This window comes from Streptococcus pseudoporcinus LQ 940-04 (assembly GCF_000188035.1).
Lineage (GTDB): Bacteria > Bacillota > Bacilli > Lactobacillales > Streptococcaceae > Streptococcus > Streptococcus pseudoporcinus.
The window spans coordinates 1,614,801-1,730,143 of record NZ_AEUY02000005.1 but is presented as its reverse complement, the minus strand read 5'-3'; the positions used below and the strand labels follow the sequence as shown (position 1 = coordinate 1,730,143).

Here is a 115,343-nt window from a genome sequence, read left to right as displayed (position 1 = left end):
GAACTAGCCGTTCAAGTCAAAAAATTATTGGATCGTGATGTGGTGATTTATCCTGTAATAGCTGGCACTTTGGAGGATCCCAAGTATTTCTCCGCCAGTCAGTCTTTGCAGACCTTAACCGACTATGACCAGCTCAATGAGCGAGGAGTGGTTGAATGGGTTTTACATAATAATAAACGAGCCGGAGCAACAACAAATACCTTGTCGGCTGCCAAATTCCTGTATTTATCTGTCAGAGAAAAGGACCATGTTTTTGCTATTATTGGTATCCTAATGGATGACAAGGCGACCGTTGACCTATTTGAAAAATCTGTGATTCTAGCTGTTCTAGGAGAAGCCGCCCTGGCCTTAGAAAAAGAAAGATTACGTGAAGAACAACAAAAAATAGAACTTAAAATGCAAAAAGAACAGCTAAGGGCTAACTTGTTAAGGGCCATCTCACATGACTTGCGAACCCCACTGACAAGCATATCGGGTCAGGCAAGATTAATGATGGAAACGGGTGAGACCTTAGAGAAGCAGCAGCTGACAGAATTAGCCACCTATATCTACGATGACTCCATGTGGTTGATTAATCTGATTGAAAATTTATTGTCAATTACCAAATTGGATAATGACATGACCCTCTCGCTAAGCACCAATATTTTTGATGAGATGGTTGAGGAGGCTTTGAAACATGTCGATCGACACCTCAAGCACCATAACTTTATTTTGGACTTATCAGATGACTTATTAATGGCCAAAATGGATGGTCCCTTAATCGTGCAAGTGTTGATTAATATCATCAATAATGCTGTTAAATACACGCCTGAAGGGTCACGGATTACATTGACCAGTAAGCGAAAAGACCAGAATCTGGTGGTTGAGGTTTCTGACGATGGGCCTGGTATTAGCGACCAGGCAAAAGAAAAGATTTTTGACCTTTTTTACACGTCAGAAAATGCGTCAGCTGATGGTAAAAGAGGATTGGGAATAGGGTTATCCCTATGTAAGAGTATCATTACAGCACATGGAGGAACCATTTATGTTCATGACAACATCCCTAAAGGGGTTATCATTGGCTTTACGTTACCATTAGTGGGGGTGCCAGTATTACATGAAAAATGAAAACGTTAAGATTTTAATTTGTGAAGATGACCCTTCCATTAACAAACTCTTGTCCTTGACAATGGAAGTTGAGGGTTATCATTATGTGGCAGTACAGACAGGGAAGGCTGCCTTGCGTCAGATTGTTTCGCAACTCCCAGACCTATTATTATTGGACCTTGGTCTTCCAGACATGGATGGCAAAGACATTATTGACAAGGTTCGTGGCTTTTCGCAACTGCCTATTATTGTTGTTAGTGCCCGTGGGGAAGAAAATGATAAGATTGATGCCCTTGATGCTGGGGCAGATGATTATTTGACCAAACCCTTTAGTGCTGATGAACTTTTAGCTCGCCTAAGAGCCAACCTTAGGAGGGCAAAACAACATGACCAACAAGGTGACTATGGTTCTGAAACATCAGCCTTTAGCAATGGCTGGCTACATATTGATTTTTTATCCAATCGTGTGTTTGTTACTGACCAAGAAATTCACCTGACCCCGATTGAGTATAAGTTGCTTTGTCTGTTGTCAGAGAATGTCGATAGGGTCTTGACCTATCGCTTTATTGTCAAGGAAATTTGGGGCTATTATGAGGAAGACTTCTCAGCCCTGCGGGTTTTTGTGAATACGCTGCGCAAAAAAATTGAATTAGGGTCTGGTTACCCCAAAATGATTCAAACCCATATTGGCATTGGTTATCGTCTCGTCAAAATCGAAGATGGTGCCAATAAATAAGCTAAACAGAATGTCATTCACCTGATAGGTGATGCCTTTGCAGCTATTTAAAAAAGTCTGAGGACCTATTGCCTCAGGCTTTTTTAATGGGTCAATCTTTACATTATCTTTATCTGGCATACTTAATCTTTATACCACCTTTATTTCTTTAGTGCTAGAATAATCACATTGTTGAAGGAGGATATGATGCTAGTAGATGTCATAATGTTGTTTGTTTTGTTTCTGAGTTTTCTGTTGGTGCTTGGCTTTATTGCCTGGTGCGACAAACGGCTCAAAGGCGATTAGAAAGAGAGGGTGAGACCATGATAATATTAGGAATCATTTTTGGCTTCTTAATCAGTTATTTGTTTTATGCTCTGTTACACCCAGAGCGATTTTAGGAGGAAAGTGAGATGTTACAAATCATCTTTGTTTTAACAATAGCTTGTCTTCTCATATTACCAACAGGAAAGTACCTTTACCATATTGCCAGCCAGCAAAAAACCTTTGCAGATCCTATCATGGATCCTATTGATCGGGGCATTTATAGGTTGCTTGATGTGGACAAAAAAGGCATGACTTGGAAACAGTATGCTGTGGCTCTTGTTTTAACCAATGCTGTTATGGCCTTAGTGGCTTATGTGATTCTACGAACACAAGCTTTTCTCTTTTTGAACCCCAACCGTGTGGGTCCATTAGAGTCCAGCTTGAGTTTTAACACGGTCATCTCCTTTATCACCAATTCGAATTTACAAGATTACGTTGGTGAAAGGGATTTGTCTTTTCTTAGTCAGATGGTGGTCATTACTTTTATGATGTTTACCTCAGCTGCTTCGGGCTATGCTGCTGCTATGGCCTTTATCAGAGGAGTTTCAGGAAAATACCAAGACATGGGGAATTTCTATGTTGACTTTGTGCGTGTGATTACTCGGGTGTTGCTTCCCTTTTCTATCGTGGGAGCCTTGGTGCTTATTTCACAAGGGGTTCCTCAAACATTGGCAAAAGAGTTAGACGTGACCACCTTGGAGGGCAAGTTGCAAGGCATTGCAATGGGGCCAGTTGCCTCTCTTGAAATCATTAAACACTTGGGAACCAACGGTGGTGGTTTTTTTGCGGCGAATTCAGCAGCTCCCTTTGAAAACCCTAATGTGATCACCAATATTATAGAAATGCTGTCAATGATGTTGTTGCCGGGTGCAATGCTAGTGGCCTTTGGCTATATGGTTGCAGCGCAGAGAAAAGGATCCCATCCCCTTCCTCCCTTACAGAAAGCTTCTTCAAATCCCATGCCTATGCAACTAGGCAGACAAGCAAGACCGCTTTTGCTGGTTATGACTTTCTTATTTTTGGCGGGTTTAGCACTTATTGTGTGGTCAGAAAGTAAAGGCAATCCATTCTTACATCAGTTGGGCTTGAACCAATCAATGGGAAACATGGAGGGCAAGGAAGTTCGGTTCGGTATTCCCATGTCTGGCCTCTTTACAGAAATAACAACGGCTTTTACAACGGGTTCTGTGAATAACATGCACGATACTTTGACGCCTCTGAGTGGCGGAGTAGCTATGGTGAACATGATGCTCAATGTTATCTTTGGTGGTAAGGGTGTTGGCCTAATGAATATGATGCTGTACGTTTTGCTGACTGTTTTTATCTGTGGGTTGATGATTGGACGGACGCCTGTTTACCTAGGGAAAAAAATTGAAGGTAAGGAGATGACCTTAATTGCCTTAGGCATCGTGGTCCATCCTGTGATTATTCTAGGGTTTTCAGCCTTAGCAGTCTTATTACCAGCGGGGCTTAGCAGTGTCAGCAATCCAGGCTTTCATGGTTTATCACAAGTGATTTATCAGTTTACCTCAGCTTCTGCCAATAATGGATCAGGATTTGAAGGATTGAAAGACAATACTCCCTTCTGGAATGTGTCCACAGGATTAGCCATGTTTTTGGGACGCTATGTAACCTTGATTCTTCAGCTGGCAGTTGCTGGGTCGTTAATGACGAAGTCGCCTGTGAATGCTTCCCTTGGCTCTTTAAAAACAGAAACAGGGACCTTTACCCTTAGTTTAGGGATGGTAGTGCTGATAATATCAGCTTTGACTTTCTTACCAACTCTTGTACTAGGCCCTTTAGCTGAATTTTTAACACAATGAGGTTTATTATGATTTCAAGGAAAACGCATTTTTTAACGCAAGAGATATTGCGCAGTTCTCTCAAAGGGGCGGTCACAAAACTTCGTCCTAGCTATATGATTAAAAATCCAGTCATGTTTGTGGTCGAAGTTGGTTTTGTGCTGACCTTCTTTTTAGCGATTATCCCTGCTGGCGTTCAGCAGGTCAGCCAAAGCAGTCAATTATACAACAGTATAGTATCAGGAATTCTGCTCTTGACCTTACTATTTGCTAACTTTGCTGAATCCATTGCAGAAGGAAGAGGAAAAGCACAGGCCGAAAGTTTAAAAAAGACACAAGAACACATGACAGCCCGCCGACTTCATTTTGACCAGGCCAGCCAAACTTTTCATGAAGAAATGATTGAAGCGACTGACCTTCAAAAAGGGGATATCGTTCTGGTTAAGGCTGGTGAATTGATTCCTGGTGACGGCGAAGTGATTGAAGGGATTGCCTCTGTTGACGAATCGGCGATTACAGGAGAATCAGCTCCAGTGGTCAAAGAACCTGGTGGTGATTTTGCCTTCGTAACAGGAGGAACAACCCTTGCAAGTGACTGGCTCAAATTGAAAATGACCTCACGTGCTGGGGAGTCCTTTTTAGATAAAATGATTGCTTTGGTGGAGGGCGCTTCTCGGCAGAAAACCCCTAATGAAATTGCCTTGAATACCTTGCTAGTCAGCTTAACCATTATCTTCTTAATAGTCATTGGGAGCTTGTACCCAATTGCTAATGCTTTGCACATCAAGATTACAGTTACCACCCTTGTTGCCTTGACCGTGTGCTTAATTCCAACAACGATTGGAGGCCTCCTGTCAGCAATTGGCATCGCAGGCATGGATCGCGTCACACGATTCAATGTGATTGCCATGTCAGGAAAAGCAGTGGAATCTAGTGGGGACGTGGATACTATGATTTTGGACAAAACAGGGACCATTACCTTTGGAAATCGCATGGCAGCGCAGTTTGTTCCTGTTGCTGGTGTGAGCCAAAAGACCCTAATGACAGCAGCTACGCTCAGTTCTTTACAAGATGACACACCAGAAGGAAAATCCATTGTTACCCTTGCCAAAGAGCATGGGGAAATTATTCCTCCTATTTCAGCAGACATGACCTTTATTGATTTTACTGCCCAAACACGCATGAGTGGCCTTGACTTTACCAATGGGAGAATGATACGTAAGGGGGCCACAGACGCTATCAGCCATTATATTAAAGGAAAAGGTGGTGTGATCCCCAAAGATTTGAAGGCTATTAGTGAAGGGATCGCTTCAGCGGGAGGGACCCCTCTAGCAGTAGCTGATGGTCAGGTTATCTTAGGCGTGATTGATCTCAAAGATACTATCAAGCCTGGATTAGTTGAACGGTTTGCCCGCTTACGAGAAATGGGCATTAAAACCGTTATGTGTACCGGTGATAATCCTCTTACCGCAGCAACCATCGCTCAAGAGGCAGGCGTTGATAGCTTTATTGCTGAATGCAAGCCAGAAGACAAAATTGAAGCCATCAAAAAAGAGCAGCGCTTAGGAAAAGTGGTTGCCATGACAGGCGATGGCACTAATGATGCACCAGCCCTAGCTCAGGCAGACGTTGGGATTGCCATGAATTCTGGAACAAGTGCTGCCAAAGAAGCTGCTAACATGGTAGATTTAGACAGCGATCCAACCAAGATTCTTGATATTGTTGAAATTGGAAAGCAATTATTAATGACACGAGGAGCTTTAACCACCTTTTCAATTGCTAATGATATTGCCAAATACTTTGCCATTATTCCAGCGATTTTTATGGTGGCCATTCCACACATGCAAGCGCTAAATATCATGGCATTAGCAACACCTTCCAGCGCTATTTTATCAGCTTTGATTTTCAATGCCATCATTATTCCCCTTTTAATCCCAATTGCCATGAAGGGCGTTGCCTACAAGCCTCAACGGTCAGAAAAAGTCTTGGCCCATAATATGTTGATTTATGGTTTAGGCGGTGTCCTTATCCCATTTATTGGCATCAAAATCATTGATATGGGTATTGCCCCACTTTTGCACCTGCTGAGCTTATCCTAAGAAAACAGTTTAATACTAGAAGACATTCAGGAAAAGAACAGCTTAGGAATGGTCTATCTTTGCTTGCTAAAAGAGCTGGACTTTCCATAGGTTGCACATGAAAGGAATGAACAACAACCATGACAAAAATATGCAGTTACATCAAACGACCTGTCCGCTTAACGCTTTTATTTGGGGCGGTTTGTGGCATCATTTATCCTTTGCTGATTACGGGCTTGGGGCAATTTCTCTTTCCTTTCCAAGCCAATGGTAGCCAGATTAAGCAGCATGAGGAACCAATTGGAACAGCCTTAATCGGTCAAGAGTTTTCGTCAGCAGCTTTTCTGCATGGCAGACCATCTGCCATTCATTACAACACTTACTCTTGTGAGGAAGTAGCAAGTGGACAAAGGCCTGTGATTACCTCTGGCTCCCAGAATCTGGCTCCTAGTAATCCCAAACTAAAAGCACGGGTCCAACAGGAACTGGCACTTTTCCTAAAAGAAAACCCAACCGTTTCAGTGAAAGATATACCTGCTGACTTGGTAACAACATCGGGTTCAGGACTAGACCCAGAAATTAGTCCCGAAAGTGCCAAACTACAAATTCCTCGTATTGCCAGAAAAACAGGGATTAGTCCAGCTAGGCTAGAGAAAATCATTAACGCACATACAGCAACAAAGGTTTTGGGGTTCCTAGGCGAAGACCGGGTATCTGTTTTAGAAGTTAACCTGGCTATCAAGAAAGAACTAAACCAACACCCTTTTAAAAGACCTATCGCTGTGGTCGCAAGTGATGATTGACTGAAATGCGCAGTGATTAAAATGAAAAATAGACATGAAAAAGAGGTATTGATGATGCGATTCGTAAAAAAGACACAAATAGACCGAAAGTTTCTCGTTAACCAGACCAAGGCCTTACTTGTAAAGAAACAATATGATGACTGTTTTGAATTGCTAGCTGATGACATGAAAAAGAATCCTCATCTCCCTGAACCCCATAATCTGATGGGCATCTTACTGGAAGAAAAAGGTGACCACCTTTTAGCCATGAAACATTTTCGAGTGGCTTTGGACTTGGACCCAACCTACCTCCCTGCAGAATACAACCTAGAACATTATGGCTCATTTTCTCCCAGCGGCCACTGTGCCTACGACAAAAAGGATTGTCTCCATCATCACAGTAGCTTAGGAGTAGCTAACCACCTGTTTCTGCGTGACTAATCATGATAGTAAGTAAAATAGCTATTACTTTGATGACTAAAAGGGCTATAATTTGACTGTTATGATTGTCAATAACAGGAATGTAGTGTTCTCGAAAACACCAAAAAAGACTAACGATGGTATTTGGACTTGGTATAATAAAGTAGACACAAAATTAAGTGGAAACGAAGAAAAGTCATTATGCCAAGAAAAACCTTTGATAAAGCCTTCAAACTCTCTGCTGTAAAACTCATCTACGTTGACGTTAAAATTGTCTAAAATATAAAGTAACTTTTTGGAAGAGATATCAAGATTATTTTTGATAAAGCGGTAATAGGTTTGTCTTGTAAGATAATCACCGCAGACTTGTTTGATAGGAATATTTTTTGAATGCCTAATAAATTCAACAGTTTCACCCAAGTTCCATTGTTAAGCTTCCCTAATTAATGTAAAAAATACGTTGCCATTGTACATAATGCGTAACAAATTGTCTATTTAATACTGTATTCACTTCTGATGTAGTTAAAAGAATTAAAGGAGGCACCAGTTATGCGGTTATTATTATTGGGCTTCGTTTGGTAGTCTTTACAGAGCGATGACAGTCCTTAAGGCTTGATATGACTGTGTTTTTGAAAAAATATAGGTTTTAAGTTTCCTTAGACTTCCCTCAAAAGTCCACAAAAAGGTGAACAAAAAAAGACCTTTACAGGTCCTTTACAGTATGAGTTCAGCAGGCAAGAACTAGCGTAGTTTAGATACTGCGCTTTTAGTTTGCCCTATGGTTTATTATAGCATGATTAGTGTCACTGAGGAAAGTCACTAGCCTCTCAACCAGCCTTTAAAATTCCACCACTGGTCTTGGATGCTATCTCCCAAGCATTGGTACCAATTTTTGTTGGTTTCTTCTTTGATAGCTCCTTTGAACAATTCCTCCGCATATTGTTGTTCTTCGCCTTCTCGTTCATTATAACCATTTTATCTTGCAATTTTTTGAATTTAAGCTATAATGATAAAAAAGCGAGAAAGGAAAATCCATGATGAATAACCATAGCTTTATGACAAAATGGCAAAGCTGGCATAGATAAAGTTGTGTTTATGGATTTGGCATAGATACGACTTTTAGAGCACTTCTAAAAAGCTATCTATGCGCTGATAATAGAAGGATTGCGGCGCTAGTAAGATAACTTACTGAGTGCTTTTTCTTTTGATAAAATAGAGAAAAGAGTAGGAGATAGAATGTGAAAAGTAAACCTTTAATAGCCAGTTTGATTATCATTGTGACCATGGTTTTGGCTTCTCTGTTTTTGGATAAGGGCAACCGACCAAGTTCGTTTAAAAATAAAAGCCTGATTAAGGTGGGCATTTTGCAACTGGTAACGCATGAAGCATTGAATCAAATTGAAAAAGGGATCCAAGATGAGTTACAAAGGCAGCCTATTTCTGGAAAAAGAATTGAGGTCACGCTCATGAATGCCGAAGGGGATCAGAGCAAGATTCAAACCATGAGTCATCAGCTGGTTACCAAGGGAAGTGATATCCTGGTTGGTATTGCGACACCTGCTGCTCAAGGATTGGCAGCTGCTACCAAAGAGATACCAGTTATAATGTCTGCCGTTACGGATCCAGTAGGTGCCAAATTAGTCAAAGACCTGAGTAAACCAGAGGCCAATGTGACAGGTTTATCCAATCGTGTGCCACTAAAGCAAACAGTCTCTCTAATGAAACGATTGACGCCAGAAGTCAAAAATATTGCTGTTTTATATGCTAGTAATGAAGACAACTCCCTGTCACAGGTGAAGGATTTTACCCATTATGCTAGATCAGAAGGGTATCAGGTCTTTCCCTATGCCGTTCCCTCAACCAATGAAGTGCCCTCTACGATGTCAATTATAAGCGGAAAAGTTGACGCTATCTTTTTACCGCAAGATAATACCATTGCTTCTGCTTTTTCGGCTGTGATTAGCGCTAGCAATGCTGCGAAACTCCCGGTTTACTCTAGCGTGGATACCATGGTAGAGGCAGGCAGTCTTGCCTCAGTGTCACAAAATCAATACCAACTAGGAGTAGAGACGGCAAAACAAATCAAGGCACTAGTGGCGGGTAAGAAGGTTAGTCAGGTTCCGGTCAAAATTGTGGATAATGGAAAAGCAGTCATCAACCAAAAAGTTGCTGATCGTTTGGGGATAACAATTCCTGAAAGCTTGGCAAAGACAGCAGATATTCTTGATAAAAAATAGGAGGCACCAATGATTATTTCATCTGTTTCACAGGGGTTATTATGGGGGATTTTAGGCTTAGGTATCTATCTTACCTTTAGGATCTTAAACTTTCCCGATATGACCACTGAGGGCTCTTTTCCCTTAGGTGGTGCAGTAACAGTAACCGCCATGAATATGGGAATGAACCCTTTTTTAGCCACTTTGTTGGGAATGGTGGCTGGTGGACTAGCGGGCTTGATAACTGGTCTTTTATATACGAAAGGTAACATTCCGACCATTTTAGCAGGAATCTTGGTCATGACTTCTTGTAACTCAATCATGTTAATGGTGATGGGGCGAGCTAACTTAGGACTTCAAGATATTAAGAGAATTCAAGATTATTTGCCATTTGCAGCAAATCTTAACCAATTACTCATGGGATTCTTAGCCGTTTCTGTTATTATTTTCCTCTTGATTTATTTTCTCTATACGGATTTAGGTCAAGCTTATATCGCGACAGGTGATAACCGTGATATGGCTAAAAGCTTTGGAATTCATACAGATCGCATGGAATTAATGGGCTTAGTTGTCTCAAATGCTTTAATTGGTTTATCAGGAGCACTTGTCAGTCAGCAAGACGGCTATGCTGATGTTTCTAAGGGGATAGGGGTTATTGTTATTGGTCTTGCTAGTATCATTATCGGAGAAGTGTTATACTCTATTAACCTGACGCTCTTGGAGCGTTTGATTGCTATCCTAGTTGGTTCTGTCCTTTATCAATTTCTTATCTCAACCGTGATTGCTTTAGGGTTTAATACCAATTATTTGAAACTTTTCAGTGCACTTGTGCTAGCTCTTTGTTTGACCATGCCTGTGCTGCGTAAGCGATTTTTTAAAGGGGTGACCTTATCACGATGAAAAAAATTATTGAATTAATTGACGCTTCCTTAACTGTTAACAATGGTTTTGACGATGTTAAAACTATTCTTGATCAGGTCAATCTCACCATTTATGAGCATGATTTCATCACTATTTTAGGGGGAAATGGTGCGGGTAAGTCAACTCTGTTTAATGTGATTGCAGGGACCCTCTTTTTAAGCAAGGGGCAAATCAAAATCTTAGGACATGATGTGACGCGCATGGGGGCTGAACGCCGAGCAAATTATTTAGCACGGGTTTTCCAGGATCCCAAAATGGGTACGGCACCCAGAATGACTGTAGCAGAGAATCTCTTAATTGCCGAGAAACGTGGCGACAAACGGCGATTGATAAAACGTTCTTTACAGACCAGAAGTAGCCATTTCTTGGAACTACTAGCTAAAACAGGTAATGGCTTAGAAAATCACCTAGAGACGCCTACGGGCTTACTTTCAGGAGGTCAGCGTCAGGCACTCAGTTTACTCATGGCCACTCTCAAACGTCCAGATTTGCTACTCTTAGATGAACACACAGCTGCCCTAGACCCCAAAACCAGTCGAGCCTTGATGGACTTGACCAATACCTTTGTCCGTGAGGATCGGCTAACGGCACTGATGATTACCCATCATATGGAAGATGCCTTGACTTATGGGAATCGGCTAATCGTCATGAAAGACGGTAAAATCATTAAGGATTTGGCTCAAAAAGCTAAAGCAGAACTCAGTATCGCCGATTATTATCAGCTTTTTGAATAAGACATAAAGAGAAGTCTTGATTTTTTCAAGGCTTTTTTTGAGAATAGTTGGCACTTCTGAGGTAGGAGATGGCAAAAAAAGGTGAAAATGTGGTATACTATTATGGAGTGTAGCAAAGCTACAAAACAGTAATTCGACTTACCATGTAAGGACCGTTTGTAATAAATAATCTTAAAGGAGTATCATGAGTGATATAAAAATTATCGCCTTGGGAGGAGTTCGTGAATATGGAAAGAACTTCTACTTGGTAGAAATAAATGATTCGATTTTTATCTTAGATGCTGGTTTAAAATACCCAGAGAACGAGCAATTAGGAGTAGATCTTGTTATCCCTAATTTGGATTACCTTATTGAAAACAAAGATAAGGTACAAGGTGTATTCCTAAGCCACGGCCATGCCGACGCTATTGGGGCCTTGCCTTACCTGTTAGCAGAAGTTCCTGTGCCTGTTTTTGGCTCTGAGTTAACCATTGAATTAGCTAAACTATTTGTCAAAAGCAATAATGCGACTAAGAAATTTAACAATTTCCACATTGTCGATAGTGAAACCGAGATTGAATTCCGAGATGGCTTGGTTTCTTTCTTTAGCACTACCCATTCAATCCCAGAAACTCTGGGTATGGTTATCGGTACAGACCGTGGAAACATTGTCTATACAGGTGATTTTAAATTTGACCAGGCTGCACGTGAAGGTTACCAAACGGACCTAGCTCGTTTGGCCGAGATTGGTAAAGAGGGTGTTCTTGCTTTACTATCAGCATCTGCCAATGCCACTTCGGTTGTGCAAACAGCCAGTGAAACTGAAGTTGGTGATGAGATGAACCAGGTCATAGGCGACGCAGAAGGTCGTGTGATTATTGCGGCAGTCGCTTCAAATTTAGTCCGGATCCAGCAGGTTTTTGACTCAGCAGCAGCTTCGGGCAGACGCGTGGTTTTGACTGGTAGTGATGTAGAAAATGTTGTGCGCACGGCTATCCGTCTGAAAAAATTAAGGCTGACTGACGAAAAATTGTTAATCAAGCCAAAAGAAATGTCTCAATATGAAGACCAGGAATTAATTATTCTTGAAGCGGGCCGAATGGGTGAGCCTATTGTGTCCTTGCAAAAAATGGCAATAGGCCGTCATCGTTTTGCAAATATCAAAAAAGGTGACCTGGTCTACATCGTAACGACACCAAATGTTGCCAAAGAGGCTATGGTTGCGCGTGTTGAAAATCTTATTTATAAAGCAGGCGGGTCAGTCAAGCTGATTACCCAAAATCTATGCGTTTCAGGCCATGCTAATGGCCGTGATTTGCAGTTAATGCTTAACTTAATCAAGCCCAAGTATCTGTTCCCGATTCAGGGTGAATACCGTGATTTAGCAGCCCATGCTGAGTTAGCTGAGGAGATAGGCCTTTTCCCAGAAAATATCTACATTGTTAAACGTGGTGATATTATGGTCCTCAATCAAGAAGGCTTCCTGCATGAAGGTGCGATTCCCGCTAGTGACGTCATGATTGACGGGAATGCTATCGGAGATGTTGGCAATATCGTTCTTCGTGACCGCAAAGTCTTATCAGAAGATGGGATCTTTATCGTTGTCATCACTGTTAATAAGCGTGAAAAGAAAATTATTTCAAAAGCTAAGGTCAATACACGTGGCTTTGTTTACGTCAAAAAGAGCCGTGATATCTTGCGAGAAAGTGCAGAATTAGTCAACACCACAGTTGGCAATTACTTGCAACAAGACAATTTTGATTGGGGAGAACTTAAGGGCTCTGTCCGTGACGAACTGTCGAAATTCTTATTTGAACAAACCAAACGTCGTCCAGCTATTCTTCCAGTAGTCATGGAGGTCCGTTAAGCTACAAATAAGGGAGACTAGTTAGCATAGGATTAGTAACCCTTTGACAATTGATGAGTGAGATAGTCAGCTTATATGCTTTGACCCATCTCACTCATTTTTCATCATTGAAATTAATAGAAAGGCATTATATGGCAACGATAGCAATTGAATACCGCTCAGAAGTGTTAGAGATGGAACGACAAGTAAATGTCATTTATCCTGATCAATCCTCACTAGCTGTAGAGGAACAAGGAGATACTGATATTCCCGTCTTATACCTTCTTCATGGAATGGGTGGAAATGAAAATTCTTGGCAAAAAAGAACCAATATTGAACGTCTGCTCAGACATACTAATCTGATTGTGGTGATGCCCTCAACTGATTTGGGCTGGTATACAGATACAGCTTCTGGTCTCTCTTATTACCAAGCGATAGCCAGCGAATTACCAGAGGTTTTGCGCAGCTTTTTCCCAAATATGACCCAAAAACGTGAGAAAACCTTTATTGCAGGCCTTTCTATGGGAGGCTATGGGGCCTATAAAATCGCCTTAAAAACCAATCGTTTTTCTTACGCAGCTTCTTTTTCTGGAGCTTTAACAACACCTGAGGCTGTTTTTGATAAGTTGGATGATAGCACTATCAAGTACTGGCGTGGGATTTTTGGTGATTTGGAGGCTGCCCAGATTGAGCAACACCAATTAAGAGCTATGGTTCCTGAATCGGATTTACAAACGCATTTCTATGCTTGGTGTGGTTATGAAGATTTTCTCTTTGAGGCTAATGAAGGCGCCATAGCAGAATTGCAAGAACTTGGTCTTGATATTAGCTATAAAAAGGATCATGGAACCCATGATTGGTACTATTGGAACCAACAACTAGAAGTGCTTTTAGAATGGTTACCGATCCATTATGTTAAAGAAGAGAGACTCTCATGAGTTTTGGAGACCAGGCATGAAGAAATTTTTTAAAGTTTTATTCTGGTTGCCTTTGAAAATCCTACAAGTGATTTGGCGGATAATCTGGGGCTTTCTCCAAACGATTCTCATTCTGGCCATTCTTGTTTTTGGCCTCCTTTATTATGCTAATCACAGCGATTCAGCCCTTGCTAATCAGATTTCAGATATCAGCGACAAAGTTGTGCGACTATACAATGCTTGGAATGCTAGTGAGACAAAGGCTAAAAAGCAGGTTAAAGAAAGTTTAAATGCTGACCATCTTCATCACACGCATGGTCTTAAGTGGCCTGATAACCAGGCCAAGGTCTATATCAAAACCACTAATCCTATTTTTCATAATGCTTATCAGGCTGCCATAAATAACTGGAATAGTAGCGGAGCTTTCCGCTTTACAGTGGTTGATGATAGCCATAAAGCAGACATTATAGCTGATGAATCCAATGACAAATCAGCCAATGCAGCTGGTCTAGCTGATGTTGAGAGCCAGCCAGTGACACAAACCATAAAGAGTGTTAAAGTCTATTTAAATGCCTATTATTTATTAGATGAACGCTATGGTTATGGCAGTGATCGGATTGTCCATACTGCAGAGCATGAATTGGGACACGCTATCGGCTTAGAACATACTGATGATCAAGCATCTGTCATGCAGACAGCAGGTTCCTTTTATGGCATTCAAGCCGCAGATGTGGCGCGTGTTAGACGTCTTTATGCTAAAAATGATTAAAAGACCTAATCGGAGTTTTTAGAGCGAAATAATAACCGAAAATGTCCCCAAACGGGGCTTTTTTTGCTACAATGACAGTATGATTATTTTACAAGCAACTAAAATTGAACGTTCGTTTTCAGGAGATGTTTTATTTCAGAATGTCAGCCTTCAAATTGCTGAGCGGGATCGGATTGCCTTAGTTGGTCCAAATGGCGTTGGTAAGTCAACTTTACTAAAATTATTAGTGGGGGAAGAAAGTCCCACGAGTGGCGATATTAACAAGAAAAAAGACCTAAGCCTATCCTACTTAGCACAGGATAGCCGTTTTGAATCAGATCATACCATTTACCAGGAAATGGTAGCCGTTTTTGAGGAACTTCGTCAGGACGAAGCCCGGTTACGACAAATGGAAAAACAAATGGGACAGCTGAGTGGCCAAGCCTTGCAAAAGCTCATGCAGGACTATGACCACCTAACAGAGTCCTTTCGTCTTCGTAACGGCTTTAGTTATGAGTCGGACATCAAAGCCATTTTAAATGGTTTTAAATTTGACCAAAGTATGTGGGATATGCCTATTTCTGCTTTATCAGGTGGCCAAAATACCCGACTGGCCTTAGCTAAAATGCTCCTGGAAAAACCAGATTTATTAGTCTTAGATGAGCCAACAAACCATTTAGACATTGAGACCATCGCATGGCTAGAAAATTACCTATCCAATTATCAGGGAGCTCTTCTCATCGTTAGCCATGACCGTTACTTTTTAGACAAGGTGGCCACTGTCACATTTGATTTGCAGAAAAACGGTTTGGATACTTATGTTGGAAATTATTCACGCTTTGTTGACTTGAAGGCTGCAAAGCTGGCCAATCAAGAAAAAAACTATGACAAACAGCAAAAAGAAATTGCCAAGCTAGAAGAGTTTGTGCAAAAAAATATCGTTAGAGCCTCAACCACCAAGCGTGCCCAAGCACGGCGTAAACAGTTGGAGAAAATTGATCGTCTGGAAAAACCAAATGCCAGCAATAAAAGGGCTCAGATGACTTTTCACGCAGAAAAGCCCTCAGGTAACCAGGTGCTCAATGTTCAGCAAGCTGCCATTGGCTATCATCAACAAATCTTATCTGAACCCATTGATTTTGAAGTTCAAAAATGGGATGCCATTGCCATTGTCGGACCGAACGGTATCGGCAAGTCGACGCTGATCAAATCGATCGTCAAACAGATTCCCTTTATCAAAGGAGAGATTAAATATGGTGCTAACCTAGAGATGGGTTATTATGACCAGACTCAATCACGGCTCACCAAAACGAACAGCGTCCTTGATGAATTGTGGAATGCTTTTCCAACCACCCCAGAGCTAGACATTAGAAAGCGCCTAGGTGCTTTCCTCTTTTCAGGCGATGATGTCAAAAAATCAGTCAGCGTCTTGTCAGGAGGAGAACGGGCTCGCCTCTTACTGGCCAAGTTATCCATGGAAAATAACAATTTCCTTGTTCTAGATGAGCCGACCAACCACCTAGACATTGATAGTAAAGAAGTCTTGGAGAATGCCCTCATTGATTATGATGGTACCCTCTTATTTGTCAGCCATGACCGTTATTTTATTAATCGCGTTGCTAGCAAAGTCTTGGAGATTACAGAGACCGGATCTCATTTGTATTTGGGAGACTACGATTATTATATCGAGAAAAAGGCCGAGCTAGAAGAATTAGCACGACTGACCCAAACCACGACTGACCCTCTAGTCACTGACCCATCTCTTCCCAATACAGACTACCAAAAGCAAAAAGAAAACCAAAAAGAAGTGCGCAGATTAAGCAGACGCTTAGCCGAAATTGAAAACCGTTTGGAAGTCATTGACATCAACATGGCAGCAATCTCTGAGAAAATGGTCGCAACAAATGACCCAGGCCTCTTAATGGACTGTCAAAAAGAGCTGGATCAGTATGAACTAGAACAGCAGACCTTGATGGACCAGTGGGAGGAAATTGGTACACAACTGGATCTCTAAAGGTCACAAAAGTCAGACAAAAAGGGTTGCTAAAGCAATCCTTTTTTTAAACTGTTATATATTATAGATTAAAAAACGAAACAGATTTTGTTATCAATTTCACATTATTGGTTTTGGCGTGAAATGCGTCTATTGGTGCATAGGAAGCGGTTTAAAAACTTGCAACTTGTGAAAAAATAGGTTACTATTGAATGGTAAAATGAAAAAATGGAGGCCAAAATGGTAACAGTTTCTAGAGAACAACATTTGGATATGTTTTTAAAAATGGAACGTATCCGTGAATTCGATTCACGTATTAACAAACTTGTACGTCGGGGTTTTGTACAAGGGATGACTCACTTCTCAGTAGGTGAAGAAGCGGCCAATGTTGGTGCAGTCGCACATTTAACTTATGATGATATTATTTTCTCAAATCACCGTGGACATGGGCAATCAATTGCTAAAGACATGGATTTGAACAAAATGATGGCTGAGTTAGCTGGTAAAGCAACAGGTGTTTCTAAAGGACGCGGTGGCTCAATGCACTTAGCTGACTTTGAAAAAGGAAACTACGGAACTAACGGTATCGTTGGTGGTGGCTACGCCCTAGCAGTAGGTGCTGCCTTAACACAACAATATAAAGGGACAAATAACATTGTTGTTGCCTTCTCAGGTGACGGTGCAACAAACGAAGGGTCTTTCCACGAGTCTGTGAACATGGCAGCAACATGGAAACTACCAGTTATTTTCTTCATTATCAACAACCGTTACGGTATCTCAATGAACATTAACAATGCAACAAACACACCTCACCTATACACACGTGCGGAAGCTTATGGCATTCCTGGTTTTTATTGTGAAGACGGTAACGACTTAATGGCTGTTTATGAAACAATGGATCAAGCAGTTAAACATGTCCGTGGTGGCAATGGACCTGCAATCGTTGAAGTAGAATCTTACCGTTGGTTTGGACATTCAACTGCCGATGCAGGTAAGTACCGTACAAAAGAAGAAGTTGCTTCTTGGAAAGAAAAAGATCCAATGCTTAAATACAGAGCTTACCTCACAAAAGAAGGTATCGCCACTGATGAAGAATTGGATGCTATTCAAGCACAAGTAAAACAAGAAATTGACGATGCTTATGAATATGCTCAAAACAGTCCAGACCCAGAACTTTCAGTTGCCTACGAAGATATTTGGGTTGACTAAGTTCGGATTTAGCCGTTATTAGTTGCCAAAAACTAACAGAAATACGATTAAAACTAGGAGTAAATAATGAGTGAAACAAAATTAATGGCTTTGCGTGAAGCCGTAAATCTTGCCATGACAGAAGAAATGCGCAAAGATGAAAATATCTACCTTATGGGTGAAGATGTGGGTGTCTATGGTGGAGACTTCGGAACATCAGTCGGAATGATTGAAGAATTCGGAGCAAAACGTGTTAAAGATACCCCAATCTCAGAAGCAGCTATCTCAGGTGCAGCTATCGGTTCTGCCATTACTGGTCTTCGTCCAATCGTTGACGTAACCTTCATGGACTTCTTGACAATCATGATGGACGCTATCGTTAACAATGGTGCTAAAAATAACTACATGTTTGGTGGTGGTTTGAAAACACCGGTAACCTTCCGTGTCGCATCAGGGTCAGGTATCGGATCAGCAGCACAGCACTCACAATCCCTTGAAGCTTGGATGACACACATTCCAGGAATCAAAGTGGTGGCACCAGGTAATGCCAACGATGCAAAAGGTCTTCTAAAATCTGCTATCCAAGATAACAATATCGTTATCTTTATGGAACCAAAAGCCCTTTATGGTAAAAAAGAAGAAGTTAACCAAGATCCAGATTTCTATATTCCATTAGGTAAAGGGGAAATCAAACGTGAAGGAACAGACTTAACCATCATCTCATATGGCCGTATGTTAGAACGCGTCCTTCAAGCTGCTGAAGAAGTTGCTGAAGATGGTATCAATGTGGAAGTTCTTGACCCACGTACCCTAGTGCCACTTGATAAAGAATTAATCATTGAATCTGTTAAGAAAACAGGTAAAGTGATGTTAGTCAATGACGCCTACAAAACTGGTGGCTATACTGGTGAGATTGCAACCATGATTACAGAAAGTGAAGCATTTGATTATCTTGACCATCCAATTGTTCGTTTAGCAAGTGAAGATGTGCCAGTTCCTTACGCACGTGTATTAGAACAAGCTATCTTACCAGATGTTGAAAAAATTAAAGCAGCTATTCATAAAATGGCTAAAAACGGTAACGAATAGACAAAGGAAAGAAGTCTCAAATCTGAGGCTTCCTTCAGTCTGTTTCGTTGATAAAAATAGTAGCGGACGATCAAGGGTCACTGACTATTTTTAGAAAAGAGAAAACGAAAGGAAAATTATGGCTGTCGAAATCATTATGCCAAAACTCGGTGTTGATATGCAAGAAGGCGAAATCATCGAGTGGAAAAAACAAGAAGGTGATACCGTCAATGAAGGTGATATTCTTCTTGAAATTAATTCAGACAAAACCAATATGGAAATCGAAGCAGAAGATGCAGGTGTTCTCTTAAAAATCCTTCGTCACGAAGGTGATCTTGTCCCTGTTACAGAAGTTATCGGCTACATCGGAGCAGAAGGGGAAACGATTGCTTCAAGTGAAAAAGCAACCGAAATTCCTGCCCCACATTCAGCAGATGCTGCCCCAACAGTAGCTCCAAAAGAAGCTGTTGAACGTCCAGCAGTTGAAGTACCAGCAACAGCAGCACCACAAGGCGACGATGCTCATGTCCGTGCCACACCTGCCGCTCGTAAAGCTGCAAGAGAGATGGGCCTAAGCCTAGGTCAAGTTCCTGGTTCAGGACCAAAAGGCCGTGTGCACCTTGGCGACGTTGAAAACTTCAAAAATGCTCAACCTAAAGCGTCACCATTGGCCCGTAAAATGGCCGCCGACGCTGGTATTGATTTAGCAAGTGTTAAAGGCAGTGGCTTTAGAGGCAAAGTCATGAAAGAAGATATCCTTGCCCTCACAGAAGCTGCCAAACCTGCTCAGGCACCTGCTGCAAAATCAGCTGTGGCTGAAAAACCAAAAGCAGATCTCCCTGAAGGCGTTGAAATCATCAAGATGTCAGCAATGCGTAAAGCCATCTCTAAAGGTATGACAAATTCTTACCTGACAGCTCCGTCATTTACCCTCAACTATGATATTGACATGACAGAAATGATGGCGCTTCGTAAGAAACTGATTGATCCAATTATGGAAAAAACAGGTCTTAAAGTATCCTTCACCGACTTGATTGGTATGGCCGTTGTTAAAACCTTGATGAAACCTGAACACCGTTACATGAATGCTTCATTGATCAACGATGCCCAAGAGATTGAATTGCACAAATTTGTCAATATTGGTATCGCAGTGGGCTTAGACGATGGTCTCATTGTGCCAGTTGTTCATAACGCTGATAAAATGACACTAGCAGAATTTGTGGTAGCCTCTAAAGATGTCATCAAGAAAACGCAAGCTGGTAAGTTAAAAGCAGCTGAAATGTCAGGTTCTACCTTCTCAATTACCAACTTAGGAATGTTTGGAACCAAAACATTTAACCCAATTATCAACCAACCAAACTCAGCCATCTTAGGAGTGGGTGCAACTATTCCGACACCAACAGTTGTTGATGGTGAGATTGTGGCGCGTCCAATCATGGCTATGTGCTTAACAATTGACCACCGCATCGTTGATGGTATGAATGGTGCTAAATTCATGGTTGATCTTAAGAACTTGATGGAAAACCCATTTGGACTTTTGATCTAATGGTGACATGAGATAGTCAGTTTAGGCAATAAAGGTTATAATGATATAAGCATATAAAGGGACCAGTCCCTTTGTAGGAGTTAATAAAAGGAGAAAAGAATGGCTGTTGAAATTATTATGCCAAAACTCGGTGTAGACATGCAAGAAGGCGAAATCATCGAGTGGAAAAAACAAGAAGGTGACACTGTTAAAGAAGGTGACATTTTACTAGAAATCAACTCAGACAAAACCAATATGGAAATCGAAGCAGAAGATGCGGGTGTTCTCTTAAAAATTGTTCGTCAAGCTGGCGATGTTGTTCCTGTCACAGAAGTGATTGGTTACATCGGTGCAGAAGGCGAAGAAATCCAAGAAGGCTCATCAAGTGCTTCAGCTGAAAAAGCGACAGCTGACCTTGAAGCAGCTGGTCTTGAAGTACCAAAAGCACCTGCTCAATCAGACGCCCCTGCAGCTAAAGCAGATAAGGCACCACTTGCTGATAACGAATATGACATTGTGGTTATTGGTGGTGGACCTGCTGGCTACTATGCTGCTATCCGTGGTGCGCAACTAGGCGGAAAAGTCGCTATCGTTGAAAAAACTGAATTTGGTGGTACCTGCTTAAACGTTGGTTGTATCCCTACTAAAACCTACCTCAAAAATGCGGAAATCCTTGATGGCTTGAAAATTGCAGCTGGTCGCGGAATCAACCTGGCATCAACAAACTACACCATCGACATGGATAAAACAGTTGAGTTCAAAAACTCTGTTGTTAAAACCCTAACAGGTGGTGTCAAAGGTCTCCTTAAAGCTAACAAAGTAACCATCTTTAATGGCCTTGGTCAAGTTAACCCAGATAAAACGGTAAGCATCGGTTCTGAAACCATCAAAGGTCGCAACATTATCCTTGCGACAGGTTCTAAAGTGTCTCGCATCAACATTCCAGGGATTGATTCTAAGCTTGTTTTAACCTCAGATGATATCCTTGATCTACGTGAAATGCCAAAATCACTTGCTGTTATGGGTGGTGGTGTCGTAGGTATCGAACTTGGTCTTGTTTGGGCTTCATACGGCGTAGACGTTACCGTTATCGAAATGGCAGACCGCATTATCCCTGCTATGGATAAAGAAGTATCTACTGAATTGCAAAAAATCCTAACCAAAAAAGGCATGAAGATCAAAACATCAGTTGGAGTTTCTGAAATCGTCGAAGCAAACAACCAATTGACCTTGAAACTTAACAATGGTGAAGAAGTTGTTGCTGAAAAAGCCCTCCTTTCTATCGGACGTGTGCCACAAATGAACGGACTTGAAAACCTTAACCTTGAGATGGACCGTAACCGTATCAAAGTTAATGCTTATCAAGAAACATCTATCCCTGGTATCTATGCCCCAGGTGACGTTAACGGCACTAAGATGCTGGCACACGCTGCTTACCGTATGGGTGAAGTCGCAGCAGAAAACGCTATGCACGGTAATGTCCGTAAAGCTAACCTTGAGTTCACACCAGCGGCTGTCTACACACACCCAGAAGTGGCTATGGTTGGTATCACTGAAGAAGATGCCCGTGCTAAATATGGAGATATCCTAGTAGGACGTAACAGCTTCACAGGTAATGGACGTGCCATTGCTTCAAACGAAGCACATGGTTTCGTTAAAGTGATCGCTGATGCTAAATTCCATGAAATCCTAGGTGTTCATATCATTGGTCCTGCCGCAGCAGAGATGATCAACGAAGCAGCAACCATCATGGAAGCAGAATTAACCGTTGACGAGTTGTTATTGTCTATCCATGGTCACCCAACCTTCTCAGAAGTGATGTACGAAGCCTTTGCTGACGTTTTAGGTGAAGCTATCCATAACCCACCAAAAAGAAAATAAGCAGGCCATGTTAGCCTGCAAAGCGCTAACAAAGTAAGGGTTTTATGCCCTTACTTTTTCTTTAGCTGCTTAGGTGAGAAGAGGTGAACTGGTAAAAGGCCTTATCTTTGGCCCAATCACGGTTAGACCTCTTAGATCCTGATTCTCTTCTTTCTTTTGAAATAAGAGTGTCTTTGGCAGTGAATCCAAGTGATCTCTCACCTCAATGGCAGTTTTTGATCATTTCTTTAGAGTTGACAAAAAAAGTAAGACATGTGATAATGGTGATGAATGAATTGGATAATTAACCCCCTTTCGTTCGTTATATCTGACTATCTGTGGTGACACAGACGCACGACTGAAGCACATCGTGTGGCTTGGCAAAGCTTAATAATTGTTCCCTTGCGATTAGCCTAAGAAGCACAAGATAGGGAGTTAGAAGTTGTCATTCTAATCGTTAGCCTCGGCTGGAGGATATCCAGCCCGTGCTTTTTTATTTTTATGGAAAGTTATATTACTTGTGGACCTAAAAGAAATCATTCAGGATTATCATCTGAATTTCGATAGTAAAAAATGTAAGATTGAGACGGGATATAAACAAATGCCTTTTTTTCTCGTCTCTTTTACCTTAAATGATTTATTTCATCTTTTAGGGATACATAAATTAAAGACAGACTACCGAGCGTCCACTTGGATTGAAGCGGTCGCAAGTGATAAGTTTGTGTTAGAAAATTATAAAAAACATCAAAACTACTTTGATATCATACCTCGTATTCAAAATTATGAGTTTCTTTATGAAATATTCTATGCTGCTAAGCTTAAGGTTTGTATTTTAGAAAAGGATCTAAGTAGAAATACAATGAAATTGAGTGTGGTTTTTTATAAATATGATAAAAAGAAAACAGTGGTTATCGGTCTTAAAAAGGATAAAAAACGAGGATATTTTATTCCAGCTACGCTTCATGTCAATAGAAACAATCCTTATAAGAGGTACCGTCAGACTGTAGTGACAGCTATTTCATGGATATAAGTTTCTAGGACTAAGGGGCATTGATGCCCTAGAAAAAGTAAGGGTTTTATGCCCTTACTTTTTTCTTTAGCAGCTTAGGTGGGCTGGTAGGTTCCTAAACAAGCCAAAGGCTTGTTTTTTGGCCTACTTTGCCTTAAAATAGATAGAGTCATAAGATTATCATAGCAGGAGAAAAAAATGAAATACATTGTTAATAAAAGTAATAATCCCGCCTACAATATTGCTTTAGAAGCCTATGCTTTTAGAGAATTGCTTTCTGAAGATGAGATTTTTATCCTATGGATTAACGAACCAGCCATCATCATTGGTAAACACCAAAACACTATCCAGGAAATCAACAAAGAATACACTGATCAGCACGGTATTCATGTTGTTCGCCGTTTATCAGGGGGCGGTGCGGTCTACCATGATTTGAACAACCTCAACTATACCATTATTTCTAACAAATCGGCTGAGGGTGCCTTTGATTTCAAGACCTTCTCACAACCGGTTATTGAAACCTTGGCTGATCTTGGGGTAAAGGCTGAGTTTACTGGCCGTAATGACCTTGAAATCAATGGGAAAAAGTTCTGTGGTAATGCGCAAGCCTATTACAAAGGTCGTATGATGCACCATGGCTGTCTTCTCTTTGACGTTGATATGACAGTGCTTGGAGATGCCCTAAAAGTCAGCAAGGATAAAATTGCTTCTAAAGGGATTAAGTCTGTTCGGGCACGTGTCACTAACATTCTTGACGAGTTGCCAGAAAAAATCACGGTAACAGAGTTTTCCGATAAGATCCTCGAAAAAATGAAGGAAACCTATCCAGAAATGACTGAATATGTCCTATCAGAAGCTGAATTGGCCAAGATTCAGGCCTCTGCTGATGAGCAGTTTGGTAGTTGGGACTGGACCTATGGTAAGGCTCCAGAATACACCATTGAGCGCAATGTCCGCTATGCGGCTGGTAAGATTAATACCTTTGCCAATGTTGAAAATTCCATCGTTAAAAATATTAAAATTTATGGGGATTTCTTTGGGATTAAAGATGTTCAAGACATTGAGAAGCTCCTTATTGGTAGCAAGTACGACTATAAAGATATCCTTGAAAAACTCCAAACCATTGATACCAGACAGTATTTCTCTGGTATGACGGTTGAAGAAGTGGCTAAAGCCATCGTGGCTTAAGAAAAAAGCACCGAGCTAACTTTAGTAAGCTTGGTGCTTTTTTCTGTCTTTAAATAATGTCCCGGATAGGGGCCGTTTGGAATTGTTTGGGTGACATGCCGACCATCGCCTTAAAGCTTCGTGAGAAATGGGCAGCATCAGAATAACCCAGGCTATTGCTGATGTCAGTGACGCTGTTTTGCTGGCGCAGGAGAATCTTGGCCTCTTCGATCTTCTTGCGACTGATGTACTGTTGAATAGAGCAGGCCATTTCCTTGCGAAAGAGTTTACGAATGTTGGATTCACTGAAATTAAACTCCTTAGCAATGGTTTCGATCAGTAATTTTTTGGATAGATTTTGGTTAATGTAGTGGAGGATATTTGAGATCAGATAGGAATGGCTATTAAACTGGCCAATCTTTTGGGTAAAGAGGATAATGGCCGATTCTCTCAGCAGGAGCACCTCCGAGGTTTTTTGGCAGGCTTCACACTTGTCGATGTAATAGTCACGTGAATGATGGGCATAGTGGTAATCAACGCCGGTCGTGATAGCCAGTTGCGACAACTTTTCAAAGAGGATAATGGAATAGTTTTTCTCCGAGCGTAGATTCTTATGATAGGAGGAGGGGGTCAAATCTTGGCTCAGGAAGAGGCGAACCTTTTGCAGGTCGCCTTTTTTGATACTTTCCAAGAGTTCAAACTCAAAGTCAAAACCCTGGTCCTCTTCTTCTGACGGATAGTCTTGGAGGAGGTTCTCAGAGAGGCCTTTACGGATATCAAGCAGGATCTGGTTGGTTATCTGGGCCTGCTCAGTCTTAAGGGAATGGACCTCATCAGTAAAGAAATAGTGAATGAGATGGAGCAGGTGGCTAGTCTCTATGACCTGGTAAGTCTCAAGCTCTATCTTAAGGTCCAGACATTTCTGATTGATGGGATAGGTCTGGGCTAAGCTGGAGAGTTTTGTCAGGTTCTGAGCCAACTGAAAGGGACCAAATAAAAAGAAATAGTCTTGAAAGGGGTAAAGGGCTAAACTTAAACCAGAAGGGGCGGTTAATAAGGTAAAGGGCAATAAGCTCTTACGGTTGCGAAGCAAAGCCAGCTCGTCCAGCAAGTCAGTGGTCAGGCTAGGCTGGCAAGAAGCATGAAAAAAAGCCTTAAGCAGCTTTAAGTCATGATTCAAAATAATAATGGGTAATTTCAAACAGCTATGCAAGGCTTCTAAGAGTGGATGATCCTGCATCAATGGGTCACGTCCTTTAACTAAATGGGTATTTATCATCTTACTAGTCATATTAAATTTCAAATTCAAATCAAAGATTCACATCAAAAAATCAGAAAGCAACTGCCTATAAGTGAGGGATGGCGTTAAGCATTATGTGTGCTTGGGACCGGAAACCTTAGGGAGTAGGATATAAATGAAAAAGATAGGGTTTTAATCGTTGTGACAACCTGCTATCAGATAAAATATTGAGTATTCCGGCCTATAAAGGATAATAGGACTCACTCATAGACAACTGTCTTTCCTAAGACCAATTTAGCACAGAGAGCAGTAAAATTAAAATCACAAATTAATAAAATGAAATATAAATGAATAAAAGATAAGAATTCTTAGAAACGCTATCTTTTTACCGTTTTATACAAAAAAATAGCGAAAAAATCATGTCGCTAAGACCAAATCATGGCATCATAAGTAACGGTTATTAAAAGTTTTTAAGGCTAAAATGAGTTTTGTTTATAATAATATGGCAAAAAGGATTTTTGTCCTGAAAACTTATCATAACTAAGATTAAGATAAGCTCTTTCCCTGTTTACAGCAGTTCAAAAAGAAAGAGTAGATAAAGGAGAACACAATCATGACAGACATGAAGAAAAACGCTGCTGACAAGCAAGGTTTTGCTCAGCCTAAATACCGCTTGGGAGCAGCTTCAGTCCTCTTAGCAGCAGTATGTGCTATCGGATTACAAAGTAACACAGCACATGCTCTTGTTCCTGGTGCTCCGGGATTCGGCCCAGGAGTAAGTCCACATCCATATATTTACCCTGAGATAGAAGTAGGACCATTCAGTGGTTCATATCCAGACTACGGTAGTTATGGTTATGGTCCATATGGTGGTTCTGGGTATATTTTTGTTCCGGGCCCACAAGGACCTTCAGGACCTCCAGGAGTTCCTGGGCCACAGGGGAATCCAGGGCTTGCAGGAGCACGAGGTCCAATAGGTCCTAAAGGGGAACCTGGATTACCAGGCCAAACTGGACCTTCAGGGCCTCAAGGTCGAGATGGTGCAGCCGGTCAGCCAGGAAAAAATGGAGCTCCTGGTGTAGCAGGTCGTGATGGCGCTGATGGTAGACAAGGAGATCCAGGAAAACCAGGCAGACCAGGAAATAATGGAGCTCCAGGTGCTGATGGCCGCGATGGTGCTCCAGGAAAACCAGGGAAGCCAGGTAAACCGGGTCAGAAAGGAGCCGATGGTCAAGATGGTGTAGATGGTAAAGATGGTAAGAACGGTAGAAATGGCCAAAAAGGTCAGGACGGTAAAGACGGCGTAGATGGACGTCATGGTCGCGATGGTAAAAACGGTACTGACGGAGCTAAAGGCCGTGATGGTAAAAATGGAAAAAATGGTACGGCAGGCCGTAACGGTCGTGATGGAAAAGATGGCCAACACGGTACTGATGGTGCAGCAGGTCGTAACGGTCGTGACGGCGCTAAAGGCCGTGATGGAAAAGATGGACGTAAAGGTCAAGATGGCCAACATGGTACTGATGGTGCAGACGGCCGCGCAGGTTTAGACGGCCGTCATGGTCGTGATGGCCGCGATGGTCGTAATGGTTTAGATGGTGTCGATGGCCGTGATGGACAATCTCCACTTATTAAAACCAAAGATCATTCTGATGGTAGCCATTCTCTCTATATCTTAAATCCAGATGGTACTAAGTATGAAATTACTCTTCGTGATGGAAAAGATGGTGAGCCAGGTAAAGATGGTCGCGATGGAAAAGACGGTAAAGATGGTCAACCAGGTGCACCAGGCCGTGACGGTAAAGACGGTGCAGCCGGTCGCAACGGTCGTGACGGTAAAGATGGTGCAGCAGGTGCTCCAGGTCGCAACGGTCGCGATGGTCAAGATGGTCAACCAGGCCGTGATGGCATGAATGGTCAAAATGGTCACCATGCGCCAGCTAATAATGGTCAAGGCAATGGAGCTGGTATGCCAGTAGCCCTTAATGCGCCAGTAGCTGTGGCAGCAGCAAATGGTCAAGGCCAAATGGCTAGCCAAGAATTGCCTTCAACAGGCGATAACGTTAACCCATTCTTCACTGCGGCAGCTCTAGCTGTTATGGCAGGTGCAGGTGTGGTTGCTACAGGCTTCAAACGCAAAAAAGACTAAATCAGTCCTTTTCTGATTTATATAGGGTCAAAAAAACCTCTAAGGATAATGCCTTAGGGGTTTTTGTCTTTTACTGGTCAAAAGCGGCCTTGCTTTTGACATCAGCGTATTCTTCGGCTACTTCTTTGGCTAAGATGTCTTGGTAGGCAGCTAGGTCAATGTCTGGGCCGTACTTAGTCATTAAGGTCGTGCTTACCAAGCGATAGGCTAGATTGGCATTGCGTGACAAGATGGGGCCATGGAAGTAGGAGCCAAAGACATTTTTGTAGTGGACGCCTTCGGTCTTGTCTTCCTTGTTATTGCCATTGCCGTAGATCACCTGTCCTAGCGGTTTTTGGTCCTGGGCCAGGAAGGTCCGCCCCTGATGGTTTTCAAAGCCGTAATAGGTCTCCTTAAAGTCTTGGTTGTAGATTTTAATGTCGCCAATAAAGCGGTTGTTTTCTTGGTTGAGGGTGTAGTGACCCATGACGCCGATGCCGTCAATTCTGACACCGTTGGCTTGGACATAGTACTGGCCTAGCAATTGGAAGCCCCCGCAGATGGCTAAAATAACCTTATCTTGGTCGATAAACTGGGAGATGGCTGCTTTCTTAGCAGGTAAATCTTTAGCCACAATGCTTTGTTCGTAATCTTGGCCGCCACCAAAGAAGACCATGTCATAATAGCTGTGGTCAAAATGGTCACCGAGAGAGACGATGTCAACGGTTACTTTGGCGCCTAGTTTTTCGGCCACATACTTGAGCATGAGGACATTGCCGTTGTCGCCATAGGTGTTGAGTAAGTTTCCATAGAGATGGGCGATCTTAAGGTCATAGCGGTAGTCGCGGTTAGCCGGTGATTGGAGTGAGGTATAGGTCATTAGGCCAGCTCCTTTCTAACGAGGTCTTGTTTGGCTAAGAGCTCCCTGAAGGCCAGCATAGCGGTATAGGTGGCTAGGATATAGGCATGGTCTGCCTCTTGGTTTTTAATCTTGTCAAAGACCTCTTGGAGGCTTGCTGTTTCGGTGATTTTGTTTTCATCGTAGCCAGAGACCCGCAAACGCCGTGCAATTTCGGAGTGGCGGACGCCACCAGCAGTGATGTTAGTGATGTCCATGTCATTGATCAACTCAAAGTTGGCATCCCAAATCCAGGAAGTGTCGATGCCATCAGCGTAGTTGGCATTAAGGAGGACGGAGAGGCTAAAGGGATACTTGGCCAGTTTAATCATTTCTAAGGCCTGGCTGGCTCCGACAGGGTTTTTGATTAAAACGAGGGTGCAGGATTTATCCCCAATGGTAAAGGTCTCTTGCCGGCCAAAAACTGCTCGGCTCTTGTCAAAACCAGCTCTAATCTTTTCGGGTGAGACTCCAAAGTACTCTGCAACAGCGACGGCTGCTAAGGCATTGTAGATGTTATAAAGGCCGCCGACATTAATCTTATAGTCCTGACCATCAATGACGAAAGCTGAGCTCTGGTTGGTCAGTTCTGTTAGGGCGCTTAGTTGGTAGTCTAGTTGAGGGCGCTCAAAGTGACAATTGAGGCAGATGTAGTGGCCCAGGTTAGCATAGGTATTTTCCTTGTAGTGTAGGATATGTTCACACTTGGGACAAAGAACCCCCTCAGTGTTGTAGTGTGCCAACTGAGGTTGGTGAGACTGGGTCTTGAAGCCGTAGTATTGGACGGGGTTGACCACTTCTTTGGAAGCAAAGAGCGGGCTGTCGCCGTTGGCTAAGATGGTTGCTTGTGGGGCATTTTTAGCGCCGTCTAAGATCATCTGGTAGGTGGTGTAAATCTCACCGTAGCGGTCCATCTGGTCACGGAAGATATTGGTAAAGACAAAGAGGCTGGGCCTGATGTACTGGGTAACCTTTGGTAGGCTAGCTTCATCAATCTCTAAGACAGCTATTTTTTTGCCTGTCTTGGTCTTTTTTGCTGATAAGAAGGTGGAGACGATGCCAGTAATCATGTTGGCCCCACTAGGGTTGGTCACTACTTCGCCAAAGGCCTCTTTTAAAATGCCCACGGTCAAAGCAGTGGTTAAGGTTTTACCGTTAGTTCCTGTGACAACAACAATCTCGTAATCCTTAGCGAGGCTATCAAGGATATTAGGGTCACATGTTAAGGCTAGTTTTCCTGGGTAGGTCGACCCTCGACCCATACTTTTAAGAAGGGCCTGGGCCGTTTTTCCGGCAGCAATGCCCATTATAGTTTTCATTTTCATGTTTATATTTTAACATAGAATTCATAAATTTAGATACAGAAAAACTTAAGGAAACGTGATATAATGTATATGATATCTATTTCACATAGAAAGCGAGACCTATGAGTAACCTAAGCCATATCGATGCCAAGTTTATCTTAAGTTTGTTTGATGACCCCAAAATGCTGACGATTCATCTCCTGGATATTTTCATTGTTGCCTATGCCATTTACCGTTTTATTAAGGCTCTAGCAGGCACCAAAATCATGTCCTTGGTTCAGGGGGTACTCTTATTTATTATTGTGCGTTTTATCGCCGAGTGGATTGGTCTGACCACCATTACCTACTTGATGAACCAAGTCATTACCTACGGGGTTATTGCAGGGGTGGTTATCTTTGCGCCGGAGATACGGACAGGGCTTGAAAAATTTGGCCGTTCAACCCAGGTTTTTCGTCCAAAGGAACTGATGAGCGGTGAAGAGCGTCTGGTCGATGCCATTGTCAAGTCTGTTGCCTATATGAGTCCCCGTAAGATTGGGGCCCTGATTGCCATTGAGCAAACACAGACCTTGCAAGAGTATATCTCAACGGGGATTCCTTTGCATGCTGATGTTTCTAATCAGTTGCTGATTAACATTTTTATCCCTAATACTCCCTTGCATGACGGGGCGGTCATTATCTCTGGTGAAAAAGTCGTCTCTGCTTGTTCTTACCTACCACTGTCAGAATCCATGTCCATCTCAAAAGAGTTTGGAACGCGGCACCGGGCGGCTATTGGTCTGTCTGAAAACTCAGATGCTATCACCATTGTTGTTTCAGAAGAAACAGGGGGTATTTCTGTGACCCGTAAGGGAGAGTTTTTACATGATTTAAGCAAGTCCGATTTTGAAAAGGTTTTACGCTCATACCTAATCACAGAAGTAGGCTCGAGAAATGTCTGGTATAAAAAATGGTGGAGAGGTAAATAGAGATGAAGAAATTTTTAAACAGTCGTTTATGGCTTGGTTTAGTGTCAATCTTTTTTGCGGTTGCACTTTTTTTGACAGCAGCCTCTAGTAATGTGCGAAACACCAACAGTCAAATTTATAGCCCGATTGAAACCTATACTCACAGCCTGACAGATGTCCCGATTGACCTTAAATATGACAGTGATAAATACTTCATTAGTGAGTATTCTTATGCGGCTCAAGTCTATCTGACCTCAACGAACCGGATCAAGCTCGATTCCGAAGTCAACAGTGACACCCGTAATTTTAAAATCGTGGCTGACCTTAGTGATAGTAGTCCAGGTAAGGTAACGGTCCCCTTAAAGGTGACTAACCTCCCTTCAGGGGTAGCGGCTAAAGTGACCCCTGATAAGATTTCCGTGACCATCGGCAAAAAGAAAACCAAAACATTCTCCGTTAGTGGCAGCGCCGATCCTAAGCAAATCACCCCAGGCTATGAGATTGCTGAAATCTCAACGAGTCTTCGTAAGGTGGAAGTAACTAGTGATGAGTCTAAGATTGATATGATTGATCACGTTGTGGCCAAGCTACCTGATGATGTTAGACTATCGGCTGACTATAGTGGTGAGGTTACTCTGCAGGCCGTTTCTGCTGATGGCACTGTTTTAGCAAGCTCCATTAGCCCAGCTAAAACCAACCTCAAGGTGGCTATTAAAAAGATAACAAAAGAAGTTCCTATTAGACTATCTATGGTCGGTCATCTAGACAGTAATCTCAGTGCCATTACACCGAAATTATCAAAACAAACAGCCATTATCTCTGGACCAAGAGAAGTCTTGGATAACATTTATGAGATCCTAGCTGAAGTCGATATTTCAGACGTCACTAAAGATGGCAATAAAACAGTTGTCTTAAAGGCTGATGACGTTTCGATAGAACCGACCTCGGTGACTGTTCAGTTGACAACCAAAAAGAAATAATAGATAATATCAAAGGAAAATTGAAACGGAGGAAGCGTTTAACGCTTAAGGATAAATTATGGGTAAATATTTTGGAACAGATGGTGTCCGCGGAGAAGCTAACGTTGAGTTAACACCCGAGTTAGCCTTCAAACTAGGCCGTTTTGGTGGCTACGTGCTCAGCCAACATGAAACAGAGCGCCCTAGAGTATTTGTCGCTAGAGACACACGGATTTCTGGTGAAATGCTTGAATCTGCCCTAATTGCTGGCCTCTTGTCAGTAGGGATTGAAGTCTACAAGTTAGGCGTTTTAGCGACTCCCGGTGTTTCTTACTTAGTGAGAACTGAAAATGCTAGCGCAGGCGTTATGATTTCAGCTAGTCACAACCCAGCGCTTGATAATGGCATTAAGTTTTTTGGTAGTGACGGCTTTAAATTAGCTGATGACCAAGAACTAGAAATTGAAGCCTTACTTGATGCTCAAGAAGATAATCTTCCTCGCCCAAGTGCTCAAGGATTGGGAAGTCTGGTTGACTATCCAGAAGGCTTACGCAAATATGAAAAATTCCTAGTGTCAACAGGGCTTGACCTAGAAGGCATGAAAGTGGCCTTAGACACAGCTAATGGAGCAGCATCAGCCACAGCTCGTGATATCTTCCTTGATTTGCAGGCTGATATCACGGTGATTGGCGAAAGTCCAGACGGTTTAAACATCAATGATGGCATCGGCTCAACACACCCCGAACAATTACAAGCCTTGGTCCTTGAAAATGGGTCGGACATTGGTTTGGCTTTTGATGGGGATAGTGACCGCTTAATAGCTGTTGACGAAAAAGGGGAGATTGTTGACGGTGATAAAGTCATGTTTATCATTGGGAAGTATCTATCAGAAAAAGGTCTCCTTGCGCAAAACACCATTGTCACAACAGTCATGTCAAACCTCGGTTTCCATAAAGCCTTGGATCAGCATGGTATTAAGAAAGCTGTCACCGCAGTTGGTGATCGTTACGTGGTTGAAGAGATGCGTCGCTCACACTATAATCTTGGTGGCGAGCAATCTGGTCACGTCATCATCATGGACTACAACACAACTGGTGACGGGCAGCTGACAGCTATTCAATTGACCAAGGTCATGAAAGAAACAGGTAAAAGTCTGTCAGAATTAGCCGCAGAAGTGACCATTTATCCCCAAAAATTAGTCAATATCCGTGTTGAAAACAGCATGAAAGATAAGGCCATGGAAGTTCCAGCCATTGCAGCCATCATTGAAAAAATGGAGACTGAGATGGAGGGCAACGGCCGTATCTTGGTAAGACCAAGTGGTACAGAGCCATTGCTTCGGGTGATGGCTGAAGCCCCAACTGATGAAGCTGTTGATTATTATGTTGACACCATTGCTGACGTTGTTCGTCGTGAAATTGGCATTGCTTAATCTCTAAGTGTCGTCTTTACGGCACTTTTTTCATAAGGACATGACAAGAGAAAGGAGAAGACAAGTTTGCATAGTAAAAGAGAAGACATTCTTAGGCGCTTAGATCCCAAAGCCTCTGCCTATTTTAGGGCCATTATCCCTGAATATCAAAAAGGTTACATAGACTACATCTATCAGACAGAGGATTATGCTATCCAGGGCAGGCGACTTAAGTATATTAGTAAACTTTTTCAGGTTTGGCAGGATAAACCTTGGTATTATCTGATGCCCCTTAGTCAAGAGGCTATTGAAAGGATTGCTCATGATTGGCAGTACCCAAGTCCCTATGATTTTTATAATCTGACTGCTGCTTTAGATGAGTATGAGAAAATGCTCAGGCCAGATCTTGGTCAAGAGGCTTATGTACAGGTGATTCGAAATGGGATTCTCTTTGGCTTTGCCTCCTTTGAAAAACAGGGTGAGGACTTGGAGATAGGTTTAGGTATGGCACCAGAGTGGACTGGGCAATCCTATGGTCCAGACTTCCTAAAAGCTATTGAAGACTATGTGATAGCGACCTATCAGGTTGAGAAGCTGGTTGTAAATGTGGCTGCTTTTAATCAAAGGGGGCGGAGGCTCTCCCTTAAGTGTGGCTATGAGGAGGAGGGGCATTTTGATCAGGTGACTAATGGTGCTGTCTATGATTTTGTGAGAATGACTAAGCTTGTGAGTGCTCCCTCCCTTTCTAAGAAGTGATCTTAGTCCTGTGACCTATCCCGTAAAAATGGTATAATAAGACTATGATTAAAAAACCAAGTTCGGCTTATGTACATATTCCTTTTTGCACCCAAATCTGTTATTATTGTGACTTTTCTAAAGTCTTTATCAAAAACCAGCCTGTGGATGCTTATCTTCAGGCTCTTATTGCTGAGTTTCGTTCTTACCAGATTAAGCACTTAAAAACTCTTTACATCGGCGGGGGGACACCGACAGCTATTAGTGCTCAACAATTGGACTATCTCTTGACAGAATTGACCCGTGACCTTGATCTAGCCAATTTGGAAGAATTCACCATTGAGGCCAATCCGGGCGACCTTGATGCTGAAAAGATTGCTGTCTTACAAAAATCGGCTGTCAACCGTGTGTCGCTTGGTGTTCAAACCTTCAATGATAAGCATCTTAAACAAATTGGTCGGAGCCACAATGAAGCTCAGATTTATGAGACTATTGACAGTCTAAAGGCCGCTGGTTTCCACAATATTTCCATTGACCTGATTTATGCCTTGCCGGGCCAAACCCTTGAGCAAGTCAAAGAAAATGTAGCCAAGGCCGTTGCTTTAGATATCCCCCATCTCAGTCTTTATAGCCTGATTTTAGAACACCACACTGTTTTTATGAACAAGATGCGACGTGGTAAACTAAACCTGCCAACTGAGGACTTAGAAGCTGAAATGTTTGACTACATTATCCAAGAGATGGAAGCTCATGGTTTTGAACACTACGAAATTTCTAACTTTGGCAAACCTGGTTACTACAGCCAGCACAATCTCATGTACTGGAACAATGATGAGTATTATGGCTGTGGCGCAGGTGCCTCAGGCTATCTAGACGGGATGAGGTATCGTAATCGTGTGCCTATCCAACACTACCTCAAGGCCGTTCAAGCAGGCAATGCCCGTCTGACAGAGGAAGTTTTGACCCTAGAGGAGATGATGGAAGAAGAACTCTTTTTAGGCTTGCGAAAAAAAACAGGTGTTTCCATTGCTCAATTTGAAGCGAAATTTCCTTTTACTTTTAAAGAAAGGTATGGTCGGATAGTTGAGGAACTGGTAGCTCAAGGCCTTTTGGTTGATGACCCGCAAAGAGTGCGTATGACCAGACGAGGCCTCTTCTTAGGAGACTCGGTTGCTGAAAAATTTATCTTGAAATAGGAGAATAAAGATGGGATTACCCTACAAAGAAAGCTTTACCATGCCTTTTGATTTATGTGATGTTAAGCACGATGCTAAGTTGCCTTTATTATTAGCCTACTGTTTGACGGTTTCAGGCCGCCAATCACAGCTCTTAGGCCGTAGCGACGCTTATCTTTTAGAACAGTTTCAATTGGTCTGGATTATCACTGATTATGAAGTTAAGATTAAGCGTTTACCCCTTTTTAATGAAACCATCACCATTCAAACAGAAGCCCTTTCCTACAACAAATTATTCTGTTACCGTCAGTTTGATATCTATGACCAAGAGGGCAATCAGTTGGCTGATATTTTAACCTACTTTGCCCTGATGAATCCTGAGACTCGTAAGGTAGCCCCCATTCCTGAAGAAGTGGTGGCGCCTTACCAAACCGAGTTTGTTAAGAAGATAAGGCGTGCTTTTAAAGCAGCACCCTTAGAAAACCCTAAGTCAAAAGACTACCATGTCCGTTATTTTGATATTGATATGAATGGACATGTTAACAATAGCAAATACCTAGATTGGATTTATGATAGTCTGGGCTATGATTTCCTTAGACACCATAATCCTGTCAGTTTACGTCTTAAGTATGTTAAAGAAGTAGCACCAGGTGGCCAGATCAGGTCACTTTATGTGCAAGAGGATTTAACCACACGACATGAAATCGTCTCAGATGGTCAGGTCAATGCGCAAGCCATTATTCAATGGCAAAAGATTGAAAAATAAGGAGGACAGAGTGAGCTATAAAGGCTATTTAATCGATTTAGACGGAACTATTTACAAAGGAAAAGAGAGAATTCCAGCTGGTGAAAACTTTATCAAACGCTTGCAGCAAAAGGGGATTCCTTATCTACTGGTCACTAATAACACCACGAGGAGGCCGGAGATGATCCAGTCCATGTTGGCTGAACAGTTTCAGGTTGAGACTAGTTTGGAGAGCATTTATACGGCGACCATGGCGACTGTGGATTATATGAATGACATGAAGCGTGGTAAGACGGCTTATGTCATTGGTGAGGCGGGTTTAAAAACGGCCATTGCCGAAGCTGGTTATCAGGAAGACACAGAAAATCCAGCCTATGTTGTTGTTGGGCTGGACTCGCAAGTAACCTATGATATGTTAGCAAGGGCGACCTTGGCTATTGCTAAAGGTGCCCTCTTTATTGGCACTAATCCTGACTTGAATATCCCAACTGAAAGAGGACTGATGCCGGGTGCAGGCTCTTTGGTGGCCCTATTAGAAGCAGCAACTCGCGTTCAGCCTGTTTTTATTGGGAAACCTAATGCTATTATTATGAACAAAGCCTTAGCCATTTTAGGGGTTGATCGTTCAGAGGCTCTGATGGTGGGAGATAATTATTTGACAGATATTATGGCTGGTATCCAAAATGATATCGCAACCTTATTGGTGACAACAGGCTTTACTAAGCCTGAAGAAGTGGCGACCTTGCCTACTCAACCTCATCATGTTGTCGCTAGTTTAGATGAGTGGGACGTGTGATGAAAGAAAAAGTTAGTTTAGTAAGCACTTTTATCTGGCTTTTGTCAGCATCAGTTCTTTTAACCATTTACTTGGCTTGGTTAGCTTATCCACTGGAAGTGGATTATTTAAAGATTAGTCAAACCGTCTATATGACAAAAAAGTCAATTCTTAACAACTTTAATGGGTTAATGCAATACTTGACCAACCCCTTGGTCAAGGACTTGCATTTTGCTAGTTTCACAGCCTCAAAAGCCGGCCTAGCCCATTTTGCTGATGTCAAAGGCCTCTTTCAACTGACACAAGCTCTCTTTCTGGTCACTAGCATTCCTGCTCTGCTATTTCTTAGTCAAACCATCAAGCATCAAAGCTTAGGACTCTTTCGTCGGCAGCTCCTAATGGCTATCTTATTGCCCTTTGCCCTTGCTCTTTTTGCAACCTTTTTAGGATTTGACCAGTTTTTTGTCTTCTTCCATAAAATTCTTTTTGCGGGTAAGGATAACTGGGTCTTTGATCCTTTGACGGATCCTGTTATTTGGATTTTGCCAGAAAGCTTTTTCATGCATTGCTTTATCCTCTTTTTTACGCTCTATGAAGCCTTCCTGCTTGGTCTTTACTGGCTAGGTAGCAAAATAGACAGAAACAAAAAACAAGCGCGTTGAAGTGCTTGTTTTTTTAGTAGTATCAATGCAGGTTAGGCTCACATCCAGAAGCAGGCACAAAAAAAACACCGAATCGGTGCGCACTTTTACAAGGTGTTGACGAATAGTCTTATTTTAACTTGTTGCTATGTTATTTTGAATAATTCCAATACATCAATGATAACCTGTATTCATTAATTTGTCAAGAAAAAAATAAAAGAGTACCAGCCGATTTTAGTTCTGATAAAAGATATCGTATTAATTATCAAAGATATTCCCGCTATTTTAAAAGAGTTAAGGTAGTATATACCCTTTTAAAGGTTGTTTTTTTACGAGTAAAAAGGTACAATGTAAGCGATAACAAAAATAAAGGAGAGTTTCATGAAAAAAAGATATTCCTATTCAATTGGCTTGGATATAGGGACAAATAGTGTCGGCTGGGCTGTTATTAATGAAGATTACAAAGTGCCTGCTAAAAAAATGACTGTTTTTGGAAATACTGATCGTAAGACCATTAAAAAAAATTTGTTAGGAACAGTTTTGTTTGATAGTGGTGAAACAGCGCAAGCAAGACGCTTAAAACGAACAAATAGACGAAGGTATACAAGAAGAAGATACCGGTTATGCCAGCTACAGAATATTTTTGCTACTGAGATGGTTAAAGTTGATGATACTTTTTTTCAACGCTTATCAGAGTCTTTTTTCTATTATCAAGACAAAGCATTTGATAAGCACCCTATTTTTGGAAATAGTAAAGAAGAAAGAGCCTATCACAAGACTTACCCGACTATTTATCATTTGAGAAAAGATCTAGCTGATAGGGATCAAAAAGCAGATTTAAGACTGATTTACCTTGCTCTATCACATATCATTAAGTTTAGAGGTCACTTTTTAATTGAAGGGAAATTAAACTCAGAAAATACAGATGTCCAAAAATTATTTATAGCATTAGTGACTGTTTATAATCTCTTATTTGAAGAGGAACCTATTGCGGGAGAAACGTGTGATGCAAAAGCCTTATTAACAGCAAAAACAAGTAAATCTAAAAGATTAGAAAGCTTGATTTCTGAATTTCCTGGTCAAAAGAAAAATGGTTTATTTGGCAACCTCTTAGCACTTGCTCTAGGCTTAAGGCCTAACTTTAAGTCTAATTTCGGTCTTTCAGAAGATGCTAAATTACAAATTACCAAGGATACATATGAAGAAGAACTGGATAATTTATTAGCGGAAATTGGCGATCACTATGCGGACTTATTTCTTGCTGCCAAGAATTTGTCAGATGCTATTCTTCTTTCGGATATTTTGACACTAAGCGATGAAAATACAAGAGCTCCCTTATCAGCTTCAATGATTAAACGTTATGAGGAGCATCAGGAAGATCTAGCTCTCTTGAAGAAATTAGTTAAAGAGCAGATGCCAGAAAAATACTGGGAAATTTTTTCTAATGCTAAGAAAAATGGTTATGCGGGCTATATTGAAGGGAAGGTCAGTCAAGAAGATTTTTACAGATATATTAAACCTATTCTTTCAAGATTAAAAGGAGGAGATGAATTTCTAGCTAAAATTGATCGTGATGACTTTTTACGTAAACAAAGGACATTTGATAATGGCTCTATTCCTCATCAAATCCACCTTAAGGAACTTCATGCTATTTTAAGACGTCAAGAGAAATATTATCCTTTTTTAGCAGAACAGAAAGAAAAAATTGAACAATTATTGTGCTTTAGGATTCCTTATTATGTTGGTCCTCTTGCAAAAGGAGGTAATAGTTCTTTTGCTTGGCTAAAACGACGATCAGATGAGCCAATTACTCCTTGGAATTTTAAAGATGTGGTCGACGAAGAGGCTTCAGCACAAGCTTTTATTGAAGGCATGACTAACTACGATACTTACTTGCCTGAAGAAAAGGTTTTACCTAAGCATAGTCCGCTTTATGAAATGTTTACAGTTTATAATGAACTTACTAAAGTTAAGTACATAGCAGAAAATATGACAAAACCTCTCTATTTATCTGCTGAACAAAAAGAAGCTATTATTGACCATTTATTTAAGCAAACTCGGAAGGTGACAGTCAAAGACTTAAAAGAAAAATATTTTAGTCAAATTGAAGGTCTTGAGAATGTTGATGTTACGGGAGTTGAGGGAGCCTTTAATGCCTCTTTAGGAACCTATAATGACTTACTAAAAATAATCAAAGATAAAGCCTTTTTAGATGATGAAGCAAATGCAGAAATTCTTGAAGAAATTGTTTTAATTTTAACGCTTTTCCAAGATGAAAAACTGATTGAAAAGCGTCTAGCAAAATATGCTAACCTTTTTGAAAAATCAGTCTTAAAGAAATTAAGAAAACGTCACTATAGAGGCTGGGGGAGATTATCTCGACAATTAATAGACGGCATGAAAGATAAAGCAAGTGGTAAAACGATTCTAGACTTTTTAAAAGCTGACGACTTTGCTAATCGTAATTTTATACAATTAATTAATGATAGCTCATTAGACTTTGAAAAATTAATTGATGATGCACAGAAAAAAGCTATTAAAAGAGAAAGTCTGACAGAAGCAGTAGCAAATTTGGCAGGTAGCCCAGCTATAAAGAAAGGAATCTTGCAGAGTTTAAAAGTTGTTGATGAAATCGTAAAAGTCATGGGACATAATCCTGATAATATTGTCATTGAGATGTCTCGTGAGAATCAGACAACAGCCCAAGGGCTAAAAAATGCGCGTCAGCGATTAAAAAAAATTAAAGAGGTACATAAAAAGACAGGAAGCAGGATTTTAGAAGATAATAGCGAAAGGATAACTAATTTAACACTTCAAGACAATCGTTTATATTTGTATCTGCTACAAGATGGAAAAGATATGTATACAGGGCAAGATTTAGATATTAATAATCTAAGTCAATATGATATTGATCACATTATTCCGCAAAGTTTTATCAAGGATAATTCAATTGATAATCTTGTGCTAACAACACAAAAAGCAAATCGAGGTAAATCAGATAATGTTCCAAGTATAGAAGTTGTTAGGGATATGAAAGATAGGGTTTGGCGAAGACAGCTTGCCAATGGCGCTATCTCACGACAAAAATTTGATCATTTAACAAAAGCAGAACGTGGAGGACTGGCGGATTCAGATAAAGCGAGATTCCTTAGACGGCAACTTGTTGAAACGAGACAAATTACAAAACATGTTGCTCAACTATTAGATAGCCGCTTTAATTCAAAAAGTAATCAAAACAAAAAGCTTGCCCGAAATGTTAAGATTATTACCCTAAAATCTAAAATAGTATCAGATTTTCGGAAAGATTTTGGTCTTTATAAACTTCGTGAAGTCAACAATTATCATCATGCCCATGATGCGTATCTTAACGCGGTTGTAGGGACAGCCCTTCTTAAAAAATATCCGAAACTTGAAGCTGAGTTTGTCTATGGCGATTATAAGCACTTTGACTTAGTAAAATTAATATCCAAATCAGATCCATCTCTAGGAAAAGCCACCGCAAAAGTATTCTTTTACTCTAATATCATGAATTTCTTTAAAGAGGAACTAAGTCTAGCAGATGGGACTCTTATGAAAAGACCGGTAATTGAAACAAATACAGAGACTGGCGAGGTAGTGTGGGATAAGGTCAAGGATTTTAAAACGATCCGAAAAGTTTTATCCTATCCGCAGGTAAATATTGTCAAGAAAACGGAAATTCAATCGGGTGCTTTTTCAAAAGAGAGCGTTTTATCAAAAGGTAATTCTGATAAATTAATTGAACGTAAAAAAGGCTGGGATCCTAAAAAATATGGTGGTTTTGATAGCCCAAATACTGCTTATTCAATTTTTGTTGTTGCTAAGGTTGCTAAAAGAAAAGCTCAGAAATTAAAGACTGTTAAAGAAATAGTTGGCATTACTATTATGGAACAAGCTGAGTACGAAAAGGATAATATTGCCTTTCTAGAAAAGAAAGGTTATCAAGATATTCAAGAAAAGTTGCTTATCAAACTGCCGAAATATAGTTTATTTGAACTGGAAAATGGTAGAAGACGGCTTCTAGCTAGTGCTAATGAATTCCAAAAAGGCAATGAATTAGCCTTATCTGGAAAATATATGAAGTTTTTATATTTGGCTTCACGTTACGATAAGTTATCATCTAAAATAGAGAGTGAGCAACAAAAGAAACTATTTGTTGAGCAACACCTACACTATTTCGATGAGATTTTGGATATTGTTGTGAAGCATGCGACTTGCTATATTAAAGCAGAAAATAACTTAAAAAAAATTATCAGCCTCTATAAGAAAAAAGAGGCCTATAGCATAAATGAGCAAGCCTTAAATATGCTGAATTTATTTATATTTACTAGTCTAGGTGCTCCATCAACATTTGTATTTTTTGATGAGACAATTGATCGTAAGCGGTATACCACATCAAGTGATGTCTTAAATGGTATATTGATTCAGCAATCAATAACAGGCTTATATGAAACGCGTATTGATTTAAGCCGATTTGGAGGTGACTAATGGGTTGGCGAACTCTTGTGGTAAATTCACATTCAAAATTATCTTATAAAAATAATCATTTAATATTTAAGGATACTTCTCGGACAGAATTAATCCACCTGTCCGAGATAGATGTCTTGTTACTTGAGACAACTGATATTGTTTTGACTACTATGCTTATAAAAAGACTAGTAGATGAAAATGTTCTTGTTATTTTTTGCGATGATAAAAGATTACCAACAGCTGTTTTAACACCATTTTACGGTCGACATGACTCAAGTTTACAGTTATCTAAGCAAATCAGTTGGAGTAATGATTTAAAGGCACAGGTCTGGACTCAGATTATAGCACAAAAAATACTAAATCAAAGTTTATTTTTAGGTGCCTGTGGTTACTATGAAAAATCACAGTCTATTATTGAGTTATACAATGGTTTGGAAGTTTTTGATCCAAGTAATCGTGAGGGGCACTCAGCACGTATTTATTTTAACACCCTTTTTGGAAGAGATTTTTCAAGACATCAGGATAATGTGATTAATGCCGGTTTAGATTATGGTTATACCCTTTTATTGAGTCTGTTTGCGCGTGAGTTGGTTATGACTGGCTGTATGACGCAATTTGGTTTGAAACACTCCAATCAATTCAATCATTTTAATTTTGCTAGTGATATCATGGAACCCTTTCGGCCAATTGTTGATCAGATTGTTTATGAGAATAGAAGTCTTAGCTTTGTTCAGATGAAACGGCAGCTATTTGCAATTTTTTCAAATACCTATAGTTATTATCATAAAGAAATGTATTTATCGAATATTGTTAGTGACTATACCAAGAAAGTTGTGAAAGCGCTTAATAACGGAGGAGAAGGAGTTCCTAAATTTAGGATATGAGTTATCGGTATATGCGTATGTTACTTATGTTTGATATGCCAACAGATACAGTTGATGATCGGAAAGCATATCGCAAATTTCGTAAATTTCTTTTAAGTGAAGGGTTTATAATGCACCAATTTTCAATATATAGTAAATTACTGCTTAATAATTCTGCTAACCTAGCTATGATAGACCGGCTTCAAGAAAATAATCCTAAAAAAGGAACTATTACTTTGTTGACAGTTACAGAAAAACAGTTTGCGCGAATGATTTATTTGAATGGCAGCAGAAATACAGCTATCGCAAATTCTGATAGTCGCATTATTTTTCTAGGTGAAGACTATTGTGATGAATCTTAATTTACCAATTCTTGACCAGCCGTTACCACTTGAATCACATACTATTTTGGCTATTGAAAATGTTTCACTTTATGCTACTTTGGTTAGCTATTTTTATCAATACACAGAAACAAGTCATTTGAAATTGTTTGACAAAAAATTAAAAGCATTAAAGGAATCAGAAATAATGATTATAACAGATGTTTTAGGCTATGATGTGAATGCGCCTGGATTATTAAAAATGGTTCATGCAGATTTGGAAGAACAACTAAATGAAAAGCCAGAAGTGAAATCAATGGTTGATAAGTTAGCAGCAACTATCACAGAATTAATTGCCTTTGAATATCTGGAAAATGAACTTGACTTAGAATATGATGAGATTACTGTTCTTGAATTGATTAAAGCTTTAGGAGTTAAAGTTGAAACAAGGAGCGATACTATCTTTGAGAAATGCCTTGAAATTCTTCAAATTTTCAAATATCTAAATAAGAAAAAATTACTTATTTTTGTTAATTGCGGCTCTTACCTTAATCAAGAAGAGTAAAAACAATTATTTGAATATATTGACTTATCGCAAGAGTGTGTTTTATTTTTAGAACCCCGTCAATTATATGATTTTCCACAATATATTTTAGATGATGATTTTTTCCTTTTAGATTACAATATGGTATAATAGATGAGGAAGTAACTTTAAAAAATGAATTCTTCGAAGTTGAGGATTTGTATTGGATAAATAGTGTGAGTATGAATTTCGCGGAAAAATTTTCTGCGAGGTTTTAGAGCTATGTTATTTTGAATGATTCCAAAACTTCGTCTTTCCATTGCAGGTACAATTTTTTGTTTTAGAGCTATGTTATTTTGAATGATTCCAAAACCACACAAAAAACCGCCCAGAATTAACTGAGGTTTTAGAGCTATGTTATTTTGAATGATTCCAAAACGACTTGCTTCATAACAGCGAGTTTAAACTGGTTTTAGAGCTATGTTATTTTGAATGATTCCAAAACTAGTAAATCAGCTTGGTAAAAAGATAAATAATTTTAGAGCTATCTTATTTTGAATGATTCCAAAACAGCTGGCGCTCAATCGTGTATCGGCAGAACGTTTTAGAGCTATGTTATTTTGAATAATTCCAAAACTGATAAAATCTCAATGTGGTTGGAGTATGAGTTTTAGAGCTATGTTATTTTGAATGATTCCAAAACCTTACGTGCTGAGTTTACTCGTAGCAACCAGTTTTAGAGCTATGTTATTTTGAATGATTCCAAAACTCTTTTTTCATGATATACTTAATGAGTAAGTTTTAGAGCTATGTTATTTTGAATGATTCCAAAACTGGATCTGGAGTTGGATCTGGAACTGGAGTGTTTTAGAGCTATATTATTTTGAATAATTCCAATGAGGTGATTTAACGTTATCAGTGATAAAGGCTTGTTGATTTTTCTATGCAAACCCTTACATTTTTTGCTATAATGGTAAAAAATAAGAGGAGACTGTTAATGGAGAAGACATTTTTTATGATAAAGCCTGATGGTGTTCAACGGGGATTAATGGGGCAGATTTTAAGGCGCATTGAGAGACGAGGGTTTAGAATAGAGCAACTGCAGATGATAAGACCAAGTCGCGAGCTTTTGGATAGTCATTACCAGCATCTAAGAGGTAAAGTTTTTTACCCTTCTTTGCTTGATTACATGATGAGCGGTCCTCTTTTAATCGGAATACTTTCAGGTAGTGATGTTATTGCGTCTTGGCGTACTATGATGGGAGAAACCAATCCCAAAGATGCCTTGCCAGGGACCATTCGTGGAGATTTTGCTCAGGCGCCGGAAGCTAATGCTCCGATGATGAATTGTGTTCATGGTTCTGATTCACTAGATTCTGCTCGGCGTGAAATAGAACTTTGGTTTGGTGGGGCAACTGAAGACAGTAACTAAAACGGTAGATGAACTCTATCGTTTTTCGCTTTGTGTGTCTTTTAGACCGTTTCACACAGAAGGTGGGAAATAATCAACCATTCACATCAGCGGGTGCTAGCGGTGCTTACACCAAAATAATTCCAGACACGATATAATAAAGGTGTTTAGGCCAATTGTAGAGCTAAAGGAGTAAAAGTATGACATAAAAAGGAAAGCAATACTGCTAACAAAGGAAAATACAGTATTTCATCTATCTGTCGTTGGCTGAACATGCTCCGTTTCAGTTATTAGGATAAAACCGAAGTGTTAGTATTTGAAGCAGTGCTTGAAGAATCGGTACAGAAAAGTGTTGCCTTTTTACCTATGACTAAGAAAAGAACTGACAAAATATCCGACAATAAGATATCTGAGCGGAAAAGCAACTATCTTTTCCCGATTTAGAGACTCATTTTGGGGCTTGTGGCTTACTTAGTTATTCTGATTACAGAGTTTATGTGTCAAAAGTTTTCAATGCTAACAGGTTATTGTTTTTGTTAGCTCTTCTTAGTAGTACTATTTTCTTAGTTTTATGGCCTTGTAAATAAAAATACTGCTTTAATTCAAGAGATAGCATCAGCACTAAAGAAAAGTATGATAACAATACTAAATGTGAATGAGCTAAAGCTAACTTATATGAACCTAATGAACTACATAAGGTTTGCATAAAGCGTAGGAAGGAAGCTTTTTGGTTTCTGTTTTGCTTCCTTTTGTTACTTTTCCTTAGTTAGGGAATTGCTATTTTCGGTTGTAATGTGGCTGATATTAAAGAAAGGGTATATACTGAACGATGTTTTACCCCTTTTAGTTTGCTTACTTTTTTACAATATCTATTTATGTCTTTATAGTTGCGGGTATTATGGTGTATAATGAGGGGAAGTCTATTTATCGTTTTGACTATAAGTATCATACTTACTGTTCTGATCGCAATTTAAGAGTTTGGGATAAGATCAATAACAACTCATTAAGCAAGTTTGTGTCGGCAAAAGAACTGCCTTCCCATATTCTTTCTGTCATTTTTATCTTAGCTTTCTTCAACTTCTTAATAGTTTGATTTTACAACTTCTGTTTTATATTGAAAGAACTAAACAAGTAGATGAAATGTTTCCAGACATATTAGCGTGAGCAATCCAGTATAAACAAAACGAGAAAGCCCTAGGGCAAACAGAAGAAAGGCCTAATGTCAATATCCTAAAAATAGGCGGGTAGGCTGCCTAGAAAAGAAAGAAAAATAGTAGTGATGAAAGTGATAAAGAAGTTTTTAAACAATGAAGTTATATCATATTTGATTTTTGGTGTGATGACCACATTAGTCTACGTGATTATGCGCGTGATTATATTTAACCTAACCACACTGGCAAGTCTATCAGCCACTTTAGCAAGCATCATATCCATTCTTTTTGCTTTTGTGACGAATGATATTATTGTCTTTAAACAGGCACGAGAGGGCTGGTTTAAACGTCTGATAAAGTTCTTTGCTGCTAGATTACTTACCTTACTTTTAGACGTCGCCTTGGCATATCTATTGGTAGAGAAGTTTCCTTATCTTATCGGCCAATTTGTAAAAAATGATATTCACATGGTTAACACGATTGAAACACTGTTGGGACAAGTATTAATTATTGTATTGAACTATGTCTTAAGTAAATTATTCGTATTTAGAGATAAGAGTCCTTTGTAACTGGGACAAAATTATAGTTTAAAAAAAATCTAGCTTCCAAAGAGTTCAGAGACCCTTATTAATGGAGTCGTTTATTGGTCATTTAAGGCTACTTGTGTAAAACACAATCTCTCATTAAGTCATATAAGGACCCTGGCAAGAAATTTAAGGATTGCCTACAAAGAAACTATTGAGAAGCTAATGGTTCAAAAAAAGGACTGCGTATTAACAATATGGAAATTTATTTTGGACAAAATAAAACGATTTTTCAGTAACTTGATACAGTTTGAGTTTGAGTTAAAAAGAGTTGACAAAAAGCTGACAGGTATCGGGATCAGCAGTTAGCCAATTTAAGAAACGACAAACAAAAGCTAGGAAAGAGGCTATCAAACTACTTTCTGAGTTAACAAAGAGACCAATTGAAGACTTTCAATACTGTTCGTTGTTTAGAAGAAAATATTAACAAGCATCATGTGCGTGATTCTTGTTAGGTAGGCATTTTACTTTTATTAATAAGTAAGTTAAATCATATGTGATATAATAAAAAATAGTTTAAGAAAGGGGCTCCATACCTATGAAGAAAAACTTATTATATGGTTTATTAATCATTAGTTCGCTAACATTAGTTTCTTGCTCTTCTACAGATGCTTCGAAAGGAAACATATCTACTAGCAAAATTGTTAAAAAATCGGCGAAAAAGATGACTAAGGGCGAAAAAATGAAAAACTCTTTAACACATGTTAAGGTAGGGGATTTTAATAAAGGTGGTAAAGACGGCAGCTCTAAAGATGAAGTTGTCAAATTATTAGGTAAAGAGACATCAGCAACAAAAAATGATACAGTAGAAACTCTGATGTGGAAAACTGGCAAAGTAAGGATTGATGTTGGTTTTATAAATAATAAGGTTGTTAGTAAGGCCATTACTGGTTTTTTATATAAAAGAGACAAGGTTATTAGTCTTGATGACTTTGATGCTATAAAAACAAAGACAAGTTATGAAATTGTTACTGATAAATATGGTCAACCTGATGAATTAGCAACCACGGTCATGAATGGAAGTGAACAAACTACTGGTGTATGGTATTCCAACATCAAGGGTGAGAATGATAAAGCAAATATGACTCTAAATTTTACAGATGGAAAACTGACTCAAAAAAATCAAATAGGAATAAAATAAAAAGGGCAGTAAGCCCTTTTTATTATGGATAGATGAAGATTAAATCACTTGTTACCCAGCTTTCTCTCCAATGCACTTGATAAAGTGCATTGTTGTAGTTAGATTCTGAGAATAAGAAACTGCCATCAGCATTCACGTGTTCTACAAAACCTACATGACCCCAACCATTCCCATCCTTAGGGAAAATAACCGCAGCTCCAACTCTAGGAGTCTTGCCAATACCGTAGTGCTGAATTAGGGCATTGCTAGGCCATTGGTTAGCATTTCCTAAATAAGCATAGATGTTAATACCTAATTGAGCAAATCTATTGTAAACATACCAAGTGCATTGACCAGGTGCATAGGCATTACCAGGATATGTTTGACCATTAGGAAGCGGGTTTGCAAGAAGCCCACGATATTGTTCAGGGAAGGTATAAGAATTAACTCCTGAATAGCTGACCCCTAGTTTAACTGAAGATAATTGTTGGTCTGTAAGGTTGTAGCCAGTTGTACTTCCATCTGTATGATCCACATATACTGCAACATGATATGTTCCAGCTATATTTTTATGATTTTTTACATCAACGTGAGCAGTAAAGAGACCGTTAGCTGATTTTTCATTTACTTGATACCAAAATAAATTCTCTTGCATGGCTTGTGACCAAACAGCTACTCTTATAGCTTTAACTGCTTTTTCATTGTCGACAGGACTTGCAACAACATCAAATTTCCCGTTAATACCATTATAGTTGTCTACTCCAACAAATGTTTTATCTGTTTCAAAGGTAGTAGAAGTAAGTCCTTGATTCGTTTTTCCAGTCATGGTATTTGTGGCATAAGCCCCCACATTGTATTTACCAAGGTTATATTTATGATCTCTTAAGTTAATGGTTATTTTATATTGATTACTTGATATTTTAGTTGCAGCAGTCCATACAAGATCATCTTGCCCATCAGCTTCTGACCAAACGGGGATATTAATATCTTTGTAGTAACTTGGAACATTAGATAATATAAGGTCATAAGTTAAGTTATCTTTTTTACTAATAGACAAAGATTGAGGAACAGGATTAATGGTTACAGTCGATGCTAAACCATACACCTTTTGATTGTCTTGGTTAAAATAGACATGCACATTATAGTCACCCATGCCACCCTTTAATTCAGATAATGGAATATCCAATGTTCCATCCGGTTTTATTGTGTACCATTTTAAATCGTCTTGGTCATTTGCTTTGGACCAAATCGCAACTTTCCCTTCGACACCGGCAGGAATTGCTCGGTTGGCCCTTATCATAATATTATTAATATCAGATGTTATTGTTGGATTGTAAACGCTTATATTTCGAGTTCCAAAGTTAGTGCCTGAAGTAGTCCCGTCAGTGTAATCAATATAGGCATGGATAATATAATTACCTGGTTTGTAGTTGAAATCTTTAACATTAAATTTTACTTGTGCTGAGTTATTAGTTATTCTGTCCACAGTAAACCATTTTAGGTCATCGTTACCGTTTTCTTCAGACCAAATCGCAACTCTAAAACCTTTGATCGTTTTGGTGGTAGAATCGCCTTTTGCCTCAACAGTGAAAGTATCTGAGTGAGAATCATAATCATTAATTGTTGGAGTGATATTAGTTAATGCTTGAGGAGTAGTAGTTTCAGTTCTTGTAGTCGTATCTAAAGCAGAGGAATTGTCCTTTACAGAGCTACTAGGAGGTATCTGCATTGAGGAAGTAGGTGGCGTCCCTGAATTCGTATTATTGGTGCTATCTGCATTAATAATACTATTATTTAATAATAAAGAAGTAAGTAGAGCAGCAGTTGCCAGATAAGCTTTGTGTTTAGACATAACACATTCTCCTTTAATTTTTTTCAAATTAATTTTAATTGTTTTATTATTAGGAGTCAATTGGGAAAAAATTTTGGAGAGAAGTTTTTTTATATTAGACAATTGTGCATTTTATCCCGGGCAAATCGCCCCCAATAATAAATAAAAATTGGTCTGAGCACTATTATATATAGTCTAAAAGTCACTAAAAAAGACTCAAGCAGTTGCTTCCAACAACTGCTTGAGTGAACCTTCTAAGAAGGTGACTGATTATTTATTTATCTTAAAAATAACCGAACTGGTCAAAGTTTGCGCTTATTTCTTTGCTTAAGTTTACAATAGCAATTACTAGGCCGATCACAATGACAAAGATAGACAAATTTAGTATTGCCAGTTTTTTTCTCGCTTGTCTTAATAACTTTTAGTCGACCAAACCTCTCTAGTCAGGGCTGGTTTCTTTATCAAAGCAATTATATCAGAATAGTTAAGGAATGTTGTCCCCTTTTTTTGTAACAGCTAGCTTATCATATGATAGGTATTTAATTAAAGAATCACATTTCTTAATCACAATTCTCCTAGGCTTTGACCTGTTATTCTTATAGCAGTCTTGGCACTTTTTTGCTATAATAAGGGATAACGAAAAATGTGTATAGGAATTGAAATAAAAAATGAATAGTCAAGAATTGAAACAGCGCCAAGCAAAAATCAGAAATTTTTCGATTATTGCTCATATTGATCACGGAAAGTCAACCTTAGCCGACCGTATTTTAGAAAAGACGGAAACCGTCTCTTCGCGGGAAATGCAAGCTCAACTTTTGGATTCTATGGATCTTGAGAGAGAACGTGGAATAACCATTAAGCTTAATGCTATTGAGTTAAACTACACTGCTAAAGATGGTGAAACTTATATTTTGCACTTGATTGACACTCCAGGCCATGTTGATTTTACTTATGAGGTCTCTCGTTCCTTGGCTGCCTGTGAGGGAGCAGTTTTGGTTGTTGATGCAGCACAGGGGATTGAAGCCCAGACCTTGGCCAATGTTTATTTGGCCTTGGATAATGATTTAGAAATCTTACCAGTTATTAATAAGATTGATTTACCAGCTGCTGATCCCGAGCGGGTCCGTCAGGAAGTCGAAGATGTGATCGGCTTAGACGCCTCTGAAGCTGTTTTGGCTTCGGCCAAAGCGGGGATAGGCATTGAAGAAATCTTGGAACAAATTGTTGATAAGGTTCCTGCTCCAAGTGGCGATGTGGACGCTCCCTTACAAGCCTTGATTTTTGACTCTGCTTATGACGCCTATCGAGGGGTCATCTTACAGGTTCGCATTATCAATGGTATTGTTAAGCCTGGTGATAAGATTCAGTTGATGTCTAATGGTAAAACCTTTGATGTTACGGAGGTTGGGATTTTTACGCCAAAAACAGTAGGCCGCCAATTTTTAGCGACTGGAGACGTGGGTTATATTGCTGCGTCTATTAAGACCGTGGCAGATACCCGTGTAGGTGATACTGTCACGCTTGCCAACAATCCCGCTGCTGAACCTTTGCACGGCTATAAACAAATGAATCCTATGGTTTTTGCTGGTCTCTACCCTATTGAGTCCAATAAGTACAACGATCTTCGCGAAGCTTTGGAGAAGTTGCAGTTAAACGATGCCAGTTTGCAGTTTGAACCAGAGACTTCTCAAGCCTTAGGATTTGGCTTTCGTTGTGGTTTCTTGGGCCTCCTTCATATGGATGTCATTCAAGAACGCTTGGAACGTGAGTTCAATATTGATTTAATCATGACAGCGCCGTCTGTGGTTTACCACATTAATACCACAGATGGTGACATGCTTGCAGTATCAAATCCGTCCGAATTTCCAGATCCAACTAAGGTTGATAGTATCGAAGAGCCTTATGTCAAGGCGCAAATCATGGTTCCTCAGGAATTTGTCGGGGCCGTTATGGAATTAGCCCAAAGGAAGCGCGGCGATTTTGTGACCATGGATTATATTGATGATAACCGCGTCAATGTTATTTATCAGATTCCTCTGGCAGAAATTGTTTTTGACTTCTTTGACAAGCTAAAATCATCGACTCGAGGCTATGCTAGCTTTGATTATGAAATTTCAGAATACCGTAAGTCACAGTTGGTTAAAATGGATATCTTGCTCAACGCTGAAAAAGTTGATGCCTTGAGTTTCATCGTTCACAGAGAATTTGCCTATGAGCGGGGTAAATTAATTGTTGAAAAATTAAAGAAGATTATTCCGCGCCAGCAGTTTGAGGTGCCAATTCAAGCAGCTATTGGTCAAAAAATTGTTGCTCGTTCTGACATCAAAGCCTTACGGAAAAACGTTTTGGCTAAGTGTTATGGTGGGGACGTTTCTCGTAAACGTAAACTCTTAGAAAAACAAAAAGCTGGTAAAAAACGGATGAAAGCCATCGGCTCTGTAGAAGTTCCCCAAGAAGCCTTCTTAAGCGTTCTATCAATGGATGAAGATAGTAAAAAATAAGAAATGAAACCCACTGCAATGGTGGGTTTTTATTGTTTACCTATTGATAAGTTGGGAGAAAGAGGATAAGAGGCAAAAAGTTTTTTGTGAAGGCAATCAAAAGAGAATTTGTTACAATAATAAAAACGTCAATTCTAGTAAGGAGATTAGTCATGGAAGACAAGGAAGTTTTACGCAAACGCATTGGTGACCTAGCCTATGAGGTGACACAAGAGGCAGCAACAGAGCCAGCTTTTACAGGTCAGTATGATAACTTTTTTGAAAAGGGCATCTACGTTGATGTGGTCAGTGGGGAGGTTCTCTTCTCATCACTGGATAAATACCAATCAGGTTGCGGTTGGCCAGCATTTACGAAACCAGTAGAGAATAGACTTGTTACTAATCACGAGGACTCTTCTTTTGGCATGCACCGGGTTGAGGTGCGTAGCCGCAAGGCTCAGTCTCATCTGGGACATGTTTTTAATGATGGTCCTAAAGATAGAGGAGGCTTGCGATACTGCATTAATTCAGCAGCACTACGCTTTATCCCTTATGATCAGCTGGAAGCAGAAGGCTATGCCCAGTACTTAGATCTCTTTACAAATGAGGAAGGAAGAGACAGATGAAGGCCAATCAAGCAAGCATCCTTGCTCAAACAGCAGAATGGGTCAAAGCAAAACTTGCTGGCGAAGCCAGTGGTCATGATTGGTGGCATATTGTGCGCGTGGTTAATAGCACTAAAAAGATAGCTGAGATTGAAGGGGCAGACCCTTTTATTTGTCAAATGGCTGCGCTTTTACATGATATGGCCGATGAGAAACTGACTGCCGACCCGCAAGCTGCAGATCAAGAAGTGGCGGACTTTTTACTGTCTAAAAAACTTAGTGCAGATGACATTGCGGAAATTTTATACATTACACGACATATTTCTTTCAAAGCAGGTAAGGGTCAAAAACTTGCCTCTCTTTCGGCTAGAATTGTCCAAGATGCTGACCGGCTGGATGCCATCGGGGCTATTGGGATCGCGCGTTGTATGGCTTATTCTGGTTATAAAGGAAGGTTGATCCACGACCCTGAGCGACAAGCTCGCACTCATCTCACAGTGGCGCAATACCGCAATGGTCAAGACACGGCCATTATGCACTTTTATGAAAAATTATTACTGCTTAAAGATAGCATGAATACTGACTTTGGCCGTCAATTAGCTCAGCAAAGGCATCAGTTTCTAGAATTGTACTTAGAAGAATTTTATGCTGAGTGGGATGGGCTGCGCTAGCCATTTAGCAAGGACAGAAATGATACCTTTAGCAGAAAAAGAAAAGACTTGTCGGCTATTGAGGCGCTTTTACGTGAGATTTCACAGGTTCACCATGAGGTTCGACCGGACTTATTTAAGCCTGAATCCTTAAAATTTAGTTTGGAAGATTTGGTAGAGCGTCTAGGAAATCTGGATAAGCCGATTTTTGTTTATGAAGAAGATGGAAAAGTACTGGGTCATCTCTTTTTAGAATTTAAAATCTGTGACAAGAATGGACCTTATCCTAAGACATCTCTCTACATTGATGATTTGTGTGTTGCGCAAGAAAGTCGCCATCGAGGAATTGGTCAAAAACTGTTACAGTTTGCTGAGAGTTATGGTCGCAGTCAGGGTGCCTATCAGTTTTATGATAATGCTGGCTTCAGGCCTCAGCAAATTCAGATGGGAAAAATGCTTTAAGGGAACTCTTTTAGCTCAGGTTTCTTAAATAATAGAGAAAATATGATTTCAATAGGAAGAAGGTGAAGGCTTGCCTGTATTAAGGGATTATATTATTAAGCAGTCCAAGGCATCATTTAAAAGTTTGCCCTTGAATGAGTTGGATATTATTGCGATTAATGAAATTGGCTACCTTTCTTTTGATGATTTGGCAGGAATAAGGATTGATGAAAAGACTGAGATAAGCATTAAAGACATCAAAAAAGCTACCTCTCTTGACTGTCAAAAGACCATTTATAATTATTTGATTACTAAGGAGAGGTTAGAATTGTTTGAGGCCATGCAAGGCTCTCAACGTTTTCAAGATTTGGCTTTATCCCACTACGTTAACGAGGTTGATAGAGAATTTGAGAAACAATTTGCTGCAATGGTCTTTACCATACCTAGTATTAATCATGTTCAGATTGTTTTTCGAGGAACAGATGATAGTGTGATTGGCTGGAAAGAAGATTTCAAGCTTACTTATATGTCGGAAATTCCAGCTCAGCGTTCTGCCATTTCCTACCTTAGTTCCTACATTGGATCGCACCCTTCTCAGGAGGTTTTTGTGACCGGCCACTCAAAGGGAGGAAACTTAGCTCTTTATGCTTCCTGTTTTCTTTTGCCTCCTTTTCAAGCAAAGATTAAAAAAATTTATGCCTTAGATTCGCCAGGCTTACCAGAGAAACTCTTACAGAGGGAGGCTTATAAAGCAGTCCGTCGTAGGCTAGTCATTATAAGACCACAAGAATCCATAGTTGGGGTTATGCTCTACTGTGATGTCAAACCTAAAGTTGTTAAGAGTTTAGCTTATGGCCTTTTACAACATAAAACCTGTAACTGGCAGGTAGACCCAGAAGGGAGCTTGGTTACTGTTCCAAGTCAAACAGAACTAAGCCTTAGTTTAGAGAAAACCTTTAAAGACTGGACTAAGCAACTATCAAAACAAGACTTGAAACTGGTTTGTGATAGTTTTTTTGACACACTGATTTCCAGTGGAATCACGAGTTTAAATGCTTTCTCTTTTGATGAAAAAGCATTTGCTACCTTTTTTAAAGTTATCAGTTCTTTGCGCTCCATTGATCAAGCTAAAAAAATGATCATGCTCAAATCAATTCGCCAGCTTATCCATGATTATACTGGTTACCGTAAAAGAGCAGTAACTAAAAAGATAGAAAAACGTATGGGCCATTTCTTAAAAAAAGAACACAGATAAAACTGTTGTAAGAGAGATTATAGCAGCTTTTTTCACTCCTATGTTTTCTGCTTGACCTGGATCCTGGGGTCAATGCTATAATAAGGGAAAGAATGGAGGCAGTAGGATGATTGAAACGTTTAAAATGAGTGATGGTAATCGTATTCCAAGTTTGGGTGTTGGAACATGGTTGATAAGTGATGAAAAGGCGGAAGTTCTTGTATCACAAGCTCTGAAACTGGGATATCGTCATATTGATACCGCTCAAGCTTATGGCAACGAAGTTGGCGTCGGTAAGGGACTATTTCTATCAGGCCTTCCTCGAGAAGAGATTTTTCTAACCTCTAAAGTGGCTGCTGAACTTAAAAGCTACCAAGCAGTCACTGCATCTATTGATGCTTCCTTAAATAAACTAGGCCTCAATGATATTGATTTAATGCTTATCCATAGCCCACAGCCTTGGAATAAATGGCGGGATAAGACTAATGATTATGATCAGGGAAATTTAGAAGCTTGGCGAGCTTTAGAAGATGCCCAAAAAGCAGGTAAAGTTAAGTCCATCGGTCTGTCTAATTTTTTAAGAGAAGATATTGAAAATATTTTGAAGAATGGTCAGGTAAAACCAGCGGTTAACCAGATTTTAACACATGTCGGTAACGTTCCCTTTGACTTAATTGAATACTGTCAAAGGGAGGGGATTCTTTTAGAGGCTTATTCACCCATTGCTCACGGTCAGGTTCTAAAAGATAAGACAATCCAAGAATTGGCGAAAAAATATGCTGTTTCTCCGGCTTCCTTGTGTATTAAATATGTTCATCAACTTGGCATGGTTGCCTTGCCCAAAACAGAGAATCCAGAGCACCTCTTAAGCAATATGATGCTTGACTTTAACATTTCGCGACATGATATGGCATTACTGAACAAGCTTCAATTTACTGATTACGGAAACTATTCTACTTTCCCAGTTTTTAGTGGCAAATAGGAAGAAATGAAGATGAAGGCTTTATTTCTTTTTATTTTTCCTCTTGACTTAGAGTCCACTACAAGGAATAGAATGGAAGTATCAAGGAGGCAAATGAGGCCTTGTAGAAGATAAAAGTGATCTTGATGACTGGTAGAAGTCAAATGTTAAGGGCTAGGCTAGAAAAATTAACTTTGGCTAGAAAATTATTGTCGGAGATAAAGCCATTGAGACTACTAAATGGCTAGTTAAAACGACAGCAACTAGCTATGGCCATGTAAGCAGCTTCTATAGAGTGTCAATGAGAGTCCAGCTTGTGTTCACTGGAAAAGTTAGGGGCTATTCATTAGCTGATCAATGGGATAAGAAGATTATCATCTGCGACTTCAATGAAAACAGTTGGTTAGCAAAAGAGGTGACGGCGGCATGCTATTGTTTTAGATAGTCTTTTATATAAGGATAAGTTATCATAGTGGTGATGATGGTAGTTGCTAGAAATAGTATAGACTGATGATACCAGGTTTTAGAAATAGAGATTAGTCTAAAAAATGGTGACATATTAGTTTAAATGAGTATTTTCTCTTGACTTGAAGTTGACTCTAAGGTTCATAATGAAAGAAAGAGAAACGAGGTAAGCATATGAAAGCAGCAACCTTTATTAAGCCCGGTAAGATGATTATTACTGAGCGTGAGAAGCCAAGCATTGAGGCAGGCAGTGATGCTATTATTAAAATTGTCAGAGCTTGTGTCTGTGGCTCGGATTTATGGTGGTATCGGGGTATTTCAGCTCGTGAATCAGGGACTTATGCAGGCCATGAGGCTATTGGGATTGTGGAAGAAGTTGGGTCTGAGGTTACACATGTTGCTAGTGGCGATTTTGTCATTGTTCCTTTCACTCATGGTTGTGGACAATGTGCTGCTTGTAAAGCCGGTTTTGATGGCAATTGTACCAACCATGTGCCTGGGAAAAATAATGGTTATCAGGCCGAATACCTTCGCTACACGAATGCTGATTGGGCTTTGGTTAAAATTCCTGGCCAGCCATCAGACTATTCTGAAGAGCAACTCAATTCCTTATTAACCCTATCAGATGTCATGGCTACTGGGTATCATGCCGCAGTAACGGCGGAGGTTAAAGAAGGTGATACTGTAGTAGTTATGGGTGACGGTGCGGTTGGCCTTTGTGGGGTTATTGGTGCTAAGCTTTTGGGAGCAAAACGACTCATTGTTATGAGTCGCCATAAAGATCGTCAAGCTTTAGCCTTAGACTTTGGTGCGACTGATATTATTGCTGAACGTGGTGAAGAAGCCATAGAAAAACTTATGGCTCTGACACATGGTGAGGGTGCAGATGCTATTTTGGAATGTGTTGGCACAGAATTATCGATTGAAACGGCCATCCAATTAGGGCGTCCAGGTGCTATTGTTGGTCGTGTCGGCGTTCCACAAAAAGAGGTCATGAATACCAATAACCTTTTCTGGAAGAATGTTGGCTTGCGTGGTGGTATAGCTTCTGTAACAAGATGGGATAAAGAAGTTCTGCTTGAAGCTGTCTTAACAGGAAAGATTAATCCAGGTAAAGTGTTCACTAAAAGCTTTAGCTTAGATGATATTCAAGCTGCCTACGAGGCCATGGATCACCGTGAGGCCATTAAATCATTGCTAATTGTTAATCAGTAAGGGAGATGAGGATGCATATCAAAAAAGTAAGTAACTTAACTGGTGTTTCGGCTGATACCATTCGATATTATGAACGAATTGGACTCATTCCCGCAGTAGCTCGTAGTGAGTCGGGTATTCGGAACTTTTCAGAACACGATGTCAATGTTTTAGAGTTTGTCCGTTTCTTTCGCGGTGCAGGTGTTTCTGTTGAAAGTTTAATTAATTATATTAGTTTGGTAGAGCAAGGTGATGCCACTATTGAAGCACGCCTTAGTATTTTACAAGAGGAAAAAGAAGCTTTAGAAGGTCGTATAGATACTTTGCAAAAGGCTTTGGATCGACTTAATCATAAAATCGAAAACTATCATAATAAGGTGGTCCCAAGGGAACATGAATTGTTTGACAAGGACGAAAGTGAGGGATAGGTATGGACGAAGAAGTGAAAAATGGGCACTTTGCTATAGGCCAGAAAAATCCTTTTGGACAGTTTTTCATTGGTCACTCTTTTCTCAATAGATTAGCCAAGTCTCCTGATGGAAAAGTCTCAGTAGGTAAGGTGACGTTTGAGCCAGGCTGTCGTAATAACTGGCATGTTCATTTAGATGGCTTCCAAATCTTGCTGGTAACAGAAGGTCAAGGTTGGTATCAAGAAGAAGGTAAAGAAGCACGCTCTTTGAAAGCAGGAGATGTGGTGGTTACTGATAAAGAGGTTAAACACTGGCATGGCACAAGTAAAGACTCTTGGTTTTCCCACATTGCTATTACCTCAGGGGAGAGTCAGTTTTATGAAGAAGTCACAGATCAGCAATACCAAAGTGTTGAACACTCAAAAGAAGGTTTCCAATGGCAGAAAAAGTGACTAGAGCCGTGACGTCCAGGGTGAATTTGCCTCTAAGTTTGCGGAATGTAGTGACCATATCTTATTTGGCCAAATCTGGTCATGTGAAGAGCGACTATCAGCTAAAATGCCTTCTATTGTAAGTGTATCGGCTCTCATTTCTGGTGGGCATGTGTAACAGTCAGATCAGCATTTGCAAGGTGCTAAAGCTAACGCTGTTACAAAGGAAGAAATGTTAGAAATTAGGACCCACATTGCTTTTTATGTTGGCTGGCCAAAAACTTAGTCTGCTTTTAAGCGGGCTAAGGCTATTTGGTCAGAAGGATCAGTTTTTAGAGATTATTATCATATCTTTTTAGAGGAGGTTTGCCAGTGGATTATATGACATTAGGCCAAACAGGTTTAGAAGTATCAAAATTGTGCTTAGGCTGTATGAGTTTTGGAGATGCTAGTAAAGGCTTTCATTCAGGCTGGTTATTAGATGAAGAGGCCAGCCGCAAGATTATTAAGAAAGCTTTGGATATAGGTATCAATTTCTTTGATACAGCAAATACCTATGCTGCAGGAACCAGTGAGGAATATTTGGGACGTGCGATTAGAGATTTTGCTGATCGTGAGGAAGTCATTATTGCGACAAAGCTCTTTTTTGGTGATGGCCAGCATGAAGGCCGTAATACCAAGGGTTTGTCTCGTAAAGCTATCTTTAATCAGGTCAATGCTAGTCTAGAACGTTTAGGGACAGATTATATTGATTTGCTCTACATCCATCGGTGGGACTATAATACACCTATTGAAGAGACCATGTCGGCCTTGAATGATTTGGTTAGGGCTGGGAAAGTTCATTATCTGGGGGCATCTGCTATGTATGCTTGGCAATTCCAAAAAGCCCAAAATATAGCTGAAAAAAATGGCTGGACCAAGTTCTCTGTGATGCAGAACCATTACAATATGCTATATCGTGAAGATGAACGTGAGATGATACCCTATTGTCAGGATTCGGGTGTAGCCTTGGTACCTTATAGTCCTTTGGCTGCTGGGCGCCTTGTCCGTGATTGGGATGCGGACACTGCTAGGAGTAAAACGGATCAGACGGCGATGTCAAAATATGATAAAACACAGGAGCAGGATAAGGAAATCGTGAATCGGGTTGCTCAAGTGGCTGAAGCGCGTGGATGTAGTCGAGCTCAGGTTGCATTGGCATGGCTTTGGCAAAAAGGCATTCACTCTCCTATTGTTGGTGTCACTAAAGAAAAGTATTTGGATGATTTTATGGGAGCTTTTAAGCTAGTATTGACGGCAGAGGAGATGAAACTTCTGGATGAGAAATACTTACCTCATCAAATTGTTGGCGCGCTCTAATCACCATTGGCCTTGTAGACATGCAAGGCTTTTTACAATTTACAAACTTTCTTAAAAGTTTTATAATAGTCTGCAGAAAAGGAGACGATATGTTATTAATCCAGAAGAAGGTTCCAGGTGTTCTCATTTGTTTGATGATTGCTATTCCAGCCTGGTTCTTAGGTCAGGCTGTGCCTATTATCGGCGGTCCTGTTTTTGGGATCCTATTAGGTATGCTTCTTGCTTTCTTTTACCACCGTCGTGATAGAGGCCAAGATGGGATAGCCTTTACTTCCAAGTATATCTTACAAGTAGCAGTGGTTCTTTTAGGCTTTGGTCTTAATCTGACACAAGTTGTAGCAGTTGGTCTTTCTTCTTTACCTATCATTGTATCAACAATCGTGACAGCTTTACTTGTCGCTTTTTTCCTGCAAAAGGCCTTACGAATTGATGCCCACACGGCAACTTTAGTTGGAGTGGGTTCCTCTATTTGTGGTGGTTCAGCTATTGCGGCAACGGCACCTGTCATAGGTGCTAAAGATGATGAGATTGCTAAGGCCATCTCTGTCATTTTTCTTTTTAATATTATTGCCGCTCTTCTCTTTCCGAGTTTGGGTCAACTATTAGGTTTGTCTAACCATGGCTTTGCTCTTTTTGCGGGTACAGCTGTTAATGATACATCGTCAGTCACAGCAACTGCAGCTTCTTGGGATGCTTTGCACCAGGCTAATACTCTGGACGAGGCCACCATTGTTAAATTAACACGGACGCTAGCTATTATTCCTATCACCTTAGGATTAGCCTCTTATAAAGTCAGAAAAGAGAAAGAGTCACCTGCTCAAAAAGATTTTAATTGGAAGAAAGCCTTTCCGACCTTCATTCTTTTCTTTTTAGTGGCGTCCTTAATCACAACCATGATTTCAGCTTTGGGAATGGACCTAGCTTTATTTGAAAGCTTAAAAATACTCTCAAAATTTTTTATTGTCATGGCTATGGTGGCTATTGGTCTCAATACCAATTTAGTGACATTAGTTAAAAGTGGTGGAAAAGCTATTATCCTAGGGGCTTGTTGTTGGGGTGCAATTACTTTTGTGAGCCTTCTGATGCAAGTTTTATTAGGGGTTTGGTAGGTCTAACTAGTCATTGGAGAATGGCTAGTTTTTTGTTTTCTAGTCTTATTTTGGGGGATAAAGCTAGGACTTGCAGGACCTCTGAACTTTTGATAGTCTATTAATAATAGAAAGATTTTGTACGAAGGTGGTGGGACTATGGCTGTGCTTAAAAAGGTGGTTTTTTTTAGTTTAGAAATCATTGTCTTTACGGTTTTTATTTTTAATCTAGCAACTTTGTTTCCCATTCCTTACCTTGGTTCCATTGCTAACCATTACACGGTGCCCTATGTTCGCATCTGGCTTCCTCTCTTATTTATCTTATGCTTGATTAGTCTTTATGTGTCATTAAGCCATAAGAAGAGTAAGTGGCCTCTTGTTAATGCCATTATTGCTTCTCTGAGTTTAATGATGGGCATTTATATCATTCTCATGATTCAGACCCATGTTAATCAGTTAGGTGGTGGGATTTCTTTTTTAAAATCCTATCAGGTAGAAGATACTTCAGGTATTTCTGTAGATGTTAAGACTTATAGTAGCTCGGAATTAGGAGATGTCAAATTAAACGTCTATTATAAGGAAAATAATGTAAAAAATAAGCCTGTTCTTGTCTATATTCATGGGGGAGGTTGGATTGCAGGGCATCGCTCTTCTCATTCTTACTATTGGAAAAGTTTTGCCAGAGACAATTACGTAGTGGTTAGTTTAGACTATAACCTTTCTAATAAAGAGCGTCACCTATCTGATAGCACAGAAAAACAATTAACCAAAGGTTTTGCCTGGATTGCCAACAACATTGAAAATTATGGGGGTTCGACTGAACGTCTTTACACGACGGGAGTTTCAGCTGGTGGTAATTTAGCTCTTGAACTTTCTTATAAAATTAATAGCGGTGTTTATAAATGGGCAGACGGTACTAGACTACCCAAAATAACTGCGGTGGCGGTGTCCTATCCTGTTGCCAGTCCCAAAGCTTTTTATGAGAATAGTGACCTGGTTAAGGGAGATATTGCCAAGTATATGGTTGTGTCCTATCTAGGAGGACGTCCGGATCAGTTGCCTCATAAATATGCTCAACTGACGCCTAAAAATGCCATTTCACCCCAAAGTCCGCCAACCTTGTTAATGGCAGGACAGCGTGATACCTTGGTTCCTCAGGAGCCTACCTACCATTTGGCCCAAGTTCTGACAAAAAAGAAGATTCCAAATAAACTGGTTATCATTCCTTTTACAAATCATGCCTATGATCGGATTAATGGTAATCTGGGGAGTCAGGCTTATTTAAACCTAAGTAAAGACTGGTTTAAAACCTATCCTGAAAAGGCAGGTGGGCATAAGCAGTAAACTATTTTCTAAAGGTTAATTATGTTAGACTAATAGTATAATCAGGGTCACTTATCAGTATTAAAAGGAGATTTCGTGAGAAAATATTTACAAGAATTTGAAAAAGAAGTTTCAGACTATTTAGAGATGATTTTGTCCTTCATCTTGATGCTTGCTATGGCTTTCTTTGCCTTTGCACTTTTGCAAGATATGACTGGTTTTATGTCTAGTAGTATAGATGATTTAGAATTATTTGATCTTGTTCTGGCTAGAGCTATGGCACTAGCAGTTGGCATTGAGTTGATAAAGATGATTTCAAACCCTAGTCCCAAAACAGTAATTGAAGTCCTTTTGTTTGCCTTAACCCGTCAGTTGATTGTTGACCATCCTAACATGTTAAACTTTCTCTTTGGTATTATAGCTGTAGCTGTTTTGTTTGCTATTCGTAGGTATCTCTTTGTCAAAATGGACAATGCGACTCATATGGTGGTTCGTGGTAGTTATAAGTTGAAAATGGTTAATATCCTGGCACGAACTCATATTCAAGGCGAAAAAGAAGATACCCTAGCTAGTTTGATCATGCGTCACTTAAAAGCTGACCATAAGACGGTTTCGGTTGGATCAGTTGTTTATTTGGAAAACCTTGCTTTAAGAGTTGATAAAATGCATGGTGATGTGATAAGTCGGGTTGAAATTATTAAATATGATTATTAAAAAGTGGCTTAGTTTAACTGAGCTGCTTCTTTATTTTCAAGAATCAAGCTGGGGAATAAGAAAGAAGTGATAATTTAAAGATTTCTGAAAAATTCATGATAAGACTTACAACTTGTCCTAAAATCAGGTAAACTGGTTTCTAAAGTATTAATAGTTAGTGATAAACTAGCAAGCTTTAGGAGGAGTTATTTATGAAAGAAAAATTGACTTATTTGCAACCCTATGCCATCTCATTATTGAGGATTGTAGCAGGTTATATGATAATGTTCCATGGCTTAGATAAAGTTTTTGGACTTTTTGGTGGTAAGGTTCCTTTAGCATCTTTAATGGGAATTGGTGGCCTTATTGAATTGCTTGCAGGCTTATTGATAATGATTGGACTTGGAACACGGTTAGCTTCTTTTATACTCTCTGGACAAATGGCAGTTGCATACGTCATGTTTCATGGCTTAGCGGGAAATATTTTCTTGCCTTCAGTCAATAAAGGCGAATTAGCAGCTTTGTATGCCTTTGTTTTCTTGCTTTTTGTTTTCACAGGAAGTGGTGTATTAGGTCTCGATAACTTCTTGTCAAAAAACAAGTCACTATAAGAGGAAAGAGCCTGTAAAAGGCTCTTTTTTAAGTCTTCAGTAGTTGAACATAAGCCGTTATAGCAAGAAGGCTAAGTATTGCTAGACAAATAGGAGATAATAGAAGCTAGTCGTTTTTCTCTCACTATTTTTTTGTGTTATAATGGTTAAAATTTCTCTTGATTACTTTTGAAAGGATTTCAATGACATACCAATTTTTATTATTTGACCTTGATCACACCTTACTGGACTTTGATAAGGCAGAAGATATGGCACTAACTGCCTTGTTAAAAGAATGTAAAGTAACAGATATTCAAGCCTATAAAGATTATTATAGTCCCATGAACAAAGCAATGTGGAGAGGCCTAGAGCTTAAACTATTAAGTAAAAAAGAGCTGGTTAATACCCGGTTCACCAAATTATTTGAGCATTTTGGTCATACTGTTGATGGTGTTTATCTGGCAGAAAGGTATCAGGCACATCTTAAAAACCAGGGACAAAGTTATCCTGGGGCTAAAGCCTTATTGGAGACCTTGAAGGCAGCTGGTTTTGCTATTTATGCAGCGACCAACGGGCTTAGTCAGGTTCAGACTAGCCGTTTAGAAAAATCAGGTTTAGCAGTATTTTTTGAAAAGGTTTTTGTTTCGGAATCCTCTGGCAGCCAAAAGCCTGATAAAGCTTTTTATGACTGGATAGGTGATCAAATTCCTAATTTTAATCCAGCAGAAGCTTTAATGATTGGCGATAGTCTGACTGCTGATATTCAAGGGGGGATCAATGCTGGTATTGATACGGTTTGGTACAATCCCAAATGCTTAGACAATCAAAGTTCTGTTCAAGCCACCTATCAAGTTAGTCATTATCAAGAGCTCCTAGCCATTCTTCATTTAAATGAAACCTAGTTGTTTTAAGGGATTACTAGCATATTTGTCCTGACTTTCCTAGTCCAATAGGGCTTAGTGCTAAGTCCTTTTTTGATAAGTTTAAAATGTTTTAGAAATTATTAGATTTCCATAGCGTATTTTTGAAATCGGTATCATTTTCTGATAGACTTTAATTAATAACAAAAGGAGGCTTATTATGGCTTATAAAACAATTTACCCTTTTACAAATGAAGTTCTTAAAGAATATGAGAACACTAGCGATGCACAATTAGAAGAGGTGCTTGAAAGAGCCCACAAGCTTTACAAGGAATGGCGTCAGAATGACCATTTAGAAGAACGTAAGGAGCAATTGCATCAAGTTGCAAGTATCTTACGACGTGATCGGGACAAGTATGCGGAAATCTTGACCAAAGATATGGGAAAACTTTTCACCGAAGCTCAAGGTGAAATTGAGCTTTGTGCCGATATTGCCGATTACTACGCTGATAATGCTGATCACTTTTTAGAAGCAACACCACTTGCTACTGATAGTGGCGAAGCCTACTACATCAAACAAGCTACAGGTGTTGTGCTTGCGGTTGAACCGTGGAACTTTCCATATTATCAAATCATGCGTGTCTTTGCGCCAAACTTTATCGTTGGTAATCCAATGGTCTTAAAACATGCTTCAATCTGTCCTTGGTCAGCTCAATCTTTTGAAGAGTTAGTTAGTGAAGCGGGAGCTGAAAAGGGGGCTTTCACTAACCTCTTTGTCTCTTATGATCAAGTTTCAACAATTATTGCTGATAAACGTATTGTCGGGGTCTGCTTAACCGGCTCTGAACGTGGTGGTGCGTCTATTGCGGAAGAAGCAGGTAAAAACTTGAAGAAAACAACCCTTGAACTAGGGGGCGATGATGCCTTTATTGTTCTTGATGATGCTGATTGGGATGAATTAGAAAAAGTGCTTTTCTTCTCACGTTTATATAATGCTGGTCAAGTATGTACCTCTTCAAAACGCTTTATTGTCCTTGAAAAAGACTATGACCGTTTCAAAGAATTGTTGACTAAGGTTTTCAAAACAGCTAAATGGGGTGACCCAATGGACCCAGAAACAAGCTTGGCACCATTGTCATCAGCTCAAGCTAAAGAAGATGTTTTAAAACAAATCAAGTTAGCGGTTGACAATGGGGCGGAATTGGTTTACGGTGGCGATGCTATTGACCATCCAGGTAACTTTGTCATGCCAACAATTATTGCTGGTTTGACAAAAGATAATCCAATCTACTATCAAGAGATCTTTGGACCAGTTGGCCAAATCTATAAAGTGGCTTCAGAAGAAGAAGCCATTGAAGTGGCAAATGATTCTAATTATGGTCTTGGTGGAACAATCTTCAGTAGCAATAAAGAACATGCAGAAGCGGTAGCCGCTAAAATTGAAACTGGTATGTCCTTCATCAATTCAGGCTGGGCTTCACTTCCAGAACTGCCATTTGGTGGTATTAAAAATTCAGGTTACGGCCGTGAGTTGAGTGAACTAGGTTTTAACGCATTTGTCAACGAACACCTAATCTACACACCAAAAAAATAAGAGGGTTGACTAAAATAACTGAAGGCTTAGAGGGAAACTTTTAAGCCTTCTTTTTTTAAGAAAAGGAGTTACTCTTGGCCTCAAAGTCTTTGCTATTGATATGTCTGGAATATTCTTAAATAATCAGAAGGATTAGGAAATGTTGGCTATGGCTGGTAATTCCCACCTTAAATGTGGCTAAGAAAGTTAGGGAAGTAGCAATCCTTATCACGTCGAGTAGTAGTGATTGTGGTGTGATGGCAGTGATGAAAAAGGTTACAGATACTTAAGGTAGCTTCCTGCGGATTTATAAGAGCTGATAAGGTCAGCTTTTTTTTGGGGCAAAAGTTTAAAAATTTGGTAAAATAAGGACATGAATGAACTGATCAAACACAAATTAGAATTGCTACCAGACAATCCTGGTTGCTATTTACATAAAGATAAGAATGGCACTATTATTTATGTTGGGAAAGCCAAAAATCTGCGAAATCGTGTTCGCTCTTATTTCAGAGGGAGTCATGACACTAAAACGGAGATGTTGGTGTCAGAGATTGCTGATTTTGAGTTTATCGTGACGGGGTCAAATACTGAGGCCCTACTTTTGGAAATTAATCTGATCCAGAAAAATATGCCCAAGTATAACATTAAACTCAAGGACGATAAATCCTATCCTTTCATCAAAATCACGAATGAGCTGTTTCCACGTTTACTGATTACGCGCCAAATTAAAAAGAATGATGGCCTTTATTTTGGTCCCTATCCAGATTCTTATACAGCTAATGAAGTTAAAAAGTTACTTGATCGTATTTTCCCTTTTAAAAAATGCACAAATCCAGTCAATAAAGTTTGTTTTTACTACCATTTGGGGCAATGTAAGGCTCATACGATTTGTCATACTGACAAAGCTTACTGGGATGGATTGGTTGAAGATGTTAAGCTTTTTTTAAACGGTAAAGATGATAAAATTGTTGATAATCTAAAAGAAAAAATGACTCTAGCTGCTGAAAATATGGAATTTGAACGGGCGGCGGAATTTCGTGATTTAATTTCTGGGATAGCTAAGCTCCGAACTAAACAACGAATAATGAGTAAGGACCTAAAAGATCGGGATATCTTTGGTTACTATGTGGACAAAGGTTGGATGTGCGTGCAAGTTTTTTTTGTTCGTCAGGGAAAACTCATACAGCGGGACGTGAATATGTTTCCTTACTATAATGAAGCAGAAGATGATTTTTTGACTTATATAGGTCAATTTTATCAGGATAAAAGGCACTTTATCCCAAGAGAAATCTTTATTCCTGCTGAGGTGGATCAAGAATTGGTTGAAGCAATTGTTCCTACTAAAGTCATCAAACCCCAAAAGGGTGAGAAGAAGCAACTGGTTGCCTTGGCAACAAAAAATGCCCGTGTTAGTTTGCAACAAAAATTTGACCTTTTAGAGAAAGATTTGAAGAAAACACAGGGAGCTATTGAAAGCCTTGGACAACTAATGGGGATAGCTCGTCCTGAAAGAATTGAAGCTTTTGATAACTCCAATATTCAAGGAACAAGTCCTGTTGCTGCTATGGTGGTTTTTGTTGATGGTAAGGCTAGTAAGAAAGATTACCGTAAGTTTAAGATTAAAACAGTCCATGGTCCAGATGACTATGCCAGTATGCGCGAGGTAATCTACAGGCGTTATAGTCGTGTTTTAAAAGATGACCTTATCGCACCTGATTTGATTATCATTGATGGTGGTCCTGGTCAGGTTAATATTGCAAAAGAGGTGGTCCATGGTCAGCTCGGTCTTTCCATTCCGATTGCCGGCTTGCAAAAAAATGATAAGCATCAGACGCAGGAATTGCTTTTTGGAGACCCATTAGCTGTCATTGATCTTCCTAGAAATTCAGAGGTCTTTTTCTTGCTTCATCGGATTCAAGATGAGGTTCACCGCTTTGCTATTACCTTCCACCGTCAGGTTCGAAGTAAGAATTCATTCTCTTCAAAATTGGATGGGATAGGCGGTCTTGGTCCAAAGCGTAAGCAAGTACTTTTGAAACATTTTAAGAGTCTAACAGCTATTCGTCAAGCCAGTCTAGATGATATTACCTCCTTGGGCATTCCCCAAAAAGTCGCCCAAACATTGCTGGCATCTTTTAATAGTTAGCCTTACAAAAAACCTCTACTTACAATAGAATAAGTAGAGGTTCTTTTATCTTACTTTAAAAAGACTATTTTTGACTTTCTTGAACTTCTTTGAGAAGTTGAGAGAAGGGTTTTAAGCCTTGAGCCTTATAGGTTTCGGTAAAGCTTTTAATTGTTTCTGGGCTAAAGGTGTTAGGGTCTAGCTTTAATTGTTCAACAGGAAGTGGTCGTTCATTTGCGATTTTAACATCTATAACGATAGGGCCGTCTGTTTGACTGGCCTCCTTAAAGGCAGTTTCTAAATCATCACGGGTTCGTACTTCAAAGCCTTTGGCTCCCATAGCGGTTGCAGCCTCACCAAAATTGATGTCAATGAGGTCAATGCCAGAATGTGGCTGAGGCATATCATCTTGTTCAGCTTCTATGAAGCCTAGACTTTCATTGGTTAAAATAACGTTAATGATTGGCAGCTTATATTTAACGGCTGTGGCAATATCTTGCATATTCATTGTCCAACCGCCATCGCCGGAGATTGACCAGACTTGCCGGTTTGGAAAAGCTGCTTGGGCACCAATGGCTGCAGGCAGTGCGTAGCCCATAGTTGCATACCAACCACTGGTTGTGAATGCTTGTTGATCATTCATTTTTAAGTACCTTACAGCATCAATGGTAACATTACCGACATCTATTTGGAAAATAGCATCTTTAGTTGCCAAGTCGTTGATGGCTTTAAAGACTGGTTCAACACGTAGGGGTTCTTGTGTGTCCGCTTCAAAGGATTTTACCCACTGTTCCCAATTTTTTTTATTTGAAATAGCGACCTGATACCAGTCTGTAATAGGTAAGTCTTCTCCTTTTTCCAGAAGGGCCTTTATGGTTTTCTTAGCGTCTGCTAAAATAGCCAGGTCAACATGATGACGACGACCAAATTTGGTACCATCAATGTCTACCTGTATGTATTTGGCTTTTTCCTGCGTAAATAGCCCTTGGAATGGCATATCTGTCCCGAATGTGATAATTGTATCAGCTTCTTGTAGCATTTCGACACCTGGTTTTGTAGCTACTCTACCTGCAGAACCCATATATAAATCAAAGTTATCTGGGATAATACCTTTTGCAGGAGCTGAACTTAGGATAGGCGCCTTTAATTGTTTTGCAAGAGCCATGATATCTTGACGCGCTCCCTTAGTTCCAAGACCTATATATATCAAGGGACGTTTTGCCTCTTGTAAAATGGCTAGCGCTTTTTCAACTAAAGAAGGACTTGGCTCAGGAAGGATTGGTTTTTGGTAGTGGCTGGCTGTGCTAGTATACTTATCTTCAATTTCTTGCCAACCTAAATCCTTAGGAATAGTAACAAGGGCTACCCCTTTATGGGCATAAGCTTGGCGGATTGCTTCATCGACCACATAGGGCATTTGCTCGGCAGTCATGACTGTTCGATTATAAACAGCTACATCTTCAAAGATTGGGTTTTCATTTAACTCTTGGAAGTATGACTTATTCATATTGGAAGTAGGAACTTGTCCAATCAATGCAAGTAGAGGCAGGCCGTCATGCTTTGCATCATATAAACCGTTCAGGAGGTGTACAGCTCCTGGGCCAGCAGAACCAAAGGTAACAGCAATCTTACCTGTAACTTTTGCTTCACCAACCGCAGCCAAAGCACCGGCTTCCTCATGACGAACTTGGACAAATCTGATAGTGTCTTGGCGATTATGTAAGACATTCATAGTGAAATCAAAAGAACCACTAGGTAAACCATATATGGTTTTGACACCCCATTCTTCAATGACCTTAATCATGGCATCTGATGCATTTATCTTAGACATTGTTTTTTCCTCCTTATCTTTTATAGTTACAGTTTAAAATTTAAAAATGGATTTAGTAAACGAAAAGAACTAATTAGTAATAAGTGACTTTTTAAGGGTCAAATAATCTAAAATATGATAGAATAAAGTGTGAAAATACTTTAAACAGATTGGAATTTTTTCTATGAAATTTCTCGAATTAAACAAAAAACGACATGCTGTAAAATCTTTTAACGATAAACCCGTTGACTACAAGGATTTACGAACTGCCATTGAGATTGCTACCTTGGCGCCTAGCGCTAATAATATTCAACCTTGGAAGTTTGTTGTTGTTAAAGATAAAAAAGCTGACCTAGCTAAGGATATGGTTCTTGGTAATAAAGTACAGGTTGAACAAGCCCAGTATGTTGTGGCACTCTTCTCAGATACTGATTTGATTCAAAGATCACGCAAGATAGCAAGGGTAGGTGTCAAATCACTACCTGATGACTTAATTGGTTATTATATGGAAACCTTACCACCACGTTATGCTAAATTTGATGATCTTAAAAGAGCAGAATACTTAGCATTTAATTCTGGTTTGGTTGCTATGAATTTAGTCTTAGCTTTAACTGATCAACATATTGCTTCCAATATGATTCTAGGTTTCGATAAGACAAAAACAAATGACATATTAGATATTGATAAGCGTTTCCGTCCAGAAATTTTGATTACAGTTGGTTACACTGATGATGTGGTTGAACCTAGCTATCGTTTACCGGTCGACGAATTAATTGAGCGCCGTTAAGGGGTAAGAAAATTCTGTTCAAACGTGTTATAATAGCAATAATAATTGACTAAGTAAGATAAGGAAGTTGTCTGATGGCAATACACCTTATCCACTTTTTTAGAAATAAAGGAGACTAATTGATGATTGATTTTAAAGCTGAAGTTGAGAGTCGTAAAGAAGCAATGCTTGAAGATTTAATTCAGTTACTTCGGATTAATTCAGAACGTGACGATTCCTTAGCTGACGACAAACACCCATTTGGACCAGGCCCTGTTCGAGCATTAGAGCATTTTTTAGCTATGGCTGAACGTGATGGTTACAAAACACGTAACATTGATAACTATGCTGGTGATTTCGAATTTGGAGAAGGTGAAGAGGTTCTCGGTATTTTTGGACATTTAGATGTTGTCCCTGCTGGTAGCGGTTGGGATACAGATCCTTATGAACCTGTTATTAAAGATAATAAACTTTATGCGCGTGGGTCATCAGATGATAAGGGACCAACCTTGGCTTGTTATTATGCCTTAAAAATTATTAAAGAGCTAGGTTTACCAGTTTCTAAAAAGGTTCGTTTCGTTGTTGGAACAGACGAAGAATCCGGTTGGGGTGACATGGATTACTATTTTGCCCATAATGGCTTGAAGGACCCAGATTTTGGCTTCTCACCTGATGCTGAGTTTCCCATCATCAACGGTGAAAAAGGAAATATCACTGAATACCTTCATTTTGGTGGGGAAAATAGCGGTGCCTTTGTCTTGAACCGTTTTAAAGGCGGCCTACGTGAAAATATGGTTCCAGAGTCAGCTACCGCTTTAATAGAATCAGCTCATCCTTTTAATGTCTTGTCGGCAGCATTTGAACAATTTTTAGCCGACCATCAAGTAACAGGTGACCTTAAAGACCATGGTCAAGAAGTAGAAGTAACAATTATTGGCAAGTCAGCCCATGGTTCTACACCTGAGTCAGGGATTAATGGGGCAACGCTTTTAGCTAAATTCTTGAGTCAGTTTTCATTTGAAGGCCCTGCGGAAGCTTTCTTACGCATTGCTGGTATAACATTACACGAAGATTTTGATGCTAAAAAACTTGGTCTTGCTTACACAGATGATAAAATGGGGCCTTTAAGTATGAATGCTGGTGTCTTTAATTTTGATAAGACTTCAGAGGATAACACTATTGCCTTAAATTTCCGTTATCCAAAAGGAATTGATGCTCAAGTACTCAAAGTTGGACTTGAACAACTTAAAGGAATCAAAGAAGTGACTCTATCTAGCCATGAACATGTGCCACATTACGTGCCAATGGATGATGAATTAGTTGCTACACTTCTTAAGGTTTATGAAAAACAAACAGGACTTGAAGGCTATGAACAGGTTATTGGTGGTGGAACATTTGGACGTCTCCTTAAACGTGGCGTAGCATTTGGAGCCATGTTCCCTGGTGATGAAAACACGATGCATCAGGCTAATGAGTATATGCCATTAGAGAATATCTATAGATCAGCTGCTATCTATGCGGAAGCTATCTATGAGTTGATTAAATAATAAAAGGAGCCTCATCAAGGCTCCTTTTATTATTATATGTAGCTTTTAGTCTGTTTCCCTCCGAAGGTGTGAAATAATAAACCACCAAACCACCTGCTATGCGGGTGCGCATCAAGGTTATTAGTGTGAAAATGGCTTACCTTTTGCCCTAGAGTAGCCTTTGTTTTAGGGATACCTTCAAGGCTTTATTTTCCTAAGCAGAATTGACTGAATAGCTGGGTGATGAGTTCGTCCGGTGCGGCATCGCCCGTAATTTCTCCCAGGATTTCCCATGTTCTGGTAAGATCTACTTGCAAGAGGTCCACGGGCATGTCCATTTCAAGGCCATCATTGACGGCTTGTAAGCTTTGAAGAGCTTGCTCAATGAGTGAAATATGGCGGGCATTAGAGAGATAGGTGGCATCTTGTTCGACTAAACCAGCATTATCAAAGAAGAGTTGATTGATACGATCTTCAATCATATCGATATTTTTATTTTGAAGGACTGATATAGGGACAAGGTCTGAAGGTAACTGGTCCGTTTCAATTTTTTCTGGTAAATCGGTCTTGTTAAGTAAGATAAGGCGATTGGTTTCTTGGCTTAATTCCAGTAGCAGCCGATCTTGAGTGGTCAATGGTTCTGAAGCATTGAGAACTAAGAGAACTAAGTCAGCCTCCTTTAGAACCTTTTTAGAACGCTCGACACCAATTTTTTCCACTAAATCATCTGTTTCACGGATTCCGGCAGTATCAATGAGTTTTAGGGGGACACCTTTAATATTGACATATTCCTCAATCACATCCCGTGTAGTACCGGCGATGTCGGTAACAATGGCTTTATCTTCACGTAATAAGTTGTTTAAAAGGCTCGATTTCCCAACATTAGGACGGCCAATGATAGCTGTTGAGAGGCCTTCTCGTAAGATTTTGCCACGCTTTGCTGTGCGCAGTAAATTCTCAAGTAAGGCTTGAAATTGTTGTGTTTTTTCACGTAACAGTGCTGTTGTCATTTCTTCAACATCATCATACTCAGGGTAATCAATATTAACTTCAACTTGAGCCAGGGTATTAAGGATTTCTTGTCGGGTATTGTTAATCAGCTGTGATAGGGAGCCGTCAAGCTGTTTAACAGCAATGTTCATGGCTTTATCCGTTTTTGCGCGAATGATGTCCATAACAGCCTCGGCCTGTGTTAAATCAACACGACCGTTCAAAAAGGCTCTTTTTGTAAATTCGCCTGGCTCCGCCATACGTGCACCCTGCTTGATTAAAAGTTGTAAAATTTCATTGGTTACAGCAATGCCCCCGTGGGTATTGATTTCAATCACATTTTCTCTGGTAAAGGTTTTAGGGGCTAACATAACAGTTACCATGACTTCGTCAAGGATTTCTTGATTGTCTGGATTAATAATGTGACCATAGTTGATGGTATGGGAAGCAACCTCATGTAAGTTTTTGCCTTTGAAGACTGTGTTAGCAATCTTGAGGGCATCTGTTCCAGATAAGCGAACAATGCCAATTGCACCCTCACCAAGTGGGGTTGAAATGGCTGTAATTGTGTCAAATTCTTTAGTTATACTCATTCCTTTATTTTAGAATAAGTCAGTTTAGAAAGCAAGGCTTTGGTTCAATCTGTTGTCTGCTCTGCTATTTAAAAATGATGAAAAAAATGGGAATCTCATTAACAAGTTGGCGCTTTCATGGTATAATGTAATTCCAACATGCAAAACTATTCAGGAGGAATCATGGAAGCACTTAAGAAAATTGCCGGTGTTACTGCTGCGCAATATGTCAAAGACGGTATGACAGTCGGTTTGGGGACTGGTTCGACGGCTTATTACTTTGTTGAAGAAGTGGGACGTCGGGTTAAGGAGGAGGGTTTACAGATTGTTGGTGTGACTACTTCTAGTAGGACCACTAAACAAGCACAAGAACTAGGAATTCCTTTAAAATCAGTTGATGAGATTGATGTCATAGATCTTACTGTTGACGGTGCTGACGAGGTTGACAAGGACTTTAATGGGATTAAGGGTGGCGGTGCTGCCTTATTAATGGAAAAAATTGTTGCTACCCCAACAAAAGATTATATCTGGGTTGTTGATGAATCAAAAATGGTTGAGAATTTGGGAGCTTTCAAAGTTCCGGTTGAGGTGGTTCAATACGGTTCAGAACGTCTTTGTCGTGTTTTCGAAAAAGCTGGTTACTGTCCGTCTTTTCGTATGAAAGATGGTCAAAAACTAGTGACAGATATGCAAAACTACATTATTGATTTAGACATGAAGTGCCTTAAGAATCCTGTTGCATTTGCTGAGATACTTGATGCTACTGTAGGTGTTGTGGAACACGGCTTGTTTAACGGTATGGTTAACAAAGTCATTGTTGCTGGTAAAGAGGGTGTTCAAGTTCTTGAAGCACCTGCTAAAAATTAAATTCGTTCATCATTTTATAGGTTTTTGGGAGCCAACCGTAACCTCCCATAGAATGGAGACAAAATGTCCAAATTTAATCGTATTCATTTAGTTGTACTTGATTCCGTCGGAGTTGGAGCAGCTCCTGATTCTGACAAGTTCTTTAATGCTGGTATTGCAGATAGCTCATCTGATACTTTAGGCCACATTTCAGAAAAAGTCGGTTTAGATGTACCCCACATGGCTAAAATAGGCTTAGGGAATATTCCTCGTGAGACTCCATTAAAAACGGTTGCCAAAGAAGAAGATCCAATTGGTTATGTTACCAAGTTGGAAGAAGTATCATTAGGTAAAGACACTATGACAGGCCACTGGGAAATTATGGGCTTGAATATTACAGAACCTTTTGATACGTTTTGGAATGGCTTCCCTGAAGAAATTTTAACCAAAATCGAAGAGTTTTCTGGCCGTAAAGTTATTCGCGAAGCTAATAAACCTTATTCTGGAACAGCAGTTATTGATGATTTTGGTCCTCGTCAGATGGAAACTGGGGAATTGATTATCTATACTTCAGCTGACCCTGTTTTACAGATTGCGGCACATGAAGATATTATTCCACTTGAAGAATTATATAAAATCTGTGAATATGCTCGTTCAATTACTTTAGAGCGCCCAGCACTGTTAGGTCGTATTATTGCTCGCCCTTATGTTGGGGAACCGGGTCACTTCACACGAACTGCAAATCGTCATGATTATGCGGTATCGCCTTTCCAAGATACAGTTCTTAATAACTTAGCTAATGCTGGTATTTCAACCTATGCAGTTGGTAAAATTAACGACATTTTCAACGGTTCTGGCATTACCAACGATATGGGCCATAATAAATCAAACAGTCATGGTGTAGACACACTAGTCAAGACATTACAATTACCTGAGTTTGAAAAAGGCGTGTCCTTTACTAACCTTGTTGACTTTGATGCTATGTACGGCCATCGTCGTGATACAGCCGGTTATCGTGATTGTCTACAGGAATTTGATAAGCGTTTACCAGAAATCATGGAACACATGAAAGAAGATGATCTTCTGTTGATTACAGCAGACCATGGTAATGACCCAACTTATGTGGGTACAGATCATACACGCGAGTATATTCCTTTATTGGCTTACTCTCCATCATTTAAAGAAAGTGGAGTAATCCCTCAAGGACACTTTGCGGACATTTCAGCTACCATTGCTGAAAACTTTGGTGTTGAGACAGCTATGATAGGTCAATCATTCCTATCAGACCTAGTTTAATCAGCCTGGGATTATGGAAAAAGTATGTATTTATCACAATCCTAATTGTGGCACCTCGCGAAATGTCTTAGCCATGATTAAGCATGCAGGGCTTGAGCCAGAGATAGTAGAGTATTTAGTGACTCCGCCAACTAGAGAAGAATTACAGGAACTGATTAAAGCTATGGGGGTTCAAGTGCGGGACTTGTTAAGAACAACTGTTCCCGAGTTTGAGAAACATCATCTTGCTGATCCTACCAGGTCGGATTCCCAATTGCTTGATGCTATGATGGCAGATCCGATTTTGATTAATCGGCCAATTGTAGTTACTTCAAAAGGTGTAAAGCTTTGCCGGCCTTCAGAAGTATTACTCGATATTTTACCCGTGAGATTGCCAAGTCCTTTTACTAAGGAAGATGGTCAAGTTGTTCAGCCAAAATAAAAAGGAGAGACAAAGATGTCTATAATGACAAAAATTAATGAAACAAGAGATTTTTTAACCTTTAAAGGTGTTCAAGCCCCAGAATTTGGTCTAATTTTAGGTTCTGGTCTGGGAGAATTAGCTAATGAGATTGAAAATGCCATAGTGATTGATTACAATGATATTCCCAACTGGGGGAAATCAACTGTAGTTGGTCATGCAGGTAAATTAGTCTATGGGGATTTGTCCGGTCGTAAAGTTATTGCTTTGCAAGGTCGTTTCCATTTTTACGAAGGAAATCCATTAGAAGTGGTTACTTTCCCTGTTCGTGTGATGAAAGCTTTAGGCTGTGAGGGTGTGATTGTTACTAATGCTGCCGGAGGTATTGGTTATGGTCCAGGGACTTTGATGGCAATCACTGATCACATCAATATGACGGGTAATAACCCATTAATGGGAGAAAACCTTGAAGAATTTGGACCAAGGTTCCCAGATATGTCAGATGCCTATACTGCTGAATATCGTCAAAAAGCAAACAAAGTAGCAGAGTCCCTTGGGATTAAGCTTGAAGGTGGTGTCTATATCGGAGTAACTGGGCCAACTTATGAAACACCTGCGGAAATCCGTGCCTTTAAAATGATGGGTGCAGATGCTGTAGGAATGTCAACGGTTCCTGAAGTTATTGTGGCTGCGCACTCAGGTATGAAAGTTTTGGGAATTTCAGCTATTACCAATTTTGCTGCTGGCTTCCAGACTGAGTTAAACCATGAAGAAGTTGTAACAGTTACTGAACACATTAAGGAAGATTTCAAAGGCTTAGTAAAAGCAATCCTTGCTGAATTGTAAAATAACTTCGCCCCTCGTTAACATAAAACTATTATTTTGATTAACAAATATACCAAAAGAAAGGCAAGGGTGGTGGGGTTATTGGTTTAACCTGACATTAAGGACTTTTTCAAAAGAGGCCTTTTATACTAGCTTTTGATGTGGCTAAGTTCTTTTAAGACCCTTGGTATTATCATATTATGTCTATTCATATTTCTGCGGAGAAGGGTCAAATTGCTGACAAAATTTTATTGCCTGGCGATCCTTTACGTGCTAAATTTATTGCTGAAAACTTTTTAGAAGATGCTGTATGTTTTAATGAAATCCGTGGTATGCTTGGTTACACGGGAACCTATAAAGGCCACCGTGTATCTGTTATGGGAACTGGGATGGGAATGCCATCAATCTCCATCTATGCGCGTGAGCTGATTGTTGACTATGGTGTAAAAACCTTGATTCGTGTTGGTACTGCTGGGGCAATCGACCCAGAGGTGCACGTTCGTGAGTTAGTTCTAGCCCAAGCCGCTGCAACTAATTCAAACATCATTCGTAATGACTTTCCTGAATTCGATTTCCCTCAAATTGCGGATTTTGGTCTTTTAGATAAGGCCTATCATATTGCAAGAGAACTGGGTATGACCACTCATGTTGGTAATGTGCTTTCTTCTGATGTTTTTTATTCAAATATGCCTGAACGAAATATGGCTCTTGGAAAATTAGGAGTTAAAGCTATTGAAATGGAGGCAGCTGCCCTTTATTACTTGGCTGCTCAACATCATGTTAAAGCCTTGGGGATTATGACCATTTCTGATAACTTAAATGACCCAACAGAGGATACTAGTGCAGAAGAGCGTCAAACGACCTTTACAGATATGATGCAGGTAGGTCTAGAAACTCTCATTGCAAATGATTGAACTTAAAAAAACAATAGACATCCTTTTGGATGTCTATGCTTATAATCACGCCTTTAAAATTGCCAAAGAAATCCCTAGTATCAATCCTGATTCTTTCTTCTTGTTAGAGCTTTTAAAAGAGAGACGGGAACTAAATCTGTCTTTTATGATTGCCAATCAGGCCAGATTAAAAGACTTACAAGCTAAGCACCAGGTCACTTTCCTTATGAATGAGGACTTGGAGAAAGAACAAATTGCTAATTATATTTTGGATTTAGAGGTTAAGGTGAAAAACGGGGATATTATTGATTTTGTGAGAGCTGTCTCACCAATTCTTTATCGTCTTTTCTTAACCTTAATCCAAAAAGAAATCCCCCATTTTGACACATTTATTCATGACTCGAAAAATGATCAATATGATACTTGGGATTTTCAAAAAATGCAAGAAGCCAATCTCCCCATTTTCCAAGCCTATTTGTCTCAGAGGCAGAGCCGAAACGTCACGTCTCGGAGTCTGACGGATCTTTTAATCCTATCTGACTTACCTCATGAGATCAAGGAAACAATTAAAAGCTTACGACAATTTGAAAAATCGGTTCGTAATCCGCTAGCCCATCTGATAAAAGCCTTTGATGAAGAAGAATTATACCGCACGACGAAATTCTCTTCTCAAGTTTTCCTAGAGAAAATTATCGAGTTAGCAACCTATTCAGGTGTAAGCTACCAGCGAGAACCTTTTTATTTCGATCAAATCAATGCTTTAATTGAGAAAGGTCTTAAGGATGAAAAAGAGCAGTAGTTTTCTACTGTTCTTTTTGCATGTTTGGTTGGGTAAATGTGACTTCGTCTTTTAAATAATCAATGAATTTTTCACCCATTGTAGAAAGATTAGCTTTATCATGTTTGATATAGACAATATCAATCATATCTGGCATATCAAGAGGAATGGCTACGATTTGGTTACCGTTGAGTTGACTATTTAAAACCCCACTTGCCACAGTATAAGCATGGAGACCAATCATCAAATTAAAAAGTGTAGCTCGGTCACTAACGACGATGGACTTTTCGTGTGGCACATTAGCCATCATTTCCTCGGAGAAGTAGAAGGAGTTATGTAAGCCTTGGTCATAAGAAAGGTAAGGATATGCTTCTAAGTCATCAAAAGACAGACAGGGTTTACTAGCTAAAGGATGGTCTTTACTAACAAAAATATGGGGGTGTGTTTTAAAGAGGGTGTGAGCAGTTAGGTGACTTTCCTCAAGTAATTTTGATAAAACATCCCGATTATAATCATTGAGGAAAAGGACACCAATTTCAGACCTAAAGTTTTTGACATCATCAATAATTTCCCAAGTCCTTGTTTCTCTAAGAAACAATTCATACTGTGACAGGTCTGTTTTTTTTAATAAGGAAACAAAAGCATTGACAACAAAGGCATAGTGTTGAGAAGAGACACTAAAAAAATCTCTGTTACGATTATGATTCTTATAACGGTCTTCCAGTAGTGACGTTTGTTCTACAATTTGCCGGGCATAGGATAAAAATTCAACCCCATCTTTTGTTAAGGTTATTCCTTTGGGAGTTCGGTTAAAAATAGCAATTCCCATTTCGTTTTCTAAATCTTTGACAGCATTAGAAAGGCTGGGCTGAGTAATATATAATTGCTTAGAAGCTTCGTTCATGGAGCCACATTCAACGATTTTAATAATGTAATATAATTGTTGTAATCTCATAATGACAGTCTATCTTAAATACTTTAAAGTTTCAAGTCAAGAAAGGAAAGGGCCTTGGTTGCCTTGATAATAGGCTTATTGGAATAATTATAAATATCTGTATATTCAAATATCTTTAATTTAGATTAGAGAAAGCGCTAAAAAGATTAAAAATTATAGTAAAATGATGTTTCTAGAAATTGCAATCTATATTTGGAAATGCTATAATTGACCTATATTTCTGTGTATTTCAAAGAATTCGGAGACAAAAAATCATGACAGAATCGTCAAGACGTCAAAAACGTGTAAAACCTCAAGGAAGTGGAACCTTTACTGTTATAAATAGCGCTTTGTTTGTACTGTATACCTTATTATCGCTTACTGTGGCCTTTATGATGTATACTTATAACTTTTTAGCTTTTCGTCATTTAAACGTAATCATTGGTGTGGCCTTAAGTGCTCTTTTTTTTCTGGCACTCTTTCTGATTATGAGCAAAAAAGCAAAGTGGTTGACTATGTTGGGAATGATCATTGTAAATATTGCCTTAGCGCTTGTCCTCTTCACTTTTAAGTCTACTATTGATTTAACCGCACAGTTAAACAAAACAGCTTCCTTTTCAGAAGTGGAAATGTCTATTGTTGTTCCCAAAAATAGTTCTATTTCTTCAGTTGAGACCTTAAAAGCAGTTGAGGCTCCTCTAAAAATGGACCAGTCAAATATCAAAAAGCTTTTAAGCCATTTGAAGAGCGATAAAAATATTGATTTGGCGACAAAAGAAGTTAATTCTTATCAAAATGCTTATGAAGACATGCAATCGGGTAGCACAGAAGCAATGGTGATGAACAGTGCCTATATGGCTTTGCTTGAACAAAACGATGCAAACTTCGCAGATAAGGTGAAAACAATCTATTCTTATAAAATCAAAAAAGCAATTCCTAATTCACAAAAACCAGTTAATAAATCTGGAGTTTATAATCTTTACATCAGTGGTATTGATACTTATGGTCCAATTTCGACCGTCTCACGTTCAGACGTTAATATTATTATGACCGTCAATATGAATACACATAAAGTGCTGCTAACAACTACACCACGTGATTCTTATGTTAAGATTCCTGATGGTGGTGGTAACCAGTTCGACAAGTTGACCCACGCTGGAATCTATGGTGTTGAAACATCAATGAAAACCTTAGAAAATCTTTATGATATTAAAATTGACAATTATGCTCGGATTAATTTCACCACTTTTACAGAGTTGATTGATTTATTAGGGGGCATTGAAGTTCAAAACGACACTGCCTTCTCAGCGGCTGGCATTGATTTTCCAAAGGGAAGGATTTCTTTAAATTCAAAACAAGCTCTTGTCTTTGTTCGTGAGCGACATGCTCTTGAAGGTGGGGATAATGATCGTGGTAAAAATCAAGAACGTGTTGTGACTGCTATTATTAATAAACTAAGCAGCATTAAGTCACCAAATCAAGCAACATCTATCATTACAGGTATCCAAAATTCGGTTCAAACCAACCTAAGCCTTAATCAAATGATGACAATCGCAAATAGTCAATTAGAAGATAATGCTCACTTTTCTATTGCATCGCAAGACGTTACAGGGACTGGTTCAACAGGAGAATTGCCGTCTTACGCGATGCCAGGTTCGGCCTTATACATGTATAAGTTAGATGATACCAGCCTTAATCAAGCAAAAGATGCTATTAGAGCAACAATGGAGGGTAATCAATGATTGATATCCATTCCCACATCGTTTTCGATGTGGACGATGGTCCACTGACGATAGATGAAAGTCTATCCTTAATTGAAGAAAGTTACAGACAAGGTGTTCGAACTATTGTATCGACATCTCATCGTCGCAAAGGAATGTTTGAAACACCTGAAGACGATATTGCTAATAAATTTTTACAAGTAAAACGCGAAGCTGAAAAATTGTTCCCAGATTTAACACTACTGTATGGTGGTGAACTTTACTACACCCATGATATTCTTGAAAAGTTAGAAAATAAGCTAGTGCCAACAATGAATGGTACGCGCTTTGCTTTAATTGAATTCTCAATGGCTACTCCTTGGAAAGAGATTCATTCTGCTCTTTCTCAAGTGATTATGTTGGGGGTTACGCCGATTATTGCTCATATTGAACGTTATGATGCCCTAGCTTTTAACAAAGACCGGGTCAAAGAGTTGATTAATATGGGCTGTTACACACAAATTAACAGTGTCCATGTCCTTAAGGCAAAGCTATTTGGCGACAAATTAAAAGTCTTTAAAAAACGTGCGGCTTACTTTTTAGATGAAAACGTGGTTCACTGTGTCGCATCTGATATGCACAATTTAAAAAAACGCCCTCCTTTTATGAAAGAAGCAAGACGCTTGGTAGAAAAAGAATATGGGGTAAAACGTGCGCGAGCTTTGTTTAAAACAAATCCTGAAACCTTGATTAATAATGAATATTTATAGGAGATATTATGAATAACACTGAACAGTCATCAATAGAAATTGATGTGCTTAGCCTTTTAAAAAAGCTTTGGAATAAGAAATTTTTGATTCTTTTCATGGGACTCTTTGTGGGGACGCTAGCCCTAATGGCTTCGCTTTTCTTGATTAAACCATCCTATACCTCAACAACACGTTTATATGTTATCAATCGTCAACAATCAGACAACCTTACGGCGACTGACTTACAAGCTGGTGGCTACTTGGTAAATGACTATAAAGAAATCATCACGTCACGCGATGTTATGCAAGATGTCATTGCCAGTGATGGCTTATCCTTAACTCCGGAACAATTGAGCAAAATGATTGCTGTTACAGTTCCTGCTGATACTCGGGTGATTTCAATTTCTGTGACGAATCACCATCCTCAAGAGGCCAAGGACTTGGCTAATTCTATTCGCGAAGCGGCATCTGAAAAGATTAAAAAAGTAACCAAAGTGCAAGATGTAACGCCTTTGGAAAAAGCACAGCTTCCAACCAGTCCCTCATCTCCTAATATCCAACGTAATACCCTTATTGGATTTTTCTTAGGTGCTTTGCTTACTATTATCGTTATTGTGGTTGGTGAAGTTCTGGATGATCGGATCAAACGTCCAGAGGATATTGAAGAAGTTCTTGGAATGACCCTCTTAGGTACTGTTCCAAATACTGATAAATTGTAAGAGGTGAAGAATGGCGCAATTAGATTTAATTAGATCAAAAAGAGATTTATTTTTAGCAGCAGAAGAATACTACAATTCTATCCGTACCAATATCCAATTTAGTGGACGGGACTTAAGAGTAATTGTCTTAACCTCTGTGCAGCCTGGTGAAGGAAAATCAACAAGTTCAATCAATTTAGCAGTTTCCTTTGCAAATGCAGGTTTTAAAACCCTATTAATTGATGCAGATATCCGTAATTCCGTGATGTCAGGAACTTTTAAATCAGACGAAAAGTATGAGGGACTATCAAGCTATTTATCAGGGAATGCTGATTTATCACATGTTATCTCACATACTAATATTAGTAATTTGATGATTATACCTGCAGGACAGGTCCCACCAAATCCAACAACCCTACTCCAAAATAATAACTTCAATTATATGATAGACACCTTAAGAGAGGTTTTTGATTATATTATTATTGACACGCCACCAATTGGCTTAGTTATTGATTCGGCCATCGTTGCCCAAAAAGCAGACGCATCAGTACTTGTTACAGAAGCCGGTGTGATTAAGCGACGCTTTGTGCAAAAGGCCAAAGAACAAATGGAGCAAAGTGGTGCCCAATTCCTAGGTGTCATCTTAAATAAAGTAGAACATACCGTTGACTCCTATGGGAGTTACGGCTCATATGGAAACTATGGTAAAAAAGAAAAACCAAGAAAACATGTAAGAAAAAGTTCAAGAAAGAGAAAGTAGCAAATGAAGAGAAGTCAAAAAAGAGTGATTTTGTATTTTTTAGATGTGCTGATGATTACTATATCTCATATTTCAGCCTATCATTTTCTATTAGCTTATAGTCAAGATTTGACAAATAGCGAAGTGATAATAACTCTTTTGATGACTCTTTTTGTCTATACCATTCTTGGTATTCACTTTCGAATCTTTTCAATCATCAACCGCTTCACAGACTACAAAATAATCTTTAAAATCATTGTCAACTTATTTGTTGCCTCTCTGATGGCTTATTTACTGGATTTGTTCTATTTTGATAGTTTTAGTAGACGTTTTATCTTTCTGGGATACCTTTTCAGCACCTTTTTAGTGATTATCCCAAGAATGACTTGGCGCATGTATCACGATTTTAATCCTAAGATGCGAAAAAAGAAAAATGACCAGAAAAGACGTCTTCTAGTGGTAGGAGCGGGTGAAGGTGGTAGCGTCTTCATCCAAACAGTCTTAAATAAGAGCAAAGATTTTGAAATTGTCGGAATTGTCGATGCTGACATCAACAAGCACGGAACCTACTTGCATGGCATTAAAGTTCTTGGGAATAAACAAGCCATTCCTAGAATCGTGGCTGACTACGAAGTCAATCAAGTAACCATTGCTATCCCGAGTTTAACGGGGGAAGAGCGTGAGAGTATCTTAGATATTTGTCGTACGGCAAATGTGCCCGTAAACAATATGCCAAGTATTGAAAATATTGTGATGGGTAAGGTTTCCCTAAATAAATTTGAAGAGATTGATATTGCAGATTTACTAGGTCGAAAAGAAGTTCTTTTAGACCAATCATCATTGTCCGATTTTTTCAATGGTAAAACCGTTCTAGTAACTGGTGCAGGTGGTTCTATTGGTTCTGAAATCTGCCGTCAGGTTTCAAAATTTAAGCCAAGACGGCTGCTCTTACTGGGGCATGGTGAAAATTCTATTTATCTGATTAATCGTGAGCTGAAAGACACTTATCAGGACGCTATCGAAATTGTTCCAATCATTGCTGATATTCAAGATCGGGACTTGATTTTTAAGCTTATGGCGACTTATAAGCCTGATATGGTTTACCATGCCGCTGCTCATAAACATGTGCCTCTAATGGAATCTAATCCTAGAGAAGCTGTGAAAAACAATATCTTTGGCACAAAAAATGTTGCTGAAGCGACTAAAGCAGCTGGCGTAGCTAGTTTTATTATGGTCTCAACAGACAAGGCTGTTAACCCACCTAATGTTATGGGAGCCACCAAACGCTTTGCTGAAATGATTGTTACGGGTTTAAATGAACCAGGAAAAACACAATTTGCCGCTGTCCGTTTTGGAAACGTTCTAGGCAGTCGTGGAAGTGTTGTCCCATTATTTAAAGAACAGATCAAAAAAGGTGGTCCACTAACCGTGACGGACTTCCGAATGACACGGTATTTTATGACCATTCCCGAAGCAAGTCGTTTGGTTATTCAAGCCAGCTACTTAGCAAAAGGTGGTGAAGTCTTTGTCCTTGACATGGGAGAACCCGTTAAAATAGTCGATTTGGCCCGAAAGGTCATCAAATTGAGTGGCCACACCGAAGATGATATCAAAATCGTTGAATCAGGTATTCGCCCTGGTGAAAAACTGTACGAAGAATTACTTTCTAGCGACGAACGGGTCAGCCAACAAATTCATGATAAAATCTTTGTTGGTAAAGTTACCTCAAAACCATTGGCAGAAGTAGAAATGGTTATCAATGGCTTAGGCCAATTATCTGAAAAAGGCCTCAAAGAAACCTTAATTAAAAATGCTAAACAGGAGTAAATTTCATCAATGAACAGTGACTATTTCAATTGCCAAGAAGTACAAAAAGCAGAATTATACTTAAAAAAAAGAAAAAATGACTTAATATTGAAATTAGTTTTTGATAAATTTGTAGCGTGTTTTATGGTTATTTTACTTAGTCCTATATTTTTAATATTAGGTGTATTAATCAAGCTTGAAGATAAGGGACCAATTTTTTACCGTCAAGACCGAATTACAAAAAATGGAAAAATCTTTAAAATTTACAAATTTAGAACCATGGTTGCAAATGCTGATAAAATTGGCTCACTCGTTACAACAAAGAATGATTCTAGAATAACAAAAGTTGGATCCATAATCAGAAAATATAGATTAGATGAAATTCCCCAATTATTAAATATTATTGAAGGTGATATGAGTTTTGTTGGAGCAAGACCTGAAGTTTTGAAATATGTTCTTAACTATACAGATGAAATGAAAGTTTCGTTATTATTGCCTGCAGGAGTTACTTCTCGTTCAAGTATAGAATTTAAGGATGAGGAAATCCTCATTAAAAAATATTCAGAAAATGGATTGTCCGTAGATCAAGCCTATATTGAAAAAATTTTACCCATAAAAATGCAACGAAATATTGAATATGTTTATAACTTTAATTTTTTTGATGATTTAAAAATTATGGCTTCAACGGTTATTAGTGTAATTAAATAAATAGAAAGAAGTTTATTATGAAAACTATGAATATACCTTTTTCACCACCAGATATTACTGAAACTGAGATTTCTGCGGTGACTGAAGTATTACGTTCAGGGTGGATTACAACAGGGCCTAAAACTAAATTACTAGAAAAAAGAATCGCTAAGTATCTTGGTACAACTAAAGTTGTATGTTTAAATTCAGCTACTGCAGGTTTGGAATTAGTTTTGCGAATTCTTGAAGTAGGAAAAGGTGATGAAGTTATTGTACCAGCAATGACATATACGGCATCATGTAGTGTTATTGAACACGTTGGTGCGACACCTGTCATTATTGATATTCAAGAAAATTCTTTCCAATTTGATTATGATAAGTTGAGAAAATCAATTACTAATAATACAAAAGTTATAATACCTGTTGATTTAGCTGGTATTCCATGTGATTATGATAAATTGTTTGATATTGTTGAGAGTGAAAAGGAAAAATTTGTTCCAAATTCAACAATTCAAGAATTATTAGGACGCATTACAATCTTATCTGATAGTGCTCATGCATTTGGTGCAAAATATAATAACTTAATGATAGGTCAAGTTGCAGATTTCTCAGTTTTTTCTTTTCATGCTGTAAAAAATTTCACTACTGCTGAAGGTGGTGCCGTGACTTGGAATACAAACCTTCCAATTGACAGCGATGATTTATATAAACAATTTCAAATTTATTCATTGCATGGACAAACTAAAGATGCTCTTGAAAAAACAAAAATAGGCTCTTGGGAATATGATATTTTAATTCCGGGATATAAATGCAATATGACGGATATTATGGCTTCAATTGGATTAGTACAATTAGAAAGATACAATGATTTACTAAATAGAAGAAATGAAATCGTTGAAAAATATAATAGTGGATTTAATGGAACAATTGTTAAACCACTTGTCCACGTACCAACAGATAACTCATATAAATCATCAATGCATCTTTATATTGTCCATTTAGATGGCTTATCAAGAGGACAGTGTGATATAGTTATTCAAAAAATGGCTGAAGTAGGTATTGCTTGTAATGTTCATTATAAACCATTACCAATGTTAACAGCCTATAGGAATATGGGGTTTGATATTAAGGATTTTCCAAATGCCTTAACATATTTCGATAATACTATGACTTTACCTTTACATACTAAATTAACCAATGAAGAAGTTGATTATATCATTAATAATTTAAAAACGATTTTAGAAAGTATTTAAGATGCAAAATAAAAATATTGTTTTTGAAGAGTTGAAGGAAAAAGAATTAATTAAGCAAATAGTTGAGATACATTTAAATGTTTTTCCAAATTTCTTTTTGACCTTTTTAGGAAAAAGATTCCTAAATACTTTATATTTAGGTTTTTTAGAACATGATCAATCTGGAATTATTATTGCTAGAGAAGACGAAAAAGTTCTTGGGTTTCTAGCTTATTCTAAAGATTTGAGTGGCTTTTATAAATGGTTAATAAAATATAAAGTGATATATTTTGGATATTATGGTTTAAAAGCTTGTGTTAAGAGTCCTAAAGGAATTATTAGATTAATAAGGGCTTTCTTATATCCAAGCCAAGCTAGTAAAATAGAAAAATATATTGAAATTTCATCAATCGGTGTTACAACCAATACTTCGAACACAGGCATTGGTTCACAACTTATTAAAAGTATTCCAAATATTGTTGATCTTACAGGATATACATATATTGAGTTAACGACTGATGCAATTAATAATGAAAAGGCAAATTATTTTTACCAAAAAAATGGTTTTGTTTTGTATAGAACATTTGAAACACCTGAAGGTAGAAAAATGAATGAATACAGATACACAATTGAGAGGAACTAATAATTGACTGATAATATTTGGATTTTTTGTCATTATGCACAACAACCTCCATATAATACAATGCTTAGATATCATAATTGGGGAAAGGAACTAGCAAAAAGAAATTACAATGTTTCAATTATTTCAGCTAGTACAGTACATAATACTGCTATTGATATGATTGAACAACTAGGATCTGATAATGACATAGTTGACTCTGTAAAATATAGATATCTAAAAACTCCAAAATATGCTGGTAATGGTTTCTATAGAATCAGAAATATGATGTCATTTGCTTTACAGTTATTAAAGCTTAGGAGTGATAAATCTAAACCAGATGTAATTGTAGTTTGCGAAGCTTATCTTTATTTTTTTGCTAAACTCTTTTTCCCAAAAACACCAATTATTACGGATATTGTAGATTTATGGCCATTGAGTATTGTAGAGTATGCAGACGTCAATCCTACAAATCCTATTATTAAACTTTTATACTTTCTTGAAAAATGGGCATATATTAAAACAGATGCGCTTGTTTTCTCAATGGAAGGTGGCCCGAATTATGTTAGAGAACAAAAATATAAATCAAAGATTAATTTTGATAAAGTTTTTCATATTAATATGGGTATTGATATTGCATCGTCTGATAAATATTTAAAACAAAATAAAAATTCAGTTGATTTTGACAAAGATAAAGAAAATATCGTTTATATTGGTTCTATAAGAAAAGCAAACAATATCAAGCAAATTTGTGATGTTGCATTAGAAATTCAGCAGTATCCAACGTTAAATAATGTCTTCTTCCATATTTTTGGTAATGGTGATGAATTAGAATTTTTAATTGAATACTGTAAAAAAAAATCAATAAAAAATATTAAATTTTATGGGAGAATTTTAAAAGAGGATATCCCTGTAATTTTATCAAATTCAACAGCTAATATTTTAACATATAAGCAAGTTAACCTAATGAAATATGGTGGAAGTCAAAGTAAACTTTTTGACTATCTAGCAAGTGCTAAGCCAATAATTTGTAACGCTAAGTTTGGTTATAATTTGATTGAAAGGTACAATTGTGGATTTGTAACTGAAAATCAATCGGAAGAAGCATTTTTAGATGTAATCAAGAAAATTAATTCTATGGATGAAAACGAGCTTGAATTGATGGGTAAAAATGCAAGGAAAACAGCTCTTGATTATGATCAACCTCACTTAGTTGATTTATTTGAAGATGTATTGAAATTTGTAAATAAACGAGAAAGATAATATACATGAATATTCTTATCATCACTCAATTATATCCTCAACCTGATGATGTTGGAGATAACAAACCAACAAAAACAGTAAAGTATTTTGCTGATGTTTGGAAAAATGCAGGGCATAATGTAACAATTGTTCATTGTTCGAGCAAATTCCCATTTGTGTTTTATTTAATACCACCGAAGATAAAAGACTATCTTGCGGGAAAAACATCAAATATTTTTCCAAGTATGTCCTCTAGAAAAAAAATACACAGAGTAGAGAATAGGGTTAATATTTTTAGGCTACCATTATTAAAATGTCTTCCAGGAAAAGGATATACTAGAATCTATTTAAACAAAATTAGTAGAGAAATAAAACAAATTTTGGATAATAAGAAATTTAAACCAGATATAGTTATGGGACATTTTGCCAATCCTAGTACTGAGTTAGTTTCACTTTTATCTCGAGATTATGATTGTATGTCTTCAATTGTTTTTCATGGGGATTGTACAGAAATGACTCTTAAAAAATATAGACTCCAAGAAAATATTAAGAATATTAAAGCAATAGGTGCTAGATCACTATTTGAAAGTAAAAAGGTAAAAAAACTTTTAAGTCTCGATAGTGATCCATTTATCTGTTATTCCGGAGTTCCTGATAACTCGGTAATGAATGTTCAACCTATTTCAGAACGTTTACTTGATAAAAAAGGCTTAAGATATTTATTTGTTGGAAGTTTGATTAAACGAAAAAACTTAATTGAAGTAATTGATGCCTTTAATGAACATGCTGAAGATAATGATGAACTAATAATAATTGGTGGTGGACCAGATGAGGAAAGAATTAGTCAATATATTAAATCATCAGTTCATTCGGATAAAATTAGAATGCTTGGAAGGATTTCCAGAGAAGAAGTTATGGATTATATGAATTCTTCGGATGTGTTTGCTTTAATAAGTTCGAATGAAGTATTTGGTATGGTATATATTGAAGCCATGCTTAGTGGTTGTATCACTATTGCATCAAAGAATGGTGGTGTTGATGGAATTATTAAGGATGGACATAATGGATTTTTATGTGAGCAAGGAAATTCAAAAATGTTAAGTACCATTTTTGCTGACATAAAAAAATTACAAGCCGATGACAAATTTGAAATACAAAAAAATGCTCAAGAAACCGCGAAACGATTCTCGGAAACAGAAGTCGCCGAAAACTACCTAAAAGAAGTCTTGAGAAGAAACGAGGAAAGTTATGAAAATACCATTTGTTAGCTTTTTACCAATGGAAACTGAACTTAATGATGAATTACATAATGCTTTTGAAAGAGTATTAAAAAGTAGTTGGTACATTAGTGGTCAAGAAGATAAGGGCTTTGAGGAAGCATTTGCTAAATATTGTAATACAGATTATTGTGTCGGAGTTGGAAATGGTTTAGATGCTCTTATGTTAGCTTTGAAAGCATTGGGGATAGGAGAAGGAGATGAGGTTATTGTTCCTGCCAATACATATATTGCTTCGGCTTTAGCTGTTTCTTATGTAGGTGCAAAAGCAGTTTTAGTTGATCCTGATCTAGAAACATTTAATATTGATGTTTCAAAAATTGAATCACAGATTTCAGGAAATACTAAGGCAATTATGCCAGTCCATTTATATGGTTTACCATGTGATATGGATGGTATAAAGGAATTAGCCGATAAATATAATTTATATATTATCGAAGATTGTGCTCAAGCGCACGGTGCAACTTATAAAGGTAAAAAAGTAGGGTCGTTTGGTGATTTATCAGGATTCAGTTTTTATCCAGGGAAAAATTTGGGTGCATTAGGTGATGCTGGTGGTGTTGTAGGTAATACTAAAGAATTAATTGACAAAGTTAGAACTTATGCAAACTATGGTTCCCTTTATAAATATCATCATATTTATAAAGGGAATAATTCACGCCTTGATGAATTACAAGCTGCATTCTTATTGGCGAAATTGCAAATCCTTGATAAAATGAATCAAAATAGAAACGTTATTGCTCAGAGATATCTTAATGAAATTACGAATGAAAATATTGTATTACCTTCTGTTCCTGAGGAACATGGTCATGTTTGGCATGTTTTTTCGATAAGATCAGAGCGTCGAACGGAACTTGAAAGTTTCTTGAATGAAAATGGAATTTCAACGAATAGACATTATCCTATTCCTGTGCATTTACAAGAATGTTATTCAGATTTAGGATATAAAAAAGGTGATTTTCCAGTTGCTGAGTTAATAAGTGATACTCAAATTAGTATTCCAATTTATTATGGCATGACTGATGAAGAAATTGGCTATGTTATTACTACATTGAATAATTTTAATTAGGAGAATTTAATATGTACCTTAGAAAATTGAAAATTGAAGATTCTTCTAATATGTTGGAATGGATGCATGATGAGAATGTTACCCAAAATCTATTCTCTAATTTCAAAAATAAGACTATAAAAGATGCTGAAGACTTTATTGAACAGAGTTTTAGCGATAAAGAAAATATTCATTTAGCAATTTCAAATGATACCGATGAGTACATGGGTACAGTTAGTTTAAAACATGTTAATTTAGAAGTTAAGGCTGCAGAATTAGCAATCTCTGTTCGTAGAGCTGCTATGGGTCATGGATATTCATGGTATGGAATGAAAGAAATATTAAACCAAGCTTTTGATAAATATGGTTTGGAGTGTGTGTATTGGTGTGTTTCAAGAAGTAATAGTAGAGCTTTAAGATTTTACACTAAACATAATTTTCATGAAGTATTAGATGTACCAACTGAATTAAAAGAAAGATACTCTACTATTGAAGACCTTGTTTGGTTTTCAGTATTAAAAGGAGATATTATTGATAAAAGAGAAGTTGTCTCTGGGTGTCCTGTTATTAATTTGAAGACAATTTCTACTTTAGGCGCGGGGGAATTATCTTTCTTTGAAGGAAAGAACGATTTACCATTTGATATGAAAAGAATTTATTTTATTTCAAAAGTTCCTGAAGGGATTAGAAGAGGATATCATGCTCACAAAAATTTAGAGCAAATGCTGTTTTGTCCTTATGGTAGAATTCAATTAATTCTAGAAGATGAAAATGGTAGAGAAGAAATTGAACTATCTGATCCATCAATTGGTATTATTATCAATAAACCTGTTTGGAGAGAAATGCTTTGGCTAGAAAAAGATTCTGTCCTATGTGTTGCTGCATCAGAATATTACGATGAAAATGATTATATAAGAGATTATGATGAATTTAAAACATTCATTTCAAAGAAAGATTAATGAGAGGATAGTATGGTAGAATATATTGCATTCTATTTACCACAATTCCATCCTGTTCCAGAAAATGATAAGTGGTATGGTAAAGGATTTACTGAATGGACCAATGTTGCAAAAGCAAAACCTTTATATCAAAATCACTATCAACCGCACGTACCAGCTGATTTAGGGTTTTATGATTTACGAGTAAAAGAAACAAGACAAGAGCAAGCAAAACTTGCGAAAGATTATGGACTCACTGCATTTTGTTATTGGAATTATTGGTTTGGAGATGGAGTAGAACTACTTCAAAATCCAATAAGAGAAGTTTATAATGATAAAGAAATCAATTTTCCATTTTGCTTGGGTTGGGCAAATCACTCTTGGGAAAAGAAACAATGGGATAAAAAAGGATCGAATGAGCTCTTAGTTGAGCAAAAGTATCTAGGAGTCGAAGACTATAAAAAATATTTTTACACTTACTTAGATATCTTTAAAGATGAACGATATTATAAAGTTGAAGGTAAATTATTCTTTATTATATACAGTCCTTTAGCGGATGAAGAAATTGTTAGCTTTATTAATACTTGGCGTAACCTTGCAAAAAAAGAAGGATTAAGTGACTTTTATTTTGTCGGTAAAGATATGTCGGGAGTTAATAAAGACAAGATAATGAGTATTGGAGTTGATGCAGTCTTCGAAGATAACACTTTAAATATTCATCACGAGCTTACAACGATTTCTAAGGTATTGCAACTTATCAAAAGAAAAGTTTTCAGAAGACCGACAGTATTTAAATATAAAGAAGCAATTAAATATATGATTGATGATTCAGCAAAAGATGAAAATGTCATTCCGGTAGTTGCTCCAAACTGGGATCATTCTCCACGTTCTGGAAATAATGCAATGATTTTAGATAATGCAAAACCAAAATATTTTGCTGACCTCTTAAAAGAGACTGTAAAAACAGTGAGATCAAAGCCAAGATCGAAGCAACAAGTTATAATTAAATCTTGGAATGAATGGGGGGAAGGTAACCATTTAGAGCCAGATTTAAAATATGGTCTTGGCTACTTAGAAGCAGTTAAAAAGTCGATTGAGGAAATTTATGATTAATCTTTTTATAAGTAGATATGCTAAATTTAAAAACCAAAGGGAATGGCGTAAAGCTAATAGTCATAATAAGACAGTTTTAGGTTCTGTTTCAAATTATCATTTAATTTCAGTTGGAAAATTTACATATGGGGTTTTAAATATCATTAATCATTCAGATAATTATAAGTTAAAGATTGGTCACTTTTGTAGTATTGCACCCAATGTTCAATTTATTGTATGCGGAGAGCATTTAACGAATAAGATTTCGACATACCCATTTAGAGTTAGATTTCTAAATGAAAAATATGAAGCAGTTTCAAATGGTGACATAATAATTGAGGATGATGTATGGATTGGAACGAATGCCATTATTTTATCTGGTGTCACAATTGGAAAGGGGGCAGTTATTGCTGCTGGATCAGTTGTTACAAAAGATGTTCCACCTTATACAATTTATGGTGGAGTGCCTGCTAAATTGATTAAAAAACGGTTTTCTGATAAAATTTCCCATTTATTAATGAAACTTGACTATTCTAAATTATCGGAAAATACTGTTAGAGAAAATATTGAATTATTTTATTCTGATTTAGATAAAAATCCAAACTTACCTAAATTAGAGAATCTGATTAATAAAATAGATGAGAAAGAGTTGAAATGACACCTATTATTTTGTATTCAATTATGTTAGGGACTTTATTATTAGGATGTATAATAAATAGAACGAATTTATTAGGTTTGGCCTTAGTTTTCATTTATTTTGCTATATCTTTGATAACGTTATTAGTTCCAACTAGAGGATATCTTAAGTACAGTTACGTTCTTGATTCCAGCAATATTACATATGACCTTGTAACTTTTATGGTGGTTGCTTTCATTTTGTTTTTCTTTCCTTTTATCAGTAAAAGTAAGTCATTCAATGCTGCAAAAATTGATAAAGAAATGCATGAAAACTATATTATTTTTGCAAAAATATTTCTTTTCTTTGCAGTTGTTACAGTATTTGTTTATCTTGGAAAAATTATTCCACTTATTACGTCTGGACAATGGGCAAGTAATCGTTTGGTCATGAATTCAGATCAAGCAGTCATTCCTTATAATAATATTTTTGAAAAGTTTTCCATACTTTTTACAAATTACACTCAATTATTAGCAATTATTGTTGGATTTAATTTACTAAGAACAAACAACAGGTATACGCTTGGTTCAATACTGTTAATAATGGTTGGACTAACTGAGTTTTGTATAGATATGTATGTTTCTTCTCGAGGTATGATGGCTATCTTTATTATGTTCATTGGTACCTTATATGTTTTTTTCTACCAGGATATTAATAAAAAGAGTAGAAAATATATTAATCTTATTTTTCTTTTGACAATTGTTACTAGTATTCCTTATTTAATTTCGGTTACGATTTCGAGATTCTCTTCATCAGCTGTAAGTTCACTTATCTATTATTTTGGTCAAACTCCTTACATGTTTGGTCTAGAAGTAAACACGATTCGTAAACCAATGCTAGGTGAGTATGCTTTTGGTGTACTATCAGGAGGTGTAAAATTTTCTGATCAACTTGGAATTTGGGTGCGTGGATTTTATACTTTTTTAGGTTGGCTTTATGCTGACTGGGGCTATGTTGGAACAATTCTTATCGGGATAATGTGTGGTATTTTATTTACACTTGTAGTTAATAAAAAACAATTTCACATTAGTGATAGTTTCATCTTATTAGGGTATTACAAGTTGTTACTTCAAGGTGTGTTTACAATTGGTAGAACTAAAGTTTATTCGATTATTGCAACCTTGATTATTTACTTAATTATAAAATTTATTTTTGAAAAAGTACATTTTGTTGTGAGAAAGAAAAGGGTTTACTATTAAATGAAATTTTTAAAAAATCTACTTGCAGTATTGATGAGTAACGCATTTACTGTATTTTCTGGACTATTAGTAGGTTTAGTATTACCAATGATTCTTACGATAGATGATTTTGGATACTTTAAAACGTTTACTTTATATTTAACATATCTAGGTTTATTTAGTATCGGGATTATTGACGGAATTATTTTAAAATATGGCGGTAATGATTACGAAGAATTAGAGAAAGAAGATTTTAGAAGTTATTTTAGATGGTATCTAATTGTACATATTTTATTCTCTATTCCCTTATTACTATTAGCACTTTTAGAAAGAAGTGGTAATAGTGAGTTTATTATCATTTCTTTGATAATTAATATGATATCTTTAAACATAATCGGTTATTTCAGACAAATTTCAGAAATTACTCAACGATTTAAAGAATATTCAATTATAAAGATTGCCCAATCTATTTTTAACATATTAACAGTCGTATTGTTATATTTATTTAAACACTACGGATTAAGTGTGAATTTTAAAGTCTATATCATTTTTGTAATCATTGCAAACTTTATCATTACCGTTTGGTATATTTATCTCTACCGTGAGATAATTTTTGGGAAGTCTACACCTTTGAATGAAACAATAGCTGCAGTTAAGCAGTTTTCAAAAATTGGTATTCCTTTGATGTTTGCCAATTTAATTTCAACTTTGATATTAACTTTAGATAGACAATTTGTTAATATTCTATTCTCTAATAAAATATATGCAATTTATGCTTTTGCCTTTAATTTGTTGTCAATCCTTACATTAGCAACAGCTGCATTCTCAACTGTTTTGTATCCAAGTTTAAAGAGATCTGATGTGACTAAAATTGGAGATAAATATCAAAAGTTTACATTTCTTTCAGTTTCTATAGTTTTTATGATGCTTAGTTTTTACTTTCCAATGAGAGTATTAATAAGATCAATATTACCAAAGTATATAGATTCGCTTTTTATTTTTAGAGTTATTTTTCCAACTCTGCCGATAACAACAACAATTACCGTTATTATCAATAATTATTTCAAGACTCTTGGAAAAAGCGTTGTCTATTTTAATAGAAGTATCGTCATTTTGGTTCTATCCATTGTTCTAAATTTATTAGCTTATCTTATTTGGAAAACACCGATAGCAATTGCGGCATCTTCAGTTGTTACTGTATTAATTTGGTATGTTGTAGTTGATAGGTATCTCTCAAAAGAATTGAATTTGAATACTAAAATTAATTTGACAATGATTTTAGCTTTTACAACAATTTTCTATTTAACATCTTTAATTCAAAATTGGATTTTAGGTTTGTTAAGTTATCTAGTTTTATTTGGAATATCATTAGTCATTATTAATCCAGGTGTGATTAATTCACTAAAAAATATAAAAGGATTTAGTAGATGAAAAAAATTGCGGTAGCTGGTACTGGTTATGTTGGTCTTTCAATGGCAGTCCTATTGGCACAACATCACCAGGTAACAGCGGTTGATATTGTTCCTGAAAAAGTGGAGATGATTAATCATAAACAATCTCCTATTCAGGATAAAGAAATTGAAGAGTTTTTAGCGACAAAGAAATTGCATTTGAAAGCAACTTTGGTTGCTCATGAGGCTTATGCAGATGCAGAATTTGTTATTATTGCTGCGCCAACTAATTATGATAGTAAGCGTGATTTCTTTGATACTAGTGCCGTAGAGTCAGTTATTGAAGCTGTTTTGGCTGTCAATAAAGATGCTATTATGGTGATTAAGTCAACCATTCCAGTTGGTTATACAGAAAGTGTTAGAGAAAAATATCATACAGCAAATATCATTTTCAGTCCTGAGTTTTTAAGAGAATCTCGCGCTTTGTATGACAACTTATACCCCAGTCGGATTATAGTGGGAACAGATAAAGCTGACTCTAACTTGACTGAAAAGGCGATTGCCTTTGCTAACTTGTTGCAAGAGGGAGCTATTAAAGAAGATATCGATACTTTAATTATGGGATTTACGGAAGCAGAAGCTGTTAAGCTCTTTTCAAATACTTATCTTGCTCTAAGAGTGTCTTATTTCAATGAGTTAGACACTTATGCTGAAAGTAAAGGTTTGGATACCAAGTCAATTATTGACGGGGTTGGTTTGGATCCACGGATTGGTAGTCACTATAATAACCCATCATTTGGTTATGGTGGTTACTGTCTGCCTAAGGACACTAAGCAGCTCTTGGCTAACTATAAAGATGTGCCACAAAATATGATGACAGCTATTGTTGATAGTAATCGTACCCGTAAAGATTATATTGCAGATAGAGTACTTGAGATGGCTGGTGCTTACCAAGGATCTAGCGACTTTAATCCAGAAAAGGAGAAAGAAGTTATTATCGGTGTTTACCGTCTAACCATGAAGAGCAACAGCGATAATTTTAGACAATCTTCTATCCAAGGGATTATGAAACGCATAAAGGCCAAAGGCGCTAAAGTTATTATTTTTGAACCAAGTCTAGATCAATCAGTTACTTTTTTCGGAAGTCAAATTATCAATGATTTAGTTGAATTTAAAGCAAAATCACAAGCTATTATTGCCAATCGTTATGATTCAAGCTTGGATGATGTTAAACATAAGGTATATACGAGAGACTTATTTCACCGTGATTAAAGCTTGTTTTTATCCCTTAATTATTATGCATTAGCGTTGCCCTTTTAATTTTCTTGTGTTATATTTATAATATAGTTTTTGAGCGAAGTGTATGGTAAAGGATGGTGTCGTATGAGTGTAACTGAACAAGATGGTCACAAAGTTTTAATTCAAAAATTATTGGTCAGTATTCACTATTTGACACTCTTTAAAGATGAATTATTACTGGTCGAGAAAACACCTTCTATTTTGGGAGAAAGTTTTCCGCCTGCTCTAGTACAGTCTGAGCTAGGAGATATTGTAGCCGCTATTAATGGCTTAGACTTTCAGCAACGCTTAATTGAATCCACTTTTTGGTACGAAGAAAAAGCTTTCAAATTAATGAATAAAACCCTTCAGATTGTTGATAAATGGGTCAAAGGTCTGGACGATTTAATTTCCTTGTGTCAATCTAAGGAAGTTTTTCAAGCTATTCTGGGCGATAAGCGGATTCGGGTCTTTGGAGTCTTGATTGATGTTTTTTCTTCTTTAAAAATCATCTCAATGTCCTTAAAAGAAGTACCTGTACCACCAGTTCTTTATGAGCAAATCAAGATGGTTAATATTGAAGAAGAGGCCTTTCGTAAGCACTACCACAGTCCAAAACAGATGGCTCCTGAAACTCAGTTTAGTCCTGAACATATACAAGGATAAACATCAAGTCTTGCTTTTCAGCAGGGCTTTTTTACTAGCCCACAGACATCTTTATCTATGATTTTTGTTAGAAAGTTAACCATTTACTTTGACACCTGTTTTTAAATAAGATATAATAACAGAAATAATATACCTTTAAAAAGTCCAGAGAGGCTTCAAGGTTAACATCGTAAAAGTAGGAGCGGTTTGCTCTTTATTTTCTGTGACCTTACTCTCTGTGAGTAAGGTTTTTTTGTATAGAGAGGAAGTTAAATGTCTGAAAAAGGTCCCATTATTGCACTAGATTTCCCCAATTTGGAGGAAGTCAAGGTTTTCTTAAAGCATTTCCCAGAAGAGGAGAAATTATACGTCAAAGTTGGAATGGAACTCTATTATGCTGTTGGTCCAGAAATAGTTCGCTATCTTAAGTCTTTAGGACATAGTATTTTTCTTGATTTAAAATTACATGATATTCCTCATACAGTTAAAGCTACTATGGAAGTACTGGCTAAAATGGGGATTGATATGACTACTGTACATGCTGCTGGTGGCATAGAGATGCTGAAAGAGGCACGTCAGGGACTTGGTCAAGGGACACGTTTAATTGCTGTTACTCAATTAACTTCAACCAGTGAAGAAGAGATGCGTCAGAATCAGAACATTCAAACGTCATTACTTGAGTCGGTTCGTCATTATACTAAAGGAGCAGTCAATGCTCAACTTGATGGCGTGGTTTGTTCGGCTCATGAAGTGACAGCCATTAAGGAAGTAACACCAGAAGGCTTTATCTGCGTAACGCCAGGTATCCGGCCTCAAGGAGCAGAGGTTGGGGATCAAAAGCGCGTGATGACGCCTAAAGAAGCAAAAATGATTGGTAGTGACTACATTGTCGTTGGTCGTCCTATCACCCAAGCCCAAAATCCTTTTGAGGCCTATCAAGCTATTAAACAGGAATGGAATGCCTAAAAGCTTTTTAAAGAGAAATAAGGAGAATAAGATGACATTAGCTAGACAAATTGCTGCTGAATTATTAGAGATTAAAGCTGTTTATTTAAAACCTGAGCAGCCTTTTACCTGGGCTTCAGGCATAAAATCCCCAATTTATACGGATAATCGGATAACCCTTTCTTATCCCAAAACACGAACATTAATTGAGGACGGCTTTGTAGGAATCATTAAAAAGCATTATCCTCAGGTAGAGATCATCGCAGGAATAGCAACAGCAGGTATCCCACATGGTGCTATCGTTGCTGATAAAATGAATCTACCTTTTGCCTATATTCGCAGTAAGCCAAAAAAACATGGCGCGGGTAATCAAGTGGAAGGACATATCGAAAAAGGGCAAAAGATGGTAATCATTGAAGATTTGATCTCAACTGGTGGTTCAGTGCTTGATGCTACAGCCGCAGCTATGCGAGAAGGGGCAGAAGTCCTTGGAGTCCTTGCTATCTTCACTTACGAATTGCCAAAGGCCAAAGCCAATTTTCATAAGGCAGGTATTGAGCTGCAGACCTTATCCAACTATTCTCTCTTAATTCAAGTGGCCAAAGAGAATGGCTTTATTAGCGCTGAAGGATTGGCTTTACTGGAAAAATTTAAGGAAGACCAAGAAAACTGGCAGATGAAGTGAAAAATATCCTTTTTGAATTTAAGTCACATTTCTCCTGGTATAATGGATGCAACCAAAGGAAGGGAAATTCTGTATGACCTATAAAGCTATTTTAACTGACTATAGTCAGGCTTACCGAGAAACGGAGCGTTTTTATCATTTTAAAGATTCTCATTTAAAAAACCGTTACTATTCAAATTATCTTGATTACAAGACGCTGCCCTCTTTAGAGCAGGTAATAGCAGATTTAGACTATCTAAAAGAGGAGCAAAAAGATTACCCTCTAGACTATGCAATGGTCTTTTTTCCTGAAAATGAGGAGCTCAGGGAAAGCTTGAGCACTTATTTAGAAGCTAGTCAGTTTGAGATTGAAAAACATCTTATTTTTAGAGCTCCTATAAGTGACCTAAAGTTTAGTGAGAAAGTTGTTAATACCATTACCATTGAGAGACTAAGTAAGCATTTTTTCAGGGATTACCTTGATTACAAGTATCAGCAGCGTTTCATTTACGGCGAAAATTTTGCTAAGGAAATGTATGATTGGGAGCAAGTCAACCTTCCTCAAGAAGGGGCTGAGATTTTTATCGCACGTGATGGCCAAAATATTATTGGAGATGTGACAGCTTGGTATTATGGTGACCATATTGAGATGGATGACTTTAGTGTTTTAGAAACCTACCGTGGAAAAGGAGTTGGCTCTGCATTACAAAAAGAAGCTAGTCAGGGAGTTCAAGCTGCTATTCTCATTTCGCAAGAGGAGAACCGTCAGATGTATGAACACCAAGGCTACCGAGAAGTCGCTCATTACTGGACGGCTATCCGTAAAGAGGAGAGTCATAAAAAGAAAGATTAGCTTATCAGTTGGTTGAGCCCAGTCGAGTGTTTAAGGACATAAGAAAATGTAATAACCTTGAAAGAAGCTATTATAGCAACTTACGAACACTTTTCAGCACGTTTGATTTCTTTTGATTTAGCAGAAAAAGTGGTTTATACTGAAGCTATACCAATTTAGCTGGAGAGTACTGGAATGAAAACATTTAAAGATGCAACAGAAATGGCCCATGCTGTTAGAACACACCGAGTGACACCATTAGAATTAGTAGAAGAAACGATTGCTCAAGCCAACAAACATAATCCTAATTTAAATGCGATCGTATCAAGGCGGTATGAAGAGGCGCGTGAAGAAGCAAGGACACGTGATTTTTCGAATTTACCTTTTGCAGGTGTTCCTATTTTTATTAAAGATTTAGGTCAGAGTTTGACAGGTTCCTTAGCGACTTCAGGATCGGTCCTTTTTCAAAAGAACTATGCAAGGGTGACGAGCCGCTATGTTCAGAAATTGCAGGATTTAGGCTTCATTATTTTAGGTACAACGAATGTTCCAGAATTTGGTTTCAAAAACATTAGTGATAGTAAAGCAAATGGTGCTGTTAACCTTCCTTTTGACCTTAGTCGAAATGCTGGGGGATCGTCGGGAGGAGCTGCTGCTTTAATGACATCAGGTATAACCGTCATTTCAGCAGCTAGTGATGGAGGTGGTTCCATTCGAATTCCTGCTTCTTTTAATGGTTTAATCGGTTTAAAACCCAGTCGAGGGCGTATCCCAACAGGGCCTGATTCCTATCGTGGTTGGCAAGGGGCATCTGTTCATTTTGCCTTAACCAAGTCAGTAAGGGACACGAAAACCTTCCTTTTTCATATGCAAGAGTGTCAATTTGAAGGTCCCTTTCCCTTACCTCTATTAAGTGAAGATGCTCTTTTTAATACAAAGACTAGCTCCTTAACTATTGCTATATTAAGTAAAGAAGTAGATGGAAGGCCTTTTTCTGACGAGGTCAATAGGGCTTTAGAAGAGACAGCAAACTTTTTAGAAAAAAAGGGGCATACTATAACTTGGCTTGCTTCTCTTCCCCTTGATATGGATGCTCTGATTGATTCTTACTATTTTATGAATGCGGCTGAGACTGCAGCTATGTTTGATGATATTAAGCAAGCCCTTGGACGTTCTCTTACAAAAAATGACATGGAGACAATGACTTGGGCCATTTATCAAGCTGGCCAGAATTTAAAGGCCAAAGATTATTCTAAGGTTATTTCTGAATGGGATCTCTATAGTGCCTGTATGGCTCGCTTTCATAAGGAATATGATCTCTTGATAACGCCAACAACGCATGACATTGCTCCCAAACATGGCCAACTTGATTCTGATTCGGATTTGATGGCAAAATTGGCTCAGGCTGAAAGCTATACTAGCAAGGAACAATTACAGCTCGTTAAAGAGATGTTTAAAAAAGGTCTAGCTCTCAACCCCTATACCCCACTTGCTAATCTAACTGGGCAGCCAGCAATAACCTTACCTCTTTCCTTGGTTAATCACAACTACCCATTAGGTATTCAATTTATGGCAGCAAAGGGACGTGAAGACCTGCTCTTACAGGTTGCTTCTCTCTTTGAAGAAGCTGGACGATTTAAGATGAAAATCTAATATATAATACAAAGAGAATCTATTATAGGTTAGGTTCTCTTTGTTTGTAAGCATTGTCATGACTGAAATAAAAGGTATAATGGTATACTAAAGTTATTAAAAAAAGGAGTGTTTTTTCTAATGAAAAAAATGTATACATATATAGCTTTGGCTTTTTCAATGTTTCTTTTAACGGCATGTGCCTCAAAAAAAGAGGATCAAGGTCAGGCTCAATGGGATAAAATTGAGAAAAAAGGTGAATTGACAGTAGCAACTTCAGGAACTCTTTTCCCCCAATCATTCCATGATAAGAAAAATAAGTTAACAGGTTATGATGTTGAAATTATCAAAGAGGTTGGTAAACGTTTAGGCCTGAAGGTTAAATTTACTGAGATGGGTGTTGATGGCATGCTTTCAGCCCTTAATAGTAGTCAAGTTGATATGGCTGGTTATTCCATTGAAAAAGACAGTAAGAATGCAAAGAAATTCTTGTATACAGATGCTCATAAATATTCTTTTGGCTCAATGATTGTTCGTCAATCAGATGATTCTGGAATTAAATTATTAAAGGATTTAAAAGGTAAAAAAGCTGCTGGAGCTTCAACAACTTCATATATGAAAGTGGCTAAGAAGTTTGGAGCTAAATTAGTCATCTATGATAATGTAACCAATGATGTTTATCTAGAAGATGTTGCTAACGGTAGAACTGATGTCATCTTAAACGATTTTTACCTTCAATCAATGGCAAGTAAAGCCCTTCCTGACATCCCAGTAAAAGTCTTAAAAGGTGTTTACTATAACCCTTCAGAAGCAAATTTTGCTATTAAGTTAGGCAATGAAAAGCTTCAAAAGAAAGTCAATAAAACTTTAGCAGAAATGAAAAAAGATGGTACTTTAACAAAACTATCAAAAGAATTTTTTGCTGGCCAAGATGTGTCAAAAGAGAAAAAATATGACTTTAAGAAAATTGACGTTTCAGATGTTGATTAATTAATTAGAAATGGATAGTTGCCGATGAAATTTATTGATTTTCAATTAATGAAAGACAGTCTCTGGTTTGTGCTCTCGGGACTACCATATACTATCGGAATCTCGGCACTGAGTTTTTTAACTGGTATCAGTTTAGGGGTTCTGTTAGCAATCCTAGGAAGATCACGTCATGGCTTTTTCAGAAGAATCGTGAAAGTTTATGTATCAATCATGCGTGGTGTTCCTATGATTGTTGTGCTATTTATGTTGTACTTTGGGATGCCCTATTTTAACCTGCAATTACCTGCCTTGCTCTGCGCTTATATCGGCTTTAGCTTGGTGAGTTCAGCATATATTTCAGAGATATTTAGATCTTCTATTAATGCTGTTGCCTTAGGTCAATGGGAAGCTGCAAAGGCGTTGGGCTTGCCTCAAAAAAGAGTTATAAAAAAGGTTATCTTACCGCAGGCTATCCGGATTGCAATCCCGCCTCTTGGAAATGTTGTTATTGATATGATAAAAAGTTCATCACTGGCGGCAATGATTACTGTTCCTGATATTTTTCAAAATGCCAAAATTGTTGGTGGTAGGGAATGGGATTACATGTCAATGTACATTTTAGTAGCTTTTATTTATTGGTCCCTTTGTTATTTATTCGAAAATTTTCAAGCCTACCTTGAACATAAGTTACAACTTCCAAATGACTAAAAAGAGTTTAACCTCAGAAATCATCGGTTTCTGAGGTTTTTGTCTGTAAAATATGCTAAAATATGAGCTAAAGAATGAAATTTTTTGCTCTAGAAGAAAGGTGACTTATGAAACATTCAACTTGGCATAAGATGATAAAAGAATCTCTTCCTGATGATTATTTTGCTAAAATCAATCATTTTTTAAATCGGGCTTATCAATCCGGAACAATCTACCCAAAACGTGAAAATGTCTTTCGTTCCTTAGTTGAGACACCCTATGAGGAAACAAAAGTCGTTATTTTAGGTCAGGATCCCTACCATGGTCCTGGACAAGCACAGGGGCTATCTTTTTCTGTGCCAGATGACTTACCCGCACCTCCATCTCTTCAGAACATGTTAAAGGAACTAGAGACTGATATAGGACGGCGCAATCATCATGATTTACTGCCTTGGGCAAAGCAAGGAGTACTTTTATTGAATGCTTGTTTAACAGTTCCTGAACACCAGGCAAATGGTCATGCAGGCCTAATTTGGGAACCTTTTACAGATGCCGTTATCAGGGTGGCTAATAGTAAAGAAACCCCTGTCGTTTTTATCTTATGGGGAGGTTATGCTAGGAAAAAGAAAAACTTGATTACCAATGCGAAACATTTAGTGATTGAAAGTGCTCATCCAAGTCCTTTATCGGCTTATCGTGGCTTTTTTGGTAGTCATCCCTATTCAAGAACTAATCATTTTCTCGAAGCTAATGGTCTTGAAGCGATTGATTGGTTAGCCTAGGCTTACCTTTATTTAACCGTCAGTTTTCAAAATCATAGTCTAAACAGTTTTTAATCATTTTAAAATTCCCTCTCGTTTGAAAGGGAATTATTTTTGTGATTATGATTTTTTTTGCCGACTTAAGTTTAGTCCCCAGGGAACTAGATTTTCAGTTTTTGACCTCATGCGTCGAATGTTATCTTTATGACGGTAAATAATGAGTGTGGCTAGTGAAACGACAATAACCAGTAAAATAGGATCTGGATGCCTCAGGAGAAAGTGCATTCTGGGGAAGAAGAGCACAGTTATAACTGCCATAATGGCTGTACAGATACTTGATAGTGAAATCATGCTGAATAAATAGAGAATGGCTAAAAAGATAAGGGCAAGAAAAAGCACATAGAGTGGTGAATAGCCGAGAATTACTCCTGCACTGGTTGCGACCGCCTTGCCTCCTTTAAACTTAGCGAAAATAGGAAAAGTATGCCCAAGCACGGCAAAAAAACCAAAAATAATGGGTGATAAAAAAGTCACCCCAAAGATGATTGGCAATAAGGTGGCAATGGTCCCTTTTAGGATATCAATTGCTAGGGTAGCTAGCCCAGCCTTAAGACCTAGGATGCGAAAGGTATTAGTTGTGCCGGTATTGCCAGAACCATGTTCTCTCAAGTTAAGATGATAAAAGTACTGACCAATCCATAGTCCTGTTGGTATCGAACCAAGGAGATAAGCAATAATAATTAAGAATGTTAGTTTCATAATGTTTATTATACCATAAAGCTTTTTTTAGAAGAGACAATCTTACTTGATTTTAGATAATAAAAAAATAATTTTGCAAAATTCTCAAAAAACTTGTAAGATTATAAAGATGAAAAAATCTGGAGGTCATTTTGGCTAAAAAAGAAATATCCATAACCAATTATAACGATGATGCGATACAGGTTCTTGAAGGTTTAGATGCTGTTCGTAAACGTCCTGGGATGTATATCGGCTCTACTGATGCAACCGGTCTCCATCATCTCATTTGGGAAATTGTTGATAATGCTGTTGACGAGGCACTATCAGGCTTTGGTAACGAAATCAAGGTTACTATTAATGCTGATGGTTCAGTTAGTGTTGCTGATAGTGGACGGGGAATGCCAACTGGTAAACATGCGATGGGAATACCAACTGTGCAAGTTATCTTCACGGTCTTACATGCTGGTGGTAAGTTTGGACAAGGTGGGTATAAAACATCAGGAGGTCTCCACGGTGTTGGTTCATCAGTTGTCAATGCCTTATCTAAATGGCTTGAAGTTGAAATTACTCGTGATGGTTCGGTCTATAAGCAGCGCTTTGAAAATGGTGGCAAACCAGTATCCACTCTGAAGAAGATTGCTTCTGCTCCAAAGAGTAAAACGGGCACAAAAGTTACTTTTATGCCTGACGATAGTATCTTTTCAACGACTGATTTTAAATTTAACACTATTGCAGAGAGGCTTAAAGAATCAGCTTTTCTTTTAAAGGATGTCAAGATGTCTTTGACAGATTTACGTGGAGAAGAAGCTGTTACAGAAGAATTTCACTATGAAAATGGTGTCCAAGACTTTGTCTCTTACCTAAATGAGGATAAGGAAACGTTGACCCCTGTCATTTATGTTGAAGGAGAGGAACAAGATTTCCAAGTTCAGGTGGCGCTTCAATATAATGACGGTTTTTCTGATAATATTTTATCCTTTGTTAATAATGTGCGTACCAAAGATGGCGGTAGTCACGAGACTGGTTTGAAGACTGCTATTACAAAGGTTATGAATGATTATGCCCGTAAAACGAGTCTTTTAAAAGATAAGGATAAGAACCTAGAGGGATCTGATTACCGTGAAGGCTTATCAGCTGTTTTATCAATCTTGGTGCCTGAACAACATTTGCAATTTGAGGGACAAACTAAGGATAAACTGGGAAGTCCCCTCGCTCGTCCAGTTGTTGAGGGAATTGTTTCTGAAAAGCTGACTTATTTTCTACTAGAAAATGGTGAATTAGCGACGAACCTAGTCCGTAAAGCGATTAAAGCTCGTGACGCCCGCGAAGCTGCTCGTAAGGCTCGAGATGAGTCTCGTAACGGTAAGAAAAATAAAAAGGATAAAGGCCTGCTCTCTGGGAAATTAACCCCAGCCCAATCCAAAAATGCAAAGAAAAATGAACTTTACTTAGTCGAGGGTGACTCAGCCGGCGGTTCAGCTAAGCAAGGTCGTGACCGCAAGTTTCAAGCTATTTTACCGCTTCGGGGTAAGGTTTTGAATACTGAAAAAGCTAAGATGACAGATATTCTCAAGAATGAGGAAATCAATACGATGGTTTATACTATTGGAGCTGGTGTTGGAGCTGATTTTAGGATTGAAGAGATTAATTACGACAAAATCATTATTATGACGGACGCGGATACTGATGGTGCCCACATTCAAACCTTGTTGCTGACCTTTTTTTACCGTTACATGCGCCCGCTTGTTGAGGAAGGACATGTCTATATTGCTTTACCTCCCCTATATAAAATGTCCAAAGGTAAGGGCAAAACGGCTAAGGTTTCCTATGCTTGGACAGATGGGGAGCTTGAAGATCTACGGAGGGAATTTGGTAAAGGCGCCATGCTACAACGTTACAAGGGACTTGGTGAGATGAATGCGGACCAATTGTGGGAAACAACTATGGATCCTGAAACCAGAACCCTTATTCGTGTAACTATAGATGATTTAGCGCGTGCTGAGAGACGTGTCTCTGTCTTAATGGGTGATAAGGCAGCGCCTAGAAGACAATGGATTGAAGACAATGTTACCTTTACGCTTGAGGAAAACACTGTCTTCTGATAAGCACACCGATACTGGGGTAAAAAGAAGAAGACCTTACTTAAAATTAAAATGTGGTTACTTTTAATTTCTCGCTTTACGATTAATATTATATAATTGTATATAATAATTAATTTACTTAGACATTTAGGGTAGTGATTAATAAGCCTGTCCCTAATTTGGATGATGTCTTATTTCAGATTTGTGAGGTAGAGCTATGAAAACACATTTTGATAAAAAGCAAGCTATGGAAGAGTTGCAAAAAGGGTATCATAAGGCTGATCGCTTACTAAAAGATGATGCTAAAATGGAATCTTTCCTTGAAAAGTTGGAAAAAAGAGTTAAGTGGATTCCCTTTATCAGAAAAGAATTAAAATCAGTGCCTATTCTCATTAGTATGGTTCGTAGCTATTGGAAAAGAGATTATAGACGGGTCCCTCGAAGAACTATTGTCGCTATTGTGAGTGCTCTAATCTATTTTCTATCTCCAATTGATTTTATTCCTGACTGGATCCCTTTTCTTGGCCAACTAGATGATGCCCTTGTTGTGGGGACTTGTTGGAATTTGGTTTACAAGGATATTGAGGATTACCGCCAGTGGAAAAAAGCTCGGCAAGTACTTTCTAACTAAACTCTTTTCTTCTTGAAAAATGGTTTAATAAGAAATAATCGTTTTTTCAAGGCAGGTTCAGGTGGTCATTAACTGCAAGAGCTTGTCTTGATATTTTGTGTAAGGGATCATGTTTTGAGTGGCCATTCAGAAAAAACTTTAAGTCTTAATGGTATCTTTGAGCTAACTGTTTTACTTGAATCCCCTTTTAAACAAACAGAAAAGAACTGAACAAAAGCTGAATTCTTTTGTTGTGGCCAATCTGTAAGTAGTAATCAAAAACCTTCTAATTAAACAGAAAGGAATTGCGCCTGCTCTAAAGGCTATGTCAAAAAGCTAGATCTTATAAAATAAGGACTTTCTAGCGATTTTCTATTTTGACTTTTCAGTTTATGGGCTAGGTACCTTAATTTATGAGTAACATTCAAAATATGTCCTTGGAGGACATCATGGGAGAACGCTTTGGGCGTTACTCCAAATATATTATTCAGGAACGGGCTTTACCTGATATTAGAGATGGCCTAAAACCTGTTCAACGTCGAATTTTATATTCTATGTATAAAGATGGAAATACTTTTGAAAAAGGTTTCCGTAAATCTGCAAAATCTGTAGGGAATATCATGGGGAATTTCCATCCTCATGGCGACTCCTCTATTTATGATGCCATGGTGAGGATGAGTCAGGATTGGAAGAATCGAGAAATTCTGGTTGAAATGCATGGCAACAATGGTTCAATGGATGGAGATCCCCCAGCCGCGATGCGTTATACGGAAGCTCGCTTATCGGAAATTTCAGGTTATCTGTTAGAAGATATTGAGAAAAATACAGTCCCATTTGCTTGGAACTTTGATGATACAGAAAAAGAACCTACGGTTCTACCAGCGGCCTATCCAAATCTCTTAGTGAATGGAGCTACAGGTATTTCTGCAGGTTATGCTACTGATATTCCGCCTCATAATTTAGCAGAGGTGATTGATGCGACGGTTTATTTAATTGATCATCCTAAAGCTAAATTGGACAAATTAATGGAATTTTTACCTGGACCGGATTTTCCAACTGGAAGCATTATTCAAGGTCAGGATGAAATCCGTAAGGCTTATGAAACGGGTAAAGGCCGAGTAGTTGTTCGCTCTAAAACAGAGATTGAAGAGCTAAAAGGTGGTAAACAACAGATTATCGTTACGGAAATTCCATACGAGATTAACAAGTCTGTTTTAGTTAAGAAAATTGATGATGTCCGTGTTAATAACAAAGTTCCTGGAATAGTGGAAGTTCGTGATGAATCTGATAGATCTGGTTTACGGATTGCGATTGAGCTGAAAAAAGATGCTGACACACAGACAGTTTTAAATTATTTATTGAAGTATACTGATTTACAAGTCAATTACAATTTCAATATGGTAGCTATTGACAACTACACTCCCCATCAAGTCGGTATTCAAAAGATACTCAGCTCCTACATTGCGCACCGCAAGTCAATCATTATTGAGCGTTCCAAATTTGATATGGCTAAAGCTGAAAAACGCCTTCACATTGTTGAGGGCCTGATCCGAGTTATTTCTATCCTCGATGAAGTGATTGCCCTGATTCGTGCATCTGAAAACAAAGCGGATGCCAAGGAAAACTTGAAAATCAGCTATGCTTTTACTGAAGAGCAAGCAGAAGCTATTGTTACTTTGCAATTGTATCGTCTGACCAACACCGATATTGTCACTTTGCAAAATGAAGAAGAAGAACTTGGGAACTTAATCACCACTTTGAGAGCTATTATCGCCGATGAAGCTACCATGTACAATGTTATGAAGCGTGAGTTACGAGAGGTTAAAAAGAAATTTGGTAACCCTCGTCGTTCACAATTGCAAAAAGAGGCAGAGACAATTGAAATTGATACTGCTAGTTTGATTGTAGAAGAAGAGACCTTTGTCAGCCTTACACAAGGTGGGTATATTAAACGAACTAGTCCTAGATCGTTCAACGCTTCAACCCTTGAAGAGATTGGTAAACGTGATGATGATAGCTTAATTTTTGTAGCCAGTGCTAAAACAACCCAGCATCTTCTTATTTTCACGGATCTAGGAAATGTCATTTATCGTCCTGTGCATGAACTACAAGATATTCGTTGGAAGGAAATTGGTGAGCACTTGTCTCAAACCATTACCAACTATGGGAATGATGAAAAAGTCTTATACGCCGAGCTTGTGGACGATTTTAAATCTGGCACTTACTACAGTGTGACACAACTAGGTCAAATTAAGCGCTTTGAAAGAGCTGAGCTAGCGCCTTGGCGTACCTATCGCTCCAAATCGCTTAAGTATGCTAAACTCAAAAATGAGCAAGATCGTATTATTGCTGTCCAGCCTATCCTTTTTGAAGATATCATGCTGATTTCACATCAAGGGTATGCCCTTCGTTTTTCTAACGAAGAGGTGCCCGTTCAAGGTTTAAAAACAGCTGGTGTGAAAGCCATGAATCTTAAAAAAGACGATTACATTGCTTCCGCTTTCTTAGCATATACCGACAGTTTCTTTGTTCTGACACAACGCGGCAGTCTGAAGCGAGTGGCAACAGAGGATATCCCGCAAACGAGTCGAGCAAATAGGGGACTATTGGTTTTGAGAGAATTAAAAAATAAACCTCATCGGGTTTTCTTAGCTGGTGCTGTAAAGGGGCTAGCCTCGAATAAGACTATTGATTTATTTAGCGATCCACAAACGGATAGTGAAGCTAGCTTAAGATTGCTAGTTATCAGCAAAACAGGTCAAGAATACCTAGTGGATTTAGGCGGCTATTCTGTGTCTGAACGTACAAGTAACGGTACTTTTATTTCAGATACTATTTCAGATCAAGAGGTATTGTCAGCAAGATTTGACTAAAAAGGGCGGAAGTTCTTTTTAGTTTAAATGTATTTTTCTGAAAATTAAAAAATTAGGCATTGGTTGCTTTCCACGAAAATTACGATACAATATATAAAAGCAGAAATGAGGATACGATATGACACTTGATATAGATTGGGATAATCTCGGATTTGAATACCATAAATTACCTTACCGTTATATTTCTTATTTTAAAGATGGAAAATGGGATCAAGGACAACTTACTGAAGATGCCACATTACATCTATCCGAAGCAGCCCCTGCCTTACATTATGGTCAACAAGCTTTTGAGGGGTTAAAGGCATATAGGACAAAAGATGGGTCTATTCAACTCTTTCGTCCTGATTGTAATGCCGCTCGTTTACAGGCGACGGCAGACCGTTTATTGATGCCACAAATATCAACAGAACAATTTATTGAAGCGGTTAAGCAAGTGGTCAAAGCAAACCAAGATTATGTGCCACCTTATGGCACAGGAGCGAGTCTATATCTTCGTCCCTTATTAATTGGTATCGGGGATGTTATTGGTGTCAGACCAGCTGATGAGTATATCTTTACTATCTTTGCAATGCCAGTAGGTGCTTATTTTAAAGGTGGCTTAATGCCAACAAATTTTATTGTTTCAGAAGATTATGACCGTGCTGCACCATTTGGAACAGGTGCAGCAAAGGTCGGAGGCAATTACGCTGGCTCGCTGTTACCAGGTAAAGCAGCAAAAGCAAGTGGTTTTTCTGATGTGATTTATTTAGATCCAGCCACTCATACTAAAATTGAAGAAGTAGGTGCTGCGAATTTCTTCGGTATTACTGCTAATAACGAGTTTATCACTCCTTTAAGTCCATCAATTCTACCATCCATTACTAAATATTCTCTTCTCGAATTAGCTGAAAAGAGGCTAGGAATGACTGTTATTGAAGGGGACGTTCCAATTAACGATTTAGGGCAATTTGTAGAAGCTGGTGCCTGTGGAACAGCTGCTGTAATCTCACCAATTGGTGGTATTCAGTATCGCAATCACTTACATGTTTTTTACAGTGAGACAGAAGTGGGACCAGTAACTCGCCGCTTATATGACGAATTGGTAGGCATTCAAGTTGGTGATATTGAGGCCCCAGAAGGCTGGATTGTAAAAGTTGATTAAATCCAAAGCTTGCTCTTGCAAGCTTTTTTCTTTTTGTGTAAAATGGATAAAGCGAGGTGTAGAATGGGTAAAAAAGATAAAAAAATTGAAATTCAAATTCTTGATCATAAGGTTTCACTTGAAAATACGCTAGTGAATGGTTATCAGTTACTAAATGGAAAACGTCTTGTCGGTGAAATTGCAGAGCTTGACGAAAGGTTTGTGGTTGTTAATAACGGCAGTGCTGAAAGTTTCTTTAAAACCTTGGAACAAGCGGTTGAAAGTATCATTGAAACCTACAATTTGAATCACTAAAAGTGGGTAAAAACACTTGCGTGAGCAATAAAACTATGGTAGAATAGTTTTTGTTGTTATGGAAAGATAGCGAAGAGGCTAAACGCGGCGGACTGTAAATCCGCTCCTTCGGGTTCGGGGGTTCGAATCCCTCTCTTTCCATTTCTATTTGGGGTATAGCCAAGCGGTAAGGCAAGGGACTTTGACTCCCTCATGCGTTGGTTCGAATCCAGCTACCCCAGTCAGAGGTATCAGATAGAGTCTGAGACCGTCAAAGATAAGAGTTGTTGTCGTTGCGGGTTACCTTGAGAAAATATATTGTTATCAAAAGCAAGCACAGCTTGCTTTTGTTGGAGGATTTTTTAGAATGAATGAATTTGAAGATTTGCTAAACAGTGTTAGCGAAGTAAACCCTGGTGATGTAGTCACTGCGGAAGTTTTAACAGTTGATAACGGTCAAGCAAACGTTGTTATTGATGGTACTGGTGTGGAAGGTGTTTTAACTCTTCGCGAATTGACTAACGATCGTGACGCTGACATCAATGATTATGTTAAAGCTGGTGACACTGTTGAAGTGCTTGTTCTTCGTCAAGTTGTAGGTAAGGATACTGATACAGTTACTTTCCTAGTATCTAAAAAACGTTTAGAAGCTCGCAAAGCATGGGACAAACTTATTGGTCGTGAAGGTGAAGTAGTTACTGTTAAAGGAACTCGCGCTGTTAAAGGTGGTCTTTCAGTTGAATTTGAAGGTTTACGTGGATTTATTCCTGCTTCAATGATTGATACTCGTTTCGTACGCAATACTGAAAAATTTGTAGGTCAAGAATTTGACGCAAAAATTAAAGAAGTTGATGCTGCTGAAAACCGTTTTATCTTGTCACGTCGTGAAGTCATTGAAGAAGCTTCTGCAGCAGCTCGCGAAGAAGTATTTTCAAAACTTTCTGAAGGTTCAGTTGTGACTGGTACTGTTGCTCGTTTAACTAGCTTTGGTGCTTTCATTGATCTTGGTGGTGTTGATGGACTTGTTCACGTTACTGAGTTATCTCATGAACGTAATGTTTCACCTAAATCAGTTGTAAGTGTCGGTGAAGAAGTTGAAGTTAAAGTTCTATCAATCGACGAAGAAGCTGGTCGTGTATCACTTTCACTTAAAGCAACTACTCCTGGACCATGGGATGGTGTTGAACAAAAACTTGCTCAAGGTGATGTTGTTGAAGGTAAAGTAAAACGTCTTACTGATTTTGGTGCTTTTGTTGAAGTATTACCTGGAATTGATGGACTTGTTCATATTTCACAAATCTCACACAAACGTGTTGAAAATCCAAAAGATGTACTTTCTGTAGGTCAAGAAGTTACTGTTAAAGTTCTTGAGGTGAATGCAGCTGACGAACGTGTATCACTTTCAATCAAAGCTCTTGAAGAACGCCCAGCACAAGCTGAAGGTGACAACGACAGCAACAACAGTGAAAAACGCCAATCACGTCCACGCCGTCCAAAACGTGAAGCTAAACGTGACTATGAATTACCAGAAACTCAAACTGGATTCTCAATGGCTGATTTATTCGGTGATATTGAATTATAATAACGTCTAAAAGCTAAGATTTTCTTAGCTTTTTTTCTAGTCAAAACTTATGATTTCTATTTCACAAATGTAATTTTTGTGATATACTATTATGGTGTTACCACCTTTAGTGTAATGGATATCACGTAAGATTCCGGTTCTTGAGATGGGAGTTCGATTCTCTCAAGGTGGATTTAAATCATACAAAAAAGCCTATTAAATTGGGCTTTTTTATTGTCCTAAATATATGATTTATTTGATTTACTGATTCCATTTCTTGTTGCTTAAATAAGTGAGAGTAAAGTGTCAAAGTGGTATTGGGATTCGTGCGTCCAATCAATTTTGATACTTGGACTACATTGATGTTATTCTTGATTGGGTACAAAACATAAGTAGTCCTCAAAGAATGAATATGGGTATTTCTACCGACAAGCTTTTTAAGCGTCTTATGGACTGCCGTGTTGGATAGTCGAATAGTATATTTCAAATGACTAGGGATTAGCTCCAATTGCCTTTCTAGTTGAGTTCAAGAAATACCTAACTTATTTAAATAATAAATTGCCAGTTTATCTTTATAACTTAATTTCATATAAAAACCCCTTTCACTAGATTAGTTCAGTAAAAAGGGGAAATATCATTTGTCTAACTTTTGGAGTAGAGCACAAATTAGGCTTTTTTGCTTATTGGCTAAAATTTCCCCAAAATAAAGAGTCTGGGACAAAAGTCTAAGCTTAAATATAAAAAGCGAACAAGACAGTATTCTGAGTATCAGAAAATGAGTTTTGTTCGCTTTTTGGGTTTCATTTATCAATTGGAAAAATTAATGGCAGGGA

The 115,343-nt window shown here is 38.3% G+C and carries 99 protein-coding genes, 3 tRNA genes, 3 pseudogenes and 1 CRISPR repeat array (1 of these 106 only partly in view); of the genes and pseudogenes, 96 read left to right on the top strand and 9 right to left on the bottom strand.

All coding sequences use genetic code 11. From position 1 onward, the window contains the following. From STRPS_RS09805 to STRPS_RS09780, 7 genes are all read left to right on the top strand, one after another. On the top strand, positions 1 to 1,107 hold the 3' portion of the coding sequence (locus tag STRPS_RS09805) for a sensor histidine kinase (RefSeq protein ID WP_007893298.1). Its footprint begins 1,539 nt before the window's first position; only the last 1,107 of its 2,646 coding nucleotides appear in the window; its start codon lies off the left edge, out of view; its stop codon occupies positions 1,105 to 1,107. After that, the gene (locus STRPS_RS09800) at positions 1,097 to 1,822 is read left to right on the top strand and encodes a response regulator transcription factor (protein WP_007893028.1); all 726 of its coding nucleotides are present in this window, start codon (positions 1,097 to 1,099) and stop codon (positions 1,820 to 1,822) included. The genes STRPS_RS09805 and STRPS_RS09800 overlap by 11 nt, the downstream gene beginning before the upstream one ends. A gap of 302 nt (positions 1,823 to 2,124) precedes the next feature. Next, positions 2,125 to 2,202: a K(+)-transporting ATPase subunit F gene (kdpF, locus tag STRPS_RS10965; RefSeq protein ID WP_007896418.1), complete on the top strand. Its 78-nt coding sequence runs from the start codon at positions 2,125 to 2,127 to the stop codon at positions 2,200 to 2,202. Between the two features lie 12 nt (positions 2,203 to 2,214). After that, the gene (locus tag STRPS_RS09795; protein ID WP_007893148.1) at positions 2,215 to 3,951 is read left to right on the top strand and encodes a potassium-transporting ATPase subunit KdpA; all 1,737 of its coding nucleotides are present in this window, start codon (positions 2,215 to 2,217) and stop codon (positions 3,949 to 3,951) included. An 8-nt stretch (positions 3,952 to 3,959) separates the two neighbouring features. Next, positions 3,960 to 6,029 (top strand): potassium-transporting ATPase subunit KdpB, encoded by a 2,070-nt coding sequence (gene kdpB / locus STRPS_RS09790; RefSeq protein WP_007893144.1) that lies wholly within the window; start codon positions 3,960 to 3,962, stop codon positions 6,027 to 6,029. A 119-nt stretch (positions 6,030 to 6,148) separates the two neighbouring features. Next, positions 6,149 to 6,811: a potassium-transporting ATPase subunit KdpC gene (gene kdpC / locus STRPS_RS09785; protein ID WP_007893303.1), complete on the top strand. Its 663-nt coding sequence runs from the start codon at positions 6,149 to 6,151 to the stop codon at positions 6,809 to 6,811. A 21-nt stretch (positions 6,812 to 6,832) separates the two neighbouring features. Further along, a complete protein-coding gene (locus STRPS_RS09780; RefSeq protein WP_234944389.1) occupies positions 6,833 to 7,231 on the top strand; it encodes a hypothetical protein in 399 nt (132 codons plus the stop codon). 225 nt (positions 7,232 to 7,456) lie between these two features. Here STRPS_RS09780 and STRPS_RS10765 read toward each other — a convergent pair. Then, positions 7,457 to 7,630, bottom strand: a pseudogene (locus STRPS_RS10765) (helix-turn-helix domain-containing protein); the annotation flags it as partial. Between the two features lie 818 nt (positions 7,631 to 8,448). Here STRPS_RS10765 and trpX point away from each other — a divergent pair. The 13 genes from trpX (at position 8,449) to STRPS_RS09710 (ending at position 24,402) form a co-directional block, all read left to right on the top strand. Then, positions 8,449 to 9,447, top strand: a complete 999-nt coding sequence (gene trpX / locus STRPS_RS09770; RefSeq protein WP_007893159.1) for a tryptophan ABC transporter substrate-binding protein — start codon at positions 8,449 to 8,451, stop codon at positions 9,445 to 9,447. 9 nt (positions 9,448 to 9,456) lie between these two features. Then, complete coding sequence (locus tag STRPS_RS09765; protein ID WP_007893166.1) at positions 9,457 to 10,326, top strand: ABC transporter permease; 870 nt, start codon at positions 9,457 to 9,459, stop codon at positions 10,324 to 10,326. Then, positions 10,323 to 11,081, top strand: a complete 759-nt coding sequence (locus tag STRPS_RS09760; RefSeq protein WP_007893310.1) for an ABC transporter ATP-binding protein — start codon at positions 10,323 to 10,325, stop codon at positions 11,079 to 11,081. The genes STRPS_RS09765 and STRPS_RS09760 overlap by 4 nt, the downstream gene beginning before the upstream one ends. A 184-nt stretch (positions 11,082 to 11,265) precedes the next feature. Then, positions 11,266 to 12,927 carry a ribonuclease J gene (locus STRPS_RS09755; protein WP_007893212.1) on the top strand — a complete coding sequence of 554 codons (1,662 nt, stop codon included), beginning with the start codon at positions 11,266 to 11,268 and terminating at the stop codon, positions 12,925 to 12,927. A 131-nt stretch (positions 12,928 to 13,058) separates the two neighbouring features. Then, positions 13,059 to 13,844 carry an alpha/beta hydrolase gene (locus STRPS_RS09750; RefSeq protein WP_007893064.1) on the top strand — a complete coding sequence of 262 codons (786 nt, stop codon included), beginning with the start codon at positions 13,059 to 13,061 and terminating at the stop codon, positions 13,842 to 13,844. Between the two features lie 16 nt (positions 13,845 to 13,860). Further along, positions 13,861 to 14,592 (top strand): matrixin family metalloprotease, encoded by a 732-nt coding sequence (locus STRPS_RS09745; RefSeq protein ID WP_007893049.1) that lies wholly within the window; start codon positions 13,861 to 13,863, stop codon positions 14,590 to 14,592. Positions 14,593 to 14,671: 79 nt separating this feature from the next. Further along, positions 14,672 to 16,585, top strand: a complete 1,914-nt coding sequence (locus tag STRPS_RS09740; protein WP_007893074.1) for an ABC-F family ATP-binding cassette domain-containing protein — start codon at positions 14,672 to 14,674, stop codon at positions 16,583 to 16,585. Positions 16,586 to 16,804: 219 nt separating this feature from the next. Beyond that, positions 16,805 to 17,773 (top strand): thiamine pyrophosphate-dependent dehydrogenase E1 component subunit alpha, encoded by a 969-nt coding sequence (locus STRPS_RS09735; RefSeq protein WP_007893035.1) that lies wholly within the window; start codon positions 16,805 to 16,807, stop codon positions 17,771 to 17,773. A gap of 66 nt (positions 17,774 to 17,839) precedes the next feature. Continuing rightward, on the top strand, positions 17,840 to 18,841 hold the full coding sequence (locus STRPS_RS09730; protein ID WP_007893174.1) for an alpha-ketoacid dehydrogenase subunit beta: 1,002 nt from the start codon (positions 17,840 to 17,842) through the stop codon (positions 18,839 to 18,841). Positions 18,842 to 18,959: 118 nt separating this feature from the next. Further along, positions 18,960 to 20,366, top strand: a complete 1,407-nt coding sequence (locus STRPS_RS09725) for a dihydrolipoamide acetyltransferase (protein ID WP_007893030.1) — start codon at positions 18,960 to 18,962, stop codon at positions 20,364 to 20,366. Positions 20,367 to 20,465: 99 nt separating this feature from the next. Further along, on the top strand, positions 20,466 to 22,226 hold the full coding sequence (gene lpdA / locus STRPS_RS09720) for a dihydrolipoyl dehydrogenase (protein ID WP_007893259.1): 1,761 nt from the start codon (positions 20,466 to 20,468) through the stop codon (positions 22,224 to 22,226). Between the two features lie 499 nt (positions 22,227 to 22,725). Then, positions 22,726 to 23,235 (top strand): PBECR4 domain-containing protein, encoded by a 510-nt coding sequence (locus STRPS_RS09715; RefSeq protein ID WP_007893015.1) that lies wholly within the window; start codon positions 22,726 to 22,728, stop codon positions 23,233 to 23,235. A 177-nt stretch (positions 23,236 to 23,412) separates the two neighbouring features. Beyond that, positions 23,413 to 24,402 carry a lipoate--protein ligase gene (locus tag STRPS_RS09710; protein WP_007893175.1) on the top strand — a complete coding sequence of 330 codons (990 nt, stop codon included), beginning with the start codon at positions 23,413 to 23,415 and terminating at the stop codon, positions 24,400 to 24,402. Between the two features lie 49 nt (positions 24,403 to 24,451). Here STRPS_RS09710 and STRPS_RS09705 read toward each other — a convergent pair whose 3' ends face one another. Further along, entirely contained in the window at positions 24,452 to 25,672 is a 1,221-nt protein-coding gene (locus STRPS_RS09705; RefSeq protein ID WP_232011000.1) for a YSIRK-targeted surface antigen transcriptional regulator, read from the bottom strand. A gap of 562 nt (positions 25,673 to 26,234) precedes the next feature. Here STRPS_RS09705 and STRPS_RS09700 point away from each other — a divergent pair. Continuing rightward, positions 26,235 to 27,770, top strand: coding sequence for a collagen-flanked surface repeat-containing protein (locus STRPS_RS09700; RefSeq protein ID WP_007893097.1), 1,536 nt, complete (start codon positions 26,235 to 26,237; stop codon positions 27,768 to 27,770). 70 nt (positions 27,771 to 27,840) lie between these two features. On the opposite strand, the gene gatD is transcribed toward STRPS_RS09700, so the two are convergent. Together gatD and murT are read right to left on the bottom strand one after the other, a co-directional pair. Beyond that, the gene (gene gatD, locus STRPS_RS09695) at positions 27,841 to 28,629 is read right to left on the bottom strand and encodes a lipid II isoglutaminyl synthase subunit GatD (protein ID WP_007893254.1); all 789 of its coding nucleotides are present in this window, start codon (positions 28,627 to 28,629) and stop codon (positions 27,841 to 27,843) included. Next, positions 28,629 to 29,972: a lipid II isoglutaminyl synthase subunit MurT gene (gene murT, locus STRPS_RS09690; protein ID WP_007893383.1), complete on the bottom strand. Its 1,344-nt coding sequence runs from the start codon at positions 29,970 to 29,972 to the stop codon at positions 28,629 to 28,631. The genes gatD and murT overlap by 1 nt, the downstream gene beginning before the upstream one ends. 101 nt (positions 29,973 to 30,073) lie before the next feature. On the opposite strand from murT, the gene cdaA reads away from it, so the two are divergent. From cdaA to STRPS_RS09615, 15 genes and pseudogenes are all read left to right on the top strand, one after another. Next, positions 30,074 to 30,919, top strand: coding sequence for a diadenylate cyclase CdaA (cdaA, locus tag STRPS_RS09685; RefSeq protein WP_007896305.1), 846 nt, complete (start codon positions 30,074 to 30,076; stop codon positions 30,917 to 30,919). A gap of 2 nt (positions 30,920 to 30,921) precedes the next feature. Then, positions 30,922 to 31,878 carry a CdaR family protein gene (locus STRPS_RS09680; RefSeq protein ID WP_007893270.1) on the top strand — a complete coding sequence of 319 codons (957 nt, stop codon included), beginning with the start codon at positions 30,922 to 30,924 and terminating at the stop codon, positions 31,876 to 31,878. A 58-nt stretch (positions 31,879 to 31,936) separates the two neighbouring features. Continuing rightward, a complete protein-coding gene (gene glmM / locus STRPS_RS09675; protein WP_007893065.1) occupies positions 31,937 to 33,289 on the top strand; it encodes a phosphoglucosamine mutase in 1,353 nt (450 codons plus the stop codon). 66 nt (positions 33,290 to 33,355) lie between these two features. Next, the gene (locus STRPS_RS09670) at positions 33,356 to 34,024 is read left to right on the top strand and encodes a GNAT family N-acetyltransferase (protein ID WP_007893430.1); all 669 of its coding nucleotides are present in this window, start codon (positions 33,356 to 33,358) and stop codon (positions 34,022 to 34,024) included. A gap of 44 nt (positions 34,025 to 34,068) precedes the next feature. Then, on the top strand, positions 34,069 to 35,199 hold the full coding sequence (gene hemW, locus STRPS_RS09665) for a radical SAM family heme chaperone HemW (protein ID WP_007893043.1): 1,131 nt from the start codon (positions 34,069 to 34,071) through the stop codon (positions 35,197 to 35,199). A 10-nt stretch (positions 35,200 to 35,209) separates the two neighbouring features. Beyond that, entirely contained in the window at positions 35,210 to 35,944 is a 735-nt protein-coding gene (locus tag STRPS_RS09660) for an acyl-ACP thioesterase domain-containing protein (RefSeq protein WP_007893378.1), read from the top strand. Positions 35,945 to 35,954: 10 nt separating this feature from the next. Next, positions 35,955 to 36,719, top strand: a complete 765-nt coding sequence (locus tag STRPS_RS09655; RefSeq protein WP_007893122.1) for a TIGR01457 family HAD-type hydrolase — start codon at positions 35,955 to 35,957, stop codon at positions 36,717 to 36,719. After that, positions 36,719 to 37,360, top strand: a complete 642-nt coding sequence (locus STRPS_RS09650) for a TIGR01906 family membrane protein (RefSeq protein WP_007893218.1) — start codon at positions 36,719 to 36,721, stop codon at positions 37,358 to 37,360. The genes STRPS_RS09655 and STRPS_RS09650 overlap by 1 nt, the downstream gene beginning before the upstream one ends. A 360-nt stretch (positions 37,361 to 37,720) precedes the next feature. Then, positions 37,721 to 41,845 (top strand): type II CRISPR RNA-guided endonuclease Cas9, encoded by a 4,125-nt coding sequence (cas9, locus tag STRPS_RS09645; RefSeq protein WP_007896501.1) that lies wholly within the window; start codon positions 37,721 to 37,723, stop codon positions 41,843 to 41,845. Further along, positions 41,845 to 42,711, top strand: coding sequence for a type II CRISPR-associated endonuclease Cas1 (cas1, locus tag STRPS_RS09640; protein WP_007893416.1), 867 nt, complete (start codon positions 41,845 to 41,847; stop codon positions 42,709 to 42,711). The genes cas9 and cas1 overlap by 1 nt, the downstream gene beginning before the upstream one ends. After that, on the top strand, positions 42,708 to 43,052 hold the full coding sequence (gene cas2, locus STRPS_RS09635; RefSeq protein WP_037598961.1) for a CRISPR-associated endonuclease Cas2: 345 nt from the start codon (positions 42,708 to 42,710) through the stop codon (positions 43,050 to 43,052). Before cas1 ends, cas2 begins: the two co-directional genes overlap by 4 nt. After that, positions 43,042 to 43,704, top strand: a pseudogene (gene csn2 / locus STRPS_RS09630) (type II-A CRISPR-associated protein Csn2). The gene cas2 and the pseudogene csn2 overlap by 11 nt, the downstream one beginning before the upstream one ends. A gap of 100 nt (positions 43,705 to 43,804) precedes the next feature. Next, positions 43,805 to 44,433: a CRISPR direct-repeat array (repeat unit 36 nt; unit sequence GTTTTAGAGCTATGTTATTTTGAATGATTCCAAAAC). A 97-nt stretch (positions 44,434 to 44,530) separates the two neighbouring features. Continuing rightward, complete coding sequence (ndk, locus tag STRPS_RS09625; RefSeq protein WP_007893116.1) at positions 44,531 to 44,965, top strand: nucleoside-diphosphate kinase; 435 nt, start codon at positions 44,531 to 44,533, stop codon at positions 44,963 to 44,965. A 1,258-nt stretch (positions 44,966 to 46,223) separates the two neighbouring features. Beyond that, positions 46,224 to 46,664: a GtrA family protein gene (locus STRPS_RS09620; RefSeq protein ID WP_007893301.1), complete on the top strand. Its 441-nt coding sequence runs from the start codon at positions 46,224 to 46,226 to the stop codon at positions 46,662 to 46,664. 553 nt (positions 46,665 to 47,217) lie between these two features. After that, the gene (locus STRPS_RS09615) at positions 47,218 to 47,820 is read left to right on the top strand and encodes a DUF3862 domain-containing protein (protein WP_007893368.1); all 603 of its coding nucleotides are present in this window, start codon (positions 47,218 to 47,220) and stop codon (positions 47,818 to 47,820) included. Positions 47,821 to 47,842: 22 nt separating this feature from the next. Here the strand turns inward: STRPS_RS09615 and STRPS_RS09610 are convergent, their stop codons facing one another. Then, entirely contained in the window at positions 47,843 to 49,651 is a 1,809-nt protein-coding gene (locus STRPS_RS09610; RefSeq protein WP_007893045.1) for a GBS Bsp-like repeat-containing protein, read from the bottom strand. Between the two features lie 647 nt (positions 49,652 to 50,298). Between STRPS_RS09610 and lepA the strand changes: the two genes are divergently transcribed. From lepA to uvrC, 18 genes and pseudogenes are all read left to right on the top strand, one after another. After that, positions 50,299 to 52,131, top strand: coding sequence for a translation elongation factor 4 (gene lepA / locus STRPS_RS09605; RefSeq protein ID WP_007893031.1), 1,833 nt, complete (start codon positions 50,299 to 50,301; stop codon positions 52,129 to 52,131). 152 nt (positions 52,132 to 52,283) lie between these two features. Then, positions 52,284 to 52,736 carry a peptide-methionine (R)-S-oxide reductase MsrB gene (gene msrB, locus STRPS_RS09600; RefSeq protein WP_007893094.1) on the top strand — a complete coding sequence of 151 codons (453 nt, stop codon included), beginning with the start codon at positions 52,284 to 52,286 and terminating at the stop codon, positions 52,734 to 52,736. Beyond that, complete coding sequence (locus tag STRPS_RS09595) at positions 52,733 to 53,386, top strand: HD domain-containing protein (RefSeq protein ID WP_007893326.1); 654 nt, start codon at positions 52,733 to 52,735, stop codon at positions 53,384 to 53,386. Before msrB ends, STRPS_RS09595 begins: the two co-directional genes overlap by 4 nt. A 48-nt stretch (positions 53,387 to 53,434) precedes the next feature. After that, on the top strand, positions 53,435 to 53,827 hold the full coding sequence (locus tag STRPS_RS09590) for a GNAT family N-acetyltransferase (protein WP_007893124.1): 393 nt from the start codon (positions 53,435 to 53,437) through the stop codon (positions 53,825 to 53,827). A gap of 70 nt (positions 53,828 to 53,897) precedes the next feature. Next, on the top strand, positions 53,898 to 55,061 hold the full coding sequence (locus tag STRPS_RS09585; RefSeq protein ID WP_007893361.1) for an Mbeg1-like protein: 1,164 nt from the start codon (positions 53,898 to 53,900) through the stop codon (positions 55,059 to 55,061). Between the two features lie 106 nt (positions 55,062 to 55,167). After that, positions 55,168 to 56,022, top strand: a complete 855-nt coding sequence (locus STRPS_RS09580) for an aldo/keto reductase (RefSeq protein WP_007893236.1) — start codon at positions 55,168 to 55,170, stop codon at positions 56,020 to 56,022. Between the two features lie 618 nt (positions 56,023 to 56,640). Next, the gene (locus STRPS_RS09575; protein WP_007893179.1) at positions 56,641 to 57,681 is read left to right on the top strand and encodes a zinc-dependent alcohol dehydrogenase family protein; all 1,041 of its coding nucleotides are present in this window, start codon (positions 56,641 to 56,643) and stop codon (positions 57,679 to 57,681) included. Positions 57,682 to 57,692: 11 nt separating this feature from the next. Further along, positions 57,693 to 58,088, top strand: coding sequence for a stress response transcriptional regulator NmlR (nmlR, locus tag STRPS_RS09570; protein WP_007893318.1), 396 nt, complete (start codon positions 57,693 to 57,695; stop codon positions 58,086 to 58,088). Positions 58,089 to 58,090: 2 nt separating this feature from the next. Continuing rightward, a complete protein-coding gene (locus tag STRPS_RS09565; protein ID WP_007893300.1) occupies positions 58,091 to 58,522 on the top strand; it encodes a cupin domain-containing protein in 432 nt (143 codons plus the stop codon). Positions 58,523 to 58,544: 22 nt separating this feature from the next. After that, positions 58,545 to 58,787, top strand: a pseudogene (locus STRPS_RS10505) (carboxymuconolactone decarboxylase family protein); the annotation flags it as partial. A gap of 86 nt (positions 58,788 to 58,873) precedes the next feature. Continuing rightward, on the top strand, positions 58,874 to 59,860 hold the full coding sequence (locus STRPS_RS09555; RefSeq protein ID WP_007893153.1) for an aldo/keto reductase: 987 nt from the start codon (positions 58,874 to 58,876) through the stop codon (positions 59,858 to 59,860). A gap of 89 nt (positions 59,861 to 59,949) precedes the next feature. Next, positions 59,950 to 60,969, top strand: a complete 1,020-nt coding sequence (locus STRPS_RS09550) for a YeiH family protein (RefSeq protein WP_007893146.1) — start codon at positions 59,950 to 59,952, stop codon at positions 60,967 to 60,969. 138 nt (positions 60,970 to 61,107) lie between these two features. Continuing rightward, positions 61,108 to 62,292: an alpha/beta hydrolase fold domain-containing protein gene (locus STRPS_RS09545; protein WP_007893101.1), complete on the top strand. Its 1,185-nt coding sequence runs from the start codon at positions 61,108 to 61,110 to the stop codon at positions 62,290 to 62,292. 75 nt (positions 62,293 to 62,367) lie between these two features. Next, entirely contained in the window at positions 62,368 to 62,985 is a 618-nt protein-coding gene (locus STRPS_RS09540; protein ID WP_007893032.1) for a transporter associated domain-containing protein, read from the top strand. A 191-nt stretch (positions 62,986 to 63,176) separates the two neighbouring features. Continuing rightward, positions 63,177 to 63,575, top strand: coding sequence for a DoxX family protein (locus tag STRPS_RS09535; RefSeq protein WP_007893256.1), 399 nt, complete (start codon positions 63,177 to 63,179; stop codon positions 63,573 to 63,575). Positions 63,576 to 63,757: 182 nt separating this feature from the next. Beyond that, on the top strand, positions 63,758 to 64,456 hold the full coding sequence (pynA, locus tag STRPS_RS09530; RefSeq protein ID WP_007893071.1) for a pyrimidine 5'-nucleotidase PynA: 699 nt from the start codon (positions 63,758 to 63,760) through the stop codon (positions 64,454 to 64,456). A gap of 178 nt (positions 64,457 to 64,634) precedes the next feature. Continuing rightward, a complete protein-coding gene (locus tag STRPS_RS09525) occupies positions 64,635 to 66,008 on the top strand; it encodes an NAD-dependent succinate-semialdehyde dehydrogenase (protein ID WP_007893188.1) in 1,374 nt (457 codons plus the stop codon). Between the two features lie 352 nt (positions 66,009 to 66,360). After that, positions 66,361 to 68,133, top strand: a complete 1,773-nt coding sequence (uvrC, locus tag STRPS_RS09520; RefSeq protein ID WP_007893077.1) for an excinuclease ABC subunit UvrC — start codon at positions 66,361 to 66,363, stop codon at positions 68,131 to 68,133. 64 nt (positions 68,134 to 68,197) lie between these two features. Here uvrC and spxB read toward each other — a convergent pair whose 3' ends face one another. Then, positions 68,198 to 69,943, bottom strand: a complete 1,746-nt coding sequence (gene spxB, locus STRPS_RS09515; RefSeq protein WP_007893399.1) for a pyruvate oxidase — start codon at positions 69,941 to 69,943, stop codon at positions 68,198 to 68,200. 163 nt (positions 69,944 to 70,106) lie between these two features. Here spxB and STRPS_RS09510 point away from each other — a divergent pair, with 163 nt between their 5' ends. Next, complete coding sequence (locus STRPS_RS09510; RefSeq protein WP_007893191.1) at positions 70,107 to 70,709, top strand: nitroreductase family protein; 603 nt, start codon at positions 70,107 to 70,109, stop codon at positions 70,707 to 70,709. Positions 70,710 to 70,831: 122 nt separating this feature from the next. Beyond that, positions 70,832 to 72,235: a dipeptidase PepV gene (gene pepV / locus STRPS_RS09505; protein ID WP_007893170.1), complete on the top strand. Its 1,404-nt coding sequence runs from the start codon at positions 70,832 to 70,834 to the stop codon at positions 72,233 to 72,235. 185 nt (positions 72,236 to 72,420) lie between these two features. Here the strand turns inward: pepV and mnmE are convergent, their stop codons facing one another. Continuing rightward, positions 72,421 to 73,797, bottom strand: a complete 1,377-nt coding sequence (gene mnmE / locus STRPS_RS09500) for a tRNA uridine-5-carboxymethylaminomethyl(34) synthesis GTPase MnmE (RefSeq protein ID WP_007893085.1) — start codon at positions 73,795 to 73,797, stop codon at positions 72,421 to 72,423. A 162-nt stretch (positions 73,798 to 73,959) separates the two neighbouring features. Here mnmE and rpiA point away from each other — a divergent pair, with 162 nt between their 5' ends. The 6 genes from rpiA (at position 73,960) to STRPS_RS09470 (ending at position 78,835) form a co-directional block, all read left to right on the top strand. Continuing rightward, entirely contained in the window at positions 73,960 to 74,643 is a 684-nt protein-coding gene (gene rpiA, locus STRPS_RS09495) for a ribose-5-phosphate isomerase RpiA (RefSeq protein WP_007893131.1), read from the top strand. A gap of 63 nt (positions 74,644 to 74,706) precedes the next feature. Next, complete coding sequence (locus STRPS_RS09490; RefSeq protein ID WP_007893268.1) at positions 74,707 to 75,918, top strand: phosphopentomutase; 1,212 nt, start codon at positions 74,707 to 74,709, stop codon at positions 75,916 to 75,918. Between the two features lie 13 nt (positions 75,919 to 75,931). After that, on the top strand, positions 75,932 to 76,339 hold the full coding sequence (gene arsC, locus STRPS_RS09485) for an arsenate reductase (glutaredoxin) (RefSeq protein ID WP_007893087.1): 408 nt from the start codon (positions 75,932 to 75,934) through the stop codon (positions 76,337 to 76,339). 15 nt (positions 76,340 to 76,354) lie between these two features. Next, positions 76,355 to 77,164, top strand: coding sequence for a purine-nucleoside phosphorylase (locus tag STRPS_RS09480; protein ID WP_007893133.1), 810 nt, complete (start codon positions 76,355 to 76,357; stop codon positions 77,162 to 77,164). Positions 77,165 to 77,343: 179 nt separating this feature from the next. Further along, positions 77,344 to 78,057 (top strand): purine-nucleoside phosphorylase, encoded by a 714-nt coding sequence (gene deoD / locus STRPS_RS09475; protein WP_007893380.1) that lies wholly within the window; start codon positions 77,344 to 77,346, stop codon positions 78,055 to 78,057. Then, entirely contained in the window at positions 78,050 to 78,835 is a 786-nt protein-coding gene (locus tag STRPS_RS09470; protein WP_007893351.1) for a hypothetical protein, read from the top strand. Before deoD ends, STRPS_RS09470 begins: the two co-directional genes overlap by 8 nt. A gap of 4 nt (positions 78,836 to 78,839) precedes the next feature. On the opposite strand, the gene STRPS_RS09465 is transcribed toward STRPS_RS09470, so the two are convergent. Next, entirely contained in the window at positions 78,840 to 79,769 is a 930-nt protein-coding gene (locus STRPS_RS09465) for a LysR family transcriptional regulator (RefSeq protein ID WP_007893118.1), read from the bottom strand. A gap of 254 nt (positions 79,770 to 80,023) precedes the next feature. On the opposite strand from STRPS_RS09465, the gene cpsA reads away from it, so the two are divergent. The 25 genes from cpsA to STRPS_RS09340 all read left to right on the top strand — a co-directional run bounded on the left by cpsA (position 80,024) and on the right by STRPS_RS09340 (position 105,254). Then, on the top strand, positions 80,024 to 81,490 hold the full coding sequence (gene cpsA, locus STRPS_RS09460; protein ID WP_007893349.1) for an LCP family glycopolymer transferase CpsA: 1,467 nt from the start codon (positions 80,024 to 80,026) through the stop codon (positions 81,488 to 81,490). Further along, entirely contained in the window at positions 81,487 to 82,218 is a 732-nt protein-coding gene (gene cps4B, locus STRPS_RS09455; protein WP_007893047.1) for a capsular polysaccharide biosynthesis protein Cps4B, read from the top strand. Before cpsA ends, cps4B begins: the two co-directional genes overlap by 4 nt. An 8-nt stretch (positions 82,219 to 82,226) precedes the next feature. Beyond that, positions 82,227 to 82,916 (top strand): Wzz/FepE/Etk N-terminal domain-containing protein, encoded by a 690-nt coding sequence (locus tag STRPS_RS09450; protein WP_007893073.1) that lies wholly within the window; start codon positions 82,227 to 82,229, stop codon positions 82,914 to 82,916. Positions 82,917 to 82,926: 10 nt separating this feature from the next. Then, positions 82,927 to 83,655, top strand: coding sequence for a tyrosine-protein kinase (locus tag STRPS_RS09445; protein ID WP_007893111.1), 729 nt, complete (start codon positions 82,927 to 82,929; stop codon positions 83,653 to 83,655). A 3-nt stretch (positions 83,656 to 83,658) separates the two neighbouring features. Further along, entirely contained in the window at positions 83,659 to 85,461 is a 1,803-nt protein-coding gene (locus STRPS_RS09440) for a nucleoside-diphosphate sugar epimerase/dehydratase (protein WP_007893078.1), read from the top strand. A gap of 9 nt (positions 85,462 to 85,470) precedes the next feature. Then, positions 85,471 to 86,148, top strand: coding sequence for a sugar transferase (locus STRPS_RS09435; RefSeq protein WP_007893289.1), 678 nt, complete (start codon positions 85,471 to 85,473; stop codon positions 86,146 to 86,148). A gap of 17 nt (positions 86,149 to 86,165) precedes the next feature. After that, on the top strand, positions 86,166 to 87,380 hold the full coding sequence (locus STRPS_RS09430) for a DegT/DnrJ/EryC1/StrS family aminotransferase (RefSeq protein WP_007893322.1): 1,215 nt from the start codon (positions 86,166 to 86,168) through the stop codon (positions 87,378 to 87,380). Between the two features lies 1 nt (position 87,381). Continuing rightward, the gene (locus STRPS_RS09425; RefSeq protein ID WP_007893185.1) at positions 87,382 to 88,002 is read left to right on the top strand and encodes a GNAT family N-acetyltransferase; all 621 of its coding nucleotides are present in this window, start codon (positions 87,382 to 87,384) and stop codon (positions 88,000 to 88,002) included. A gap of 3 nt (positions 88,003 to 88,005) precedes the next feature. Then, positions 88,006 to 89,241, top strand: coding sequence for a glycosyltransferase family 4 protein (locus tag STRPS_RS09420; RefSeq protein ID WP_007896397.1), 1,236 nt, complete (start codon positions 88,006 to 88,008; stop codon positions 89,239 to 89,241). Between the two features lie 5 nt (positions 89,242 to 89,246). After that, positions 89,247 to 90,488, top strand: a complete 1,242-nt coding sequence (locus STRPS_RS09415) for a glycosyltransferase (RefSeq protein WP_007893376.1) — start codon at positions 89,247 to 89,249, stop codon at positions 90,486 to 90,488. Continuing rightward, entirely contained in the window at positions 90,469 to 91,566 is a 1,098-nt protein-coding gene (locus STRPS_RS09410; RefSeq protein ID WP_007893209.1) for a DegT/DnrJ/EryC1/StrS family aminotransferase, read from the top strand. Before STRPS_RS09415 ends, STRPS_RS09410 begins: the two co-directional genes overlap by 20 nt. Positions 91,567 to 91,577: 11 nt before the next feature. Continuing rightward, complete coding sequence (locus tag STRPS_RS09405) at positions 91,578 to 92,504, top strand: GNAT family N-acetyltransferase (RefSeq protein WP_007893003.1); 927 nt, start codon at positions 91,578 to 91,580, stop codon at positions 92,502 to 92,504. A 12-nt stretch (positions 92,505 to 92,516) separates the two neighbouring features. Continuing rightward, positions 92,517 to 93,596 (top strand): glycosyltransferase WbsX family protein, encoded by a 1,080-nt coding sequence (locus STRPS_RS09400; protein WP_007893241.1) that lies wholly within the window; start codon positions 92,517 to 92,519, stop codon positions 93,594 to 93,596. Continuing rightward, entirely contained in the window at positions 93,589 to 94,233 is a 645-nt protein-coding gene (locus tag STRPS_RS10900) for a CatB-related O-acetyltransferase (RefSeq protein ID WP_007893375.1), read from the top strand. Before STRPS_RS09400 ends, STRPS_RS10900 begins: the two co-directional genes overlap by 8 nt. Next, positions 94,230 to 95,450, top strand: a complete 1,221-nt coding sequence (locus tag STRPS_RS09390; protein ID WP_007893424.1) for an O-antigen polymerase — start codon at positions 94,230 to 94,232, stop codon at positions 95,448 to 95,450. Before STRPS_RS10900 ends, STRPS_RS09390 begins: the two co-directional genes overlap by 4 nt. Further along, the gene (locus tag STRPS_RS09385) at positions 95,451 to 96,860 is read left to right on the top strand and encodes an oligosaccharide flippase family protein (RefSeq protein ID WP_007893007.1); all 1,410 of its coding nucleotides are present in this window, start codon (positions 95,451 to 95,453) and stop codon (positions 96,858 to 96,860) included. Beyond that, the gene (locus tag STRPS_RS09380; protein WP_007893063.1) at positions 96,857 to 98,092 is read left to right on the top strand and encodes a nucleotide sugar dehydrogenase; all 1,236 of its coding nucleotides are present in this window, start codon (positions 96,857 to 96,859) and stop codon (positions 98,090 to 98,092) included. Before STRPS_RS09385 ends, STRPS_RS09380 begins: the two co-directional genes overlap by 4 nt. 111 nt (positions 98,093 to 98,203) lie before the next feature. Continuing rightward, complete coding sequence (locus STRPS_RS09375; RefSeq protein ID WP_007893265.1) at positions 98,204 to 98,764, top strand: hypothetical protein; 561 nt, start codon at positions 98,204 to 98,206, stop codon at positions 98,762 to 98,764. A 252-nt stretch (positions 98,765 to 99,016) separates the two neighbouring features. Continuing rightward, complete coding sequence (gene pyrF / locus STRPS_RS09370; RefSeq protein WP_007893284.1) at positions 99,017 to 99,709, top strand: orotidine-5'-phosphate decarboxylase; 693 nt, start codon at positions 99,017 to 99,019, stop codon at positions 99,707 to 99,709. A 31-nt stretch (positions 99,710 to 99,740) separates the two neighbouring features. After that, entirely contained in the window at positions 99,741 to 100,373 is a 633-nt protein-coding gene (pyrE, locus tag STRPS_RS09365) for an orotate phosphoribosyltransferase (protein ID WP_007893109.1), read from the top strand. 73 nt (positions 100,374 to 100,446) lie between these two features. Then, the gene (locus STRPS_RS09360) at positions 100,447 to 101,205 is read left to right on the top strand and encodes a GNAT family N-acetyltransferase (RefSeq protein WP_007893435.1); all 759 of its coding nucleotides are present in this window, start codon (positions 100,447 to 100,449) and stop codon (positions 101,203 to 101,205) included. Between the two features lie 174 nt (positions 101,206 to 101,379). Then, positions 101,380 to 102,837: an amidase gene (locus tag STRPS_RS09355; protein WP_007893177.1), complete on the top strand. Its 1,458-nt coding sequence runs from the start codon at positions 101,380 to 101,382 to the stop codon at positions 102,835 to 102,837. 120 nt (positions 102,838 to 102,957) lie between these two features. Next, a complete protein-coding gene (locus STRPS_RS09350; protein WP_007893155.1) occupies positions 102,958 to 103,806 on the top strand; it encodes a transporter substrate-binding domain-containing protein in 849 nt (282 codons plus the stop codon). Between the two features lie 24 nt (positions 103,807 to 103,830). Continuing rightward, positions 103,831 to 104,493 carry an amino acid ABC transporter permease gene (locus tag STRPS_RS09345; protein WP_007893332.1) on the top strand — a complete coding sequence of 221 codons (663 nt, stop codon included), beginning with the start codon at positions 103,831 to 103,833 and terminating at the stop codon, positions 104,491 to 104,493. A 107-nt stretch (positions 104,494 to 104,600) separates the two neighbouring features. Next, on the top strand, positions 104,601 to 105,254 hold the full coding sequence (locus tag STRPS_RS09340) for a uracil-DNA glycosylase (RefSeq protein ID WP_007893278.1): 654 nt from the start codon (positions 104,601 to 104,603) through the stop codon (positions 105,252 to 105,254). 99 nt (positions 105,255 to 105,353) lie between these two features. On the opposite strand, the gene plsY is transcribed toward STRPS_RS09340, so the two are convergent. Beyond that, on the bottom strand, positions 105,354 to 105,992 hold the full coding sequence (plsY, locus tag STRPS_RS09335; RefSeq protein ID WP_007893068.1) for a glycerol-3-phosphate 1-O-acyltransferase PlsY: 639 nt from the start codon (positions 105,990 to 105,992) through the stop codon (positions 105,354 to 105,356). Positions 105,993 to 106,123: 131 nt separating this feature from the next. Between plsY and parE the strand changes: the two genes are divergently transcribed. From parE to STRPS_RS09290, 9 genes are all read left to right on the top strand, one after another. Beyond that, positions 106,124 to 108,073 (top strand): DNA topoisomerase IV subunit B, encoded by a 1,950-nt coding sequence (parE, locus tag STRPS_RS09330; protein WP_007893396.1) that lies wholly within the window; start codon positions 106,124 to 106,126, stop codon positions 108,071 to 108,073. A gap of 196 nt (positions 108,074 to 108,269) precedes the next feature. Further along, positions 108,270 to 108,683, top strand: a complete 414-nt coding sequence (locus tag STRPS_RS09325; protein WP_007893299.1) for a YkvA family protein — start codon at positions 108,270 to 108,272, stop codon at positions 108,681 to 108,683. Between the two features lie 392 nt (positions 108,684 to 109,075). Beyond that, positions 109,076 to 111,535, top strand: coding sequence for a DNA topoisomerase IV subunit A (gene parC, locus STRPS_RS09320; RefSeq protein ID WP_007893234.1), 2,460 nt, complete (start codon positions 109,076 to 109,078; stop codon positions 111,533 to 111,535). Between the two features lie 118 nt (positions 111,536 to 111,653). Next, on the top strand, positions 111,654 to 112,676 hold the full coding sequence (locus tag STRPS_RS09315; protein ID WP_007893060.1) for a branched-chain amino acid aminotransferase: 1,023 nt from the start codon (positions 111,654 to 111,656) through the stop codon (positions 112,674 to 112,676). Positions 112,677 to 112,739: 63 nt separating this feature from the next. Beyond that, complete coding sequence (locus STRPS_RS09310; RefSeq protein WP_007893222.1) at positions 112,740 to 112,970, top strand: DUF2969 domain-containing protein; 231 nt, start codon at positions 112,740 to 112,742, stop codon at positions 112,968 to 112,970. Positions 112,971 to 113,030: 60 nt separating this feature from the next. Beyond that, positions 113,031 to 113,111: transfer RNA gene (locus STRPS_RS09305), tRNA-Tyr, on the top strand. An 8-nt stretch (positions 113,112 to 113,119) separates the two neighbouring features. Further along, positions 113,120 to 113,191, top strand: a tRNA-Gln gene (locus STRPS_RS09300). Between the two features lie 125 nt (positions 113,192 to 113,316). After that, positions 113,317 to 114,531, top strand: coding sequence for a 30S ribosomal protein S1 (gene rpsA / locus STRPS_RS09295; protein ID WP_007893130.1), 1,215 nt, complete (start codon positions 113,317 to 113,319; stop codon positions 114,529 to 114,531). Between the two features lie 100 nt (positions 114,532 to 114,631). Then, a tRNA-Arg gene (locus STRPS_RS09290) sits at positions 114,632 to 114,703 on the top strand. The last annotated feature ends 640 nt before the right edge of the window (positions 114,704 to 115,343 follow it).

Excerpts from the sequence above, each read along its gene's own strand:
- STRPS_RS09610 (WP_007893045.1), bottom strand. The coding sequence starts at position 49,651 with ATGTCTAAACACAAAGCTTATCTGGCAACTGCTGCTCTACTTACTTCT.
- STRPS_RS09780 (WP_234944389.1), top strand. The coding sequence starts at position 6,833 with ATGAAAAATAGACATGAAAAAGAGGTATTGATGATGCGATTCGTAAAA.
- deoD (WP_007893380.1), top strand. The coding sequence starts at position 77,344 with ATGTCTATTCATATTTCTGCGGAGAAGGGTCAAATTGCTGACAAAATT.
- STRPS_RS09430 (WP_007893322.1), top strand. The coding sequence starts at position 86,166 with ATGAAAACTATGAATATACCTTTTTCACCACCAGATATTACTGAAACT.
- glmM (WP_007893065.1), top strand. The coding sequence starts at position 31,937 with ATGGGTAAATATTTTGGAACAGATGGTGTCCGCGGAGAAGCTAACGTT.
- STRPS_RS09525 (WP_007893188.1), top strand. The coding sequence starts at position 64,635 with ATGGCTTATAAAACAATTTACCCTTTTACAAATGAAGTTCTTAAAGAA.
- parC (WP_007893234.1), top strand. The coding sequence starts at position 109,076 with ATGAGTAACATTCAAAATATGTCCTTGGAGGACATCATGGGAGAACGC.
- nmlR (WP_007893318.1), top strand. The coding sequence starts at position 57,693 with ATGCATATCAAAAAAGTAAGTAACTTAACTGGTGTTTCGGCTGATACC.
- STRPS_RS09345 (WP_007893332.1), top strand. The coding sequence starts at position 103,831 with ATGAAATTTATTGATTTTCAATTAATGAAAGACAGTCTCTGGTTTGTG.
- kdpF (WP_007896418.1), top strand. The coding sequence starts at position 2,125 with ATGATAATATTAGGAATCATTTTTGGCTTCTTAATCAGTTATTTGTTT.
- STRPS_RS09490 (WP_007893268.1), top strand. The coding sequence starts at position 74,707 with ATGTCCAAATTTAATCGTATTCATTTAGTTGTACTTGATTCCGTCGGA.
- STRPS_RS09465 (WP_007893118.1), bottom strand. The coding sequence starts at position 79,769 with ATGAGATTACAACAATTATATTACATTATTAAAATCGTTGAATGTGGC.
- STRPS_RS09450 (WP_007893073.1), top strand. The coding sequence starts at position 82,227 with ATGAATAACACTGAACAGTCATCAATAGAAATTGATGTGCTTAGCCTT.
- STRPS_RS09680 (WP_007893270.1), top strand. The coding sequence starts at position 30,922 with ATGAAGAAATTTTTAAACAGTCGTTTATGGCTTGGTTTAGTGTCAATC.
- STRPS_RS09360 (WP_007893435.1), top strand. The coding sequence starts at position 100,447 with ATGACCTATAAAGCTATTTTAACTGACTATAGTCAGGCTTACCGAGAA.
- uvrC (WP_007893077.1), top strand. The coding sequence starts at position 66,361 with ATGAATGAACTGATCAAACACAAATTAGAATTGCTACCAGACAATCCT.
- STRPS_RS09795 (WP_007893148.1), top strand. The coding sequence starts at position 2,215 with ATGTTACAAATCATCTTTGTTTTAACAATAGCTTGTCTTCTCATATTA.
- STRPS_RS09340 (WP_007893278.1), top strand. The coding sequence starts at position 104,601 with ATGAAACATTCAACTTGGCATAAGATGATAAAAGAATCTCTTCCTGAT.
- hemW (WP_007893043.1), top strand. The coding sequence starts at position 34,069 with ATGATTAAAAAACCAAGTTCGGCTTATGTACATATTCCTTTTTGCACC.
- STRPS_RS09615 (WP_007893368.1), top strand. The coding sequence starts at position 47,218 with ATGAAGAAAAACTTATTATATGGTTTATTAATCATTAGTTCGCTAACA.
- STRPS_RS09760 (WP_007893310.1), top strand. The coding sequence starts at position 10,323 with ATGAAAAAAATTATTGAATTAATTGACGCTTCCTTAACTGTTAACAAT.
- STRPS_RS09415 (WP_007893376.1), top strand. The coding sequence starts at position 89,247 with ATGAATATTCTTATCATCACTCAATTATATCCTCAACCTGATGATGTT.
- STRPS_RS09445 (WP_007893111.1), top strand. The coding sequence starts at position 82,927 with ATGGCGCAATTAGATTTAATTAGATCAAAAAGAGATTTATTTTTAGCA.
- STRPS_RS09575 (WP_007893179.1), top strand. The coding sequence starts at position 56,641 with ATGAAAGCAGCAACCTTTATTAAGCCCGGTAAGATGATTATTACTGAG.
- kdpB (WP_007893144.1), top strand. The coding sequence starts at position 3,960 with ATGATTTCAAGGAAAACGCATTTTTTAACGCAAGAGATATTGCGCAGT.
- STRPS_RS09725 (WP_007893030.1), top strand. The coding sequence starts at position 18,960 with ATGGCTGTCGAAATCATTATGCCAAAACTCGGTGTTGATATGCAAGAA.
- cas1 (WP_007893416.1), top strand. The coding sequence starts at position 41,845 with ATGGGTTGGCGAACTCTTGTGGTAAATTCACATTCAAAATTATCTTAT.
- msrB (WP_007893094.1), top strand. The coding sequence starts at position 52,284 with ATGGAAGACAAGGAAGTTTTACGCAAACGCATTGGTGACCTAGCCTAT.
- STRPS_RS09595 (WP_007893326.1), top strand. The coding sequence starts at position 52,733 with ATGAAGGCCAATCAAGCAAGCATCCTTGCTCAAACAGCAGAATGGGTC.
- STRPS_RS09545 (WP_007893101.1), top strand. The coding sequence starts at position 61,108 with ATGGCTGTGCTTAAAAAGGTGGTTTTTTTTAGTTTAGAAATCATTGTC.
- STRPS_RS09710 (WP_007893175.1), top strand. The coding sequence starts at position 23,413 with ATGAAATACATTGTTAATAAAAGTAATAATCCCGCCTACAATATTGCT.
- STRPS_RS09400 (WP_007893241.1), top strand. The coding sequence starts at position 92,517 with ATGGTAGAATATATTGCATTCTATTTACCACAATTCCATCCTGTTCCA.
- lepA (WP_007893031.1), top strand. The coding sequence starts at position 50,299 with ATGAATAGTCAAGAATTGAAACAGCGCCAAGCAAAAATCAGAAATTTT.
- cas2 (WP_037598961.1), top strand. The coding sequence starts at position 42,708 with ATGAGTTATCGGTATATGCGTATGTTACTTATGTTTGATATGCCAACA.
- STRPS_RS09510 (WP_007893191.1), top strand. The coding sequence starts at position 70,107 with ATGAAATTTCTCGAATTAAACAAAAAACGACATGCTGTAAAATCTTTT.
- STRPS_RS09480 (WP_007893133.1), top strand. The coding sequence starts at position 76,355 with ATGTCTATAATGACAAAAATTAATGAAACAAGAGATTTTTTAACCTTT.
- STRPS_RS09735 (WP_007893035.1), top strand. The coding sequence starts at position 16,805 with ATGGTAACAGTTTCTAGAGAACAACATTTGGATATGTTTTTAAAAATG.
- plsY (WP_007893068.1), bottom strand. The coding sequence starts at position 105,992 with ATGAAACTAACATTCTTAATTATTATTGCTTATCTCCTTGGTTCGATA.
- kdpC (WP_007893303.1), top strand. The coding sequence starts at position 6,149 with ATGACAAAAATATGCAGTTACATCAAACGACCTGTCCGCTTAACGCTT.
- pynA (WP_007893071.1), top strand. The coding sequence starts at position 63,758 with ATGACATACCAATTTTTATTATTTGACCTTGATCACACCTTACTGGAC.
- spxB (WP_007893399.1), bottom strand. The coding sequence starts at position 69,943 with ATGTCTAAGATAAATGCATCAGATGCCATGATTAAGGTCATTGAAGAA.
- STRPS_RS09440 (WP_007893078.1), top strand. The coding sequence starts at position 83,659 with ATGAAGAGAAGTCAAAAAAGAGTGATTTTGTATTTTTTAGATGTGCTG.
- STRPS_RS09745 (WP_007893049.1), top strand. The coding sequence starts at position 13,861 with ATGAAGAAATTTTTTAAAGTTTTATTCTGGTTGCCTTTGAAAATCCTA.
- ndk (WP_007893116.1), top strand. The coding sequence starts at position 44,531 with ATGGAGAAGACATTTTTTATGATAAAGCCTGATGGTGTTCAACGGGGA.
- STRPS_RS09700 (WP_007893097.1), top strand. The coding sequence starts at position 26,235 with ATGACAGACATGAAGAAAAACGCTGCTGACAAGCAAGGTTTTGCTCAG.
- STRPS_RS09650 (WP_007893218.1), top strand. The coding sequence starts at position 36,719 with ATGAAAGAAAAAGTTAGTTTAGTAAGCACTTTTATCTGGCTTTTGTCA.
- STRPS_RS09535 (WP_007893256.1), top strand. The coding sequence starts at position 63,177 with ATGAAAGAAAAATTGACTTATTTGCAACCCTATGCCATCTCATTATTG.
- STRPS_RS09310 (WP_007893222.1), top strand. The coding sequence starts at position 112,740 with ATGGGTAAAAAAGATAAAAAAATTGAAATTCAAATTCTTGATCATAAG.
- STRPS_RS09315 (WP_007893060.1), top strand. The coding sequence starts at position 111,654 with ATGACACTTGATATAGATTGGGATAATCTCGGATTTGAATACCATAAA.
- lpdA (WP_007893259.1), top strand. The coding sequence starts at position 20,466 with ATGGCTGTTGAAATTATTATGCCAAAACTCGGTGTAGACATGCAAGAA.
- gatD (WP_007893254.1), bottom strand. The coding sequence starts at position 28,629 with ATGACCTATACCTCACTCCAATCACCGGCTAACCGCGACTACCGCTAT.
- pyrF (WP_007893284.1), top strand. The coding sequence starts at position 99,017 with ATGTCTGAAAAAGGTCCCATTATTGCACTAGATTTCCCCAATTTGGAG.
- STRPS_RS09800 (WP_007893028.1), top strand. The coding sequence starts at position 1,097 with ATGAAAAATGAAAACGTTAAGATTTTAATTTGTGAAGATGACCCTTCC.
- rpsA (WP_007893130.1), top strand. The coding sequence starts at position 113,317 with ATGAATGAATTTGAAGATTTGCTAAACAGTGTTAGCGAAGTAAACCCT.
- STRPS_RS10900 (WP_007893375.1), top strand. The coding sequence starts at position 93,589 with ATGATTAATCTTTTTATAAGTAGATATGCTAAATTTAAAAACCAAAGG.
- cpsA (WP_007893349.1), top strand. The coding sequence starts at position 80,024 with ATGACAGAATCGTCAAGACGTCAAAAACGTGTAAAACCTCAAGGAAGT.
- STRPS_RS09410 (WP_007893209.1), top strand. The coding sequence starts at position 90,469 with ATGAAAATACCATTTGTTAGCTTTTTACCAATGGAAACTGAACTTAAT.
- STRPS_RS09380 (WP_007893063.1), top strand. The coding sequence starts at position 96,857 with ATGAAAAAAATTGCGGTAGCTGGTACTGGTTATGTTGGTCTTTCAATG.
- STRPS_RS09375 (WP_007893265.1), top strand. The coding sequence starts at position 98,204 with ATGAGTGTAACTGAACAAGATGGTCACAAAGTTTTAATTCAAAAATTA.
- STRPS_RS09435 (WP_007893289.1), top strand. The coding sequence starts at position 85,471 with ATGAACAGTGACTATTTCAATTGCCAAGAAGTACAAAAAGCAGAATTA.
- STRPS_RS09565 (WP_007893300.1), top strand. The coding sequence starts at position 58,091 with ATGGACGAAGAAGTGAAAAATGGGCACTTTGCTATAGGCCAGAAAAAT.
- mnmE (WP_007893085.1), bottom strand. The coding sequence starts at position 73,797 with ATGAGTATAACTAAAGAATTTGACACAATTACAGCCATTTCAACCCCA.
- STRPS_RS09755 (WP_007893212.1), top strand. The coding sequence starts at position 11,266 with ATGAGTGATATAAAAATTATCGCCTTGGGAGGAGTTCGTGAATATGGA.
- cdaA (WP_007896305.1), top strand. The coding sequence starts at position 30,074 with ATGAGTAACCTAAGCCATATCGATGCCAAGTTTATCTTAAGTTTGTTT.
- STRPS_RS09470 (WP_007893351.1), top strand. The coding sequence starts at position 78,050 with ATGATTGAACTTAAAAAAACAATAGACATCCTTTTGGATGTCTATGCT.
- STRPS_RS09620 (WP_007893301.1), top strand. The coding sequence starts at position 46,224 with ATGAAAGTGATAAAGAAGTTTTTAAACAATGAAGTTATATCATATTTG.
- pyrE (WP_007893109.1), top strand. The coding sequence starts at position 99,741 with ATGACATTAGCTAGACAAATTGCTGCTGAATTATTAGAGATTAAAGCT.
- STRPS_RS09425 (WP_007893185.1), top strand. The coding sequence starts at position 87,382 with ATGCAAAATAAAAATATTGTTTTTGAAGAGTTGAAGGAAAAAGAATTA.
- STRPS_RS09355 (WP_007893177.1), top strand. The coding sequence starts at position 101,380 with ATGAAAACATTTAAAGATGCAACAGAAATGGCCCATGCTGTTAGAACA.
- rpiA (WP_007893131.1), top strand. The coding sequence starts at position 73,960 with ATGGAAGCACTTAAGAAAATTGCCGGTGTTACTGCTGCGCAATATGTC.
- STRPS_RS09730 (WP_007893174.1), top strand. The coding sequence starts at position 17,840 with ATGAGTGAAACAAAATTAATGGCTTTGCGTGAAGCCGTAAATCTTGCC.
- STRPS_RS09765 (WP_007893166.1), top strand. The coding sequence starts at position 9,457 with ATGATTATTTCATCTGTTTCACAGGGGTTATTATGGGGGATTTTAGGC.
- STRPS_RS09350 (WP_007893155.1), top strand. The coding sequence starts at position 102,958 with ATGAAAAAAATGTATACATATATAGCTTTGGCTTTTTCAATGTTTCTT.
- cas9 (WP_007896501.1), top strand. The coding sequence starts at position 37,721 with ATGAAAAAAAGATATTCCTATTCAATTGGCTTGGATATAGGGACAAAT.
- STRPS_RS09660 (WP_007893378.1), top strand. The coding sequence starts at position 35,210 with ATGGGATTACCCTACAAAGAAAGCTTTACCATGCCTTTTGATTTATGT.
- STRPS_RS09390 (WP_007893424.1), top strand. The coding sequence starts at position 94,230 with ATGACACCTATTATTTTGTATTCAATTATGTTAGGGACTTTATTATTA.
- STRPS_RS09550 (WP_007893146.1), top strand. The coding sequence starts at position 59,950 with ATGTTATTAATCCAGAAGAAGGTTCCAGGTGTTCTCATTTGTTTGATG.
- STRPS_RS09580 (WP_007893236.1), top strand. The coding sequence starts at position 55,168 with ATGATTGAAACGTTTAAAATGAGTGATGGTAATCGTATTCCAAGTTTG.
- STRPS_RS09385 (WP_007893007.1), top strand. The coding sequence starts at position 95,451 with ATGAAATTTTTAAAAAATCTACTTGCAGTATTGATGAGTAACGCATTT.
- STRPS_RS09740 (WP_007893074.1), top strand. The coding sequence starts at position 14,672 with ATGATTATTTTACAAGCAACTAAAATTGAACGTTCGTTTTCAGGAGAT.
- murT (WP_007893383.1), bottom strand. The coding sequence starts at position 29,972 with ATGAAAATGAAAACTATAATGGGCATTGCTGCCGGAAAAACGGCCCAG.
- STRPS_RS09750 (WP_007893064.1), top strand. The coding sequence starts at position 13,059 with ATGGCAACGATAGCAATTGAATACCGCTCAGAAGTGTTAGAGATGGAA.
- pepV (WP_007893170.1), top strand. The coding sequence starts at position 70,832 with ATGATTGATTTTAAAGCTGAAGTTGAGAGTCGTAAAGAAGCAATGCTT.
- STRPS_RS09705 (WP_232011000.1), bottom strand. The coding sequence starts at position 25,672 with ATGACTAGTAAGATGATAAATACCCATTTAGTTAAAGGACGTGACCCA.
- STRPS_RS09325 (WP_007893299.1), top strand. The coding sequence starts at position 108,270 with ATGAAAACACATTTTGATAAAAAGCAAGCTATGGAAGAGTTGCAAAAA.
- arsC (WP_007893087.1), top strand. The coding sequence starts at position 75,932 with ATGGAAAAAGTATGTATTTATCACAATCCTAATTGTGGCACCTCGCGA.
- cps4B (WP_007893047.1), top strand. The coding sequence starts at position 81,487 with ATGATTGATATCCATTCCCACATCGTTTTCGATGTGGACGATGGTCCA.
- STRPS_RS09405 (WP_007893003.1), top strand. The coding sequence starts at position 91,578 with ATGTACCTTAGAAAATTGAAAATTGAAGATTCTTCTAATATGTTGGAA.